Origin of the sequence: Cytophaga sp. FL35, assembly GCF_014349235.1 — a bacterium.
Lineage (GTDB): Bacteria > Bacteroidota > Bacteroidia > Flavobacteriales > Flavobacteriaceae > Euzebyella.
Map to the genome: position 1 here is coordinate 57,672 of NZ_JACSOH010000005.1, position 115,343 is coordinate 173,014.

General features: G+C 39.7%; 89 protein-coding genes (2 of these 89 cut by a window edge). 32 read left to right on the plus strand and 57 right to left on the minus strand.

The genetic code is table 11. From position 1 onward, the window contains the following. Together BIZ36_RS05330 and BIZ36_RS05335 are read left to right on the plus strand one after the other, a co-directional pair. A protein-coding gene (locus tag BIZ36_RS05330; RefSeq protein ID WP_187456837.1) for a WbqC family protein crosses the window boundary here: on the plus strand, positions 1 to 250 show its 3' end. Its footprint begins 368 nt before the window's first position; the window shows 250 of its 618 coding nt (coding positions 369-618); its start codon lies beyond the left edge, outside the window; the stop codon is at positions 248 to 250. 6 nt (positions 251 to 256) lie between these two features. After that, entirely contained in the window at positions 257 to 568 is a 312-nt protein-coding gene (locus tag BIZ36_RS05335; protein ID WP_187456838.1) for a DUF6122 family protein, read from the plus strand. On the opposite strand, the gene BIZ36_RS05340 is transcribed toward BIZ36_RS05335, so the two are convergent. The 7 genes from BIZ36_RS05340 to BIZ36_RS05370 form a co-directional block, all read right to left on the minus strand. Further along, positions 557 to 1,582, minus strand: coding sequence for an endonuclease/exonuclease/phosphatase family protein (locus BIZ36_RS05340; RefSeq protein WP_187456839.1), 1,026 nt, complete (start codon positions 1,580 to 1,582; stop codon positions 557 to 559). The genes BIZ36_RS05335 and BIZ36_RS05340 overlap by 12 nt on opposite strands. A 4-nt stretch (positions 1,583 to 1,586) precedes the next feature. Then, positions 1,587 to 2,453: a rhomboid family intramembrane serine protease gene (locus tag BIZ36_RS05345; protein WP_187456840.1), complete on the minus strand. Its 867-nt coding sequence runs from the start codon at positions 2,451 to 2,453 to the stop codon at positions 1,587 to 1,589. Position 2,454: 1 nt separating this feature from the next. Beyond that, positions 2,455 to 3,189, minus strand: coding sequence for a rhomboid family intramembrane serine protease (locus tag BIZ36_RS05350; protein ID WP_187456841.1), 735 nt, complete (start codon positions 3,187 to 3,189; stop codon positions 2,455 to 2,457). Continuing rightward, entirely contained in the window at positions 3,190 to 5,046 is a 1,857-nt protein-coding gene (gene mutL, locus BIZ36_RS05355) for a DNA mismatch repair endonuclease MutL (RefSeq protein WP_187456842.1), read from the minus strand. It lies immediately after the preceding gene. Continuing rightward, positions 5,046 to 5,339 (minus strand): hypothetical protein, encoded by a 294-nt coding sequence (locus BIZ36_RS05360; RefSeq protein ID WP_222937266.1) that lies wholly within the window; start codon positions 5,337 to 5,339, stop codon positions 5,046 to 5,048. The genes mutL and BIZ36_RS05360 overlap by 1 nt, the downstream gene beginning before the upstream one ends. A gap of 152 nt (positions 5,340 to 5,491) precedes the next feature. Then, positions 5,492 to 5,974 (minus strand): 6,7-dimethyl-8-ribityllumazine synthase, encoded by a 483-nt coding sequence (gene ribH / locus BIZ36_RS05365; RefSeq protein ID WP_187456844.1) that lies wholly within the window; start codon positions 5,972 to 5,974, stop codon positions 5,492 to 5,494. Next, a complete protein-coding gene (locus tag BIZ36_RS05370) occupies positions 5,974 to 6,741 on the minus strand; it encodes a tetratricopeptide repeat protein (protein ID WP_187456845.1) in 768 nt (255 codons plus the stop codon). The genes ribH and BIZ36_RS05370 overlap by 1 nt, the downstream gene beginning before the upstream one ends. Positions 6,742 to 6,856: 115 nt before the next feature. Here BIZ36_RS05370 and recF point away from each other — a divergent pair, with 115 nt between their 5' ends. The 3 genes from recF to BIZ36_RS05385 are packed head-to-tail and all read left to right on the plus strand — an operon-like array spanning position 6,857 to position 8,686. Then, positions 6,857 to 7,945, plus strand: a complete 1,089-nt coding sequence (recF, locus tag BIZ36_RS05375) for a DNA replication/repair protein RecF (protein WP_187456846.1) — start codon at positions 6,857 to 6,859, stop codon at positions 7,943 to 7,945. A gap of 10 nt (positions 7,946 to 7,955) precedes the next feature. After that, positions 7,956 to 8,390, plus strand: coding sequence for a hypothetical protein (locus tag BIZ36_RS05380; RefSeq protein WP_187456847.1), 435 nt, complete (start codon positions 7,956 to 7,958; stop codon positions 8,388 to 8,390). Continuing rightward, entirely contained in the window at positions 8,390 to 8,686 is a 297-nt protein-coding gene (locus BIZ36_RS05385; RefSeq protein WP_187456848.1) for a DciA family protein, read from the plus strand. Before BIZ36_RS05380 ends, BIZ36_RS05385 begins: the two co-directional genes overlap by 1 nt. 54 nt (positions 8,687 to 8,740) lie before the next feature. On the opposite strand, the gene BIZ36_RS05390 is transcribed toward BIZ36_RS05385, so the two are convergent. Beyond that, positions 8,741 to 9,160, minus strand: coding sequence for a nucleoside-diphosphate kinase (locus tag BIZ36_RS05390; RefSeq protein WP_187456849.1), 420 nt, complete (start codon positions 9,158 to 9,160; stop codon positions 8,741 to 8,743). 48 nt (positions 9,161 to 9,208) lie between these two features. Beyond that, positions 9,209 to 10,261 carry an alkaline phosphatase D family protein gene (locus BIZ36_RS05395; RefSeq protein ID WP_187456850.1) on the minus strand — a complete coding sequence of 351 codons (1,053 nt, stop codon included), beginning with the start codon at positions 10,259 to 10,261 and terminating at the stop codon, positions 9,209 to 9,211. A gap of 74 nt (positions 10,262 to 10,335) precedes the next feature. Between BIZ36_RS05395 and BIZ36_RS05400 the strand changes: the two genes are divergently transcribed. From BIZ36_RS05400 to BIZ36_RS05415, 4 genes are all read left to right on the plus strand, one after another. Then, positions 10,336 to 11,358, plus strand: a complete 1,023-nt coding sequence (locus tag BIZ36_RS05400; RefSeq protein ID WP_187456851.1) for a DHH family phosphoesterase — start codon at positions 10,336 to 10,338, stop codon at positions 11,356 to 11,358. Then, entirely contained in the window at positions 11,355 to 11,915 is a 561-nt protein-coding gene (gldI, locus tag BIZ36_RS05405; protein WP_187456852.1) for a gliding motility-associated peptidyl-prolyl isomerase GldI, read from the plus strand. Before BIZ36_RS05400 ends, gldI begins: the two co-directional genes overlap by 4 nt. Positions 11,916 to 11,939: 24 nt before the next feature. After that, positions 11,940 to 13,055, plus strand: a complete 1,116-nt coding sequence (locus BIZ36_RS21395) for a peptidylprolyl isomerase (RefSeq protein ID WP_187456853.1) — start codon at positions 11,940 to 11,942, stop codon at positions 13,053 to 13,055. A 164-nt stretch (positions 13,056 to 13,219) separates the two neighbouring features. Continuing rightward, a complete protein-coding gene (locus tag BIZ36_RS05415) occupies positions 13,220 to 13,576 on the plus strand; it encodes a DUF805 domain-containing protein (RefSeq protein WP_187456854.1) in 357 nt (118 codons plus the stop codon). Positions 13,577 to 13,608: 32 nt separating this feature from the next. Here BIZ36_RS05415 and BIZ36_RS05420 read toward each other — a convergent pair whose 3' ends face one another. Then, complete coding sequence (locus BIZ36_RS05420) at positions 13,609 to 15,069, minus strand: aminoacyl-histidine dipeptidase (protein ID WP_187456855.1); 1,461 nt, start codon at positions 15,067 to 15,069, stop codon at positions 13,609 to 13,611. A 150-nt stretch (positions 15,070 to 15,219) separates the two neighbouring features. Here BIZ36_RS05420 and BIZ36_RS05425 point away from each other — a divergent pair, with 150 nt between their 5' ends. The 3 genes from BIZ36_RS05425 to BIZ36_RS05435 all read left to right on the plus strand — a co-directional run bounded on the left by BIZ36_RS05425 (position 15,220) and on the right by BIZ36_RS05435 (position 20,718). Continuing rightward, complete coding sequence (locus BIZ36_RS05425) at positions 15,220 to 16,287, plus strand: DUF3810 domain-containing protein (protein ID WP_187456856.1); 1,068 nt, start codon at positions 15,220 to 15,222, stop codon at positions 16,285 to 16,287. A gap of 158 nt (positions 16,288 to 16,445) precedes the next feature. Further along, positions 16,446 to 19,415 (plus strand): amidohydrolase family protein, encoded by a 2,970-nt coding sequence (locus tag BIZ36_RS05430; protein WP_187456857.1) that lies wholly within the window; start codon positions 16,446 to 16,448, stop codon positions 19,413 to 19,415. Positions 19,416 to 19,437: 22 nt separating this feature from the next. Further along, entirely contained in the window at positions 19,438 to 20,718 is a 1,281-nt protein-coding gene (locus BIZ36_RS05435; protein ID WP_222937267.1) for an amidohydrolase family protein, read from the plus strand. Between the two features lie 3 nt (positions 20,719 to 20,721). Here BIZ36_RS05435 and BIZ36_RS05440 read toward each other — a convergent pair whose 3' ends face one another. From BIZ36_RS05440 to udk, 8 genes are all read right to left on the minus strand, one after another. Continuing rightward, a complete protein-coding gene (locus BIZ36_RS05440) occupies positions 20,722 to 21,912 on the minus strand; it encodes a molybdopterin molybdotransferase MoeA (protein ID WP_187456858.1) in 1,191 nt (396 codons plus the stop codon). A gap of 18 nt (positions 21,913 to 21,930) precedes the next feature. Beyond that, entirely contained in the window at positions 21,931 to 23,631 is a 1,701-nt protein-coding gene (gene lepB / locus BIZ36_RS05445) for a signal peptidase I (protein ID WP_187456859.1), read from the minus strand. Positions 23,632 to 23,696: 65 nt separating this feature from the next. Then, entirely contained in the window at positions 23,697 to 24,398 is a 702-nt protein-coding gene (gene dapB, locus BIZ36_RS05450) for a 4-hydroxy-tetrahydrodipicolinate reductase (RefSeq protein WP_187456860.1), read from the minus strand. Positions 24,399 to 24,507: 109 nt separating this feature from the next. Next, a complete protein-coding gene (locus tag BIZ36_RS05455) occupies positions 24,508 to 25,149 on the minus strand; it encodes a DUF5683 domain-containing protein (RefSeq protein ID WP_222937268.1) in 642 nt (213 codons plus the stop codon). Continuing rightward, positions 25,142 to 26,041 carry a ParB/RepB/Spo0J family partition protein gene (locus BIZ36_RS05460; protein ID WP_187456861.1) on the minus strand — a complete coding sequence of 300 codons (900 nt, stop codon included), beginning with the start codon at positions 26,039 to 26,041 and terminating at the stop codon, positions 25,142 to 25,144. Before BIZ36_RS05460 ends, BIZ36_RS05455 begins: the two co-directional genes overlap by 8 nt. Further along, complete coding sequence (locus tag BIZ36_RS05465; protein ID WP_187456862.1) at positions 26,041 to 26,814, minus strand: ParA family protein; 774 nt, start codon at positions 26,812 to 26,814, stop codon at positions 26,041 to 26,043. The genes BIZ36_RS05460 and BIZ36_RS05465 overlap by 1 nt, the downstream gene beginning before the upstream one ends. A 154-nt stretch (positions 26,815 to 26,968) precedes the next feature. Then, the gene (locus BIZ36_RS05470; protein WP_187456863.1) at positions 26,969 to 27,301 is read right to left on the minus strand and encodes an FtsB family cell division protein; all 333 of its coding nucleotides are present in this window, start codon (positions 27,299 to 27,301) and stop codon (positions 26,969 to 26,971) included. A 5-nt stretch (positions 27,302 to 27,306) separates the two neighbouring features. After that, entirely contained in the window at positions 27,307 to 27,915 is a 609-nt protein-coding gene (udk, locus tag BIZ36_RS05475) for a uridine kinase (RefSeq protein WP_187456864.1), read from the minus strand. Between the two features lie 109 nt (positions 27,916 to 28,024). On the opposite strand from udk, the gene BIZ36_RS05480 reads away from it, so the two are divergent. Further along, positions 28,025 to 29,242, plus strand: coding sequence for a multidrug effflux MFS transporter (locus tag BIZ36_RS05480; RefSeq protein ID WP_187456865.1), 1,218 nt, complete (start codon positions 28,025 to 28,027; stop codon positions 29,240 to 29,242). Between the two features lie 56 nt (positions 29,243 to 29,298). On the opposite strand, the gene acs is transcribed toward BIZ36_RS05480, so the two are convergent. The 8 genes from acs to nagB are packed head-to-tail and all read right to left on the minus strand — an operon-like array spanning position 29,299 to position 40,721. Next, the gene (acs, locus tag BIZ36_RS05485; protein WP_187456866.1) at positions 29,299 to 31,206 is read right to left on the minus strand and encodes an acetate--CoA ligase; all 1,908 of its coding nucleotides are present in this window, start codon (positions 31,204 to 31,206) and stop codon (positions 29,299 to 29,301) included. A 35-nt stretch (positions 31,207 to 31,241) separates the two neighbouring features. Continuing rightward, positions 31,242 to 32,954 carry a sodium:solute symporter family protein gene (locus BIZ36_RS05490; RefSeq protein WP_187456867.1) on the minus strand — a complete coding sequence of 571 codons (1,713 nt, stop codon included), beginning with the start codon at positions 32,952 to 32,954 and terminating at the stop codon, positions 31,242 to 31,244. A gap of 47 nt (positions 32,955 to 33,001) precedes the next feature. Continuing rightward, positions 33,002 to 33,262 (minus strand): DUF4212 domain-containing protein, encoded by a 261-nt coding sequence (locus BIZ36_RS05495; protein WP_187456868.1) that lies wholly within the window; start codon positions 33,260 to 33,262, stop codon positions 33,002 to 33,004. A gap of 52 nt (positions 33,263 to 33,314) precedes the next feature. Then, positions 33,315 to 34,394 carry an anhydro-N-acetylmuramic acid kinase gene (locus BIZ36_RS05500; RefSeq protein ID WP_222937269.1) on the minus strand — a complete coding sequence of 360 codons (1,080 nt, stop codon included), beginning with the start codon at positions 34,392 to 34,394 and terminating at the stop codon, positions 33,315 to 33,317. Position 34,395: 1 nt separating this feature from the next. Beyond that, the gene (locus BIZ36_RS05505; protein WP_286174608.1) at positions 34,396 to 35,919 is read right to left on the minus strand and encodes a glycoside hydrolase family 3 protein; all 1,524 of its coding nucleotides are present in this window, start codon (positions 35,917 to 35,919) and stop codon (positions 34,396 to 34,398) included. 25 nt (positions 35,920 to 35,944) lie between these two features. Then, positions 35,945 to 37,219 (minus strand): MFS transporter, encoded by a 1,275-nt coding sequence (locus BIZ36_RS05510; RefSeq protein ID WP_187456870.1) that lies wholly within the window; start codon positions 37,217 to 37,219, stop codon positions 35,945 to 35,947. A gap of 10 nt (positions 37,220 to 37,229) precedes the next feature. Then, on the minus strand, positions 37,230 to 38,735 hold the full coding sequence (locus BIZ36_RS05515; RefSeq protein WP_187456871.1) for a glycoside hydrolase family 10-like protein: 1,506 nt from the start codon (positions 38,733 to 38,735) through the stop codon (positions 37,230 to 37,232). A 54-nt stretch (positions 38,736 to 38,789) separates the two neighbouring features. Beyond that, the gene (gene nagB / locus BIZ36_RS05520; protein ID WP_187456872.1) at positions 38,790 to 40,721 is read right to left on the minus strand and encodes a glucosamine-6-phosphate deaminase; all 1,932 of its coding nucleotides are present in this window, start codon (positions 40,719 to 40,721) and stop codon (positions 38,790 to 38,792) included. A gap of 194 nt (positions 40,722 to 40,915) precedes the next feature. Here nagB and BIZ36_RS05525 point away from each other — a divergent pair, with 194 nt between their 5' ends. Beyond that, entirely contained in the window at positions 40,916 to 41,665 is a 750-nt protein-coding gene (locus BIZ36_RS05525; RefSeq protein WP_187456873.1) for a DeoR/GlpR family DNA-binding transcription regulator, read from the plus strand. A 6-nt stretch (positions 41,666 to 41,671) separates the two neighbouring features. Continuing rightward, positions 41,672 to 42,481, plus strand: coding sequence for an N-acetylmuramic acid 6-phosphate etherase (murQ, locus tag BIZ36_RS05530; protein WP_187456874.1), 810 nt, complete (start codon positions 41,672 to 41,674; stop codon positions 42,479 to 42,481). Positions 42,482 to 42,484: 3 nt separating this feature from the next. On the opposite strand, the gene BIZ36_RS05535 is transcribed toward murQ, so the two are convergent. Next, positions 42,485 to 42,892 carry a c-type cytochrome gene (locus BIZ36_RS05535; RefSeq protein WP_222937270.1) on the minus strand — a complete coding sequence of 136 codons (408 nt, stop codon included), beginning with the start codon at positions 42,890 to 42,892 and terminating at the stop codon, positions 42,485 to 42,487. A gap of 20 nt (positions 42,893 to 42,912) precedes the next feature. Next, positions 42,913 to 44,034: a PQQ-dependent sugar dehydrogenase gene (locus BIZ36_RS05540; RefSeq protein ID WP_187456875.1), complete on the minus strand. Its 1,122-nt coding sequence runs from the start codon at positions 44,032 to 44,034 to the stop codon at positions 42,913 to 42,915. A gap of 132 nt (positions 44,035 to 44,166) precedes the next feature. On the opposite strand from BIZ36_RS05540, the gene BIZ36_RS05545 reads away from it, so the two are divergent. The 4 genes from BIZ36_RS05545 (at position 44,167) to BIZ36_RS05555 (ending at position 54,713) form a co-directional block, all read left to right on the plus strand. Next, the gene (locus tag BIZ36_RS05545) at positions 44,167 to 52,917 is read left to right on the plus strand and encodes a T9SS type B sorting domain-containing protein (protein ID WP_187456876.1); all 8,751 of its coding nucleotides are present in this window, start codon (positions 44,167 to 44,169) and stop codon (positions 52,915 to 52,917) included. A 119-nt stretch (positions 52,918 to 53,036) separates the two neighbouring features. Further along, the gene (locus tag BIZ36_RS05550; RefSeq protein ID WP_187456877.1) at positions 53,037 to 53,756 is read left to right on the plus strand and encodes a carboxylesterase family protein; all 720 of its coding nucleotides are present in this window, start codon (positions 53,037 to 53,039) and stop codon (positions 53,754 to 53,756) included. A 26-nt stretch (positions 53,757 to 53,782) separates the two neighbouring features. Then, on the plus strand, positions 53,783 to 54,022 hold the full coding sequence (locus BIZ36_RS20725; protein WP_222937271.1) for a hypothetical protein: 240 nt from the start codon (positions 53,783 to 53,785) through the stop codon (positions 54,020 to 54,022). Positions 54,023 to 54,041: 19 nt separating this feature from the next. After that, complete coding sequence (locus BIZ36_RS05555; RefSeq protein WP_222937272.1) at positions 54,042 to 54,713, plus strand: sulfatase/phosphatase domain-containing protein; 672 nt, start codon at positions 54,042 to 54,044, stop codon at positions 54,711 to 54,713. Positions 54,714 to 54,757: 44 nt separating this feature from the next. On the opposite strand, the gene BIZ36_RS05560 is transcribed toward BIZ36_RS05555, so the two are convergent. From BIZ36_RS05560 to tsaD, 8 genes are all read right to left on the minus strand, one after another. Then, entirely contained in the window at positions 54,758 to 58,330 is a 3,573-nt protein-coding gene (locus tag BIZ36_RS05560; RefSeq protein ID WP_187456878.1) for a VCBS repeat-containing protein, read from the minus strand. Between the two features lie 118 nt (positions 58,331 to 58,448). Further along, positions 58,449 to 60,218: a RagB/SusD family nutrient uptake outer membrane protein gene (locus BIZ36_RS05565; protein WP_187456879.1), complete on the minus strand. Its 1,770-nt coding sequence runs from the start codon at positions 60,216 to 60,218 to the stop codon at positions 58,449 to 58,451. A gap of 66 nt (positions 60,219 to 60,284) precedes the next feature. Then, a complete protein-coding gene (locus BIZ36_RS05570) occupies positions 60,285 to 63,584 on the minus strand; it encodes a SusC/RagA family TonB-linked outer membrane protein (protein ID WP_187456880.1) in 3,300 nt (1,099 codons plus the stop codon). Positions 63,585 to 63,951: 367 nt separating this feature from the next. Next, a complete protein-coding gene (locus tag BIZ36_RS05575; protein WP_222937273.1) occupies positions 63,952 to 65,067 on the minus strand; it encodes a class I SAM-dependent methyltransferase in 1,116 nt (371 codons plus the stop codon). Positions 65,068 to 65,140: 73 nt separating this feature from the next. Then, positions 65,141 to 66,265: an AI-2E family transporter gene (locus BIZ36_RS05580; RefSeq protein ID WP_222937274.1), complete on the minus strand. Its 1,125-nt coding sequence runs from the start codon at positions 66,263 to 66,265 to the stop codon at positions 65,141 to 65,143. A gap of 24 nt (positions 66,266 to 66,289) precedes the next feature. Further along, entirely contained in the window at positions 66,290 to 66,940 is a 651-nt protein-coding gene (locus tag BIZ36_RS05585; protein WP_187456882.1) for a DUF4159 domain-containing protein, read from the minus strand. 276 nt (positions 66,941 to 67,216) lie between these two features. After that, positions 67,217 to 67,924 carry a 16S rRNA (uracil(1498)-N(3))-methyltransferase gene (locus BIZ36_RS05590; RefSeq protein ID WP_187456883.1) on the minus strand — a complete coding sequence of 236 codons (708 nt, stop codon included), beginning with the start codon at positions 67,922 to 67,924 and terminating at the stop codon, positions 67,217 to 67,219. A gap of 13 nt (positions 67,925 to 67,937) precedes the next feature. Continuing rightward, positions 67,938 to 68,981, minus strand: coding sequence for a tRNA (adenosine(37)-N6)-threonylcarbamoyltransferase complex transferase subunit TsaD (tsaD, locus tag BIZ36_RS05595; protein WP_187456884.1), 1,044 nt, complete (start codon positions 68,979 to 68,981; stop codon positions 67,938 to 67,940). A gap of 48 nt (positions 68,982 to 69,029) precedes the next feature. Between tsaD and BIZ36_RS21295 the strand changes: the two genes are divergently transcribed. The 4 genes from BIZ36_RS21295 (at position 69,030) to BIZ36_RS05615 (ending at position 76,705) form a co-directional block, all read left to right on the plus strand. Then, the gene (locus tag BIZ36_RS21295) at positions 69,030 to 73,508 is read left to right on the plus strand and encodes a translocation/assembly module TamB domain-containing protein (RefSeq protein ID WP_502709163.1); all 4,479 of its coding nucleotides are present in this window, start codon (positions 69,030 to 69,032) and stop codon (positions 73,506 to 73,508) included. 255 nt (positions 73,509 to 73,763) lie between these two features. Then, on the plus strand, positions 73,764 to 74,750 hold the full coding sequence (pfkA, locus tag BIZ36_RS05605) for a 6-phosphofructokinase (RefSeq protein ID WP_187456885.1): 987 nt from the start codon (positions 73,764 to 73,766) through the stop codon (positions 74,748 to 74,750). Between the two features lie 22 nt (positions 74,751 to 74,772). After that, positions 74,773 to 75,774, plus strand: coding sequence for a type I glyceraldehyde-3-phosphate dehydrogenase (gap, locus tag BIZ36_RS05610; RefSeq protein WP_187456886.1), 1,002 nt, complete (start codon positions 74,773 to 74,775; stop codon positions 75,772 to 75,774). Between the two features lie 79 nt (positions 75,775 to 75,853). Beyond that, positions 75,854 to 76,705 (plus strand): N-acetylglucosamine kinase, encoded by an 852-nt coding sequence (locus BIZ36_RS05615; protein ID WP_187456887.1) that lies wholly within the window; start codon positions 75,854 to 75,856, stop codon positions 76,703 to 76,705. Positions 76,706 to 76,776: 71 nt separating this feature from the next. On the opposite strand, the gene BIZ36_RS05620 is transcribed toward BIZ36_RS05615, so the two are convergent. After that, positions 76,777 to 77,160, minus strand: coding sequence for a RidA family protein (locus BIZ36_RS05620; RefSeq protein ID WP_187456888.1), 384 nt, complete (start codon positions 77,158 to 77,160; stop codon positions 76,777 to 76,779). A gap of 12 nt (positions 77,161 to 77,172) precedes the next feature. Further along, the gene (locus BIZ36_RS05625) at positions 77,173 to 79,893 is read right to left on the minus strand and encodes a putative LPS assembly protein LptD (protein ID WP_222937276.1); all 2,721 of its coding nucleotides are present in this window, start codon (positions 79,891 to 79,893) and stop codon (positions 77,173 to 77,175) included. 134 nt (positions 79,894 to 80,027) lie between these two features. Here BIZ36_RS05625 and BIZ36_RS05630 point away from each other — a divergent pair, with 134 nt between their 5' ends. The 9 genes from BIZ36_RS05630 (at position 80,028) to BIZ36_RS05670 (ending at position 91,108) form a co-directional block, all read left to right on the plus strand. Continuing rightward, entirely contained in the window at positions 80,028 to 81,398 is a 1,371-nt protein-coding gene (locus tag BIZ36_RS05630; RefSeq protein ID WP_222937277.1) for an N-acetylmuramoyl-L-alanine amidase family protein, read from the plus strand. Positions 81,399 to 81,498: 100 nt separating this feature from the next. After that, the gene (locus tag BIZ36_RS05635) at positions 81,499 to 82,470 is read left to right on the plus strand and encodes an MlaD family protein (protein WP_187456890.1); all 972 of its coding nucleotides are present in this window, start codon (positions 81,499 to 81,501) and stop codon (positions 82,468 to 82,470) included. 3 nt (positions 82,471 to 82,473) lie between these two features. After that, positions 82,474 to 83,796: a 4Fe-4S dicluster domain-containing protein gene (locus BIZ36_RS05640; RefSeq protein WP_187456891.1), complete on the plus strand. Its 1,323-nt coding sequence runs from the start codon at positions 82,474 to 82,476 to the stop codon at positions 83,794 to 83,796. Between the two features lie 10 nt (positions 83,797 to 83,806). Then, positions 83,807 to 84,586: a (Fe-S)-binding protein gene (locus BIZ36_RS05645; RefSeq protein ID WP_187456892.1), complete on the plus strand. Its 780-nt coding sequence runs from the start codon at positions 83,807 to 83,809 to the stop codon at positions 84,584 to 84,586. Between the two features lie 21 nt (positions 84,587 to 84,607). After that, a complete protein-coding gene (locus BIZ36_RS05650; protein WP_187456893.1) occupies positions 84,608 to 85,090 on the plus strand; it encodes an ABC transporter ATPase in 483 nt (160 codons plus the stop codon). 179 nt (positions 85,091 to 85,269) lie between these two features. Next, complete coding sequence (locus tag BIZ36_RS05655; RefSeq protein ID WP_222937278.1) at positions 85,270 to 88,113, plus strand: serine hydrolase domain-containing protein; 2,844 nt, start codon at positions 85,270 to 85,272, stop codon at positions 88,111 to 88,113. A 93-nt stretch (positions 88,114 to 88,206) separates the two neighbouring features. Beyond that, a complete protein-coding gene (gene bshA / locus BIZ36_RS05660; RefSeq protein WP_187456895.1) occupies positions 88,207 to 89,352 on the plus strand; it encodes an N-acetyl-alpha-D-glucosaminyl L-malate synthase BshA in 1,146 nt (381 codons plus the stop codon). Beyond that, a complete protein-coding gene (locus BIZ36_RS05665; RefSeq protein ID WP_187456896.1) occupies positions 89,309 to 89,821 on the plus strand; it encodes a hypothetical protein in 513 nt (170 codons plus the stop codon). Before bshA ends, BIZ36_RS05665 begins: the two co-directional genes overlap by 44 nt. Before the next feature lie 108 nt (positions 89,822 to 89,929). Further along, complete coding sequence (locus BIZ36_RS05670) at positions 89,930 to 91,108, plus strand: OmpA family protein (protein ID WP_187456897.1); 1,179 nt, start codon at positions 89,930 to 89,932, stop codon at positions 91,106 to 91,108. An 8-nt stretch (positions 91,109 to 91,116) separates the two neighbouring features. Here BIZ36_RS05670 and BIZ36_RS05675 read toward each other — a convergent pair whose 3' ends face one another. From BIZ36_RS05675 to BIZ36_RS05765, 19 genes are all read right to left on the minus strand, one after another. Then, a complete protein-coding gene (locus BIZ36_RS05675; RefSeq protein ID WP_187456898.1) occupies positions 91,117 to 93,162 on the minus strand; it encodes an HAD-IA family hydrolase in 2,046 nt (681 codons plus the stop codon). 336 nt (positions 93,163 to 93,498) lie between these two features. Then, on the minus strand, positions 93,499 to 94,158 hold the full coding sequence (locus tag BIZ36_RS05680; protein ID WP_187456899.1) for an HAD family hydrolase: 660 nt from the start codon (positions 94,156 to 94,158) through the stop codon (positions 93,499 to 93,501). After that, positions 94,142 to 95,110 (minus strand): ATP-grasp domain-containing protein, encoded by a 969-nt coding sequence (locus tag BIZ36_RS05685; protein ID WP_187456900.1) that lies wholly within the window; start codon positions 95,108 to 95,110, stop codon positions 94,142 to 94,144. The genes BIZ36_RS05680 and BIZ36_RS05685 overlap by 17 nt, the downstream gene beginning before the upstream one ends. After that, positions 95,107 to 96,129 (minus strand): glycosyltransferase, encoded by a 1,023-nt coding sequence (locus BIZ36_RS05690; protein ID WP_187456901.1) that lies wholly within the window; start codon positions 96,127 to 96,129, stop codon positions 95,107 to 95,109. Before BIZ36_RS05690 ends, BIZ36_RS05685 begins: the two co-directional genes overlap by 4 nt. Continuing rightward, a complete protein-coding gene (locus BIZ36_RS05695) occupies positions 96,126 to 96,737 on the minus strand; it encodes a sugar transferase (RefSeq protein WP_187456902.1) in 612 nt (203 codons plus the stop codon). Before BIZ36_RS05695 ends, BIZ36_RS05690 begins: the two co-directional genes overlap by 4 nt. Before the next feature lie 109 nt (positions 96,738 to 96,846). Beyond that, entirely contained in the window at positions 96,847 to 98,016 is a 1,170-nt protein-coding gene (locus BIZ36_RS05700) for a glycosyltransferase family 4 protein (protein ID WP_187456903.1), read from the minus strand. A 39-nt stretch (positions 98,017 to 98,055) separates the two neighbouring features. Then, a complete protein-coding gene (locus BIZ36_RS05705; RefSeq protein WP_187456904.1) occupies positions 98,056 to 99,198 on the minus strand; it encodes a glycosyltransferase in 1,143 nt (380 codons plus the stop codon). Positions 99,199 to 99,264: 66 nt separating this feature from the next. Continuing rightward, a complete protein-coding gene (locus BIZ36_RS05710) occupies positions 99,265 to 100,338 on the minus strand; it encodes a glycosyltransferase family 4 protein (protein ID WP_187456905.1) in 1,074 nt (357 codons plus the stop codon). Further along, on the minus strand, positions 100,316 to 101,419 hold the full coding sequence (locus tag BIZ36_RS05715; protein ID WP_187456906.1) for a glycosyltransferase: 1,104 nt from the start codon (positions 101,417 to 101,419) through the stop codon (positions 100,316 to 100,318). The genes BIZ36_RS05710 and BIZ36_RS05715 overlap by 23 nt, the downstream gene beginning before the upstream one ends. Further along, complete coding sequence (locus BIZ36_RS05720) at positions 101,403 to 102,362, minus strand: ATP-grasp fold amidoligase family protein (protein ID WP_222937279.1); 960 nt, start codon at positions 102,360 to 102,362, stop codon at positions 101,403 to 101,405. Before BIZ36_RS05720 ends, BIZ36_RS05715 begins: the two co-directional genes overlap by 17 nt. Positions 102,363 to 102,415: 53 nt before the next feature. Beyond that, a complete protein-coding gene (gene asnB, locus BIZ36_RS05725; RefSeq protein ID WP_187456907.1) occupies positions 102,416 to 104,272 on the minus strand; it encodes an asparagine synthase (glutamine-hydrolyzing) in 1,857 nt (618 codons plus the stop codon). A 203-nt stretch (positions 104,273 to 104,475) separates the two neighbouring features. Beyond that, the gene (locus tag BIZ36_RS05730; RefSeq protein ID WP_187456908.1) at positions 104,476 to 105,633 is read right to left on the minus strand and encodes an O-antigen ligase family protein; all 1,158 of its coding nucleotides are present in this window, start codon (positions 105,631 to 105,633) and stop codon (positions 104,476 to 104,478) included. 5 nt (positions 105,634 to 105,638) lie between these two features. Beyond that, positions 105,639 to 106,733 (minus strand): glycosyltransferase, encoded by a 1,095-nt coding sequence (locus BIZ36_RS05735; protein ID WP_187456909.1) that lies wholly within the window; start codon positions 106,731 to 106,733, stop codon positions 105,639 to 105,641. A 143-nt stretch (positions 106,734 to 106,876) separates the two neighbouring features. Further along, on the minus strand, positions 106,877 to 108,418 hold the full coding sequence (locus tag BIZ36_RS05740; protein WP_187456910.1) for a polysaccharide biosynthesis protein: 1,542 nt from the start codon (positions 108,416 to 108,418) through the stop codon (positions 106,877 to 106,879). Further along, positions 108,418 to 109,434 (minus strand): glycosyltransferase family 2 protein, encoded by a 1,017-nt coding sequence (locus BIZ36_RS05745; protein ID WP_187456911.1) that lies wholly within the window; start codon positions 109,432 to 109,434, stop codon positions 108,418 to 108,420. Before BIZ36_RS05745 ends, BIZ36_RS05740 begins: the two co-directional genes overlap by 1 nt. 161 nt (positions 109,435 to 109,595) lie before the next feature. Then, positions 109,596 to 111,431, minus strand: a complete 1,836-nt coding sequence (locus tag BIZ36_RS05750) for an Ig-like domain-containing protein (RefSeq protein ID WP_187456912.1) — start codon at positions 111,429 to 111,431, stop codon at positions 109,596 to 109,598. Between the two features lie 299 nt (positions 111,432 to 111,730). After that, positions 111,731 to 113,014: a nucleotide sugar dehydrogenase gene (locus BIZ36_RS05755; RefSeq protein WP_187456913.1), complete on the minus strand. Its 1,284-nt coding sequence runs from the start codon at positions 113,012 to 113,014 to the stop codon at positions 111,731 to 111,733. Positions 113,015 to 113,022: 8 nt separating this feature from the next. Then, positions 113,023 to 114,024 carry an SDR family oxidoreductase gene (locus tag BIZ36_RS05760; RefSeq protein WP_187456914.1) on the minus strand — a complete coding sequence of 334 codons (1,002 nt, stop codon included), beginning with the start codon at positions 114,022 to 114,024 and terminating at the stop codon, positions 113,023 to 113,025. Positions 114,025 to 114,203: 179 nt separating this feature from the next. After that, a protein-coding gene (locus BIZ36_RS05765) for a PKD domain-containing protein (RefSeq protein ID WP_187456915.1) crosses the window boundary here: on the minus strand, positions 114,204 to 115,343 show its end. Its footprint extends 1,923 nt past the window's final position; the window shows 1,140 of its 3,063 coding nt (coding positions 1,924-3,063); its start codon lies off the right edge, out of view — the gene reads right to left on this strand; the stop codon is at positions 114,204 to 114,206.

Below are 115,343 nucleotides of genomic sequence, written 5' to 3' on the forward strand. Positions count from 1 at the left end.
CGAAACTATTTGTGATTGTTTACAGGTGGAAATGCCAGAGAATAAAACTGAAGAGTTTATTCTACATCCTGAAAAGTTAAATGACCAAAGGGTATTGGTCAACGCTAAGAAAAAGACGGTTGTTGATTTTCCGGTCTATAATCAAGTATTTGGTGACAGACATGGATTTTTGCCCAATTTAAGCATAGTGGACCTGCTTTTTAATGAAGGAACAAGTGCCTTATCCTATTTAAAGCAGCTAGACATTTAATTTGTTATGCTACGATTTTTGGTCCATTACGGCATTCACTTTTTAGTGCCTGTTCTCGTAGGCTTCTACTTTTTTAAGGACAATCGTTTAAAGGCTATTCTTATTCTTTTGGCTGGCATTGTCATTGATGTTGATCATTTATTGGCCACACCCATTTTTGAAGCTAACAGGTGTAGTATCGGGTTTCATCCCTTGCACAGTTATTGGGCTATTGGATTATATGTAGTCTTATTCTTTTTCATGAAAACTAGATTAGTGGGATTGGCATTGTTGATACACATCGTGGCAGACATATCAGACTGTTTTCTAATGCCTTAAATCAAATGTGGACATAATTGGAAAGTGATCTGAAAATTTGTCATCGTAATTCTTGTGCGATTTAATTTCAAAATGGTCATCGGCAAAAATAAAATCGATTCTAAAGGGCAGAAAAAGTAAATCGTAAGTTCTGCCTAAGCCCGTTCCTTTTTCAATAAATGTATCTTTCATATCGCCCTTTAAAAGGTGGTAAGTAGAACTAAATTGAGTGTTATTAAAATCGCCACATAACAAAGTGGGGTAAGGACTATTATTTTTATGTTGTTGTACAAGTTTTGCCTGGTTCATTTGTCTTTTAAATCGATGGTTAACCTTGTCATAAACGTATTCAACAGGCTTTGAACGAACATTTCCTGATCCTGGTGTTACTCCCAAGGACTGCATGTGAACATTATAGACCCTGATAGTATCGCCTTGGTATAAAATATCGGCGTAAGAACCATTGTTGATACTGTTCTTGAACTGAATGGTTTCCGCTTTGATAATAGGATATTTAGAAAAAACACCTAAGTGCACTTTGTTACTGTCATGGAATTTATCCAAAAAAGAGTAGGGGTAGTCCAAAAATTCGGACTTCATGCTGATACCTACTTCCTGAAAACAGATGATATCGGGTTTCTCTGAGGCTATTAGTTCTGTAATTTTTTCTCGAGTGTTAAGGGAGCGGTCTGCTTCCAAACGGTTAAACCCCCTTACGTTATAACTCATTACCTTTAAATCCCCAATGCTTTTATTTTCTTTCCCAAAACTTGGTTTTATAAAGGTGCCTAGAACTAGATATCCCACTACCAGAATGATGAGGGAGGTGAGCATTTGTCTTTTCCTTTGCAGCAACCAATAGAGAAAAAACAGGAAATTACCAACGACCAAAAAGGGCACTACCAACCCCAAAAACGTGAGGAAAGAGAAAAAATCATAGGTTAGATAGGGAACTGCGCAAGCAATTAGAAGCAAAACTGCTACTAAAATATTAATGGAATAAACTAGCTTATTGAACCAAGAAAGTCCCTTCATACATCTATTCTTCCTTTCCGGCCTTAAAAAGAAAATCCTTTTCGGCCTTGGTCAAACTTTCATAACCGGATTGACTGATTTTATCTAAAATGGCATCAATTTTCTTTTGTTGGCTTTGCTTGTCGTAATTGGAGGCGTTGGTGTTCGAAGATTTTCTGTTTTTGTAGACCGTTTTCAAGGGTGATTTCTTCTCTCTCTTTTTGAATAAATTCACGATTCCGTCTACAAGTTTGGAAAAACCTTCACCTATATCCACCCCGTTATATAATTGTCTGGCATACATATATCCCAAGAATGCACCGCCCAAATGGGCCAATCTCCCTCCTACATTGCCTCCCAAAGGAATTTGAACCAAATCCATCAGGACCACAAAAACACCAATATGCCAGAGCTTTACATTAAAAAAGAGCAATCTCACTTCCTGATTGGGAATATAGGTGCATACAAATATCAAAACAGCCATTACACCTGCTGAGGCACCAATAAGAGAGGTGTTGATACCAACTAAAGCAGGGAAAATATTATAACTTAAAAGGAATAAGAGACCACCTAATATTACCCCGAGAAAATATACGTTTAAAAATCGCCTGCCATCAAAAAGGTTCAGTAGAATACGACCTGCAACATATAAAATATACATGTTCCAAAGTATATGAAAAATACCTCCATGGAGAAAGGAGTAAGTAATAATGGACCAAGGTTGTATAAGAAAATCGAAAAAATCCTTTGGCAATGCGAACCAGTCCTCAACCGTTGGGCTGATCAGTGCCGTAATAAGACCCATGACAATAAACACCACTACATTAATGGCGATAAGCTTTTCTGAGACACTCAGCCGGGCGTATTGATATTTTAGACCTCCGTTGTTCATCTTAATTCCAACGATTATTGTTAAACTGATTCTTCTTCCAGTACCACATCATTAGGAATCCAAAAAGAGCACCTCCAATATGTGCAAAGTGGGCAATACCAGTTGCAGTTCCCGTAAATCCAAAAAATAAATCCCCTAAAATCAACAAAGGGACAAAATATTTTGCTTTAATGGGGATAGGAAGAAAAATAAGCATGAGTTCAGCTTCGCTAAAGGTAAAGGCGAATGCAACCAAAATACCATAAATGGCTCCGGAGGCCCCTACTGCCGGCGTTGAAAACGCACTCAAAAAACTATCTACCTTGTCCGGACCGATCACGGTTTCCCATGAAGGGCTGTATTTACCATCCGTGATAATTTGCATTAATTCAGTCTTGCCTATACCGCTATCGAGTAAGGCTTGTAGGCCATCATTAAAAAGATAATAATTGACACCGGTATGCAGTAAAGCCGCCCCTAGACCAGCGGAAAAATAAAAGAAAAGGAACTTGTTGCGTCCCCACATTCTTTCAAGAGGGGTGCCAAAAGCATAAAGGGCATACATGTTAAAAAGGATATGCATGAAATTGCCATGCATGAACATATGGGTGAAAATTTGCCACCACTCAAAATTGGGATTCTCTGGATACCACAAAGAAAACCAAGCGTACATTTGGTCGCCATATAGCTGGGTAGCCACGAAGAACAAAATGTTGATAATGAGTAAATGTTTTACCGCTTCGGTGAGTCCTCTCATTTAAATAAATTTTTTATCGATGTCGTTTTCCGTAATGGTAACGTATACTGGTTTGTTAAACGGGCTTACGGTAGCATCGGTACAGGCAAATAAATCGTTTACCAAAGCTATTTGCGACTGATTATCCAATATTTCTCCCGTTTTTACCGCCAATGTCTTTGCCAATGTTTTTGAAAGGATATCGCTCTGCGAAAAACTTTCGCCATTAATTTCCTGTTGATAGTCAGATATCAATTGGTCCAATATCATGCCAACCTCACTTTCTGTCACTAATAACGGAATTCCTGTCACTGTAATGGCATCCTCTTTCATATCTTCAAAGATAAAACCAATAGAAAGCAAAACTTCTTTGATTTCCTTTAATGTATGAATCTCCGCCCTTGAAAAAGTTAAGGTAAGGGGAAATAACAATTGCTGACTCACCGCATCCTTAACGGTGCTGTTCTTCAGGAATTTTTCATAAAGCACTCTCTGGTGTGCCCTACTTTGGTCAATTACCACCATTCCTGACTTTATACTGGTAACGATATATTTTCTTCTTATCTGAAAGGTGGTAGCCACCGTTTCCTGTACTTCCTTTTCGTTTTCAAAAATGGAACCTGTAATGGCCTCAGATTCAAAACTGATACTGTTTATAGGTTCATTGCCCCCCATCTTAGATTCCATACCCACATAGAGGCTGTCCCAGTTCTTGCTGGCCTTGGGCTGGTACGAGTAGGTAGGGGAGGAGCTAGATTTCTTTGGCGTTTCTGAAAAGGGATTGAAGTTGGCATCTACAGTAACTTGTGGCTGAACCGCAGATTTATTTTTAAAATCATACGGGGTATCCAGATTTGGATCTTGGTCAAAATCGAGGGCAGGTGCCACATTGAACTGTCCCAAACTATGTTTTACCGTAGACCTTAAAATAGCGTACAAGGTATGTTCATCATCAAACTTAACTTCGGTTTTGGTAGGGTGAATGTTAATGTCAATGGATCCTGGCGCAACTTCCAAATAAAGAAAGTATCCTGGAAAAGTATCTGGTTTTATGAGGCCTTCAAAGGCCGAAACCACAGCGTGATGCAGATACGGGCTTTTTATAAATCGGTTATTAACGAAAAAAAACTGTTCGCCCCTGCTTTTCTTTGCAAATTCTGGTTTGGTTATGAAGCCGCTTATTTTAACAATAGGGGTTTCTTCATCTACGGGCACCAGTTTTTCATTGGTACGGGACCCGAAAATATTTACAATTCTTTTACGGTAATTGTCCGCAGGAAGATTGAAAAGTTCACTTCCGTTATGATAAAAGTGAAAGGAAACTGTTGGGTGGGCCAAGGCTACCCTATGAAATTCATCGGTAATGTGCCTTAATTCTACTTGGTTGGATTTAAGAAAGTTCCTTCTCGCTGGGATATTGAAAAATAGATTTTTCACCGCCATGGACGTGCCTTTGGGGGTAACGGTCACTTCTTGAAATACAATTTTACTACCCTCCATTTTTAGGTGGGTGCCAACCTCTTCCTCTTCCGGTTTTGTTTGCATTTCAACATGGGCAATTGCTCCAATGGAGGCCAATGCCTCTCCCCTAAACCCCTTGGTGTTAAGGTTGAAAAGGTCTTCTGCCTGTTGGATTTTACTTGTGGCATGGCGTTCAAAACTAAGTCGGGCATCGGTAGCGCTCATTCCAACCCCATCATCAACTACTTGGATCAAGGCTTTGCCACCATCCTTTACAATCAGCTTTATAGTAGTGGAACCAGCATCCAAGGCATTTTCCAATAGTTCTTTAACCACTGATGCAGGGCGCTGTACTACCTCCCCAGCAGCAATTTGATTTGCAACGTGGTCCGGTAAAAGTTTAATGATATCCGCCATTAGTTAGGGAAGAATATTGTAAGATCAAAATCTAGGATAAACAAAGCAATGAGAACTAAAATACCAATGATAATGGCCATTCTTATTTTGAGATTGCGGTCTCCTTCCCGCTTCATATCGTCCATGGCACTACTGAACTTCCCTTTTAGACCACGAGGGGTATTGAGGGTAGTTCTGTACTTATCAAATTTAGCTTCCATTTTAAATGGGCTGCCCTTACCCTTATCGTCATAGTAACGAGGAGCGTATTCAAACTTCTTATTTCGCTTGAGTTTCGTGAATTTACTGAGCATTCCCATGATTTTCAAAGGTACTTAAAATCAAAAAATATGCCCCATAGCCAACGCCAAAATTTGTTAAAACGTCGAGTGTGGGCAGCTCAAATGGTAAGGTCTACTTAATTCTATATAAAATGAAAACAATAGAAGTAAGAAAAATTCAGGAATTATTTCCCTAGGGTAGCCATTTTTATGGCAGCGATAGCGGCCTCCGTACCTTTGTTGCCGTGTTTTCCTCCACTGCGCTCACGTGACTGTTGTATGTTGTTGTCCGTTAAAACGCAAAAGATCACTGGAATATCCAATTGCACGTTCAGGTCTTTAATTCCCTGTGCGGTGGCGCTACATACAAAATCAAAGTGTTTGGTCTCACCCTGAATGACACTTCCAATAGCTATAATGGCATCCAGTTTTTTTGTAGCGGCCAATTTTTTACTCCCGAAGGTAAGTTCAAAACTGCCAGGTACATTCCATCTAACAATGTTTTTTTCCAAGGCTCCACAATCCAATAGGGCTTCATGGGCACCATTGTAAAGGCCTTCGGTAATTTCATCGTTCCATTCAGAAACTACAATACCAAAGCGAAGGGCTTTGGCATTGGGTATGGTTTCCTTATCGTAAACGGATAGGTTTTTATTTTCGGTGGCCATTATTTAGAACTTTTAGCCATGCCTATGAAGGCATCTACAGTAGTTGCTTCCGCAGAAGAAGCGTATTTCTCCTTTATCTGTTCAAAATAGTTTAAAGCTTTTGATTTATCACCTAAATCAAGAGCAGTAACGCCTGCTTTATAAAGGAATTTTGGTGCCGTAAAGTTGTTGTCGCTATGGTTCAACGCTTTTTCATAATAATCCAAAGCATCTTCTGGTTGGCCCAATTGCATAAAAGCATCGCCCACACCACCTTTGGCTAATGCGCCCAAGATATCATCCTCAGATTTAAAATCCTCTAAATGAGTAATGGCCTCTTGGTACTTTTGCATGTTCAAGTAAGCCATGCCAGCAGAATAGTTGGCAAGGTTGGCCGCTTGGGTCCCACTATATTCATCAATAATATCCAGAAAGCCGTATTTTCCTTCGGCTCCGTTTAAAGCCAAATTATAGAGAGAATCTTTGGCGGTAGTGCTATTTATCGCTTGGTCAAAATACTGTTGTGGGTAGTACATTTCATTGGTAGCGCTTGCTTCCTTTGGTTTTTCTACAAACTGTACGTAAGCTAGATAGCCCAATACGGCTACGGCAATTACACCAATGAAACCTAAAATATAGTTTTGGTTTGAGGCAACCCATTCCTCCGTTTTAGAGGCACTTTCATCTAACGTACTAAATACTTCTGCCGTTGCGCTTTCCTGTTCTTCAACAACTTGCTCTTCAACTTTGTTTTGAGGTTTAAATCCGCGCTTTTTATATGTGGCCATCTTCTTATTTTATAGGTCGCGCAAAAATAAAATTTTTATCTAAAACCTAAAGGGTATTTATTCGTTATTTTTGATGTTTCGATAGATTCAAGCACTAAAACCCCCAAGTAGTTCCATGATTTTAAAAAAACTTTTCCTTATCAATTACAAGAATTTTGATTCAAGAGATTTTCAGCTTGATGATAAAATCAACTGTTTTGTAGGGGCCAATGGTATAGGTAAAACTAATGTGCTAGATGCCATTTACCATTTGGCTTTTGGAAAGAGTTATTTTAACCCTGTATCTTCCCAAAACATTAAACATGGAGAAGAGTTTTTTGTGATCAATGGAGAATTTGAAAAGGGTGAACGGGAGGAGAAAGTGGTCTGTAGTTTAAAAAAGGGTACCAAAAAGGTCATGAAAAGAAATGGTAAAATTTATGACCGATTGGCCGATCATATTGGTCTGTTGCCAATGGTCATGATTTCTCCCGCGGATAGGGACCTAATCATCGAGGGAAGTGAAACCAGACGTAAATTTATGGATGGGGTCATTTCACAATCAGACAAGGCGTATCTGCAAAACTTATTGAAGTACAATAAAGTGCTGGCCCAAAGAAATTCGTTATTGAAGTATTTTGCAGCGAACCGTACCTTTGATTCTACTACACTAGCTGTATACAATGATCAGTTGAACGATTATGGTACAGAAATATTTAAAAAAAGAAAGCTGTTTCTAGAGCGCTTTGTCCCTATTTTTCAGGAGCAACATGAAATTATAACCGGAGGAAAGGAACAGGTTTCCTTAGTGTATGAAAGCAAATTACTTCATAGTGGATTGATACAGCTTTTGGAAGATAATCTTGAAAAGGATAAAGCTTTGCAGTACACTTCGGTGGGCATCCATAAGGATGATTTGAGTTTTGAGATTCATGGTCATCCTATTAAAAAATTCGGCAGTCAAGGGCAGCAAAAGTCTTTTTTGATCGCTCTAAAGTTTGCGCAATTTCAGTTTATAAAAGAACAGTCTAACAGTACACCTATATTACTTTTAGACGATATTTTTGATAAATTGGATGAATATCGGGTGGCGCATATTATCAATTTGGTGAACAACGATAATTTTGGTCAAATATTTATTAGTGATACGCATGCCGATCGCACGGAAACCATTGTAAAACAGATACACCAATCTTATAAAATGTTCCCCATTGGGGCGGCCTAATAAATTATAAATGATGTTGAAAAAATTGAGGCTTTTATTTTCGTTCCTGGTGTTCGTTCTAATTTTTGGTTGTTCTGAAGGAATTAAAAAAGAAGAACTAAATCAATTGAACGGTTACTGGGAAATAGAAAAGGTGATCTTGCCAGATGGCAGCGTAAAGGAATATACTGCCAATACCAATGTAGACTTTATTCATTTGGAAGAATTAAAGGGATATAGAAAAAAAATGAGTCCCAATCTCCAAGGTAGTTACGTGACAACCAACGATTTGGAAAGCTTTGCCATTTTGGAAAAAAACGGGGACTTTTGGATGCATTATGAAACGGACCTAACGCAATGGTCAGAAAAATTAATGACCCTTCAAAAAAATTCCTTTACTGTTATAAATGAGGATGGCATTACCTATGATTACAAAAGATTTGAACCCATTTCAATACCCAAATAATGGCGAAAAGAAAAAATGACAACCTAAGTATGGGTGAAGCCTTAAACGAGTTTATTAAAGAAAACCGACTACAGCCTGGAATGGACAAAGTTGATGTACGTGAGGCTTGGAAAAATTTGATGGGCAACGGGGTAAATAACTATACCAGTACAGTAGAACTTAGGGGAGACACCCTATTTGTTGGACTCTCCTCTTCCGTGCTCCGAGAAGAATTGAGTTTGGGCAAGTCCAAGATTATAACTATGCTCAATGAAGATTTGGGGCGGGAATTGGTAAAGAAACTGGTGTTGAGATAAAAAAGCCTTCACATGTCGTGAAGGCTTTGAAATTTATACCTCAGTTGGGGGCAATTAGAATATTTCGCGACCTGAAAAGTGGAAAGCTCCTTCTATGGCAGCATTTTCATCACTATCCGATCCGTGTACCGCATTTTCAGCTATGTCCGTAGCGAACATTTTTCTTATGGTTCCTTCCGCAGCCTCCGCCGGGTTGGTGGCACCAATAAGCGCTCTAAAATCCTCTACGGCATTGTCCTTTTCCAAGATGGCAGCTACAATGGGGCCTCTTGTCATGAATTCTACCAACTCGCCAAAAAATGGTCTTTCCTTATGTATGGCGTAAAACTCTTGGGCATCTCTTGTGCTCAATTGCGTATATTTCATTGCAACGATCTTGAAACCAGCAGCTGATATTTTTTCTAAAATAGCTCCAATATGCCCTTTTTCAACGGCATCTGGCTTGATCATTGTAAATGTTCTGTTTGTAGTCATGTTTTTAATTTTTTGCAAAAATAAGCTTTATTCAACAATGGGCAATAATTAATAGGTTTGTTCCAGTTCTTGTAAAATAGTTCCGTTATCACCTTTGATTTGCATTTGCACTTGTCTGGTTTCAAAATTAAACCCAAGCAATCCAAAACTTTTTTTTGAAACCACGTTACCGATGCGATATGGATTGGGTTCCCCATTAAAACCATCATAAGAGTGGGTTAGGCCGCTACTGGTAAAATCAATTAAGGGGTAGTTCAATTCTTCTAGATCAATTTTAGAAAACTCTGAAATATGTCTGTCGCCGGAAAGAATGATTACGCCATTAGCTTTGGACGTTGCAATAACCTCCATTAATTTTTTGGCTTCCTCGGGAAAATTCCCCCAAGTTTCAAAACCATGTTCAGAAGACAAAACTTGAATACTGCTTACTATCACGTTAAAATCCGCTTCGGAATTGGTCAATTCATTCTCAAGCCATTTCCATTGCTGTGCGCCCAAGATGGTGGCATCTTTTTTATTATCGGCTTCGTATCTTTTGCCTGTTAGCTTACTAGGAGTAAGGGAAGTTCGAAAATAGCGGGTATCCAATACAATTATTTTAAGTGAGCCTTTAGCCATTTTGTATTCATGCGAGGAATAAATACCTTCTTGTTTTCTTCTGGGGCTATCTTCAGGTACCCCTAAAAAGTTGAGTAGTTCTTGCTGACTTTCGTTCTTTTTACTATAATCTGTGCCACTGTCGTTTACACCGTAATCATGGTCGTCCCAGGTGCCAATAACCGGAACTTTGCTTTTCAATGCTGCGTAGCCGGCAACGCTGTTTTGTTTGTTGTAAAGCCTTCTCAGCTTTTTCATATTATAGGTGTCCGAATAAACAATATCCCCACCCCAGATCCAAACATCGGGGTTTGAAACTAGAATATCGTCCCAAAGGTTATTGGGTTCATCATGCTTATTGCACGAACCAAAAGCCAAATTAAAATGGGATGGAAATTGAGTGCTTGTAGCCCTATTTGGTGCAACAGTCACCAATTCTTTTTTAGCGCTACAGGAAAAGAAAAGTGTTGTTAGGATGACAATAGAGAGTATGTGGTATTTCATTGGCCCATATTTACTACTGCAAAAATAGCCCATTGTACATTTTCTCTATATTAATAAATTGTATCTTTGCGCGCATGAATTTGGAGACAGTACAAGCGGTTAAAGAACTACTTTCCACCCCGCAAAAAATGGTAATTATACCGCACAAAAATCCTGATGGCGATGCTATTGGTTCTACATTGGCTCTATGGCATTTTTTGCAAAATAGAGGTCAGGATGCCACCGTCATAGTTCCAAATGACTACCCAAAGTTTTTAAAATGGATGCCAGGAAGTGACCAAATTTTGAATTTTGAGAAGGAAAATCATCAGTGTAGGAATAAAATAGAAAATGCTACAGTGGTCTTTACGTTGGATTTTAATCACTTGGGCAGGGTGGGTCAGTTGGAGGAGCCGCTTGCAGAAGCAGCAACGAAAATTCAGTTTGTGATGATCGATCACCATCAAGCTCCATCAGACTATGCAAAAATAATGTACTCTGATGTAGAAATGAGCTCTACCTGCCAAATGGTCTATAACTTTATTGAGGCGATAGATGGTGTGGATAAGATTACCTCTGAGATGGCAAATTGCCTTTACACGGGGATAATGACGGATACAGGGTCTTTTAAATTTAGGTCTACCACAGGAGAAACTCACCGAATTGTTGCCGATTTAATTGATCGGGGAGCAGAAAATACCGAGATTCATCATAGGGTCTTTGATACCAATACTCTCGCTAGGCTTAAATTGTTAGGAGTAGCCCTTAACAACATGAAAATTCTGGAGCAGTTTAAAACCGCCTACATCACACTAAGCCAAGATGAACTGGATGCCCATAATTATCAGAAGGGAGATACGGAAGGATTTGTCAATTATGGCCTCACCTTGGAGGGAATTAATTTTGCCGTCATTTTTATAGAAAACAAGGAAGAGGGCATTATAAAAATATCATTTCGGTCTATCGGAGATTTTTCAGTGAACGAATTTGCTAGAAGCCATTTTAACGGAGGAGGACATAATAATGCCGCTGGCGGAAGAAGTGAAAGATCTTTGCAAGAAACTGCATTGCATTTTGAATCTTTGTTGGAGGACTATAAAAATCAGCTTGCCGTATGAGAAGTTTAACTCTTTTGACTTTGTTTGCACTACTACTCGCCGGTTGCGGTGGGCCTGAGCCTAGAAGACCTGTAGAGGTAAAGACCGGTAGTTTTTTTAAGGAATCGGTAGAAAGAAACAAAGAGCTTTTGGCACAGGAGGAAAAACATATTCAGTCTATCATAGCAAAGGATTCCCTTCACGAGTATAAAAATTCTGCATCAGGTTCTTGGTATTATTACGAAGTGGAAAACGACCAAGACGTACCAACTCCCCGTCCAGATGATTTGGTCACCATGCAATTCGAAATTTACAGTTTTGAGAATGATACTATTTACAGTGCTCCGGAGATTGGCACAGTTACCTATAAGGTAGATAAGCAAGAGCTTTTCCCAGGATTAAGGAATAGTGTTAAACTGTTAAAGGAGGGCGAGACAGCTGTTTTCTTTTTTCCTTCTTCCTTAGGATTTGGCTATCATGGAGATAATAATAAAATAGGGGTGAACGTTCCCTTAAAGGTCAAGTTGTCAATTCTCAAAATTGAGCAGGAGCCTCAAGAATTATCAATTAATAAATAGAATTAAAACCCAAATTAGTAAGCAATGAAAAAAGCGTATGCAATCGTACTTGTTCTAGGTGTTATTTTGGCAGGATGTAAAAGTCAATATGCAGAACTGGGCGATGGCCTTTTTGCAGATATTCAAACCAATAAAGGCGATATTATCGTTAAGCTGGAATACGAAAAAACACCGGTTACCGTAGCTAATTTTGTTTCTTTGGCAGAAGGCAAAAGCCCCTTTGTTACAGACAGTTTGAAGGATAAGCCCTATTATGATGGAATTATTTTTCACCGCGTAATCAAAGATTTTATGATTCAAGGTGGAGACCCAACGGGGACAGGTAGGGGTAATCCTGGTTATAAATTTAAGGATGAATTTAATGATAGCCTTTTGCATAATAAAAAAGGTATTCTTTCTATGGCCAACAGTGGTCCCAAAACGAATGGTAGTCAGTTTTTCATTACCCACAAACCTACTCCTTTTCTAAACGGAAGACATACTGTTTTTGGGGAAGTGGTTGAAGGTTTGGATGTGGTAGATACCATTGCCAATGTAGAAACTTCGCAAGATCCAGTTTCGAAGGATAGACCTATTTCCGAAATTGTAATGAACAAGGTAGCGATCGTAAGAAACGGAAAAGCAGCCAAAAAGTTTGATGCCGTTCAGGTAATGAGTGACTATTTTGCCGAGGAGGAAGCTAAAATTGCTGCCTTTGAAAAAATGAAGGCTGATTTTGTAACCTCGCTTGAAAAAGAAAAAGCTGAAGCAGAGGAATTGCCATCCGGACTAAAAATCAAAACATTAAAAGAGGGTGAAGGCGAAAAACCTGTTATAGGTAGTAAAGTTTTGGTTCACTATGCCGGGTATTTGGAAGATGGTACCTTGTTCGACAGTAATTATGAGGATGTGGCCGTTAAATACAACAAGTTTGATGAAAGAAGAAAGTTGGGCGGCGGTTACAATCCGTTACCAATGGATTATAGTCCAGATGCAGGTCTTATAGCAGGATTTAAAGAAGGCCTTTTAAATATGAAGGTGGGAGATAAGAAACGTATTTTTATTCCTTCTCATTTAGGTTACGGCCCTCAGGGTTCTGGACCTATACCACCAAATGCCAGCTTGGTGTTCGACCTTGAAATTACCGGAATCGCAGAATAATATTTCTTGCATGTTATGATATAGTAAAACCTCGCAGTCGCGAGGTTTTTTTCGTTTTAAGACTTTACGGGATTTATGAAAATAATGCAGTTCATCTAAAAAAAATACTAGTACGGTATTAGTGCCGTTTATTCATTTCATTAAAACCCTAAATCTTAAATTTTATGAATTGGTACTTTAAAGTATGGCAGAACTACGTGAATTTTGAAGGAAGAGCGAGAAGAAAAGAATATTGGATGTTCTTTCTATTTAATATGTTGATTTCCTACGGACTACAGATTTTGGCAGTGGTAGCTGAGGCTCCCATATTGTTTGTAGTATCATTGATCTATTCTTTTGCCGTTTTACTTCCGGCTATTGGGGTGGGTGTTAGAAGAATGCATGATGTAGGAAAAAGCGGATGGTTCATTTTAGTGCCTTTCTATAATCTCTATTTGGCATGTTGCGATAGCGAACCACATGAAAACAAATGGGGACCGAATCCAAAAGCGGATGAAGCTCCAAGTTTACAGAAAGTTTAAATAGGAGGGTCGGCCAATGGCCGACCCTTTTTTTATTTCTTGGGCGTATCTTTTATAACCTCAAGCAAAAATTTCCAGAATTTCTGAACTGACATAATACTCACCCGCTCATCCGGAGAGTGTGCTCCTAAAATGGTAGGGCCAAAACTGATCATATCCATTTCAGGATAATTTTGACCTAAAATTCCGCACTCGAGCCCCGCGTGACAAGCAATTACTTTAGGTTCCTTCTTAAACAACTCAGTATACTTATTTTTAGCAACTTCCAATATTTTGGAATTTGGATTGGGTGACCAACCAGGGTAGGTACCACTGAAGTTTACATTGCACTTGGCCAATTCAAATGCACTTTTTAGAGCGTGAGCCAAATCCATTTTTGCCGAGTCTACCGATGAACGTGTTAAGCAGCCTATTTTTACTTTTCCGTTTTTAACTACCACTTTGGCCACATTATTGGAGGTTTCCACTAAATCGGGTATAGCGGGACTCATGGCGTAAACTCCGTTATGCGCCGTATATAGGGCCTGTAGTAAGCGTTCTTGAGCACCTAAACCCATCACTTGTTTGGGTAATTTGGTTTCTTTCAAACCTATCTCCAAGTTTGGTTCTATAAATTTAAGTTCCTCCTTTATAGTTTGTGCCCATGCTTCAAAATCCTTCTTGAAAGCATCTAATTGAGATTTTAACAAGGCGACTACGGTAACACTTTCTCTTGGGATAGCATTGCGCAGACTTCCGCCTTCAATCTCAGCGATACGCATCATAAATTGATTGGATGCGTTGTATAAAATACGGTTCATGATTTTATTGGCATTGCCCAGGCCTTTATGTATTTCAATACCGCTATGTCCACCTTGCAAGCCTTTGACGGTAATTTCAAGCCCAACAGTGGCTCTTGGTGTAGGTTTTTGGCTATAGCTTCTAGTGGCGGTCACATCGATACCTCCAGCACAGCCAATATCGATTTCATCATCTTCTTCAGTATCCAGATTCAATAAGATTTCACCCTGTAAAACCCCACCTTTGAGTCCCATGGCACCGGTCATTCCGGTTTCTTCGTCAATGGTAAATAAGGCCTCCATTGGCGGATGCGCAATATCGGTACTTTCCAAAAGCGCCATGATAGCGGCAACTCCCATACCATTATCGGCACCTAGTGTAGTTCCCTTAGCCTTTACCCAATCATCGGCAATGAACATTTCAATGCCCTGTTCGTCAAAATTGAAAACGGTATCGTTATTTTTTTGGTGCACCATATCTAAATGTGATTGTAGGGTCACCATTTTTCTATCTTCCATTCCGGGTGTGGCAGGCTTTCTTATGATAACATTGCCTACTTCGTCCTTAAAGGTTTCCAACCCGAGAGAATTGCCAAAATTCATCATGAATTCAATTACGCGTTCCTCTTTTTTAGAGGGGCGCGGTACGGCATTTAAATCGGCAAATTTGTTCCAGACCGGTTTAGGGGATAATTCTCTTATTTCGTTGCTCATAATCCAATTTTAGGGCACAAAAATACATACTCTCCAATTGGCATGCGTGCATTATTGGTTAATTTTGTTAGAGCTTTGTGTGGTCATCTAGAATTAGATGAATGCAAAATTTGAAATCGAATGTTAAAATAATAACCGATAAGTTTCACTTTGAACAATAAGTTAAAGAATTACATTGCCCTAAGTCTAATTCTTCAAATCATTTTGGTTATGTGGTTGGCAGGGCATTCTGAGTGGATTGAAACGTACTATAGCAATGGTATTTATCCGTATATAAGCCGGTTTTTTAGAGTGTTATTTGGTTGGTTGCCCTTTTCCATTGGCGATTTGATTTACGCCGCAATACTAATTCTAGGTCTGACATACCTCGTACAGAACTTGAAACAAATTAAGTTGAAACCCTTATTTTTTTTGAGGGATATAATTTTGGTATTGTCCGTGTTCTATTTCACTTTCAATTTGGTGTGGGGGCTAAACTACTATCGCAAACCGTTAGCCAAAAATTTTGCTATTAAGGATTCCGTGCAAACCGCCGAAGTTCTGAAATTAAGTCGGCAACTGGTAAAGAAGGTGAACCTGCTCCAAGAGGAAATTACCGGCGATACCATCACCATGGTACAAGTGCCTTACACCCGAAACGAAATCTTTGAGAAAACAATTGCAGAATACCACCAAAACTCAGGTGAAACTACTTTCTTGCAGTATAAAAATGCAAGTTTAAAAAAGTCTGTTTTTAGTTTGCTTTCTTGTTATTTGGGCATTGGTGGCTATTTGAATCCTTTTACCAATGAGGCCCAAGTGAACGCTAAAACTCCCGTTTTTAGATTTCCAGTGGTAGCCGCGCACGAGGTAGGACACCAAGTTGGTTACGCCAAGGAGAATGAAACCAATTTTATTGGCTACTATATGACCATGAAAAGTGAAGATATTTACTTTCAATATTCTGCCTACGCTTATGGATTAAGCCACTGCTTAAGTGCTGTAAAACGATATGATGAAGCTGTGTTCAATGAGATTTTTGACGGGGTAAATCAGGGAGTGAGAGAGAATTATAGGGAGTTATACGAGTTTAATCAAAAGTACCAAAACCCTTTTGAGCCCATATTCAAGTCAATTTTCAATACCTTTTTAAAAGCCAATCAGCAAAAAGATGGCATAGAAAGCTACAGTAAAATTGTAGAGTTGATGGTGGGCTATCATGAAAAACATCCGCTTTAAAAATGGATTTCTTGAAATTGTATTCAAGTACTTTTGGTATCAGCAGTTCAGCTTGTCTGTTTTTACCAATTGAGAAAAAGTCATCTTAGCCTCTTAAAACATTTCCTGTTTCCTTGGCCTTTCTTTATTTTTAGAGCTTTCTTTTTAGAATCAACTATATGAACAAATCCTTTGCTTTTGTAATCCTTCTCATTCTAGGTTTGAGCAGGCTCTCATCTCAAGAATATTTTCCTGATAACACCCAGGTAAAATCACAAAACAATAATTATACGGCCATAGTCAATGCTAAAATTTATGTCTCACCTTCCAATGTCATTGAGAATGGTACTCTTTTGATAAAGAAAGGAAAGGTTGTGCAAGTGGGAAAATCGGTAAAAATCCCCGCCAATACCGTTCAGGTTGATGTTGCCGGAAAATGGATTTACCCTTCATTCATAGATGTTTTCTCAGAATTTGGTGTTGCCAAACCGGAAAAAAGCAAAGAAGGAGGTCGCTCTGCCGAATATGAGCCTTCACGCCAAGGTTATTACTGGAACGACCATATAATGCCAGAATTTGATGCGGTCAATTCCTTTGTTTACGATGAATCTACTGCCAAAAATTTACGGGAGGTTGGTTTCGGCGTTGTCAACACCCACCGCCATGATGGTATTGCCCGCGGAACCGGTGTATTGGTTGCACTCAATGGAAAAGAAGGAGATGCAGAGCGCATTTTGGATGACCGTTCTGCCCAATATTTTTCCTTCAATAAAAGTATCGCCCACAGGCAGGCCTATCCTACCTCATTGATGGGAAGTATGGCTCTATTGCGTCAAATGTACTATGATGCAGATTGGTACGCCCAGGGCAAGAGTGAGACCAAAGACCGTTCCCTAGAAGCTCTTAACAGCAACAATTCTTTGGTACAAATTTTTGAGGCAGGTGATAAGGGCAATGTTCTAAGAGCTGACGGAATCGGAGATAAATTCGGTATACAATACATTGCTTTAGGAGGCGGTGACGAATATGAAAGAGTGGCCGATATAAAGGCTGCGAATACAACCTTGGTGTTGCCTTTGAATTTTCCGGATGCCTATGATGTTTCTGACCCATATACGACCAAATATGTTTCTTTAGCCGATATGCGAAATTGGAATCAAGCGCCTGCCAATCCAAAAATTATGGCGGAAAATGGAATTCCGTTTTCACTTACCCTGCACGGACTAAAATCGACCGTAGATTTTAAGGATAAAATTAAGAGGGCCATTGCTTATGGACTATCAAAGGAAAAAGCCCTCGAGGCATTGACTGTCATTCCAGCTCAGATTTTAGGGAAAACCGAAAGTTTGGGAACTTTGGAAGCGGGTCGTTACGCTAATTTTTTGATTACTTCAGGGGATATTTTTGAAGATGGAACTTTGTTATACGAAAATTGGGTACAAGGCCAAAAGCACGTGGTCAATGATATCAACCAAAAAGACCTTCGTGGCGATTATGATTTGGCCATTGGAACCGATTCATTTCAGTTAAGTATTTCGGGTGAAGTATTACAGCCAAAGGCAGAAGTAAAAAAAGATACGCTAAAACTGAACACCAAGCTGGATTATAAAAATGATTGGCTAGTAATGTCGTTGGTAAACAATGAAAATGGAGCTACCTATCGTTTAAGCGGAGCAATTAGTGGAGATAGCAATAATTTAGAAGGTAAGGCAGTTATTTCCAATGGTAAAGAAACCACTTTTAAGGCAGTAAGAACGAAAGCTTTCGCGGGCAAAGAAAAAGACCAGCCGGAAGTTCCGGAAATGGTTCCCGTCACATTTCCCAATATTGCCTATGGAAATACTTCCTTGCCAAAACAACAAACCATGTTGTTTAAAAATGCCACCGTGTGGACCAGTGAAGATGCCGGTATTTTGGAGCATACCGATGTTTTGGTCAAGAACGGCAAAATAGAAAAAATTGGAAAGGATCTCAAGGCCGGTGGAGCTAAGGTCATCGATGCTACCGGAAAGCACCTAAGTGCCGGTATTATTGATGAACACAGTCATATCGCGGCTCTCGCCGTGAATGAGGCAGGTCAAAACTCTTCGGCAGAGGTAAAAATGGAAGATTTGGTGGACTATGAAGACAAAGGTATTTATCACGCCCTTGCTGGTGGCGTTACCAGTTTACAGTTACTTCACGGGTCCGCGAACCCTATCGGTGGTCAGTCTGCCATCATGAAATTGAAATGGGGAGAACGTCCTGAAAAAATGGTTTATAGCAATACCCCCAAATTCATCAAATTCGCTTTGGGGGAAAACGTTAAACAGAGTAATTGGGGTAGTTACAGCCGTTTTCCTCAAACTAGAATGGGGGTGGAGCAGGTTTTTGACAATTACTTTCAACGGGCTAAGGAGTACATGGATGCCAAGGCCAGAGGAGAATCCGTACGATACGATGTGGAAATGGAAACCTTGGCCGAAATTATAAGAGGCGAACGATTTATAAGTTGTCACAGTTACGTACAGAGTGAAATTAATATGATGATGAAGGTGGCCGAAAAATTCGGTTTTAGGGTCAATACCTTCACCCATATTTTAGAAGGGTACAAAGTAGCCGATAAGATGAAGGAACATGGTGTAGGTGGTGGAACTTTTTCAGATTGGTGGGCTTATAAGTTTGAGGTGAACGATGCTATTCCCTATAACGCGGCCATTATGCAAGAGCAGGGGGTAACAGTCGCAATCAACAGTGATGATGCAGAAATGATCCGTAGACTTAATCAAGAAGCGGCCAAGACCATTAAGTATGGTGGGATGACAGAACTGGAAGCTTGGAAGATGGTAACTATCAATCCGGCAAAACTACTGCATTTGGAGGATAGAACAGGTAGTATCAAGGAAGGTAAAGATGCCGATTTGGTACTGTGGTCCCATAATCCCTTATCTATATATGCAAAAGCGGAAAAAACCATAATTGATGGTGCTGTTTATTTTGATTTGGAAACCGATAGAAAGATGCGAGAGGCAGTAGAAAAAGAGCGGGCCAAACTAATAAACCAGATGCTGTTGGAAAAACAAGGAGGTAAAAAAACACAACAACCTGCTTTAAAGAAAAAAGTATTAATGCATTGTGATACCGGAAGTTTGAACGACCATCACGAGTAGGCAGGTTTCAGGTAACCAAAAAATGAAAAATCAAAAGGACATGAAATTAGGAATAAAAATATGGGTAGCGCTTCTGGTAGTTCAGTTTTCGGTAGGTCAGCAAACGCCGGGTGATAAGCAGGACGAGGCCATTTATATAGAAGGTGCTACCGCGCATTTGGGTACTGGGGAAGTTATAGAAAACTCACTGATTATGTTTCAAGAAGGCAAGCTGACATTTGTGGGAAGTGCCATGACTAAAATTGCTCGTAGGGGAAGAAAAATCAAAGGCGATGGAAAACACGTCTATCCCGGCTTTATTGCACCAAGCACCTCTTTGGGGTTGGTAGAAATCGATGCGGTAAGGGCAAGCAGGGACCAGGATGAGATTGGAGAAATGATTCCCCATATAAGAAGCTTGATTGCCTATAATGCCGAATCAAAAGTGGTGGAGAGTATGAGGCCCAATGGTATTCTTATTGGGCAAATTACACCCCAGGGGGGTAGAATTTCCGGGACCTCCTCCATCGTACAATTTGATGCTTGGAATTGGGAGGATGCCGCAGTAAAAACTGATGACGGCATCCACTTAAATTGGCCCTCTAGCTACCATCGTGGCAAGCCAAACGAAAATTACGCAGAGCAAATTGCTGAGGTGAAAGAATTTCTGAAAAACGCCCTTGCTTATGGAAAGGCTGCTTCCAATGAGCTTAATCCTGCTTTTGAGTCCCTGCAAGGGATTTTTAAAGGTGCCCAAAAACTATATTTGAATGCCAGTGGCGAAAAGGAGATTTTGGATGGAGTAAAAGTTTTAAAAGAAAATGGCGTAAAGGATATTGTACTGGTGGGTGGATATGAGGCCTACAAAACCATTGATTTTTTAAAGTTAAACGAAGTTCCTGTATTGTTGAGGCATACGCACATGTTGCCCCATTCTGATGATGAGGATTATGATTTACCATATAAGTTACCGGGAATTTTGGTGGAAGCAGGGCTCCTTGTGGGGCTACAGAATTCGGAAACTTCCAATTTTCAGACAAGGAATTTGCCCTTTTTTGCGGGGCAAACCGTAGTTCATGGTTTGAGTAAAGAGCAAGCTTTGCAGCTGATTACCGGCAACACGGCCAAAATTTTGGGTATTGATGAGAGCTATGGTACCCTTGAAAATGGTAAAAGCGCTACTTTGTTTATCTCCGAAGGCGATGCATTGGACATGAAGGGAAACCGATTGATTCACGCCTTTATTGATGGACGGGAAATTTCTTTAGAAACCCATCAAACTGAGCTTTGGAAACGGTATTCGGAGAAGTACGAAGGCAAGTAGTTATTAACTTGCAGGGTAAAATGTAAAAGTTTGTCCTTTTTCGAAGACTTTTTCTCCTGTAGGCACTTTTATAAATCCGTGGGCTTGGGCCAAGCTAACCAAATCTCCCGAGCCATTGCCTTTTAATAAGGTAGCATGTAGTTGAGAACCGTTCCAGAAGGTTTGTACTTGTAAAAATAGGGTCAATGTAGGGTGCGGATTCACTTCTTCTTGCAAAGTCACTTCTATATGGGTAGAAATATCCCCATTCATAACCTTTAACCAAGATAGAAAATAGACGTGGTAATTGGCAAATGTGGAAACGGGATTTCCTGGGAATGAAAATACCACGCTGCCTGATTTTTCATGGCGACCAAACCAAAATGGCTTCCCCGGTCTTTGAGCTACCCGGTGAAAAATCTTTTCTACACCCAAACTATCCAATACTTCTGGGATGTAATCAAATTTTCCTTTGGAAACACCACCGCTTAACATCAACACATCAAAATCCTCTAAAACTTGTTTTAGCTTGCTTTCTATGGCTTCTTTAACATCGGGGAGATGTACCAATTCATGTGCTATCCTTTGGTTGGATAAGGCTGCAGAAAGCGAAATAACGTTCGATTTTCTAATTTGATGTGGTTCTGGGGTATCTTGTACCTCCACAAGTTCGTTTCCGGTAGAGATGACACAGATTCTGGGAGCTTTTTGAACCAATACCTGATGCTTGCCGACCGACGCCAAAACACCAATTACGGCTGCGGTAATCTGCGTCCCTTTTTTCAGGATAATCTCCCCATTTTCAATATCACTTCCTCTTGAATGTATATTCTGCCCTTTTTTGGGGATGGAGGTAATCTTGGCGATGCCTTTTGAAATTTCGGTCTCCTCGTACATGATAATTGTGTCGGCATCATGGGGTAACACGGCACCGGTCATTATTTCCAAACAATGAAGACCATTCTCCAATCGCTGTTGGGGCATGCCAGCACTAAGAATTCCCTGTATAGGAAACTCGGTAATTCCGTTCTCAATTGCCCTGTAGTTAATGGCGATGCCATCTTTGGTAGAACGATTAAAGGGAGGAAAATCCCTATCAGCCATGATGTCTTCGGCCAAAATTCTATGGGTTGAAGAGAGTAGGGGAAGGGTTTCGGTGCCTAAGTTGATGGTATGGCTCAGAATCTTTTCAAACGCTTCCTCAAAAGAAATCATAGCTTGTGAATATGGCGATTAGGCATTTGATTTTTTACGCTTCCAAAGCCAGCTACCTACAAAGTAAGCGACCAAGGCAATGATAAAATATTTGAAGTAGGACACGGGTTCCCCTTCGCCATTAACCGTCGTAAAAATTCGGTCCCAACGGGGCTTCCAATTAAAAATTCCCTCATTGAAATTATCAACGCTCATCCAGATAAAAATAGGTGTACCCACAATGTGATTTTCGGGAACATAGCCCCAAGCACGGCTATCTTCTGAATGATCACGGTTATCGCCCATCATCCAATAATAATCTTGCTGAAAAGTGTAAGAATCGGTTACTTGTCCGTTTACCTTGATTTGATTGCCGGAAACACTCAAGGTGTTGCCTTCATACTCGGTAATGATTTTTTTGTATAGCGGAAGCGATTTTAAATCGAGTTTAACCGTTGCTCCTTCCTCTGGAATATAAATAGGACCCATCTGATCATAATTCCAAGGATACATTGGGTTCTGAGGGAAATTGTTATAGCCCGCCACTCCTTTATCGTCCAATTCCTTGACCACGGAATCAATAGAGTTGTTCTTTTTTAGTTCGGCAACCATTTCATCGGTTAGTGCTGCGATACGTTCCCTTGGTGTTTCTTCGGTCATGGCCAAGCCTTGGCTTCTAATGACATTGACGGGAATACCACCAGCTTTCGTATAAAGTGCGATTTTACCATCCGTTGTGCGGTCAGAACCAATAAGGTACTTTCTTATGGCATCAAATTGGGTTTGATTGATAGCTCCGGTCAAGTATTTTCGTTGAAAATCCATAACCCCAATTTCCTGCAGTACTTTGGAAGAAACCCCTTTGTTGGCATAAACCGTGTAATCATACTGGGGCTTGGCACGATCCGGTAATTGCAACTGTTTACCGTCTATATAAACGTAACCATCAATGATTTCAAGGGAATCACCAGGTATACCAACACAGCGCTTAACATAATTAGACTTCTTGTCAATAGGTTTTATGACCCCGGCCTCTTTTTTGAAAAACTGCCTTACGGTATCTGCTGGCCAACTAAAGACCACAATATCGTTTCTATCGACCTTTGTAAATCCAGGGAGCCTAAAATAAGGTAGTTGAGGCTTTTTAAGGTATGATTTGGTTCTAACAATAGGTAATGTATCATGAACCATAGGTGCGGCCACAGTGGTCATTGGTGTTCGCGCCCCATAATGGAACTTACTTACGAACAAGAGGTCTCCCACGCGTAACGTACGCTCCAAAGAGGGGGTGGGTATAACGTAGGGTTGAATAAAATAAGTATGCACTAAGGTAGCTGCTATAACTGCAAAAGCAATGGAGCTTACCCATTCCCCCGTGGCAGTGGTAGGGTGCAAACTTCGGTTTTCAATATATTTTATATCTAGGGCATAATTTACATAGTAGATATAGAAACCAATGGTTAGTATCACAATCCACGTTTCAGCTGTACTGTTTCTGCCAAAACTTCTAATGGTCTCAATCCATATGATGGGAAACATTAAAAGGTTGATAATGGGTATGAACAATAAGACCGTCCACCAAGTGGGCCTATTGATAATTTTCATCAGAACGATGGCGTTGTATACGGGAACTGCCGCTTCCCATGCCTTTCTACCGGCTTTTACATACAATTTCCAAGTGCCTAAAAAATGGATAACCTGAACGATGAGAATAAATAGTAACCACTGTGTAGCGTTCATTTTGAGAGTATTATATCGATTGGTTTAACGCAAATAAGTTCTTTCTTCGGATAATCAATAACAGCTTAACCTAGGTTTAACACATCTTTCATGGTGAAAATGCCTTTTTTTCCCTTGATCCATTCCGCTGCGATAACGGCACCCAATGCAAAACCTTCCCTATTGTGGGCCGTATGTTTTATTTCAATGGAATCTACCTTGCTAGTGTAATCAATAGAATGCGTACCGGGAGTCATTCCTATTCTTTTGGCGGTAATTGGAATTTCATTTTCCGCGGCATTTTCCAATTTCCATCCTTTGTAATCACTATTGTTTATGATACCCTCCGCCAAGGTAATGGCTGTACCACTGGGTTCATCCAATTTTTGGGTATGATGAATTTCTTCCATGGAAACCTTATATTGATCTAAGGACTTCATCATTTTTGCCAAATATTGATTGAGCTCAAAGAATATATTTACCCCCAAACTGAAGTTGGAAGCGTAAATAAAGGCGCTGTCATTATCGTTGCATATTTTCTTGGCTTCCTCAAATTTATCAAGCCAACCAGTAGTACCGGAAATTACGGGAACCTTATGTTCAAAGCATTTGGTGATATTACCGTAAGCGGCACTTGGCATGCTAAAATCGATAGCAACATCCATTTGAGAAAAATCGATCTCTTTCGTGTCTACCTCAATTTTTGCAACTATTTTATGGCCTCTATCTAGAGCGATTTGCTCTATCATTTTTCCCATTTTTCCGTATCCGAAGAGTGCTATATTCACCTTTGATGTAGTATTATAATTTTATTGAATGGCCCAAAAATAAGATTTGAAACCCATTTTATAGGCTAATTGTATGTTTTTGTGCAAAGTGGACGCCATTCCCCCCTCCCTAAAATTTAATAGTCATCGTCATACCGTAGTGTGGTACATTGGCTACGGGGTCTAGGTCAATGTAAGGTTGCATATCAAAACTAAGGTCATCATCTACATTGAATTGCTTTAAATGTGCGTCTACGTTGGCATCAACAATATTGAGGGCATATAATGCAACAGAGACCAATAGGAGTAAATCCCGATCTCTTTGATATCTTTCTTGCTGGCTTTGAAGGTCGTCCGTTTCCAAATCCGGACCGGAGCCATCACCATTTAAATCATAAAACTCATCGTCTGCAAAACCGGCTTGTCTTCTTTTAAAAGCGGTTCGAAAACGGTCATACCTACTATCGTTCCATGTATATCCATAAACGGCTGCACCAATGGCTCCGTAGACCAAAGGAACTTTCCAGTAACGTTTGTTGTAAACCTGACCGAGTCCGGGCAAAACAGCGGAGTAAAATGCAGCTTTGCTGGGCGCCAATGGGTTAATGGACCTGTTCTTTTTAGTTTTTACAGTATCTACAACCACGATACCCTCTTCTTTCATAGAGGTTTGAAGAGAGTCTATTTCTTTTGTAGGGGTATCTTGTTCTTGGGCAAATGTGCTGCAAACAACCAATGCCCATAAGAACCATATCATTAAGGATTTATTCACCAAGTATCAATTTTTTGATTCTTTTGAATTCTTCTTCGGAGTGAAATGGTATGGTTATTTTGCCTTTGCCTTTATCCGTTGCAGAAACGGCAACTTTTACGGATAAACGGTCCGTAAACGTATCTGCTCCTTTTTTAACAAAGTCCGGGATGCGTTTTGTCTTTTTGCCTTTGGTATCTTCTGGAGCTGAATGGTATTCCTTTACTCTTTTTTCTGTTTCGCGTACGCTTAGGTTCTCACCAACAATTTTTTCGTAGAGAGCAATCTGGTCGGATTTCTTTTCAATATTAACCAACGCCCTGCCATGGCCCATACTTAAAAAACCGTCTCTCATACCGGTCTGTATAATAGGGTCTAAGCGTAAAAGTCTTAAATAATTGGTAATGGTGGACCTTTTTTTACCTACACGCTCACTCAATTTTTCTTGGGTAAGTTCAATTTCATCCATAAGACGTTGGTAGGACAAGGCAATTTCAATGGGGTCTAAATCTTGGCGCTGAATATTCTCGACCAAGGCCATTTCCAAGGATTCTTGGTCGTTGGCTATACGAATGTATGCAGGAATGGTCTCGAGTCCGATCAATTTAGAGGCTCGGTACCTTCGCTCACCGGAAACCAACTGGTATTTGTTAAAATCCAGTTTTCTTACGGTAATAGGTTGGATAACGCCCAGTTCCCTAATGGAGATGGCCAATTCCTGTAACGCCTCGTCATTGAAGTTGGAACGTGGTTGAAATGGATTGACCTCAATGGCTTCAACATCCAATTCTACAATGTTTCCCACTACCTTATCGGCATTTTTGTCCGATGCAGATTTAATATCGTTGTCCGGGTCCTTCAATAAAGCCGAAAGTCCGCGGCCCAATGCTTGTTTCTTTGTTGCTCTCGCCATTAAGCTATTTCTTTATTTTTCTTGACCACTTCATTGGCCAAGTTGAGATAATTGGTAGCTCCCTTACTACTGGCATCATACTTTATAATGCTCTCCCCATAACTTGGGGCTTCGCTTAAACGTACATTTCTTTGAATAATAGTGTCAAAAACCATATCCGCAAAATGTTTACGAACTTCTTCGACTACTTGGTTGGACAACCGTAAACGTTGGTCGTACATGGTCAACAACATACCTTCAATATCTAAATTGGGGTTGTGAACTTTCTGTACGCTCTTGATCGTATTCAATAATTTGCCCAAACCTTCCAAAGCAAAATATTCACATTGAATAGGAATAATGACGGAATCTGCCGCTGTTAGAGCATTTAAGGTCAATAAGCCTAAAGAAGGTGCGCAATCTATTAGTATATAGTCATAGGAATCACGAAGTTCGGAAATAGCCTTTTTCATCATATATTCCCTGTCGTCCTTGTCAACGAGCTCAATTTCAATGGCCACCAAATCTATATGTGCCGGTATCAAGTCTAGATTAGGGGAATCTGTTTTTATGATGGTTTCCTCTGCTTTTTGGGTCAATTCCAAGAGCTGGTATGTTCCCAATTCAACCTCTTCCACATCAATTCCTAAGCCCGAGGTTGCATTGGCCTGTGGGTCTGCATCAATAAGTAGAACCTTTTTTTCCAATACTCCAAGGGAGGCCGCTAGGTTAACGGTAGTAGTGGTTTTGCCTACTCCACCTTTCTGGTTTGCAATAGCAATTATCTTGCCCATTATTCGTGATTGTTAGAGGGTAAAAATACGATTATTTACAATGTGATTGAAACCATTTTGTTAACACAAGGTGAATAACCAAGGTATTTTGCGTTAAAGTTGGTTAAGTAGAAAAGATATTCGATGAAGTGCAGACGAGTAGTTTATTAAAACCTTACTCTTCGTTTTTTACGTGTAAACTATCTTCATACTCAATTAGGTAAATTTCCTCGTTTTTTTTCTTGAGATAGTATTTTTCCCTAGCAAATTTTTCCAATTCATCAGGATCCGATAGTTTTTCCAGTATTTGCTTGTCCTTTGCAATTTCTTGCTTCAGGAATTCCTGTTGCTTTTCAAGCTTGTTGATTTCTTTTTTGAGTTCTAGGTGAATTAATAAGGAATTGGTATCAAAAAAAAGCATCCATATAACAAAAACCGTTGCCACCAAGATGTATATATTGGTAAGCAGGCTAAACCATTTCTTTTGTCTTAGTTCTTTAATGCCCATTTAAACTAGGTTAATTTGTCATTGATGATGGTTTTAACAATGTCTATGGCTACGGTATTGTATTTGTTGTTGGGTATGATGATGTCCGCGTATTCTTTACTGGGTTCAATAAATTGAATATGCATTGGCTTGATACTGGTTTGGTATTTTTCTAGGGTTTCATCCAAATTCCAGCCGCGTTCATTTACATCGCGTTTTAATCGTCTAATGAGACGTTCGTCAGAATCAGCATGAACAAAAATCTTGATGTCCATCATTTTACGTAATCGGGAATTAGTCAAAATCAAGATTCCCTCCACAATCAAAACCTTAGTTGGGTGAACCGGTACGGTTTTGTCCGTACGATTGCATTCTAGAAACGAATACACAGGTTGTTTTACGGAATGCCCATTTTTAAGTTTTACCAGATGTTTTTCCAGTAGTTCAAAATCTATGGAATGAGGATGGTCAAAATTGGTCTTTCTTCGTTCTTCCAAAGGTAAGTGTGACAAGTCGTTATAGTAAGAATCTTGTGAAATAACGCCCACCTCCCCTTCTGGTAGTTCATCTATAATTTGATTGACCACTGTGGTTTTTCCACAACCGGTTCCTCCAGCAATCCCTATAATCAGCATTCCAAGTAATTTTTTGACAAAAATACATATTTGAAGTGCAATTGGGCACAATTCTGTAAAACGTTGTTGGCATACCCATGCTTCGTACTTATATGCCTAATTTTGTACCATGCAAAATAAGAATGTAAAGCCTAATTTTGAGTTCATTGCGTTAATGGCATCATTAATGTCCATTGTGGCGTTGGCCTTAGATGCTCTTTTACCAGCTTTGTCTCAGGTAGGTGAAACTATCAACAGTTTTGATGCCACAGAAAACCAGATGCTCATTACCATGATTTTTTTGGGATTGGGCATTGGTCAACTCTTTTTTGGTCCGCTTTCGGATAGTTACGGCAGAAAACCCATTGTTTATGCAGGTTTTATACTTTTTGCCTTGGGCAGTGCTGTTTGTCTGTTAGCACCCAATTTGACCGTCATGATTGTTGGTAGAATGATTCAGGGAGTAGGTCTTTCGGCACCCAGAAGTATCGCAATTAGCATTATAAGAGACACCTACAAAGGGGATTATATGGCCCGAATTATGTCTTTTGTGACCGCCTTTTTTATATTGGTTCCTGTAATTGCACCCGCTACAGGAATGTGGATTATGGATGCTTTTAACTGGCAGGCCATATTTTATGTGCAGCTGTTCTTTGCCGTGATTATATGTATTTGGTTTTGGAAGCGACAACCGGAAACCCTAAAACCAATTTATAAAATTCCGTTTTCTTTAAAAGTCTTTAAAAACGGCACCTTGGAATTTATCAAACATCGGGAAACCGTAGCTTTTACCTTTACTTCCGGATTTATTACCGGGGCTTTTTTGGTCTACCTAAGCGGCTCGCAACAGGTATTTGAAGAACAGTATGGTCTGGTGGAGTCCTTTCCCTATATTTTTGCCGGGCTGGCGGTTTCCATTGGTCTGTCCACCCTTTTAAACGGAACTTTGGTCATGCGTTTTGGAATGCGACGGTTGGCGCTTATGGCCTTGACCGCCTTTTGTGCCATAGCGGTGTTGTACGTTTTTCTTTTTTGGAACCAACCTAACCCATCGGTATTTGTTTTGGTATCCTTTCTTTCGCTGCAATTTTTCTGCCTAGGTTTTCTTTGGGGAAATTTTAGGTCCATCGCTATGGAACCCATAGGTCATATTGCAGGAATAGGAGCAGCTATCAATGGCTTTGTTTCCACAGTGATTGCAGTGCCCATCGCCAGTTTTATCAGTCAATATGTAATAGATAGTGTTTGGCCTATGTTTTTAGGTTTGGCCATTTGCGGACTTATATCCTTGGCTATCATGTTGGCGGTTACCAAAAAGAAAGTCGCTGCGAGATTCTCTAGGGGATAATAAAAAAGGTTCTCGCCTTAAAGACAAGAACCTTTTAATTTGTTGGTCACGTTAATTTAAAGCGCTCCGTTAATAATTTCTTCTACCACTTCCGGATTAAGAAGGGTTGAGGTATCGCCTAGGTTAGAAGTGTCCTTAGAAGCGATTTTACGTAAAATACGTCTCATAATTTTACCACTTCGGGTTTTTGGCAATCCAGATACAAATTGAATTTTATCCAGTTTGGCAATAGGACCAATATGTTCCGTGATTTGCTGATTGATTTCCTTTGCCAGATTTTCCCTGTTTCTGCTTTCCCCAACTTCCTTGAGAATAACATAACCATAAAGAGCATTTCCTTTGATATCATGGGGGAAACCAACAATGGCACTTTCCGCCACGGCCGGATGTTCGTTAATGGAATCTTCTATAGGAGCAGTACCCAAGTTATGACCTGAAACGATGACCACATCGTCTACACGGCCTGTTATTCGATAATATCCAACAGCATCCCTAAAGGCGCCATCCCCTGAAAAATACATGTCTTTATAAGCGGAAAAATACGTATCTCGGTAGCGATCGTGGTCTCCCCAGATTGTTCTGGCTATCGATGGCCATGGATATTTGATGCAAAGCCTACCGGAAACCTGTTTACCTTTTAGTTCTTTCCCTTCTTCGTCCATTAAAGCTGGTTGAATACCAATAAAGGGCAAGGTCGCGTAGGTAGGGGTCGTTGGTGTCACATAGGGGATAGGTGTAATCATAATACCTCCTGTTTCGGTTTGCCACCAAGTATCTACGATAGGACTGTTTTTCTTTCCAACATTGGTATTGTACCAGTGCCAGGCTTCCTCGTTAATGGGTTCCCCAACGGAGCCTAACACTTTTAATGAAGATAGGTCGTATTTATCAATAAACTCTAGATTTTCTTTTGCCAAAGCCCTGATTGCCGTTGGTGCGGTGTAAAACTGGGTGACCTTGTGTTTTTCTACAACTTCCCAAAATCTTCCAAAATCAGGGTAGGAGGGCACACCTTCAAACATGACGGTTGTGGCACCGTTGGCCAAGGGTCCGTAAACAATATACGAGTGTCCTGTAATCCAACCAATATCGGCCGTGCACCAGTATACATCTTCCTCACGGTATTGAAAAACATTTTTAAATGTATAGGCCGAATAAACCATATAGCCGCCAGTGGTATGTACCATTCCTTTAGGTTTTCCGGTAGACCCGGAAGTGTAAAGAATAAAGAGCGGGTCTTCGGCGTCCATAATTTCAGCGACACAATCGGCGTAAGCTTCATCTAAAAGAGGTTGCAACCAATGGTCGCGTCCTTCTTTCATAGGAATATCTGTGTTGATTCTTTTAGCGACCAATACACTTTCTACGCCAGGGCAATTATCCAATGCTTTATCTACAATGCCTTTTAAATCAATAGTTTTAGATCCGCGGTACGAACCATCAGAAGTAAGTACAATTTTACAGTCACTATCATTGATTCTTGCGGCCAACGCACTAGAGGAGAATCCTGCAAAAACTACAGAATGTATAGCTCCAATACGCGCACAGGCCAACACGGCCACCGCGAGTTCAGGAATCATGGGAAGGTAGATACAGACCCTATCTCCTTTTTTTACGCCTTGGTCCAAAAGCACATTGGCCATTCTACAGACTCTTTCGTGTAGATCACGGTAAGTGATGTGCTGTGCTTCTTCATTTGGGTCATTAGGCTCAAATAAAATAGCCGTCTTATCGCCTCGGGTTGGTAAGTGCCGATCGATACAGTTCTCGGTGATATTTAGTTTTGCGCCTTCAAACCACTTTATTTCCGGTTTAGAAAAATCCCAACTAAGAACATTGTCCCATTTTTTTCTCCATACAAAATGCTCTTCGGCAATTTCTTCCCAAAAAGCCTCTGGATTTCTAACGGACTTTCGGTAAACTTGAAAATACTCTTCTAGGTGTTTGATGTGGTAATTACTCATTCGTGTGCTCTATTTCTCTAAAATTAAATAAAAAATTAATGTGATGCCGCCTCTCCAGCACCACTTGGTATTCTTATATCTTCAACTATTTCTTGTACATCTTCCGGTGGTGGGGGAGTAAATTTCATGATGACGATGGAAACTATAAAATTCACCAGCATAGCAACGCTTCCAAAGCCCTCCGGAGAAATTCCGAACCACCAGTCTTTTTCAAGGTTTGCAACGGCTTCTTTACCTCCGTCGAAAATTCCAAACTTGAATTTAAGCATGTAAAAAATCATCAGTGAGATACCGATGACCATTCCCGCAATAGCCCCTTCCTTGTTCATTCTTTTATAAAATATACCCAGAACAATGGCCGGAAAAAAAGAGGCTGCGGCCAGACCAAAAGCCAAGGCGACAACTGCGGCTACAAATCCGGGTGGATTGATGCCAAAATAACCGGCAATTACCACAGCTACCGTTGCGGCGCCTCTTGCGGCCCAAAGTTCTCCTTTTTCGGAAATAGTGGGGACAAATACTTTTTTTATCAAATCATGGGATACCGATGCGGAAATCACTAAAAGTAAGCCTGCAGCGGTAGATAGAGCAGCCGCCAATCCTCCAGCAGCCACCAAAGCTATAACCCAAGGGGGCAGATCCGCTATCTCCGGATTGGCCAATACCATGATATCACGGTCTACGGTCAACTCATTTATGGTAGCATCTGCCACATATTGGATTTTACCATCCCCATTTTTGTCATCAAACGCTAGCAAACCTGTTGTTTCCCAATTTTTAAACCATTGGGGCATGGAGGCATACTCCTTATTGCTCACCGTATTGATCATATTGGTTCTGGCAAAAACAGAGACCGCAGGCGCGGTGGTATATAAAATGGCAATTAGTAAAAGAGCCAAACCGGCCGATTTTCGGGCATCTTTGACCTTCTTAACGGTAAAAAACCGAACAATCACATGTGGTAAGCCTGCGGTACCAACCATTAAAGCCAACGTAATCATAAAAACATCGATGGTAGATTTTTTGCCATCGGTATATTCGGCAAAACCTAGTTCGGTCGAGAGTCCGTTTAACTTGTCCAATAAATACATGCCCGAGCCATCATTTAATCGTGATCCCATACCCAATTGGGGAATAGGATTTCCGGTCATTTGAATAGAGATAAAGATGGCAGGAACCATAAAGGCAAAAATCAATACACAATACTGCGCCACTTGGGTATAGGTGATGCCCTTCATTCCGCCTAAAACGGCATAAAAAAGTACGATGACCATACCTATGATCACTCCGGTATTGATATCCACTTCTAAAAATCGTGAAAAAACGACGCCTACACCACGCATTTGTCCTGCAACATAGGTAAAGGACACTATAAGGGCACAGATAACCGCAACAATACGTGCAGTTTTGGAGTAATACCGGTCCCCAATAAAATCAGGAACAGTGAACTTCCCAAACTTACGTAGGTAGGGGGCTAAAAGCAAAGCCAATAAAACATAACCACCTGTCCACCCCATAAGGTATACAGAGCCGTCATAACCGGCAAAGGAGATGATTCCGGCCATGGAAATAAAAGATGCCGCGGACATCCAGTCAGCAGCGGTGGCCATCCCATTCGCAAGGGGAGAAACGCCTCCACCTGCCACATAAAAGTCATTTGTGGAACCGGCTCTTGACCAAATGGCAATGCCAATGTATAGTGTAAATGTAATACCTACGAGAAGGTACGTCCAGGTTTGAACATCCATAGTTTAAGTTTTTGGTTACCCTTTTAAAAAAAAGGTGGTTGGTGTGGTTATTCGTTGTAGCCGTATTTTTTGTCCAAAGAGTTCATCAGGCGCACGTAGACGAAAATAAGTACAACAAAAACATAAATGGAACCCTGTTGGGCGAACCAAAACCCTAATTCAAAGCCTCCCATTTTAATCTGGTTGAGGGCGTCTTTAAAGAGAATACCCGCAGCATAGGAAACCGCGAACCATATAGCCAGAAGAATGAATAAATATCTAACGTTCTCGCGCCAGTAGGCACTGGCCTTTTTTTGTTTGTCGGACATTGAGATAGTAGCGTTTAAGTTGTAAGCTACTAATATAACGATTTCGAATGTTTTAATTTGGTGAAAACACCACTCCGCTCGAAGAATCTCTTTTTGCCCCGGTGACGGAACTAAGAACGTTTATCTTATTTTCTAATCGTAGAGCGCCCATCAATGCAAAAACAAGGGCTTCTTTAAACTCGATGAGTTTTTTTTCCGGAACCACCGCCTTGGTCGTATTGCCCAATTTTTCTTGTAATACTTCCACCAAATAATCATTGAGCGCCCCACCGCCCGTAACAAATAGGGTTTGATTGGCGGACACTGAATTTTGTTTTATTTGAATGGCTACTTGCTCGCATACATGGTGGACACTGGTACAAAGCAAATTGGCCATGCTATCATTGGTCTGGTCTACAATTGGAACCACTTTGTCAACAAACCATTCAAAACCGATGGATTTAGGATAGGGTAGGCCGTAAAATTCTAAAGCGTTCAATTGCTGTAACATACGAGGATTGACCACTCCGCTACGAGCGAGCATACCGCCTTTATCATACTCCAAATCTTCCTTGTGGGTGATGTGGTTGAGAATCATGTTGGCTAAGCCAATATCGTAGGCAATTCTTTTTCCATTTTTTTCAAAGGACACATTGCTGATGCCTCCCAAATTGAGGCAGAAATCATAATCGCCAAAAAACAATTGGTCCCCAATAGGTACGAGCGGAGCTCCTTGGCCATTAAGCGCGACATCATTGGTACGAAAGTCACAGACCGTTTTCACCCCTGCGGCATTGGCCAAATGTTGCCCCGAACCAATTTGAAAAGTCAGTCCGTTTTCAGGTTGATGATGGGTGGTATGCCCATGACTGGCAATGGCATCAACTACTAGTTGCTTATCCTGAATAAATTGCAAGGTTTGTTCGCCCAGCCAAGTACCATATTCATTATGGAAAATTAGAAGTTCATCGGCCTTCAGATAAATGGAATTTTTTAGTTTTTCCTTCATTTCCTTGGAGTAGGATATGCTTCTGGTTTCCGCTATTTCAAAATTATAGGCGTCTTCTTTTTCTTGAATGATGCAATACGCTAAATCGAGACCATCTAAAGAGGTACCGGACATTAAACCGATTATCTTGTGAGTTTTCATCATTTTATTTTTCAATAGTTACCGGAAGTTTCCCAATCGCTTGGAGATTTCCTAAAAAATGTTGTTGTGCTACCTCTTGAAACTCCTTAAAATCTTGGTAGGCTATTACCACTGCTTTTGCCTTGTCCACTTGCAGATGGTTCAGGACATAGGGGTTGCCAAAAAGATATAAAACGGTATTTTCTGAAGCTAAAAGGACATTGATTTTCTCTAATTCCTCCAACGTAAAACCAAAATTGTTACTGGGTTTTATTTGTGGCGGAAATAGTGCCAGCAAATGGTTTGTACCCTTGGAGGCTTTAAATTCAATTACGTTACTACAATTATTAAAAGACAATCCGTTTAAAAAAGAGGCTGCCTTTTCAGGGCTGTTGCAAACTATCTGAAAGCCTTCTTTTCTAAATTGCTCGATATCAGAAGCGTTTCCCTGATAAAGAGTGATACTTTTTTTGGCAATAGCGGTGTTGAGGGGAGAGGCATCAGTTAAGAAAGCTTTGTTATCAGCATGGTTAATAAACTTTTCCTTCAATTTATAAACCCTTTGAAAACTCTCTTCAATTTGTTCCTCGGAAGCATTTTTTACGATTTTTTCAATGCCTTCCATGGTGTTTTCGGCAAAACAGAGAATATCGTTTCCGGCGTCGAAAGCCAGCCATTCCAATTCTCCTTTTTCAGGAAAGTTTTTAGAAACGGCATGCATGTTCAAGGCATCTGAAATAACCACGCCCTCAAAGCCCATTTCGTTTCTAAGCACACCTTTAATAATTTCCTTTGAAATGCTACTAGGTACGTTTTTATTCCCTGCCAAAGCAGGAACGGAAAGATGTCCTACCATAACCGCTTCAGCACCTTCATCAATTAATTTTTGAAAGGGATAAAGTTCATTTTGAATCAACTCAGCCTTGCTTTTATCAATTTGTGGTAGCCCTAAATGGGAATCCGTGGCCGTATCCCCATGCCCCGGGAAGTGTTTAATACTTACGGGAACACCTTCACTTTGGGCTCCCTTTACATAAGCCAAAGCTTTTTGGGCAACCAAATTTCTGTCCTCCCCAAAGGAACGATAGCCAATGACAGGATTGTTGGGATTATTGTTAATGTCCGCAACAGGGGAGAGGTTCCAATGGATACCGGCCGCTTTGCAGTCTTTTGCAATGTTTTTACCTACTTGAAATATAAGTTCATCATCTTGAATGGCGCCCAAAGTAATAGCATAAGGGTATTGTGGCGTATTTTCTATTCGCATGGCCAGGCCCCATTCGGCGTCAATGGCAATCAGTAAGGGTGTTTTTGCAACTTTTTGATACCGTTGGATGAGATTTTTCAGGGTATTGAAACTCTGCTCGTTTTTAACTATTTTTTTCTTTCCTTCAAAATTGGTAGCGGCACTGGCCCTGCTGTGAAAAAAACAGATACCTCCAACATTACCTTCGGTAATCAATTTTTCCAAAGCTTGAATTTCTTCTTCGGAATCGTTGATAAAGGCAGCGGGCATAAAAAGCTGGCCTACTTTTTCTCTTAGCGTCAAATTTTTGAAATTTATGATAGCTACATCAGTCATTGGAAGTAGATGATTTTTTCCCGAAATCTGGGGGATATTGTAAATATTTTAATAGTAAAAAGGCGGGTAGGGCAGAAATGACCACCCAAATGAAAAAACCGTCATAACCCAACCAGTTTTGAACGGCGCCACTGATCATGCCTGGTAGCATGGCACCCAGCGCCATAAATCCGGTAGCAATGGCATAATGAGATGTCTTTGAGGCTCCTTCGGCTATGTAGATGAGGTACATCAAAAATGCCGCAAATCCAAAACCGTAGCCAAATTGTTCAAAAGCCACGGTAGCAACTACAAAAGCAAGACTTTTTGTTTGGGTAATCGCCATGATGGCATAAAGAACATTGGGAACGTTTAAGGAGAGCATCATAGGGAGCATCCATTTTTTGAGACCATCCCTTGAAATGAGAATTCCACCTAAAATACCTCCTGCCGAAAGGGTAATCAGACCCACGACCCCATAAATAATACCTACGTTTTCTGTGGAAATGGCCAAACCACCTTCTGAAAGGTCGTCCAACATAAAAAGCTGTGCCACCTTTGCCAGTTGAGATTCGCCTAACCTATAAGTCAAAATGAAGGCTAAAGCCACGGCGATGTTCGGTTTTTTAAAAAAGGAGGTGAAAACTTCCAAAAAGGCTTTGGGTTTTTCTGTTTCTATTTCTAATGATGATTCGAATTTTGGGGTGGTAAAAAAGTTGATGACCGTTAATAATAGCATCAACAGACCGGTGATGATCATGGTATAGCTCCATGCCTTGGTATTGTCCCCATACATTTCTTCCAAATAGCCGGCCAAAACAACGATGAGTCCGCTACCGGTAACCATGGCCAACCGATAGAAGGTACTTCTGATTCCCACGAAAAAGGACTGTTTTTTTTCGGAAAGCCCTATCATGTAATAGCCATCGGAGGCAATATCGTTCGTAGCGGAAGCAAAGGCCGCTACCCAAAAACAGGCCAGGGTGGTTACAAAAAACATTTGAGTAGGAACTGTGAACCCAACGGCCAAAAACATGACGGCAATAAGTAGTTGCATAACCAAAAACCAATTTCTCTTGGTACTTTTTAGGTCCACCACAGGGCTCCAAATAGGTTTTAGCACCCAAGGCAGGTATAAAAGACCGGTGTAAAGGGTAATATCTGTATTGTTGATGCCCAACTGCTTGTACATGATTACGGAAACCGATGCAATAATAACATTGGGAAGTCCTTCCGCGAAATATAACGGAGGAACCCAGCCCCAAGCCCATTTGTCTTTTTTGATCATGTAAAATGCTTTAGTTTAAAAGTAGGGTTTTAGGTTCACTTTCCTTTCCATACTTATCTAAAAAAGTATAGCTAATCTTCTTTCTACCCTTTAAATCAGCAATTGGAATCTCAATATATTCGGGATTGGTAATAAAGGGCTTCGTTATAATATTTTTAGGGAGGATGGTTTCCTCTTGGCTTTTTTCTGATTTGTAAACCACCCATTGCTTTGCAATGCTGAGGTCTTTAAAATAAAACCTGATTCTATCGCCCACCGTTGCTTTTGAAATATATTCCGGATAATCATTCGTGCTTGCACCCGTACTGGCGATTGGTATTAAGGCATCTTGAGCATAGAAGTTTCTCTTTAAGAAGCGTTGGTGCTTTTTCTTTTTTTCCTGAAGGCTTTTTGCGCTAAAAAAGACGTTACCATCTACATTTTTGGTTTTACGGGCATACAGTATTTGATTTGGTAGTTCTTTTTTGCTGTTCCAAGCCTCATCACTGTTATTTTCAATTTTGTAAGGCCCGTTTCCAATATAAAGTTGGGTGTTCTTGCTATTTTCACTCCACCAATCCACTAACTTTTTATGAGAGGCAACATTGTGTTCCATACTCCAATATAGCTGCGGCACTACGTAATCTAACCAGCCTTTTTCCATCCACAACAGGGGATCGGCGTAAAGATTTTCATATGTGGTTTGTCCAGCTTGGGTATCGGAACCTTTGGGGTCCGTACTTTTGTTTTTCCATACCCCGAATGGACTCACGCCAAACTGTACCCAAGGCTTGTTCTTTTTAGTGGCTTGGAAGCTTTTTTTAATTAGCGAATCCATATTGCCTCGGCGCCAATCATCTAAATCCTGACCGGGGTGTTGGTATTGTTGATAGGCGAGGGAGTCATTGAAAATTTCGTCTTTAATAGTGTAGGGATAAAAATAATCATCGTAGTGAATGCCGTCAATATTGTAGTTGTTGACCAATTCGGTAATGATGGAGGCCATGTGTTCTTGAACTTCTGGCAGACCGGGGTTGTAATAATATTTTTTACCATATTTGATCATCCAGTCAGGATGTTGATAAAAATCATGGTCAGCAGCAAGGCTTACAGTATCTAGATTAAAGGTGGCCCTATACGGATTGAGCCATGCGTGAAACTCCATTCCACGTTTATGGGTTTCTTGAACCATCCAAGTTAGGATATCCTCGGAGCTATCTTTGGGAGCCTTTCCTTCCTCGCCTGTTAGGTAGCGCGACCACGGGGCAAAGTCCGATTTATAAAATGCGTCCCCGGCAGTTCTAACTTGAACAATGGCCGCATTAAATTTTAATTCTTCATAGTAATCCAAAAGGTCTAAATAATCACTCTTTTTTTTGGCGATTTCATCATTTGGATTTTTTGGCCAATCGATATTGACAACGGTAGCCACCCAAAACCCTCTAAATTCTCGCTTGGGCTGGGGACCTTTTTTGTATACGGAGCAGGAGGTAATTAAGCCTGCTAGAAAAAAATATGTAAGTAGTCTTGAAATCATAAAAATAAAGAGGCCTATTTTAAACAATAGGCCTCTTTTGATATAGGTGGTTGTTTAGTTTACTTCATAGCGAACAAAGGCTTCGATTGCAGCATAATCAGAAAGCCCTAAAGCCCTATATTTTTGTGCAGTATACTTGTTTCTTTCTTCGGCTCTCATCCAAAACTCCCTAGCATCATCCCCTTGAAACATTACCCCGTCCTTTTGGGATTGGTGGCAGAAAATGGCATAACGCTTTTTCAATACTTGGTCCGGACTCATAGGAACGGCCATTTCGATCTCATGAATATCCCATTCGTGCCAAGCACCACGGTATAACCATAACCAACAATCTTTCATAAAAGGTTCCGGTTTTAATCTTCGCATGGCTTCAAATACCGCATCCAAACAAACCTTATGGGTTCCGTGAGGGTCAGCTAAGTCACCCGCGGCGTATATTTGATGTGGTTCTACCTCTTTGATGATATTCATCATTATTTCGATATCGGCATCAGAAAGATTATTCTTCTTAATAGTTCCCGTTTCATAAAAAGGAAGGTCCAAGAAATGTACGTTTTCATCTGGAAGACCCAAGTAACGGGTTGCCGCATAAGACTCTCCTCTTCTAATATTACCTTTTAGTTTTCTTACTTCAAGGGTGTCAAAACTACTCTCTTTTTTAGCCTTAATATCGTCTATCAATTTTTGGGCTTCATCAGAATAATTAATTCTTTTGGCTATACCGGCGTAACGTAGGGCATCGGCATCGGAAACGGCAATATTTCCAGAAGTCTGGTAGACCACATGAACCTCATGACCTTGCTCTATTAACCTATCAAAGGTTCCTCCCATAGAAATGACATCATCATCTGGGTGTGGGCTAAATAGTATCACCCTTTTCTTTGCAGGTTCCGCTCTTTCCGGTCTGTTGGTATCATCTGCATTTGGCTTTCCACCAGGCCATCCCGTAATGGTGCGTTGTAACCTATTGAACATGTTTATATTCAAGTCGTAAGAATCTTGGGTTGCCAATAATCCGGACATACCGTTATCATTATAATCTTTGTCCGTTAGGCTAAGAATTGACTTATTGGTCTGTTCACATAGCCAAACAATGGCCTTGGATGTAAGGCTTTCTGTCCAATCCAAGGACTCATCTACAAGCCAAGGAGTCTTGTTTCTGGTCAATTGGCTGCCGGCTCCCGTATCCAACACAAACGTACAGTTTTTATGCTCCTGTAAATAGGTAGCGGGAACTTGAGAAGATATTTCGCCTTCTACCGTCTTCTTGATGATATCGGCCTTGTTTTCGCCCCATCCCAATAAAACGATTCTTTTGGCGCTACGTACGGTGGCTATACCCATTGTAATAGCTTTTCTAGGCACGTTGTCTATACCTAAAAAAGCAGGGGCGGCATCTACTCTGGTGATATGGTCAAGTGTAATCACCCTAGTCCCGGAATTATAGTGAGAACCAGGTTCGTTAAATCCAACGTGTCCGGTACGGCCAATTCCCAATAGTTGAAAATCAAGGCCACCGGCCTTCTTTATTGCTTTTTCGTATGCCAAACAATAGTCGATAACGTCATCACCTTGAATGGTACCCTCCGGAATGTGAATGTTTTCCTCTGGTATGTCTATATGATTGAATAGATGTTCGTGCATAAAGTACCAGTAGCTCTGGCGATTGTCTTTTTCCATGGGAAGGTACTCGTCCAAGTTAAAAGTGATAACATTGGAGAATGTCAACCCTTCTTCTTTGTGCATGCGAACCAACTCCTCATAAACTCTAATAGGAGAAGAACCTGTAGCAAGTCCTAAAACACAGTTTTTGTTTTCCTTTTGCTTTTTTCTGATGAGAGCAGCAATCTCCTCGGCAACCTTTATCGAAGCTCTGTTGGAGTCCGAAAAAATAACATTGTGAATTTTTTCAAATCGAGTCTCTTCAAATTGACCTACAGGCCTGTATTCAATTGAAGATCCGTTTTTTTCGAGAATTGTTTTCATTTTAAGATAGTTCTTTTGGTAGAGGTTTAAATCCATGCAAATATAGGCATGAAAATTTACATTTTGCTGTTTTTTGCTTTTTAAAATGCTGTTTTTTGCATTTTTAATGATTTGTTAACTTTAAGGTAGAAAAAAACGGCATTCAATATAATTACCTATATTTGTCCCCGAAAAATTAAGAATTCCATGACGCTATGTTAAAGGAAGAGCGGCAACAGACCATACTCAACGAGGTTGAACTTCATAACCGGATCCTGCTTACGGATATTGCCGAAGCGCTTGACGTCTCAATTGACACCGTTAGAAGGGATGTAAAAGAGTTGGATTCTGAAAATAAACTGCGAAAAGTACATGGCGGTGCTATTTCCTTGGGATTTACGGTCAATAGTACACGGAACCAGAACGTCTATAAGCTTGAGGAAAAAAATATTATTGCGCAAAAGGCTTTGAGTTTAATAAAACCGGGCTCGGTAATTTTTATTGATGGTGGTACCACCTGCTCCGAGCTCGCAAGGCTTATACCCCATAACCTCGAAATCACCTGTTTCACCCATAGCTTGCCGGTAGCATCGGAACTACTTAGCAAGCCCAATGTAAACGTCATCATTGTTGGGGGACAGGTATCCAGTGAATCACAGACCACCATTGGGGCCAACGCTATTCATAACCTGTCCGAAATCCGGGTTGATTTTAGTTTTATTGGCACAGGTTATGTAGATTCCTTTTACGGACTCACAGAATTTGATTGGGACATTGTACAGGTAAAAAAAGCAGTGATAAAAAGCTCTAAAAAAACGGTACTTTTATCCATTTCGGAAAAACTGAATTCGCAACACCGTTATAAAACTTGTGATATAAACGCCATCAATACGATGATTACCGAGTTGAATCCCACGGATGCGTTATTGAACTCATTTAGAAACCACGATATACATATTTTATAAATAGCCATGACTTATACCAAAATTACCGAATCTCCTTCCAATCATGATCATTTGGAGCAATTGGATACCTTGTCCATCCTTACCAAAATGAATGAGGAAGATCAAAAAGTGGCCACAGCTGTAGCAGAGGCAATTCCCCACATTACCCAATTAGTTGATGGCCTTGCCGAACGCTTTGAAAAAGGGGGTAGGTTGTTTTATATTGGTGCGGGAACCAGTGGCAGATTGGGTGTTTTGGATGCTTCTGAAATACCGCCAACCTATGGTTTGCCGCATACTAGGGTCATTGGTATCATAGCTGGAGGTGATAAAGCCATTAGGAAATCTGTGGAAAACGCAGAGGACGATACGGACCAAGCTTGGAAAGACTTAATGGTGCATAATGTAAACGAGTTGGATGTGGTCGTGGGAATTGCGGCTTCCGGTACAACCCCTTATGTTCTTGGTGGAATAGCCGAAGCTAAAAAGAATGGTCTTTTGACCGCGGGAATCACCAATAACCCAGGTTCGCCATTGGCCACTTCTGCCGATATTCCTATTGAGATGAATGTTGGACCGGAGTTTGTAACTGGGAGTACGAGAATGAAAAGTGGCACTTCGCAAAAACTTGCCCTCAATATGATTTCAACTGCCTTGATGATCCGTATCGGTAGGGTAAAAGGCAATAAAATGGTCAACATGCAATTAAGTAATAACAAACTTGTGGACAGAGGAGCAAGGTATGTGGCCGAAGGTCTTCAAATACCTTATGAACAAGCAGAAGTATTACTTAAAAAGCACGGTTCTGTAAAAGCGGCTATTGACGCAGGAGCATAAATTTTACTTTTCTACTCCCGCAACTTCATCCGTAGTGACAAAATGGTTTGACCAATTGCCCCATGAATTCAAAATATAATTCATGACATCCGCAATTTCCGCATCGTCCAATCCCATGGGGGCCATCACGTTGTTATAGGTAACGCCGTTGACAACCATTTCTCCCTGCTGTCCATACTTAATCCCTCTAATGCTTGCCTCTCTATTATTTTTAAGATAATCGGACTGTGCCAAGGGAGGGAAAGTATTGGTAACGCCTTTTCCATCCTCAAGATGACAGGTAACGCAAAAATCCATATAAATCATCTCTCCTCTAAGCATACTTTCTTCTAAATCAGCTTCTTGCGAAAATATTGAAACTGTGCCTATACAGAAGAAAAGAAAAATCAAGGGGAATACTCTTCTAACCATTATTACAGAATAACTACTTCTTAATTCTTAGGAACCAATTTATAAATTCCTTTACCCTCTACCGCAACATAAATATGACCATCAGGGCCTTCCTTTACATCTCTAACACGACCGATTTCGGGCATTAACTTTTCTCTTTTCGTAACCTTGTTTCCGTTCAAAACCAACCTTTCCAAATATTGAAACTTCAATGATCCCACTAGGACACTTCCCTTGTAGCCTTTATAAGTATCCGTAGAAACAAATGCCATGCCGCTAGGTGCTATGCTTGGTAACCAATAATGAATGGGTTGCTCCATTCCTTCTTTTTCTGTTTCATCGGTTATGGGAGTGCCAGAATAATTGATTCCGTAGGTAATTACGGGCCATCCATAATTGGCACCGGGCTTAACTATATTTATTTCATCCCCGCCTCTAGGGCCATGTTCATTGTCCCATATCTCTCCTGTTTCTGGATGTTTGGCCAATCCCTGCGGGTTTCTGTGCCCGTAACTATAAATGGCAGTTTTTGCTCCAGATTCATTGACAAACGGGTTGTCCTTTGGAATGCTTCCATCTGCATTAAAACGATAAATCTTTCCACCGTCCCTAGTTATGTCTTGCGGGTTTGTGTCTCGATCACCTCTTTCACCAATGGACAGAAACAAATAACCTTCATTATCAAATACAATTCGAGAACCAAAATGTTGTCCTTTTGTTGTGTTAGGTGTTGCCTTGTAAAGGACTTCACTATCCACTAAAGAGTTGCCTTGGAGTTTCGCCCTCATAAGCGCGGTATTCCCTCCTTTTTCGTCACCTTCTTCTGAAGCGTAGGAAATATAAATCCAACCATTTTCACTATAGTTTGGGTGTACCTCAATGTCCAATAATCCACCCTGTCCGCGTGCATAAACTTTTGGTACGCCCTCTATTTGTGTTTTAGTTCCATTTTTAAAGTGAATGATTTCTCCAGATTTTTCAGTTACGAGCATACTTCCATCTGGTAAAAAAGTCATTCCCCACGGAATTTGCATTTCATCGATCAGTAGTTCTGCCTGAAACGGTGTATTTGTTACATCATCAACTTGGTTTTCAGGGTCTTGAGCGCAAGATGAGTAAAAGAAAATGAGGGAGGAGAAGATTAGAAATACACTATTTTTCATGGTTCTACGTTAAAAATAATATTATAGTATGCTTAGCTGATAAATATAAAGAGAATTTATAAGTATAAATAATTACATCTGAAGAATAAATGCTCCCCAAAGGCTGCTATTCTTTTAACCAAGACTTAACCTATGTTCCCAACAAAAAAGAGGCATATTCTTATTGCCCTAATATTACTGATATCCTCAGTAGTAGGCACTACGGCAATAGCCAATCCCAAAGTCTATACCCTAATTACCGAAGTTGCCGAGGTAGTCAAGGAAGTAGTTTCTACTGTTAAGAAAGAAAGCCACAAGAAGGATAATATGTTTTTGAGGAATACCCAAAAAAACAAAGCGGTAAAGAATTCTGTTGCGGCTCCCATGTTTATGACTATCATACAAGGGGCAGATGAAACCGTAAGTTGTGCCAATGATGGGGCAACCATAGCGCGTTTTATACTTTGTGGGGATTCTGATGACAGAAATATCACCTTATCCGGAGGGCCTTATTCAACGGTTTCTTGGCAGCAACTGGCCGGTACCCCAAATACCAATGTAGAATGTCCTGACTATGCCGGAACCTACAATGAAGTACATAATGGGCCATCCTTTAATTTGGATGCCAGTACCATTTCTGCGGCCAATGGTGCGGAATTTAGGGTTCAGGTAAATGGGGGGCAGTATTATTATATTGAAGTAGTTAAGAGTACCATTACCCAGACCTATACCAAAAAAGATTATGTATGTAACAATCCAGGTCGGATTGAAATTACAGGACTACCTAACAGTTATCAATTTAGAATTAGGGAAGGGGCCAACCCTTTTGGTCCTTACCAATCTTCTTCCATTTTTGATAATTTGACTCCGGGCTCCTATCAGGTACAGGCCCGTTTGAACATTTCTGGTCAGGTATGTGAGTACTTATATGAAGTAATCGAAATTGAAGAGGTTGATATTGAAATAGACGTTACGTTTACGAATCCGGTATGTAGTGGTGAAACAGGAAGTATTGATGTTACCGTTAATCCAGAAGTACCTGGGCCGTACGTGTATACCTTATTGGATGAGAACGGCGCCGAAATTGAATTTACTTCTACCATTAGTAGTAACACCTATACTTTTGGGGCTGTGAGCGAAGGTACATATGCCGTAAAGGTTGAAACCAATGATTGTCGTGAGGACATTCCCAACGGAATTCCTGCACCGATCCAATATACGGATACCAGCGGAAATCCAATTACGGTTGGTGAGGGGTTAAGCCCCATTTCTGTGGTTACTGATACCAATGGTATGAGTTTTGGTTGTTCTACGATATCAAGTGTGGATATTGACGTAACCCCTTCTGGAGGCTCCGGCTCTTATAGTTATACCGTAAGTGATGGAGGTAATTCAGGCGGATTTTTCACAGGAACCAGTTCCTATACGGTAACTTCTCCTGGTACTTATACATTTTTTATTACGGATGATCAAGGTTGTACAGCTGAAAAGTCTGAATATGTTGCAGAACTAGATCCACCCGATGTAACAGCGTCCGATATTATCGGTACGTGTACCAATGGAGGAGGAAAGGTAGATTTCACAATTAACGATCCAAGAGGATTCAATCTGGAATTCAGGGCTACGAACAATGCAGGTGATCCATTTACAAGCTCATCAACCATTCCTGTTGCCGATGGTACTTATAATATAGTAGAAGTAAGATATTCTCAAGGAGCTTTTTCATGTGTTCTTTCACTTCCGGCGGTTACCGTGACCTCAGAAGGTGGTTTAAACGGTTCTGCCAACTTAACCCAAGATTATACCTGTAATAATAGCGGGGCTATTATCGATTTTGCTCCGGCGACGGGCGGTTCCGGTTCCGGTTATGAATATAGTATTGATAACACCAATTACCAGGCAGGTACCAGTTTTACTGGGCTGGCACCCGGTACCTACATCCCTTATATTAGGGACGATGCTGGGTGTTATCAAGCATTGGCTCCAATTACGGTCTCAGAACCCGTTCCGCCAACGGCTATCAATTTTGTACAGGACAATTTAGATTGTGCTACCGGAACTAGCAGGGTTACCATAGATGTCCAACCTGCTACATTTACCGTAGCTCAGTATGAAATCATTTCTTCCAATCCCGCAACAGCATTGCCACCAGCACAGGCAAGCAACGTTTTTAACGGATTGGATTTGGATACTTCCTATCAATTTGAAATAACCGATACCGATGGTTGTACGTACAATGCCAGTTTTACAACGGGAGGAATCAGCACTATTCGAGCCAGAGTACAGTCAGGTGGTGATCGTAGGGTTTGTCCTGGGGCTACGGACGGTGACGGCGGTTTTTTGGTCGATGGCTTTGCAACGGATTATGATTATATAGTAAATAGAACTGCTCCTTCAGCTGCTGTTATTACAAGCGGTAGTAATAGTACGGCATTAAATATTCCTATTTCAGGTTTAGGTGCAGGAACGTATGAAATAACGGTGACCGATAACGATACGAATTGTGTTTCTACGGCCTCTTTTGATGTAGAAGAAGCAGCCACTCCTTTGGGTATAACAGCCGATGTAACCGATATGAGTTGTCAAAACAACAATATTGGTAGGGTAAGGGCGAATGCTTCCGGAGGATTTGGAAGCTATAGATATGAACTGTTGTGGCCACCTACAGATGGAAGGACTCAAGGGCCAAGAACGGGAAGAAATTTTGGAAATTTAACCGAGGAAGGTACCTATACCTTAACTGTCATTGATTCCGAAGGATGTAGGGAGTCCACAACCTTTACACTTACCAGTGTAACGGCGCCAACGATTGCTTTGGATAGTGGGGACTTTTGTTATTCGCCAACCAATAACGGTCAACTTACGGTTACTTCAACCGCAGGCTCAGCACCTCTGGCATCCCATAGATATCGTATAAACGGAGGTTCCTTGCAAACGCCTGGAACAGCCGGAACCTATACTTTTACGGGATTGGTGCCAGGTAATTATACTATTGAGGTTGTTGATGGGAACGATTGTATCGCTTCCACCTCAAGTATTAGAATACCTCCCCAAGTTCAGGTGAATTTAGATGTAGTTTCTGAAATACCTTGTGGTGGTGACGGGGAAATGGAAATCACGGTTTCCGGAGGCGATGTGAGCAATTTGGCTTCCACGTCTTATACCATTTATTTAGACGGAACTCCTGTAGCAGGTCATACGGGTAATCCTTTACCTTCTAACCCATTTAACTATACAGTTCCTTTCGGTTCTCATGGAGATTATACCGTAGAAGTTACGGATAACAACAGTTGTAACAATACTTCTGAAATATTGACTTTTGCCGAGCCTACCAATATAGCGGCAACCCATAGAATTGTAGGCCCAAGTTGCGGTGATCCAAACAGTGGTTTTGTGGAGGTAATACCAACGGTATCTTCGGGTGTTCCACCTTTTGAGGTAATTTTTGCCCCTGTAGGCACTTTGGTTCCAGATCCAAATAACCCGGATCCAACGAGCACGTACTCTTTCTCCGATCAAACCATTTACTCTGGATTGGCAGCTGGAGATTATGAGTATATGGTAAAAGATGCCAGAAACTGTATTACGGGTATAGTGGCTATTACGGTTGCCCCGGATCCCAACCCTGCACCAGATGCTACGGTAACGCCCATTGACGCTAGCTGTAATGCTGGGGACTTGTCCGGTGGGGTAACGGTAAATTTACCAACGGCCGGGGTGGAAACCTATACCATCATTATTGAGGATAATTTTGGAAATGAGTTTGTATCGCAAAATAACGTGGCGGATGCAGATTTTCCAGTGAATATTTCTGATCCAAGTCTGGTTCCTGGAAATTATCAGATGATAATAATCGATTCTAGAGGATGTAACGATATTGAACCTTTTACAATTAACACTGCAGCCTTGGATATAATCCCCACTTATCCACCACCACCAGCTATCTGTAGTCCTGGAGGAACAACAGTTTGTGTGGAAATCGTGAATGGAACAGGTCCGTATGAAATTCGATTGGCGGACCCGGATCCATTAGTAGGTTGGACGGCTCCTAATAATACAGCTACCAATCACTGTTTTGCCGGTCTTCTTTGGGGCGTTTCTTATACCGTTGAGGTTCGTGATACGGCTACAGGTTGTACTTATCAAGAAGTGATTACATTGCCCGATGGACCGGGTCCTACGGTTACAATAACTGTTGACGGTGCAACTTGTAGAAATGGTGATGTGGGTGTAAATTATACTATCATAGGTGGTACGGCTCCTTTCGATGTAATCATAACAAATTTAGATACAGGCGCTGAAGTTTATAATGTAACCAATTCTTCTTTGACCACTCTCGGTACCGATTTGACCGTTCCACAGGGAAGATATGGTATTTCTGTACTGGATGCAGGTGATTGTTCTGGCGGTGATGAAGATGAAGCAACCGTAAATATGCCCCGTGTAGATATTATTGACAACCAAAACGCTAACTGTAACGCCTTAGGGCAATTGACCGTACGTGGAAGTGGTGGTACACCGTTTGGCACGGGTAGCCCATATCTATATGCCTATATGCCGGCAGGTACTCCTCCCGCTATAGGTGATTTTACCGATGCTTCCACCGTGGCACTTCCAGGGTCATTGGCGCCTGGTACCGATTATGATATTTGGGTAAGGGATGCCAATAATTGTTCCTTTATGGTTACGGCTGCTGTGATTCAGTTAAATCCTGATTTACCAGCTCCATCTATTGATGTGAATAATCAATGTAGTCCGACTCCCCCAGTTGGTGGTTTTACGGTTAATTTGACAATGCCAGGCGATATTGATACACCTACATTCACCTTTAATGGGGTGAGTCAAACTCCGGCTTATACTCCTGGAACTCCTACTGTTGCAACATTTAACGTAGGAAGCGCTGGTTCTTATCCTGTATATATTATTGATGCCAATGGCTGTGAGGTCAATGATTCTGTGGAAGTTTTTCAAGTGCTTACAGCATCAGGCGATTTTACATTTGAACCAACTTGTGAAGACTCTGATGGCACGGTAACAATAACATCAAATGGCGGTAGTGGGGATTTTTCTTATGTTCTTAGTGGTACCGATTTCGATGGTAATCCAATAACTGTGAATTTGCCAAATCAGGGTAGTGTTGTCAATTTTACGAACATCCCTTCTGGAAATTATCAGGTAGATGTGACCGATAATGTTGCAAGGGCTGGAGGTGTATTTTGTACTTACACCATCAACAATATAAGTAGATCTAATCCTACCCAACCAAATATTGATGATACCGGTGCCTCAGATATAAGCTGTAATGGTGCGAATGATGGTAGTATTTCTGCTTCTATACAATCAGGAACTGATATAGACGGTATTCAAGAATACAACCTCTACAATTCTACATTGGCCAGTATGCCTGCCAATCTAGATACTTCAGGTAGAGCAGGAACAAATGCCTCAGGAACATTCTTGAATTTAACGCCGGGTACCTATGTGATTGAGGTGGTGACCGATAGAAATTGTTTTGATAGGGAAGAAGTGGTTATTAATGAACCACCTCCATTTGAAATTGATGTGACTGCGGGAACTTTAGTTTGTAACCCTGCGGCGAATCAATATAGCACGACTAATGTAACAGCAAGTATCGTTGGTACGAACGTTGGTAATGGCGGTCCATATGGTTATAAATTAGACCCGGCGGATAGTTACCAAACGAGTCCAACTTTTGAAATAGTTGATACGGGTGTGGATCAAACGATTACCATTTACGCGATTGATTCCAATGGCTGCGAGTTTTTTGATTCCGTGACTGTATTGGCACCCAATAATGTGTCGGCCATAATTACCCAAATTCGACCAATGGATTGTGAAAATCCGGAAAGGATACGGGTTGAGGTTACTGGTTCTACCAATTTTATCATTGAAGACCAGGGCTTTAGTGTAGCTAATGTAAGCAGTGTTTCGCAACCTAGTGGTACGTTCGTAGAATTTGACCTGCCCATGGTTTCTGGAGAGTATAATTTACAGGTAAACGATGTGGGTGGTTGTACTTACCCGATAGCCGCTTACACAGTTTTAGAACCTGTTTTACCTACGGTAACCATATCACAAAATGACCCAGTAGGATGCTTTAATGCTTTGGATGGAGAATTGACTATTGATGTTTCTGGCTTTAACGGCGTTTATGAATATACGGTTTATGAATCAAATGACCCTGGTTTTACCGGCGGAGCTTTTGGAGCACCGGTAGGAGGTAATTCTACCGGAACCATAGATACTGCAGTAGATGGAAATCCATTCGTGATTACCGGTCTCGAGGGCGGTAATCTTCGTGTGGTCATCCGAGAAATGGGTATGACCGCAGTTGCTTGTAACGTATATAGTAACGCAAGTACGATTGAAATGCCCAGTGAGCAATTGGTGATTACTACCATGGATGAGGTAGGCCGTGTGGGTTGTAATGATGACCTTGGTGAGATTTTTGTTACTACCCAAGGAGGTTGGACCACTGCGCCTTATGAATATATGTTGGAATATGAGAATCCTGTGGGTAGCGGTTTTGCGCCACATTCCAACGCGGCTTATGCCACTTTTGGGGCCAATGGTACCAATGATAGGTTTACTGGCCTTTCCGCAGGAAATTATAGGGTAACCGTTAGAGATGCCGAAGGATGTACGCATACCGAAGAATTGGAACTTTTACCAGTTCCACCAATCGATGCCGAAGCTATTATTACTCGAGAATTAGAATGTCCTCAAGGTAATGACGCCGTAATTGTGGCGGTAGAACCCGGTACAACAACCCCAGGTGCCATAGGAGGTGTTCCAGGAGGCGGATATCAGTATAGGTTACTTCACTTGGGTAGTAACAACAATACAGATGTTATTTCCTCAACAGGATATCAAACAGACCCAGAATTCGTAGGAACTGCTGGAACAGGTGTGATCCCTGGTGGCTGGTACGCTGTGGAAGTTGTTTCTACATTGGATTGTAGTTTTGTAACCCCTCCCGTACAGGTAATTCCACCACCACCGATCAATCCTGTATTGATTCAGACATCGGTGCCGGCCTGTGGTAATATTGCCACCATGATGATAAGAGTAAATAATCCGGATCCAGATCCTAGTGTAACCTATGAATACAGTGTAAATGGTTCGGGTGGACCCTGGTCTGCAATTAGTGGAATCGATTCAAATGGCCTACCTGTTGAAACCAATATTCCTGGTACGATTGGTAACTCCTATAGGTATGAGGTTAGAAAAGTTGGAGGTTTAAGTTCTTGTTTGGCAAGAAAGACCAATGGTATCACAATAACGGATGCTGAACCCTTAAGTTTAGACCCAGCCTCGCCTACTTTTGATGTATCATGTGCTTATGAAGTTGATGGTAGAATTGAGGCCGTAGCCAATGGTGGTACCGGTATTTACGAATTTAGAATTTATGATACAGATCCAGGTGCAGACGCCTTTGCTGCGGAATCTTTACCTACCTACAATAATTTGCCAATGCAGGACTTTGGTACTTTTGAGAACTTGGATTCTGGAGATTACTGGATTTCGGTTATTAGTAGAGCGAATTGTGGCGTAGTTCAAGGTCCATTTACCATTGCTCCGGCAGAACCTGTAACTATTGATTATAGTAGCACCCCTACCACTTGCTTTGGAGAAGCGGACGGGACCATTACCATGGAGGTTACCAGTGCAACTCCTGGGCTTGTAAAATTTGCAATAGAACCAAATCTAAGTGAGTTTTTCTCTGACCCGGACAATCCATTGGTATATACCTTTACAGATTTGCCGGCGAATACGCCAAGCAATCCGTCCTATACGGTATTGGCACAAGATGCGGAAGGTTGTCCTCAGACTTTTGAGATTGTGGTAACGGAGCCTAGTGAATTGGAAATTACTGATGTTGAGACCACTCCTGAAACCTGTATCGGTTTTGCAGATGGTACGGCCCAATTAACAATTTCTGGAGGAACACCATTTGTAGACCCTATTACCTCGGCGACTTACTATGAAACTAGAATTATAGGTCCAAATTCAGATGGAACAGAGGTATTTGAGAGAAATGATGATTTATTATTGGAAAATTTGATAGGGGGAGAAACCTATATCGTATTTGTCCAGGATGCCAATATGTGCGGTACGGATGTGCTTATCCCAATTGAAATTGGGGTAGACCTTACGGCAGAACCAATTGTTCAATATGGATGTGAGGGAATCTTCCCAAACAGTACAGCTAGGGTTGAGATGCAAGATTCAAGTTTAATTCCTGAATTATTGTTCGCAATAAACCCAGTAGACCCAACGGATGCCATCACCTCTTTAGCAACAACAGAAAGGGAATGGGGTGATCTTCCTGCCGGTGATTATACGGTATTCATATACCATGAGAATGGCTGTACCAATTCGGTTGAATTTACTATAGATTCGTATGACCCTTTAACCCTTGCCGCAGAAAAGACGGGTCCTAATGAAATTACGGCAACGGCAGAAGGTGGTTTTGGGGGCTATGAGTTCTTCTTTAATGGAACATCGTACGGGGACGAAGGTTTGTATACCACAACGGATAGTGGTACGGTTGAAATACGAGTAGTAGATCAAAATGGTTGTGTAGCAGTTGCAGCAATACCGTTTGAGTTTACTGGAATGTTGGAAATTCCTAATTTCTTTTCACCTAACGGAGATAACGAAAATGATTTTTGGGCACCGGGCAATAGAGATTTCTTCCCTAATATAGAGGTAATTATTTACGACCGTTATGGCCGTGTGGTTGCTGAACTTGACCAAGTAAGCAAATGGGACGGTACGTATGAAGGTAAGGAGTTGCCAACCGGTGATTACTGGTACGTTGTTAACCAAAATGATGATAGGGATATACGCTATGTAGGTCATTTTACATTATACCGATAAACAAGGATACATTTAAGAATAGAAACGGATACCGAAAGGTGTCCGTTTCTTTTTTGTAACCGTTCACATTTATTTGTAATTTAATCTCTTTCAAAATTAGTAACCCAAATCAACTTTGTATGCCCAAATTTACTTGGATGCTTGTCCTTTGTTTTGCTTTTCAAGGATGTGCGTCTCAATCATCAAGATTAATAGATGATAGTTATGAAACAGTAACCAAGGAAAAGTTAGATTACTATTTATATTATCCAGAGGGCTACGATGAAAAATCAAATGAGAAATTTCCACTACTTCTTTTTCTACATGGAGGAGGAGAATCTGGGGATAGTTTGGTTGCTGTAAAAAGAAATGGACCTCCAAAATTAATAGCCAGAGGCAAAAAATTTCCTTTTCTCATTTTGGCTCCCCAGAATCCCCATAGAAAACAGTGGTGGAACACCAGGGCGGTGAACCAATTATTGGAAACTGTTGTGGAAAACAATAATGTGGATAAAAATCGTATTTACTTAACAGGTTTGAGTAGGGGAGGTGGAGCTGCTTGGGAGATGGTGGTTCAGTATCCGGAGAAATTTGCCGCTTTGGCCGTTGTTTGTGGTATGGCTCCTTTGCCGTATGCCTCTTGGATTGATAAAAAGCTGGGTATTTGGGTGTTTCACGGAGAGGAAGATGAATCTATTCCTTTTAGTGAATCGGAAAATATGGTGAACAGATTAAGGTCCATGGGATACGAGGTCCGTTTTACCAATTATCCAGGGGTGGGCCATGACTCTTGGGTGCAGGCTTACAATACAGAAGAGCTCTATGAATGGCTTATGGACCAGTCTAGGTCACCAAAATAACCTCGAACAATTTCAACTTCAACACGATGAAAAAACTAAAATTAGTAGTTATTTGCTTTTTGGCAGTTAGTTATGCTGTTAGATCTAATACCGACCCCGTCGGTAAAAAAGGTAAAAAAAAACCTAGAAATGTGGTTTTTATCTTAACGGATGATCACAGATATGATTATATGGGATTTACTGGCAAGGTTCCTTGGTTAAAAACACTGTCTATGGATAAACTTGCTGTAGAAGGAGCCTATTTCTCCAGTCCATTTGTGACCTGATAATAGGGATATACATGAGATGGCGGTGGATTATTGCGAAACCCTTCTGGGGGTTGACGAAAGTGTTGGTGTCGTTATGCAATATTTAAAGGAAGAAGGTTTGGATGAGTCCACTCTAGTCATTTATATGGGAGACAATGGCTTTGGCTGGGGAGAACACGGCCTAATAGATAAACGTCATTTTTATGAAGAGTCCGTAAAAGTTCCTTTATTGCTCAGGTGTCCTAAAATTTTTGAAGGGGGCGTACAACCAGAGGCTATGGTACAGAATATTGATATTGGTCCAACCGTTTTAGCTGAGGCGGGAGTAAAGCAACCGGAACAAATGCCAGGGGTATCTTTTATTCCTGTTTTGTCCGGAGACCAGAACGCATCAAGAAGAACTGAGGTTTTTTACGAATACTTTTGGGAATATGATTTTCCAATGACCCCAACTGTTTTTGGTATGCGAACGGATAAATACAAATACATGAAATTTCAAGGTATCTGGGACCGTAATGAGCTTTATGATTTGCAGAATGACCCAGATGAAATGTACAATTTAATTGCAGATCCAGATAAACAGGAAATCGTTAAATCCATGTCCACTGCCATTTATGATTGGTTGGAAGAAACCAAAGGAATGCAAATTCCCTTAAAAAGAACTATTAAATATAGGTATGGGGATTATAAACATCCTAATGAGTATTGAAAAAAAATTCCCCAGATTTTCTGGGGCATTTTTTAATACAAAATTTAATTACCTATTGTTCTGCTTAGCTCTCCCTCATTGGTAAATAGGTCAATTTTTTCAATATGCTCATTAAATTGTATAGCTCTGGTTGATTGAGATTGGAAGGTGTTTCCATAATAGAACTCTATTAATCTTTTGCTGCCATTTTTGTATGCTACCTTAGCCTTAACTTCATTGGGCTTAACTCTCAGGCTCTTAATTATATTATTTCTGTTGGCCTTGAAAATCTTTAAGGAGTCGTTGTTTTGAGAAGCAATAATAATGTTATTATCATTTTTGGTGTTCAAGTGAACGAGACTTTTACCATCACCGGGAACAAAAAATTGCGATTCTGCAAGAGAAACGGTTTTAAATTGTCCTTGCCCTTTGTTTATTAAAACAACTCCTACCAAGGCATCTGCCGGACCTTGTTGTACTTCCATACCATAATCATTGCCAATTAACATCAAGTCCATTAGTGTGTCCTCATTCACATCATAGGGTAGAATACCAAAAATTGGTGCGAGTTGTGCAGATACTGGAAGGGAATGCATTTTAAATTTACCATCACCCAAGTTTTCTATCCAAGAGCTCTTCATGTAATTCAATGAAAGTACTTTGGCATCATTAAGTAATCCATCTGAAAACATTTCCGGAAGGGTTGATTCTCCAAACTCCCCAAAGGAATTGAATTTTTTCCTAATTCCTACGTATTGCTTGGTCACGTCTTGCCACGGATGGTACAGATACTCCTTTTTTGTACCTAAGCTATCTCTCAAAAAATATGAAATAAGAGGGTCTATGGATCCATTATTGTCCAAATCCTTCGCATAGACTTTAACGGGTTCTTGAGGTGTGGCCTTAAAGTTGATATTTTCTCCAACATTTCCGGCTATGTAATCCATATCTCCGTCATTATCCAAATCCACAGCAGCAATACTGTTCCACCAACCAGAATAATCAGCTATACCGGTGTCTTTGGTAATTTCAATAAGTATACCTTTTTCATTTCTAAAAAACCTTAAAGGAGCCCACTCAGATGCAAGAATTAAATCTGGCCAATTATCATTGTTAAAATCTGTCCATAAGGCATCGCTGATCAAACCTGGTCTAACTAGTTGCTTTGATACTTCGGCAGTGGCATCAACAAATTTGGGTGTACCATTGGTGCTTTCGTTTTTTAGAATATAAGATCGATCGGCCATTGGATAAGCAAAGGGAAGTACCCGGCTTCCAATAAATAAATCCAAATCTCCGTCCTTATCGTAATCAGCAGCCTTTACTGAAGAAGCGTTGCTTGTAAGTGTTGGTAGTGCAGTATTTGTTTGTTCAAAATTGCCCTTTCCATCGTTTATCAATAAAACATCTTGATAATATATATGTTTTTCAGGGTACTGTGCACAGCCCCTCGCTATATACAAGTCTAAATCCCCGTCATTATCAGCATCGAACAAAAGGGTTCCCGCATCCTCCTCCTCAAGATTTTCCGAAGTTTTGTAGGCTACTTCTTGTTGAAGAAAAGTGCCATTGTCTTGCTGGATAAACCATTTTTCCTTATAATTTCTACTTGAAGCGACAAACATATCATCCAACCCATCGCCATTAATATCCCCTACGGACAATGCAGGACCATATTGCGAAAATTTATGGGGCAAGGTTCTCTGAAAGTTAAAGTCAATAAAATCAATATCCCTACTAAAGTGTTTAAGGTTTACAGTATCCGAAACTTTGGTGAATAGTGGGGTTGACTTTGGAATACTGGTTTTTCGGTTTTGTATATTTTTAGGAGTATATGTGATTTGATTGGTACTGTCAGGTTCTATTTCATAAAAAGTTTGTTTTTCTGTGTTGGGCCAAGTTATAATAACACTATCTATTTTTTGTCTCTGGCCTAAACCAAAGTGCAAATTACTCTCCGGTTGCGAAAGATAGCCTCTACCCGATAGCAGTGTTTTTTTCTGCCTAATGCTATCCATAAAAATCTCAACAGTAGAGCCTATGGCTTGCCTATTAATTTTTTCTCCAATCAGCTTTATTCTTACATAATGATTGATGTTCTCCGTTGAATTGGATTTATTTTCTAATAATAGTGCATTACTATTAATGTTGTTGACAACAAGGTCAAGATCCCCATCATTATCCAAATCTCCATAAGCGGCACCACTGGAATACGTAGGGAAGTTGAGACCCCAAGAATCAGTTACATCGGTAAATTCTAAATTTCCCTTGTTCTGAAACATAAAGTTGGGTATCTTAATTTCAGGAATTGCCTCAATTAATTTTTCCTTACTTACAAGCCTGCTAGCTGTTGATCTAAAATCTCCAAAATCACGGTCGGTTACATCTTTTGGGAACCCATTGGTAATGAACAAATCTTGTAGACCATCATTATCATAATCGGCGAACAGGGGAGTCCAGCTCCAATCTGTCTCTTTTACGTTGCTATGCATTGCAATTTCTCCAAAAATAGGGAGGCCAGTTTCGGGGTTAATACCATGGCTTGTTTGCAAGGTATTGCGAGTATATTGCTTTTCGTAATCGTATTTTTTGGTAAAAATTTCTTTCTGGTAACTACTTGGACCTTGAAAGAGCTTTTTTCTCTTATTGTAGTACGGCTGCATTTCTGTAGTGTACAGTTCTAATGACCCATTGTTGTCAATGTCTGCAATATCGCTACCCATAGAGGAAAGGCTAAAATGTTTGAACATATCCCTGGCTCTATTTGTGAAGGTCCCATCTTGATTATTGATGTACAATAGATCATTACTTAAAAAATCGTTGGCAACATAGATGTCTGGCCAGCCGTCCTCATTAAAATCATTAATTACCGTACTATGGCTATATCCATGATACCTAATTCCTGCTTTGTCCGATACATTGATGAAAACTTGTTGTTGAAGGCTATCATTATACGTATTTTCATATAATCTATCCTTGCTCATGGAGGTGCCATCATCTTCAAGAGGTCTAAATTCAGTGGGGTCGATACCTTCTATCCTGTTAACGCCTATGAACAAGTCTAAATCACCATCCCTATCGTAATCAAAAAACTGGGCGTGGGAAGAATATGTATCATCGTCAAGACCGTATGATTTAGATAATTCTTTAAATACCGGTATGCCACTATCGTTATTTCCCTGATTGATGTACAACAAGTTTTTACGTCTGGAATCTCGCTTTCTAAAGGTATTACAAACATAAATATCCAATTTTCCATCAGCGTTAACATCTACCAAAGTAACACCGGAAGACCATTGTAGGGTATCAGTTTTCTGAATTTTTGAAATAGTTGAAATATCTTCAAACTTTAAATTTCCCTTATTTAGAAATAATTTGTTTGCTACCTGATTTCCAGAAAAAAATATATCATCATGCCCATCACCATTTAAATCACCTAAGGCCACACCTGCGCCATTATAAACAAATTCGTTGTCGATTATATTAATAGAATCATTTTCAGTCAATTGATTATTGAAAAGTAAACCTGACACTTGGGAATCAACTTGTACAAATTTGGATATTGCTTTTTTTTCCTGGCAATTAGTGAGCAAAAGAGCAAATAGACCAAGAGCCGGAAAATAGCTGATATATTTCATGTAATTGAAATTAAATTATTAGGTAGATAGTACTTTTGGACAAATATGAAAGAACTAGGGTTAAGAAACAAAAAAAGCCGCTCTCAAGAGAGCAGCTTTAGTTGATTTAAGAATTATTTTAATACCCTGGATTCTGAGTTAAGGCATCAGATAAATCAATCTGAGTTTGAGGGATTGGGAAATACTCATTTTTGCCTGGATTAAATGAGGCGCCTCCAAATTTCGTTACCAAATATTGAGATTCATAATCCAAATACTTGTTTAACTCTTCTGCCGCAATACCCCAGCGTACCAAATCAAAGAACCTATGTCCTTCTCCTGACAGTTCTAATTTACGTTCGAATCTTACAGCGTCACGGGCAAAATCTTGACTTGAAAATGAAGTATATTCGGCTATTACATAATTGGCCTCATCTTCGCCGGTTTCCAAATTCTTGACCCAATGTTCAGACTTAGCTGCCCGGGCCCTTACCATGTTTACATACTCCATGGCTTGATCCAAGTTATTCAGTTCAACTTCCGCTTCTGCCGCCATTAAAAGAACATCGGCATAGCGTATTATCGTATAATTCATTGTTGCATATCCACGAGTCCAAGAGCTACCATCAGTAAAACTGTTTTCTTGTGATTTGTAATAAATGTATTTTTTCGGGGAATATGGGCCCGCATAAGGCTGGCTACGAATCCAAGCTTTGCCAGGATGTTCGATCCAGTCTAGGTATTGAATACCCCTTCTTCCGATTGAATGGTCAATTCGGGGATCAAGTGGACCTGCATCTTCAGTGAATGGATCATCTGACTCGATATTGAAATCATTAGCCACTTCATTTGCCGGATCGTTATAAGAACCGTCAAGGAGAGGAAGGCCTTCTGCCGTTACCCTAAATGAATTGGCCATTTCAAAACTTGGTTGAAAAAATCCACAACAGTTTCCGGGACCGTCAGGACCAGTGTTGTAAGGGTAATTCAAATCATCAAAATAGTTGGCGTTGTTGGTACTTCCTGTATTATTTGCGGACTCAACATCCATAACCGCTTCGGCGTGATTATCATTTTCCGCGTTATAAATTTCGGCATAGTCATCTAAAAGGGCATATTTAAGACCGTTAGAGGTTACCCCGTTATCAATCACATCATCAAACCAATCTTTAGCTTCGGCAAAGCTTTGCTGATATAATTTGGCTTTCCCCATGTACGCAGCGGCAGCCCATTTATTAACTCTACCAGGACCAGTTTCAGCGGGTAGATTGTCATAAGCATACTGAAAATCAGCTTCAATTTGTCCCCAAACATCTGGGCTATTAGGTAAGGCCGCCAAAGCCGCTTGCTTTTGACCTTCATCTAAGGTTTCATCTAGATAGATGCTTTCATCAATATAAGGAATACTGTTAAAGTGTTTTTTAAGATCAAAATGAAAATGTCCTCTCAATAGTCTAGCTTCACCCGATATTCTTTTGTAAACATCAGGTTTGGAGCTTTCTAAACCTAGAAGGGTCAATTTTTCTAGGGTTTGATTACACCTCTTAATTCCTTCATATCTTCCTAACCAAAAGTTATTGATGTCACCATTGGTTGGGTCAATCTCATATCGCTGGATTGGATTTATGGAGGAATAATCTCCCGCATCCGTTCCTTTATTGGCCTCACCACCAACAACAGAGCCTGTAACCCAATGGTTGGGTCCTTCAAACCTATTCCCGAAAACTCCATTTAATGCGGCATAGGCACCAATTAATAATCCTTCAACGCCATCTTCAGAAACAACGAGGTCTCCCGAAACCTGTCCTGTAGGGGCTACTTCCAGAAATTCGTCACTACAGGAGATGCCAATCGTGAGAAAGGCCATCAGCAGTGCCGATCCAGTTCTAAATTTATTTAATGTTTTCATAGTTAAATTTTTATATAAAAATATCGTTTTTTATTGACTTAAGTATCACAGTATTATTGTTTTACGTTATAGGCCAAGCTCTACGCTAAACAAATAACTAGGAGTTGCTGGATAATTTCCTACATCTATACCAAAGTTGGTGTCCGCACCGGCAACTACTGGGTCTAAGCCACTATAATCTGTTATTGTCCAAATGTTATTGGCTGCAAGTCCTACTTTAAGTTTTCCCAAGCCCATTTTTGAAACCAATTGAGAATCAAAACTGTAGGTGAGGGCCAAGCGTTGCAATCTAACGAAACTACCATCTTCTACATACCATGAGTTGGCTGCACCACTTGTACTTAGGTTGGAAGCACTTTCCCAAATGGGAGCACCTGCATTATTACCTAATTGAGGAGTCCATGAGTTTTTGGCGTTTTCGCCCTTTGCAGATCCTTCGAAAGTTCCAAAGAAATCTGTAAACCATTTGGATTGGTTAAAGATTTCATTTCCAAAAGAGGCATACCAGTAGGTTTCAAACTCCAAGTTCTTATACTTTAAGTTGAGGGTAGCACCACCGGTATAGTCTGGAACTGGACTTCCAATAAAAGTTCTGTCATCAGGAGTAATGGCACCATCACCATTAACATCTTCATATCTAAAGCGACCAAGGCCTTTTCCATCTTGAGATGGGGAGTTAGCAACTTCTTCCTCAGTATTAAAATAACCAATTACATTATATCCAAAGAAAGAAGAAAGTGATTGTCCTACGGCATTTCTAACAGGATTGATACCTCTATACCCAGGACCGTCAAAGAAGTCGATACCAGGGGCCAAGGCAGTAATCTCGTTCTTTAAAAATGAGTTGTTCAATGTAAGTTCAAAAGACAAATCATCTGTTAGGTCACCGCGGCCAACAATTTGAAAATCAAGACCTTTGTTGGACATACTTGCTATATTAACTGCTGGTGCGTTTGCTGAATTACCGGTAACACCGGCAAGTTGAAGTTCATATAATAAATCATCATTGGTTTTTTCCCACCAATCTAGGATGACTTCAAGTTTATTGTTGAATAAAGAAAGGTCAAAACCAACATTAACCGTGGTACTGGTTTCCCATTTTGCATCTGGGTTACCTATACGGCTTTGGAAGAAACCTTCATCCGCGCCACTATTCTGTCCGCCAATTGGATAAAATGATGTACCTCTTCCTGAAGCAAATAGGGAATATTGGTTATTAGGATCTACGTTGTTCGAGTTACCCATTTGTCCCCAACCACCTCTAATTTTAAGATCGGAAATAATATCCTGATTTTGCATAAACGGTTCTGCGATAACCCTCCAAGCGGCAGATACAGCAGGAAATGTACCATATCTATTATTACCTCCAAAACGAGAAGAACCATCTCTACGGATAACCCCAGTGAGGTAATATTTCTCATCAAAGTTATAGTCTAACTTTCCAAAGAAAGATGCAAAGTTAACACCGTTGAAAAGTCCGCTGTTTACCACTGGGCTTTGTACCACACTTAAGTTTTGGAAATCTAAGCTAGTAGAGAAAGGATTGATACCACTACCACTTATAAATCTTCCAACACCCGTGTTCAATGCTTCATACCCGGCAAGGACCTTCAATTTGTGCACACCAAACAGCTGCTCATAGGTAAGGGTATTGGTAAAAGTCCAATTGAAGTTATAATTACTTCCTTCTGAGAAGGAGTTACTTGCCTCTGGTTCAGAATCACCAAGGTATCTAAAGTTGTAATCAACAAAATGACTGTTATTATAGGCTCCCCCTAAACTAGATCTAAACGTTAGGGACTCTATAGGTTTTATTACTACATAGAGGTTACCAAAACCACCAATATTGTAAGCTTTGTCGCTACCGGCGTTCAAGGTTTGCTGCCTAACAGGGTTTCTTGGGTTGTTAAATCCAGCTGCTCTGGTACTGGCAAAGCTTCCGAACTCATCGTAAACAGGTATAATCGTTGGCATTCTATAGGCAGAAAGGATTACCGATTCATCATCAGCTCCGCTAACACCTCCGTCACCACCAAAACCACCTGTAACCGACCTATAGGTAACTTGGAAGTTTTCACCAATACTCATCCATGGGGCAATATCCCATTCAGAATTAAATCTGGCCGTATACCTTTCGAAGTCATTATTGAGAAGGATACCCGCTTGATTTTGGGCGGAAATACCCATATAATAACGTCCACTTTCATTTCCTCCGTCAAACCCTAAAGAAAACCTACTTAGAGGAGCTATACGGGTTAGTTCTTTGTACCAATTTGTACCGCGAAGGTTTGGTCTTATAAGGAATACGTTTTGAGGATCGGCCAAATAATTTGCCCTTACCTGAGCTAGATTTACATCGGAAGCAGAGACTCCGTTTTGACCATCTGCATGCAAATAATCTGGAAATGTAGGAGTAGGGTTAGAGCCGTACTGCGGATGGGTGTATTGAGGTGCCTCCCCGTTTGCACGAGCATTGTTCTCATACCCCAAATGCGTATAAAAAGCCATATCCTGCGGATTCAAGTTCTGAGGTGCCCCACTGGAATTAGGGTCGGTAACACCACTTGAGATATTCAAGGACATAGTGGTTCTACGTTTGGTCTTAGATCCTTGTTTGGTGGAATATACCACCACCCCGTTCGCCGCTCTTGCTCCATAGATAGAGGCAGCGGCCGCATCTTTGAGGACCGTGGTAGTTTCAATATCATCCGGGTTTAAAAATTCCGTATTGTTAACGGGAACCCCATCAACGACATACAGAGGTTCATTTCCTCCAAATGCACCGAATCCACGAACCCTGATTTGGGAAGTTGTACCGGGTTGTCCATTTGACAAAACAGTTACACCTGCTACCCTACCTTGTAATTGTTGTTCTACGTTACCAGAGGGTATAGCTGCAAGTTCTTCAGATTTAACTATGGAAACCGCAGCAGTAGTTTCCCTTTTTGTTTCTGTTTGATAACCAGTTACAATTACTTCATCAAGTTGGGCCGAATCTTCGGCCAGAGTTACGCTAATGGAGGAGCGACCATTAACCGCTACCTCTTGGGCGACAAAACCTAAATAGCTAATAACTAAAGTTGCCCCATCTTCTACATTTAGGGTAAAGTTTCCGTCAAAATCTGTTTGTGTACCGTTGGTAGTTCCTTTTTCAATTACGTTAGCACCCGGTAAAGGAACACCTTCACTGTCTAGAATGGTACCACTAACGGTAGATTGAACTACGTTGACGGTCGTAGAGGTAGTTGGTTCTGGATTTGCTAGAGCCACGTGTGACCCTAACGTCAACATCGATAAAAGTCCTAATCCAGCTAGGGAGTTTTTTCCCTTGGACTTTAACGAATCATAAACGAGTTTTTGATTCATAATAATTGTTGTTTGTTAGTTTTAATTGACTTGAGTTTTTACTGGTTTTTTCAAATTCTAGACGATAGCAAGAGTTAAGAAAACCATAAAACAAGTGTAATGATAACAAAATTTTATGAAAATTTTAAGGTCGTTAATGTGAAAATGTAAATTTTTAAAAGTGTATAATTTACTATTATAAATTATGTTATTCTTTGAAATACCTTAATTTATTACGATTCTCACAGTATATAGTATTCCTAATTATTAATTTGAAATTTAGGTTGATTCAGTCTGCGGTTTATATTTAAAACATATTTTCCTACATTTTTTAAATTTCTCACTTGTTGTTTTTGAGCCTAACTTTTTAAATGGAAGAAGGATGATTTTAGGGAATCTTAGAGCAAATTAAGAAGGAAGTGGTAGCGTCCATTAGTTTAGTAAAGAAGATATAGCGGGAGCCTCCGTCCTGTATTTTGTGTTTGCTCTTTATTTCTTGAACTGATAGAGGAAAGTTTCTTGTGCTAATGTTGGCTTTTATTCCTTTTAGCTCTCTCTGAGACTTTCTGTTGTATGGTAAGGACTTTTCAATTCTAAATCTTCTTCCTGGAAAGTGTATGATGTTTTCTGAAGTATAGAGGTGGCTATTCTCATGTAATTTGTGAATACCCAGTTGTTGACTGATGATTTTGAAAGCACCGGATTTTAGAATTGCAGAATTTGGTTCATACAGATATTGTAACGGATTTGAAAATGTCGCCGTTGCTTCCTGTTCATCCTTGTAGTCAAATTGAAATTGTAGTACGCCTTTTTTGTGAATGTTTACAGTCTCAATGGTGAGTGCATTTGACGCTTCTTTTTTAATTAACCATAAGAGTTCTTTGACCTCATTTTCCACAGCCACGATATGAATCCCATGAACATTGGTGAGTTCTTTTAGTCCTAAACTAATATCTAAAAGCGGAGATGTCTTTATTAGTACTTGATTTGATTTATTTAAAAGTAACTCTAGGTTTTCGATCATATCAGGAGTGCAATCCTGTAACATAAAAACCTTCTTTTTTAAAGAATCTCTTCTGGAAGGGTCAACGAAAATGGCATCAAATCGTTCTGGAGTCTCCCTCAAAAACTCTATTCCGTTTTTGTTTAGTGCAATGATGTTGTTTGCTCCAAGTTCCTGAAAATTATGACGTGCAATTTCCGATAGATTTTTATTGATTTCGCAATGGATAATTTTCTCAAATTTTTTACTGAAAAAGTAACTGTCTACACCCAATCCTCCGGTAAGGTCAACAAGTGATTTTCCGTTGACCAAACTAGACTTGTATTTGGCCGTTGTTTCAGAAGATGTTTGTTCAATATTGAGTTTGTTGGGGTAGAATATATTGGCAGATTCAAACCAATGGGGAAGCTTTTTTTTGGTCTTGTGATATGCTTCAATTTGCTCGGCTAGCTCTTTATTGGAAATATCCTCAAATATGGGCTTTTTTAGCAAAACTGACACAGTGTCAGTGTGTTTTGAATTTTTTATAAAATTCTGTACACCAGACTTTAAAATATTCTTATTCAAATCTTAACTATAAAGTTTTGGTAAGTGATTTTACCAACTTGTTTTCTGCTAAAAATTCTTTTAAAATGACCTTTATGGCCGTATATCCCGGTACAGCAATAATCATTCCTACGACTCCAAAAAGCAATCCGGCGATAATGATTATTAAGAAAATTTCCAGAGGGTGAGACTTTACACTATTGGAAAAAATAAATGGTTGGGAGAAAAAATTATCTACTAACTGGCCTACCACCAAACCAATTAAAACATAGCCGGTTTTAGGTAGTATTACGGTGCTAAAGTCCATGCCCAAATTGCTGGTCATGGTAAGGACGATCATTATTGCTCCGCCAATGATTGGGCCAACATATGGAATAATGTTAAATAGGGCGCACAAAAAGGCAATTACAATAGCGTTTTCGATGCCTACAATTAGCAGGGTAATGGTGTAAATGACAAAGAGGATGAATATTTGTAAAAGGAGCCCTACAAAGTACCTTGAAAGTAGGTTGTTAATTTTGTCTATAGAGTTTACAGTGCGAGTTTCCTTGTTCTGTGGTACAAATGCCAAAATTCCCCTTTGAAAGAGGTTGCTGTCCTTTAGAAAGAAAAAAGAAATGAATAGAACGGAAAACAAACCTATGCTCGCTGAGCTAAGCACATTTAGGAAGGAATTTAGAAAATTAGGGATGAACCCAATATCCAGTCTGTCCACTAATGTCTTTTCCAGTTCGCTTTCTTGTAAAATTTCGCCGACCACCTCCGGAGATGCGCCAATAAACTCGGTAATTTCCTTGTAAAGGGTATTGATATTTCCTTGAAGTTTATCAATATCCAAAAGCGCCAGGTTCTTACCCTGTTCAGATATTAATGGTACGAAAAGTGAGATGATGCCGGCCAATATGGCTACCATGAAAATCATGGTAAGGATAACTGCCAAGGTGTTGGGCAGTTTGAGCTTTCGCCTCAAAAAAAGAACGATGGGTCTACCTATCAAAGCAATTACCGCTGCTATTGCCAAATATGCGATAACCGATTGAATTTGCCATAAAAAATAAAGAACTAGTGCAACTCCCAAGATAATTCCTACGGCCCTCAAAATTCCTTGGGAAATCATTTTAGAATTTATTTTTCTTTCCGGTACCTTACTCATCTTGTTTCTCGCTTTTATAGACTTTTAGTTTTTGAAAACGTATGAAATGATATTTGCTCCCATTTGCAATGCTTTTTGTCTAATATCTTCTGGGTCATTATGAACAGACGGGTCTTCCCATCCATCACCCAGGTCACTTTCTGTTGTGAATAACAAAACCAACCTGTTTTCGTGAAAAATACCCATAGCTTGTGGGCGTTTTCCGTCGTGCTCGTGAATTTTCGGTAATCCATTTGGGAATGGAAAGGAACTGTTGAAAATGGGGTGGTCGCGACCAATTTCTTCTAATTGTTGGTTGGGAAAAACTTGTTGCAGCGCTTTTTTTAAATAAGGGGCCATTCCATAATTGTCGTCTATGTGCAAAAAACCTCCCGAAAAAAGATAGTCCCTTAGATTGGCGGCTTCTTCCTCTGAAAAAACGACATTTCCATGTCCCGTCATATGTAGAAAAGGGTATTGAAAAATAAGCGGGCTTCCTACTTCAACGGTTTGAGGTTTTTCATCCAGAGCGGTTTGTATTTTGGTGTTGCAGAATTTTATAAGATTGGGAAGTGCGGTAGGGTTGGCATACCAATCACCACCACCTTTGTACTTTAAAATAGCAACTTCCTGTGCTGTAAGAGGGAGAAAAGAAAAAGAGGTCAATATAAGGCTGGTTAACAACAGTTTTTTCATAGCGTTTTGACCCTTTGGTTGAATACTTCAAATGTATGAATAGTGTCCTTAAAAATCATCCTTCAACAGGAAACATTTAAAAAGGTTGTAGCAATATAATTTAATTGGTTGAATTCTCTCTTTGCAGGTTTTTGACGATTTGGACTAATTAAAATTTAACTATAAATTTCAGATTTTAAGAATGTTAATTAGGGTCTTTGAAAGTGATACTTTCCGTGTATATTGTCTTAATTCAATCTTTGTAATTTCACGAAATAGATTGGCTAAATCTGATTTTTAGCCATTATTGATGAGGTTGACCGTTGTGCAAGCGACTAAAGCCGCTGTTTCCGTTCTCAACCTGCTATCCCCTAAGGAAACCGGCAAAAAGCCTTTCGCCTTAGCGGTTTTTATCTCCTGCATACTAAAATCCCCCTCGGGTCCAATTAAGATAGTGATATCTTTGTCCGGAGCCACTCTACGTTTTAGTTCAACTTTTTCATCTTCCTCACAATGTGCGATAAATAAAAGCCCACTTTGTTCTTTTTCTAGGAAATCACTATAGCTAACGGCATCATTAAGTTTAGGAAGGTAGGTGCGTAAACTTTGCTTCATAGCGGAAAGTAACACTTTTTCCAAGCGTTCTTTTTTAACCGTTTTTCTTTCGGAGTGTTCGCAAAAAATAGGGGTGATTTCATTGATACCTATCTCCGTTGCTTTTTCTAAGAACCATTCAAATCGGTCATTGGTTTTGGTTGGTGCCACGGCCATATGGAACCAATGCATTTTTTGATGTTTTTTTTGTGCGTTAAGCACTTGTGCTTTACACCTTTTGGATTCGGAAGAAATAATTTCTGTAGTGAACAGAAAGCCTTTTCCGTTAGTTACCATAAGTTGGTCGCCAACCTTCTTTCGTAATACGCGTACTATATGCTTGCTCTCTTCTTCGGGAAAAGTAAATTGATTTACGCTTTGGTCTAATTGCGGATGGTAAAACAGCTGCATGGAAATAGGTTTTTCAAATGGGTTGCTCTGCTTGGGTAATAGTATATCTAGCCTTGGCGCTAACGGATGAATTGGTGAAATTGCCTTTTTCGTATTTGAGCTGGCCAACGATACCGATCATAGCGGCATTATCCGTACAATATTCAAATTTTGGAATAAAGGTTTTCCATCCTTTGTTTTTCTCGGCTTTTTTCAAAGCTTCCCTAATACCGGAATTTGCAGAAACACCTCCTCCTATGGCAATTTGCTTTATGCCGGTTTCTTTGACCGCTTTTTTAAGCTTGTCCATCAGAATATTAATAATAGTAAATTGTATGGAGGCACAAATATCCGCAATGTTCTCTTCTATGAATTTGGGGTTTTTGGCCGTTTCCTTTTGTATGAAATAAAGAATGCTTGTTTTAAGGCCGCTAAAGCTAAAATTAAGGCCTTCTACCTTTGGTTTGGGAAATGAAAAAGCTTTTGGGTTTCCTTCCCTGGCATATTTATCAACTAAAGGTCCGCCTGGGTAGGGGAGACCCAAAATCTTGGCACTTTTATCAAAGGCCTCGCCAACGGCATCATCCAGTGTTTCGCCCAAGATTTCCATATTAAAATAGTCCTTTACTAGAACTACTTGCGTGTGCCCTCCACTAATGGTCATGGCCAAAAATGGAAATTGTGGCGTTTCTTCGTTCTGCCCCTCTATAAAATGCGCTAAAATATGGGCTTGCATATGGTTGACTTCAATAAGCGGGACGTTTAATCCTAGTGCCAAAGATTTGGCGAACGAAGTACCTACCAATAAAGATCCCATTAATCCGGGTCCCCTTGTAAAAGCTATGGCAGATATTAGTTTTTTATCGATATTTGCCTTGTTCAAAGCCTGATGCACTACAGGTACAATATTCTGCTGGTGCGCTCTTGATGCAAGTTCAGGTACGACACCTCCGTATTCCTCATGAATTTTTTGTGTAGCGGTTACATTACTAAGCACTTTTTTATTGCAAAGTACGGCCGCGGAAGTATCGTCACAAGAAGATTCAATGGCCAGAATATAAATTGATTTATTTTCCATTTAGTTTGGAATAATAGTTGAAAGGCAAAGGTAAAACATATTGACCCTATCAAAAAACTAAGAAAAATACTGGTTAGGACCCTTTTGGTGCTTCTTGTTATCTGTGTCCTGGGTACGCTGGTTCTTTCTTTGCCCATCGTTCAGACTCGGTTTGCACAATACGCTACAAATACGCTTAATAAGGATTTTGATGTCAATATTACCATTGATAAATTGCGAATTTCCCTCATAACCTGGGACACCAATTTACAAGGTGTCTTTATAGAGGATTACAAGAAAGATACGCTATTTCATATTGATAGGTTAACTACTTCGGTGCTTAGTATCCGTAATTTAACCAAAGGTCGTCTAGAATTTGGTGATATTGCTATTGACCGGTTAGACTTTAAGCTAAAAACTTACAAGGATGACAAGAACACCAATCTTGAAGTTTTTATAGATAAATTGGACGATGGTAAGCCTAGAAAACCTGGTACTGATCCATTTTATTTCTCTTCTTCACATATAGATATAGCAAATAGCAATTTTAGGTTGTTAGATGAAAACTTTGAAACAGAGGAAATCCTGAATTTTAGTAACCTGAATATAGTTGCCGATGATTTCTTGATTTTGGGTCCGGAGGTAAGTGTAGGCATCAGTGATATGTCCTTTGCAAGTCAAAGAGGTATTGATGTAGCCCACATGGCCACGCGGTTTAAATACACCAAGCAGCGAATGAGTTTTGATTCGCTCTTAATCAAAACTCCAGGTTCACATCTAAAAGGACAATTGGAATTTAATTATGAGCGAAAAGACTTTGCAGATTTTTTGAACAAGGTGAAAGTTGATGCGGAATTTGAAGAATCTGCTGTTGCCTTTGATGAAATTAATATGCTATATGACCAATTTGGGAGTGGTAAAGAGGTCAATTTTTCTTCAAAGGTGAACGGTGTTCTAAATAATCTAAATACGGAAGAACTCTTTCTTCAATCTGATAATACGGGCATTAGGGGAGATTTTAATTTCAGGAATCTTTTCACCCGGTCCAAGCCATTTATTATGATGGCCAACATGAAAAATGTGACTTCAAGTTATTATGAGTTAAGGTCGCTCATGCCTAATATTTTGGGAAAATCCTTGCCGTCTTCCTTTCAAAAATTAGGTCAATTTACCATCCGTGGGGATGCCACGATAACCGAAACTTCTATTGATGCCAAAGTAAATCTTAATACGGCCATTGGGAGTAGTTATGCAGACCTGCAGCTCACCAATGTAAATAATATTGATAATGCTACCTATAATGGGTTTGTGAGCTTGATCGATTTTGATTTGGGTGAATTTGTGGAAAACAAACGTCTAGGCAAAACCAGTTTGGATTTTAATGTTGAAGGACAGGGCTTTGTACAAGAGACCTTGAATACGGAGGTGATTGGAGAGGTGTACTCGGTAAACTTTAATAACTATGACTACAGTAATATCAAGGTTAGTGGTATTCTCAAGGAACAATTATTTGATGGTACGCTGTTAAGTAATGATGAAAATCTAAAATTCAGTTTTAAGGGGTTGGCAGATTTTGGAGACGACCGAAATGATTTCAACTTCATTGCGTCCGTGGATTATGCGGATTTGAACAAACTCAACTTTATTAACGATAGTATTTCCATTTTCAAGGGAAATGTGAATATGAACATCACAGGTAATACACTTGATAACTTGGTAGGGGATGTGAATTTTACCAAAACTGTTTTCCAAAATCAGAATGACACCTATTATTTTGAGGATTTTAAGGTTTCTTCAAAGTTTGAAAGCGATACTACACGCGTGATAGATATCAACTCACCGGACATTATCACTGGATATATGAAGGGGAATTTTCGTGTCAAGGAATTGGGAAGGCTGGTGCAAAACTCTTTGGGTAGTATCTACACCAATTATAGGCCATTTACCATTTCCGAAGGGCAGACCTTGGCATTCAACTTTAAAATATACAATAAGATTGTAGATGTTTTTTTTCCGGAAGTACGGTTTGATCCAAACACTTTTATCCGTGGAAATATCGTGGCAGATGATGGTGACTTTAAACTTAATTTTAAATCACCAAGTATTGTAGCCTATGGCAATGAGGCGGATAGTATTGATGTGAAGATAGACAACAAAAATCCACTTTTTAATACGTTTGTCTCCGTGGGGGACTTAAAGACCAATTATTACGATGTTCAGGATTTTAAGCTCATTAACACAACGCTAAAGGATACCTTGTTTTTCCGTACGGAATTTAAGGGAGGTAGTAATTTTAATGACAGCTACAATCTCAATTTCTACCATACTTTTAACAAAGAGAATAAATCGGTCATCGGGCTTAAAACCTCAGATGTCAGTTTCAAGGGCAATACATGGGTGTTGAACAAAGAAGGTAATGATAAGAACAAGGTAATCATTAACCGAACGTTGGATAGTATCAATATTGAGGAAATTGTCATGAACAATAGCGAGGAAGAGCAAATAAGGCTTCGTGGTGAATTGGCAGACTCTACGTACAAAGATCTACAGCTTCAATTTAAGATTGTTTCCCTCAACAAGATTACACCGGCCATAGATAGTCTAAAATTGCAGGGTGAGGTAAACGGTACCTTGAACATTCTTCAAAGGGATAATGTCTATTTGCCCTCTTCTAATTTAGGAGTGGAGGATTTTTCTATAAATGATATTCGGTTAGGGGATCTTTCCTTGGGTATTGTAGGTAATAAGGATTTGACAGATTTCGTCGTCAATTCCCAGATAACCGATCAAGGTAGGGAGAAACTGGGTATTGTTGGGAATATCTTGAATCAGGGTGATATGCCCGAGGCAAAGCTTTTGGTGAATTTTGAAGATTTTGATCTCGAGCCTTTCGCTCCCTTGGGCGAGGATATCATTAGTAATATTAGAGGGGATGTAAGTGGAAATGCGCGTATTGACGGCCCGGTGGACAACCCTGAATTTAGTGGTATCCTTACCCTGGATAATGCAGGTATTGGTATTCCCTATCTTAATGTGGATTATAATTTTGCACAGAATTCCAGGGTTAATTTAACGAAGCAAACATTTGATTTTGATAATATAAGGGTGACCGATGTAGCTAAGAATACCAAAGCCACGCTTGATGGAACCATCAGTCATTCGTATTTTGATGATTGGATACTTGATTTAAATGTTGATACCAACAACAACAGGCTGCTTATCCTAAATACGGATTTTGAGGAAGAGGTCTTGTATTATGGTACAGGGTTTCTAAATGGGAAGGGTAGGATTTTTGGACCTACCAATGCCTTGAATATTAATGTGGAGGGAAGTACGGCCTCTGGCACTTCCTTGAAAATTCCCTTAAGTGACGTTGCTACCATTGGTGATTATTCCTTCATTAACTTTGTGGAGAAGAACGGACTTAACAAGGTCGAGGAAACGAGGGTTTTGGATGAATTTCAAGGATTGGAACTAACATTTGACCTTGATGTTACCCCTGATGCCGAAGTGGAAATTGTGACCGATACCAGAACAGGTAGTTCTCTAAAAGGGAGTGGAGTGGGTATTCTTTTGATTAGGATCAATACCCGGGGCGCCTTTGAAATGTATGGGGATTTTGTTGTGGTTAACGGGCAATACAATTATAAATTTGGGGGGGTAATCAACAAAACATTTCAGGTAAAACCCGGAGGAACCATTGTTTGGGATCGTGAACCCTTAAAAGCTACATTGGATTTGGAAGCGGTGTATTCCCTTAATGCCAATCCCGCACCTTTGCTGGACAATCCGGGTTATACCAGAAGACTTCCAACAGAAGTTGTTATTAAGCTTACAGATGACCTTGAAAGTCCAGATATTGAATTTAATATAGATTTTCCCGGTACCAACTCTATCATAAAATCGGAGTTGGAATACCGTCTACAGGATCCTACGGTAGAAGAACAAAATGCTCTTGTTCTATTGGCTCAAGGTTCTTTTGTCAATGACCAGACAGGTATTAACCAGCAAGCGGTGACCGGCAATTTGTTACAATCGGCTTCCGGACTATTAAATCAGGTATTGGGAGATAACGATAATTTTAATTTAGGGCTTTCCTATGAGCAGGGGGTTTTGGACCGTAATGCGGATTTTCAAACAGAAAACCGGATTGGATTTACAGTGTCCACCCAAATAAGTGACCGCGTCCTTTTCAATGGAAAGGTAGGGGTGCCAATTGGAGGTACAACGGAAACCGTGGTAGCCGGTGATTTTGAAATTCAGTTACTGCTAAATGAAGAAGGAACCTTAAGTGCTAAATTCTTTAATAGGGAAAGTGAAATTCAAGATTATTTGGCAGATAGGTTTGGCTATACCCAAGGAGTGGGACTTCAATATGAAGTAGACTTTAATAGTTTTCGCCAGTTATTTCGTTCCATTCTTAAAATGAAAGATAAAGAGCAAACTCCTGTAAAGGATAAACTGCCTTCTCCGGAATCCACACCCACTGCGGTAATGGGGCGTGATAGTTTACTGCGGTTCTATCCTAAGGATAAAAGGCTTAAATAGTAATGTTACTAACATTCTTACGACTAAATGAGGGCAATGTTCCAATGGAAACATTTAGGATTTTAAGGGGTGTGTGGAGTGCAATTTCCTATAAACTAGGCTACTTGAACTAGGATTATGAATTGAATTTTGAATTCCGTGCTCCGGAAGTGTGAAGTTTACAACGATTTCGTAACAATCTTTGACATAAATTTGATATAGATCTGTCTTCAAGTTTCAAATAAGTTTGTTATTATTGCAACTTAGTTTTTTTTAATGATTTCAGAGATAAAAAAGATAGGCGTTTTAACGTCTGGAGGCGATTCTCCGGGCATGAATGCGGCCATCAGATCGGTGGTGAGAACTTGTGCCTACATGAAGGTAGATTGTGTTGGAATCTACAGAGGGTATCAAGGAATGATTGAGGGCGATTTTAAGCCTATGGACGCAAGGAGCGTCAATAATATCATCAACAAGGGTGGAACCATCTTAAAATCTGCTCGTTGTGATGATTTTAGAACTCCCGAAGGACGTAAAAAAGCATACGAACAACTAAAGGCCGAAGGAATTGATGCCTTTGTGGTGATTGGTGGGGACGGAAGTTTTACCGGCGCCATGGTGTTTGGTCAGGAATATCACTTTCCAATCATAGGTATTCCAGGTACTATTGATAACGATATTTTTGGTACTTCAAATACCGTGGGGTATGATACTGCCATGAACACCGTAGTTGAGGTAATCGATAAGATCCGCGATACCGCAAGCTCCCATAACAGGCTCTTTTTTGTAGAGGTAATGGGCAGGGATGTTGGTCATATTGCATTGAACACAGGTGTTGGGGCTGGTGCAGAGGAGATTTTGATTCCTGAACACAATAGGGGGTTAGAAAGGCTTTTAGAGTCCTTGAAGCGTAGTAAAAAATCTGGTAAGTCTTCCAGTATAGTGGTTGTTGCTGAAGGTGATAAAACAGGGAAAAGTGTTTTTGAACTAAAGGAATATGTAGAAAAGCACTTGCCTATTTATGACGTGCGTGTATCTGTTTTAGGACATATGCAGCGTGGTGGAGCTCCTTCTTGTTATGACAGGGTCTTGGCAAGTAGAATGGGCGTGAAGGCGGTAGAAAGCCTTTTAGAGGGCCAAACCAATTTTATGGTTGGTGTTCAAAACAACAAAATTATATTGACCCCAATTAGCAAAGCTATTAAGGGGCATACAAAAATAGATAAGGAACTTATTAGAGTTTCTGAAATAATGACAACGTAATTAATTCTAAAAACAAAAACACATGTCAAACTTAAAAATAGGAATTAACGGATTCGGCCGTATTGGTAGATTGGTCTTTAGGGAAACCGTTAAGAGAGAAGGTGTAGACGTAGTAGCTATCAATGACCTTTTGGATGTTGAGCACTTGGCCTACCTTTTAAAATATGATTCTGTACACGGTAAATTTGATGGTACGGTAGAAGTTGAAGGCGGTAACTTGATCGTAAACGGAAATACCGTAAGAATTACTGCAGAACGTGACCCAAAAAGTATTCAATGGGATGCGGTTGGTGTTGAAGTGGTTGCAGAGTGTACAGGTATCTTTACTACTTTGGAAACTGCTCAATACCATATTGACGGTGGTGCTAAAAAAGTAGTTATTTCCGCTCCTTCCAAAGATGCGCCAATGTTCGTTATGGGTGTTAACCATAAAGACGTTAAAGCTACGGATACCATAGTTTCCAATGCATCTTGTACCACTAACTGTTTGGCTCCATTGGCTAAAGTATTGAATGATAACTTTGGTATTGCAGAAGGTTTGATGACTACTGTTCACGCAACTACTGCTACACAAATGACCGTTGATGGTCCTTCCAAAAAAGACTGGAGAGGTGGTAGAAGTGCTATGCTAAACATTATTCCTGCTGCTACAGGTGCAGCCAAGGCTGTAACCAAGGTTATTCCTGCTTTGGAAGGTAAACTGACAGGTATGGCATTTAGGGTTCCCACTGCGGATGTTTCAGTTGTTGATTTGACCGTGAAATTGGAAAAAGAAACATCGTACGAAGAAATCAAAAAAGCGTTCAAGGAGGCTTCTGAAGGCGAGTTGAAAGGTGTTTTAGGATATACTGAAGAAGCTGTTGTTTCTCAAGATTTCGTAAGTGATAAGCGTACAAGTATCTTTGATGCAGGTGCCGGTATCGAGTTGAATTCTAAATTCTACAAGTTGATTAGCTGGTATGACAACGAAGCCGGTTTCTCCAACAAAATGGTAGATATGGTGCAACACGTTGCTAGTTTATAATATTTAAAGTATTTGCTATGGAATCCTGAAGGTGGGCGAAATTTGCTTATTTTCAGGATTTCTTTTTTAAACGGTTTATATGATTTTAATTGTAGATAGCGGTGCCACAAAATCTGATTGGATAGCCCTTGATGAAAATGGGGAACAGCTCTTTTTGACCCAAACGCTTGGGTTGAGCCCAGAAGTACTTACCCGTGAGGTTATCGAGGATAGGTTGGCCAATAATTTTGAGCTTTCCAAGAACAGAAAAGATGTTACCAGATTGCATTTTTACGGTGCAGGATGCGGTACGGAAAGAATGAAAAAGTTTCTGAGGAATATCTTCAAGGATTTTTTTCCCAATGCCGTGGCCGATGTTAAGGAAGATACGTATGCGGCCATTTTCTCAACAACTAAAATTGGACATCAGGGCATAGTTTGTATTCTAGGCACCGGCTCCAACTGTAGTTATTATGACGGCCATCAACTTTTTCAAAAAGTGGTTTCCTTGGGTTATATTCCTATGGATGACGGTAGTGGAAATTTCTTTGGTCGTAAATTGATCAGAGATTACTATTTCCATAAAATACCTCAAGACTTGGCCATTAAATTTGCCAAGGAGTACGATTTGGACCCAGACGTCATTAAGGAGAACTTGTACAAGCAACCCAATCCAAACACCTATTTGGCCACCTTTGCCAGATTTTTAATCGAGAACAAAACACATCCATATTGTAGGGGAGTCATTGATAAAGGGTTTCAGCAGTTTGTAAATAATTACATTATGCAGTTTGAGCTTGCCACCAAAGTACCTATTAATTTTGTGGGAAGCATTGCTCATTATTTAAGGGAGGAGTTGGTTACCGTATTGGAAAGAAATGATTTGATCGTTGGTGTTATACGTCAAAGACCTATTGAAGGGCTCATGGAATTTCACAGGGAAACACTTTAACGATTGAGATAATAAGAAATGAAAAAAGGCCTTAATAAGGGCCTTTTTTGTTGTTTTACGGATAAGCTGAATTATTCAACCGCTATCATTGATATTTCCACATTTACGAATTTGGGAAGATTGGCAACTTCAACTGTTTCCCTGGCAGGAGCAGTTTCTTCGTTAAAGTAAGAGCCGTAAACTTCGTTAACATAGGAAAATTGCTTCATATCGTTTAAAAATATACTGCTCTTGACCACATTTTCAAAGGTCATTCCAGCCGCTGTTAGTATGGCCTTTATGTTTTCCATACATTTTCTTGTCTCGGCTTTAATGTCACCTTCTATAAGTTTTCTGGTTTTGGCATCCAATGGAATTTGCCCAGAAATATATAATGTACCCGAAATAAGAACTGCCTGGTTGTAAGGCCCAATGGGGGCGGGGGCGTTAGAAGTATTAATAATTCTCTTTTCCATATTTCAATAGTATTATCGTTGACTGCGGTTTTCCCATTTTAGGTCGCTAAGAATGGAACTTTTGATTCCAATGAAAAAATACCAGCGCGTATAAGTTCCAAACGGTGTCCAGTTAAAGTTCATTCTAAAACTTTTCAAATCCCTTTCAAAGCGTAGTTGGGTTAAGGTAAAACCCTTGTTCTTAAAATCATATCCGGAAGACCCACCAACTTTCCATCGTGGCGAAAGTTCTATGTCTCCTGAGAACATCAAGGAATGACTGCTAAACTCATTTTGTCTTGCGGAGTTCAAATAACTGGCAGAGTAGGCCAGTCTAAAGTTCCAAGGTATTTTGGTGGCGTAGGGTGGGTTTTCAATATCCTCATCTTCATCTCTTTCGCCATATCTATCTTCTAGTAGTTCATTGTTGTAATTGTCAGACCGTCCAAAAAGGTCGTCATCACGGCCACCACTTTGGGCTACATAATCGTAAGCTCCCGGTTCCTCTTCATCCTCCTCCGAGTCTTCTTTTTTCTTTCCAAAAGTTTCACTATCAATAGAATATCCAATATTAATGTTGGCCTGGGTTAATCTGAAAAGGCTTCCGCCATTGTCAATGTTGAACTTATCTACCCGGCGGCCGTTGTTGTCTATCGCATATGGATCAAGACCGGCCGAAAAGTTAATGGACATTTTATTGTTTAGAATATTGGTACCGCCGTTCACCCTAAGTGGACTAAGTTTTAAGGAATCTGATTCAAAGTTATATCCGGTTGAGATATTAAAGTTGTTCAGAATTGATATTTTCTTGGCTTCCGTTGCGGTAGAATCCTTGTCCGTCACTTTCGCTTCTAAGGTATTGGCCAAGGAAAAACTTAAACTGTTAGATTTTCCTAGGCTAGGCGCACCGTTCAAAGTTCCTTCAAATCTACTGTACTGTACCACTTCGCCAGTGTCATTATTTAAATATTCATCATAAAACTGATCAAAGGAAGGTGCATACCCATAACTTAAAGAGGGTCTCATAACGTGGCGAATGGCCTGTATTTTTTTCTCTTCCCCAAAGTTGAAAGTACCATAAAGAGTGGTACCTACACTGGCACTCAAGTTGTATTTGTTGTACCTGTCAAAGCCAGGGATGGTATCCCTTACTACTTCACCAACTTCACCATTGGTTCCTAGCTCATATCTTTGTCGGTAGGTTTCCAGCGTCCACACATCCTCATAACTACCGCCCATACTAACGCTGAAGAATTTGGCAACCTTAAAGTTGGTGCTAATGGGCAACCGGTGCCTAGCTCCAATTTTGGCTTCGTCAAACATGGCGGCGGTCAAAAAGTCCTCATCATTGGTGGTAAGCTGATTTCTTGCATTCACATCATACTGAAAATTGATGTTCTGAATTGCTCCTTTTTTAATGCCCTCTCTTTTGGCAAAGGGAAAAATACGCTCCATACTTGCCTGAAAGGTAGGCAGGGTCATTTGTATGTTTTTTAAATCTGGGTTTTCCCTAGCCGAGGCACTCGTATTTTGTGAATGTGATGCGGTCAAACTCATGTTCACAGATGGGTAGTTGGGAAATGTTTTAGAGTATGAAATGGATGATGATAAGGTGTTGTTCTGTGTAAGTGGCAGGTTTACTTGGTTCAAGGAGTTTTGGTAATAAGAGCTACTTCCTAAATTCACATTTGCCGAGAACTGAGAGTTTGGGCTTGCTTTTGTATCTTGGGAATGGGACATCTGAAAGTTCCAAATCTTTTGATTGCTATAGTCGTCAAAACCCCTTTGGCTGCTTACCAAGTTTTCATACCTGAAATTAATATTTCCCCTGTATTTGTATCTTTTGGTGTAGACCGTTGCGGTTCTAAAACCATAACTGCCGTTGGTATAAAAGTCACCGGTTACCGTTAAATCGGCATAATCGCTAAAGGGAAGGTAATAACCTCCATTTTGCAGAAAATAACCTCTATTGGGGTCGTTACCAAAAGTTGGCATCATTAAACCAGCGGTTCTTCCTACCGTTAGGGGAAAATAGGCAAAAGGCAATGCAATGGGAGTGGGTACGTCCGCAATGTAGAGATTACTAAACCCGGCTATTACTTTTTTCTTGGGTACAAACTTGGCTTTCCTTACCCTGATGTAGTAATCTGGGTTGATGGTATCATTGGAGGTCGTAATTTTAGCCTCGCTCATAAAGTAAACGGAGTCGTTTTCCTTTTTTGTAGTTTGGGCGTAGACCTTCATTGCGTCACTACCCAATTGTCCAAGTCCCGCTTGTTGTTCCGTTCTTGAATTGAAAATAAGGGCTTTTTCCGTATCAAAGTTAAACCTGATACTATCTGGTCTAACTTCGTTGTCCCCTTGTTTGAAATAAGGTAGCTGGGTATAATTGCCTAAGGAATCTTTAATTCGGCCGGCATAGACCTCGTTTTTTACATAATCCATAACAATAATTCCGGCCTTTAACTCCGTATCTTGATAATAGATTTCTGCTTCGTTATAAAGATATATTTTTTGGTCCTTTTGGCTGAGTTTTACGTAATCCTTAGCCTTATATTTTATTTTATCCAGCAAAACAGACGGCTGTTTTGGCACGGTATCTGCTTGTAGGCTATCGTTTTTAGCCTGGTTTTGCGCCAACGGATTAGGAATAAGGGGGGCTATTATGGTGTCTTTCTCCGTTTTAATGGGTAATGATACTATACCGCCTTCCTGAGCAGTTACCGAAAAAGTGCCCAGCAATAGCAATGCCATGAAAAGAAAAAAGTGTATGTTTGATTGCAAGGCTATATATCCTATTTTTGTAAGCGATTGGCTTGGCTTTCGGAGGTCAAACTTACATATATTTTTTCTTCCGCTGATAGCGCCTTACCATAAATTTAACCATAATGAACGCATCTAAATACAGTGTAACTGCGCACTTGATGAGATTACAGCTACTCCTTTGTATCGCTTTTTTGTTGCCACAGGTTTTTTGGGGCAAAAGTACGTCTACATTTCAAAATGACGACAAATTTACCGTTGTTTTGGATGCAGGACACGGTGGTCATGACCCTGGAAATTTGGGAAACGGTTATTTGGAAAAAGATATTGCCTTAAAAATTGTTTTGAAAGTGGGCTCCATTCTTGAAAAGAACAAGGATATAAATGTGATTTACACCCGTAAGGATGATACGTTCGTAGATTTGTACGTACGCGGACAGATTGCCAATAAGGCCAATGCAGACGTCTTTGTTTCCGTCCATTGTGACTCCCATAATTCCAATGCCAACGGGGCAGGTACCTTTGTCTTAGGGCTTCATGCCAATAAACAGAATTTTGAGGTAGCGAAAAAGGAGAACTCCGTAATTTATTTGGAGGATAATTACCAAAATAGATATGCGGACTATGATATCAACTCCCCAGAATCGGTAATAGGTCTTACAATCATGCAGGAGGAGTTTTTAGATAATAGTATCGCTTTGGCAAAAGCAATGCAGGATAACTTTTCTGGGAAACTTAAAAGAAACGATAGAAAGGTAAAGCAGGCGGGTTTTATCGTTTTGCATCAAACCTTTATGCCCAGTGTACTGGTTGAAACAGGGTTTCTTACGAACAAACAGGAAGGTGCCTATTTGAATTCCAAAAACGGGCAAACAGAAATGGGCACCGCCATTGCTCAAGCGATATTGGCCTATAAAAACAATGCTCAAGCGAATATGGCCGATTATGCTGAAAACGTAGTAGCTGCCCCTGAGCCTAAGACTGGTCAACCCGAGAAAGTGGTTGAACAACCTAAGCAGAGGAAGGCTGAAAAAGAGGTTTTGCCAAAAGAAAGCTCCAAAAAGGAGGAAAATTTAGTTGTTGCCAACGAGAATAATAGTTCCTCTGTGGCCAAAAAGGAGAAAGAGGCTTCGCAAATTATAAGGGAGGCCCAACAAAACGCCACTAATTCAGTAAAAAGACCGTTAGAGACAGACAAAACAGGTGTTGTGTCATCTACCAATGAGGAAAAAACAACGGCAGAAATTATTGTTTACAAGGTTCAAATCATGGCGAGCGCCAAAAATTTACCCCTAAGACCAGAATCTTTTAATGGCTTGAGCCAAGTGGCTAAAGAACCGTACAAAAACCTGTTTAGATATGTTTATGGGAGTACAAGGTCGCTTAGGGAGGCCAAGATGTTGAAAAGCAATGCTGACCTAAAAGGTTATACTTCTTCTTACTTAGTAGCGTATCGTAATGGTGAAAGGATTCCCTTTAAAGAAAGTATCAAATAGGTTTAGGACAAGATAAATCATAACCTTCCATAATTTATTTCTAATTTTGTTAAGGACGAAAGGATTTTAAGTAGTCACTTTAACCCCAAAATCGAGTCATTTGAAACTATCTAGGGAAATTAAAACAGGAATTATTGTTATTGGCGGTATTCTGTTGTTCATTTTAGGATTTAGCTATTTAAAATCTTCACCACTCTTTGAAAATGGCAAAACACTTTACGTTATTTATAAAGATGTGGGTGGCTTACAGACAGGTACCCCGGTAACTATAAACGGCTTTGCGGTAGGGAATGTTACGGATATCAGTTTTAAGGATAGGGGAGGAAGCCTGTTAGTTACCTTATTTGTTAAAAGTGATTTTGAATTTTCCAGTAAAAGTCCCGCGGAGTTATATGATACAGGTATTATAGGAGGTAAAGGTGTGCAGATCAAACCGGTTTTTGACGGTGCCCAATTGGCCAAAAGCGGTGATACGCTTCCAAGCCTAACACAACCAGGTCTTACCCAATTAGTACAAAAACAATTGACACCTTTGCAAAGAAAGGTAGAAGGAGCAATGACCAATGCGGACACCTTGCTAAGAAATGTAAATGACGTACTAGATGATAATGCCCGTAAGGATTTACGCGAAACTTTAAGTGGGTTAAATGCCACAGTGGCCAGCTTTCAGCAAAGCGCCCAAGTTCTTAATAGGATATTGAGCGATAATGAAGGTAAGCTTGGTACTTCTCTTGAAAATTTTGAAGAATTAACGGCCAACTTCGCCAAGTTATCCGATTCATTGAACAATGCCGGGCTAGGGAGAACCCTTGCTAGTTTAGAATCTTCTATGGCCAATTTAAATAGTTTAATGGCCCGAATAGAAAAGGGAGATGGCACCTTGGGTAAATTGATGAAAGACGAAGAATTGTACGTTAACCTAAACAATGCTTCTAGAGAATTAGATCTTTTGCTACAGGATTTTAGGCTTAATCCTAAACGTTACGTCAATGTTTCTGTTTTTGGAAAAAAGCAAAAGGAATATGAGCTTCCCGAAGAGGATCCAGCGGCCAGACCAAATGTATTGAATTAAAAGATGGAATATTTACCAAATGTTTTATTTGCAATAGTCTTAATAGCCGGCATAGGTTATTTCGCAAAAAATGTGGGCCGATTAAGGCGAAATATCAACTTGGGTAAAGATGTTGATGTTTCCGATAATAGGAAGGAACGTTGGAAAAACATGGCCAGGATTGCTCTGGGGCAGTCCAAAATGGTGGTAAGACCAGTAGCCGGTTTACTTCATATTATCGTTTACGTAGGTTTTATCATCATTAATATTGAAGTACTTGAAATCATTATCGATGGTTTACTTGGTACACATAGGGTATTTGCGCCCTTAGGTGCGGTCTATGACTTTTTGATTGGTTCCTTTGAGATTCTGGCATTTCTTGTAATTGTATCCGTAGTTGCTTTTTGGGTACGCCGAAATATAATTAAGCTACGCCGGTTTTTAAAGCCGGAAATGAGAGGTTGGCCAAAGAAAGACGGCAACCTAATTCTGTACATTGAGTTGGTGCTAATGGTTTTGTTTTTGACCATGAACGCCGCGGATTATCAGCTTCAGCAATTGGGCGCGGAACACTATACTAAGGCCGGCGCTTTTCCGGTGAGTCAATTTATTGCTCAATTGATGGAAGGAATGAGTATCTCTTCTCTAATTGTTTTGGAAAGAGCGGCGTGGTGGATGCATATAGTGGGTATCTTGTTTTTTCTCAATTACTTATATTTTTCAAAGCACTTGCATATTTTATTGGCGTTCCCAAATACCTTTTATGGTAGGGTAACCCCAAAAGGTAAATTCAAGAATTTAGAGGCGGTTACTGCTGAAGTTAAATTAATGCTTGATCCCAATGCCGACCCCTTCGCTGCTCCGGCAGAAGATACGGCCGAACCCGATAAATTTGGTGTATCGGATGTTAGGGACCTCAATTGGGTTCAGTTATTGAATGCCTACACGTGTACGGAATGTGGTCGTTGTACAGATGAGTGTCCTGCCAATCAAACTGGAAAAAAATTATCGCCTCGTAAGATAATGATGGATACTAGGGACCGTTTGGAAGAGGTTGGTAAGAATATGGACCAAAACAAGGGCGAGTTTAAGGACGATGGAAAGCAATTACTGGATGATTATATTACAAGGGAAGAATTGTGGGCGTGTACTACGTGTAATGCATGTGTAGAAGCTTGCCCCGTGAGTATAGACCCACTGTCCATAATTATGGATATGCGGCAGTATCTGGTTATGGAACAATCCGCGGCGCCTACCGAGTTGAATAATATGATGTCCAATATAGAGAACAACGGAGCTCCTTGGCCGTACAACCAAATGGACCGTTTAAATTGGGTGAACGAATAAAGAAACGAAGATGAGCGAACTTAAGGTAAAGACCATGGAAGCCTTTATGGCAGAAGGGAAGCAGCCAGAAATATTGTTTTGGGTGGGTTCTGCCGGTAGTTTTGATGATAGGGCAAAGAAAATTTCTAGGGCATTCGTAAAATTATTGAACAAGGCCAATGTGGATTTCGCCGTTTTAGGAACGGAGGAAAGCTGTACAGGAGATGTGGCCAAACGTGCAGGGAACGAGTTTTTGTTTCAAATGCAGGCCATGATGAACATAGAAGTACTCAATGGTTATGAAATTAAACGAATAGTTACGTGTGACCCCCATTCTTTTAATACCATAAAAAATGAGTATCCTGAACTGGGCGGCAATTACGAAATACTGCACCATACCCAATATTTAAAGGAGCTAATGGATGCCGGTCGCTTACAAATAGAAGGTGAAACATTTAAAGGAAAGCGCATTACTTTTCATGACCCTTGTTATCTGGGCAGGGCCAATTCTGTTTTTGAAGCACCAAGAGAAGCATTGGCCAAGACCAATGCCAATTTGGTAGAAATGAAAAGGCACAAAAGAACGGCCCTATGTTGTGGTGCCGGAGGCGCGCAGATGTTTAAGGAGCCGGAAAAAGGGGATATGGACATTAATGTGATGCGTACCCAAGACGCTCTGGAAACCAATCCAGATATAATTGCAACGGGGTGCCCGTATTGCAATACCATGATGACAGATGGAATAAAAGCTCACGAGAAAGAAGATAAAGTAACGGTTTTAGACGTTGCCGAGCTTTTAGCGAACTCTTAGAGAACCTATAACCAAAAATATATGCTAGTAGCATTTGATTCCCTTCCTGGAACAGCTAGAATATGGATTTACCAAGCCAATAGAAGTTTCTCGGATGAGGAAATTGACCAAATACAAATAGATTTAGACGCTTTTGTAAAACAATGGACAGCCCATGGAAGCTCGCTCCATGCGGGATATGAAATAAAGTATAAGAGGTTTATAATCCTTGGTTTGGACCAATCCGTTGCCTCTGCCTCAGGTTGCTCCATAGATGCCTCGGTTCACTTTATACAAGAATTGGAAAAAAAGTATGAGGTAGCGCTTTTGGATAAAATGAATGTTTCCTATAAACAAGGCGAGTATATTGCTTATAAGCCTTTGGCAGATTTCAAGAAAATGGCCAAACAAAAAGCAGTTTCCAAAAATACCATTGTCTTTAACAATCTTGTGAATAATAAGCAAGAATATGAGGAGTATTGGGAGGTGCCTGCTTCGGAAAGCTGGCATGCACGTTTCATGTAATACTTGGTGATTTTTATATCTTCTTAGGTATTGGTTTCATTATATATATCCGATGAAATGCAATATTTGTATTTGTTTTTAGTTATTCCCATAGATTGGTTCATTTTACAATGCGATTTAAAATACTATTCCCCTTTTTATTAATAACCTTTTGTATTGCCCAAGCTCAGAAAAACCCCTTGGTCGCAAAAGATAGTTTAGCCCAAAAAAACTGGGTGGATGAGCAGTACAATCAAATGACCTTGGATGAAAAGCTAGGTCAGCTTTTTATGGTCATTGTGGCTTCGGATCAGTCAAAAACTGCCACTGATGCGGTAAAATCCCTCATTGAAAACCAGAAAATTGGTGGAGTCATATTCTCTACGGGAGGGCCCATGAGGCAAGCCAAATTAACCAATGAGTACCAAGCCGTCTCAAAACTGCCATTGCTTGTTGGAATGGATGCGGAATGGGGTCTGTCCATGCGTTTGGATTCTACCTATGCATTTCCTTGGAACATGACTCTAGGGGCAATCGAGGACAATACCATAGTGGCCGCCGTTGGTAAAAGAATAGGGGAGCATGCCAAAAGGTTGGGGGTGCACATCAATTTTGCACCGGATATTGACATCAATGTAAATCCTCAAAATCCCATAATTGGTAATAGATCTTTTGGCGAAGATAGAGAGAACGTAGCAGAGAAAGGTATTGCCTTTATGAAAGGAATGGAAAGTGCAGGAGTACTTTCTAGCGGAAAGCATTTTCCAGGACATGGGGATACGGCTACGGACTCACACCACGCCTTACCAATGATCAATTTTAGTAGGGAGCGCTTGGATAGTTTGGAACTCTATCCTTACAGAAGATTAATAGAGGAGGGACTAAGCAGCGTTATGGTAGGGCATTTGGAAGTTCCCGCTATGGAAATAAAAGAAGGATTGCCCTCCTCGCTTTCGGAACAAATAATTAGTGGTGTTCTAAAGGAAGAGCTTTGCTTTGAAGGTCTGGTGTTTACAGATGCCCTTAATATGAAGGGGGTTACGCAGCATGGTAAGGATGGTGATGCAGAGGTGGCCGCTTTTATGGCTGGCAATGACATTTTGTTAATGCCTACGGAAGTTTTGAAAGCAAAAGAGAAATTGACCAAAGCCTATAAAAAGGGACGGATTTCGGAAGAACGCTTGGCTTATTCTGTAAAAAAAATATTGAGTGCCAAATACAAAGTTGGCCTGCATTCTTACAAACCAGTGGAAACTAAAAATCTTTTTAAAGACTTAAATTCCTTGGAAGATGATATTCTTTATGAAGAAGCAATAGAGAATGCTATTACGGTATTGAAAAATGATTTCTTCCTTATGGGCATCAAGCGTTTGGAGAACAAGAAGATTGCCTATGTAAAGTTTGGGGATGATTCTGCAGACCCATTTCTTAATACCCTAAACAAGTACGCGGAAGTTACGGAAGTTTCAGGGAATGATATTGCCTCCTTAAAAAAGAAACTGGCGGATTACAATTTAGTGATTGTTGGCCTCCATAAAAATAATGAGAGCCCTTGGAAATCCTATAAGTTCTCGCAAAAAGAGTTATCCTGGCTGCAAGAATTAGCGGCAATGAGAACCTCTAATCTTATTCTATCTGTTTTTGCAAAACCATATGCTTTATTGGATGTACCTTCCTTTGACCAAATAGATGGGGTGGTCATGGCATATCAAAATAGCTATTTTGCCCAAGAAAAGGCCGCGGAGATTATTTTTGGTGCCATAGGAGCCAAAGGGAAATTACCGGTATCGGCTCACAAAGAATTTCCGGTTAATTCGCAAATAGAACTTAAATCCCTACTCCGCTTAGGATATAGTTTTCCTGAAAGGGTAGGGTTTGACCCTTCTAAATTGGCCCAAATAGACCAATTGGTTCAAAATGGGTTGGATTCCCTAATGTTTCCGGGAGCACAGGTAGTGGTAGCAAGGCATGGCAAGATTGTATATAATAAGGGATTTGGTAAGCCAACCTATGATTCCAAGGATAGTATAACCCCCAACCATATCTATGATTTGGCTTCCATTACAAAAATTTTGGGGACGCTTCCCATGATTATGAAAATGGAGGAAGAGGGAGATATTGCCCTCAATAATACCTTTCAAGATTTAGTACCGGAATATGCAGATTCAGAGTTAAAAAATGTGACCGTTTTAAAAGCTTTGAGTCACTACGGTAGATTGCCTGCTTGGATAGCCTTTTATGTAGATACTTTGGATAAAAACCGTAAACCATCCAAAGAGTTTTACAGGGACGCACCTATGGATGGGTATTCCATAAAGGTGACCGACAAACTCTATTTAACGGATGCTTATAAAGATTCTATTTATGACCGAATAGGAAGACAGGAATTAAAATCCAATCGGTATCGATATAGCGATGTAGCTTATTATGTCATGAAAAAGTACATAGAGGATAAAAATAAGGAGTCATTGGATAAGTTGGTGGATGAATTCCTTTATAAACCTATTGGTGCTTTTAGTACCAGTTATAATCCTCTAAATAGGTTTCCGAAGGAAAGAATTGTACCATCGGAAGAAGATAAATATTACCGTTATGAAACCGTTCAGGGATATGTACATGATATGGGAGCGGCGATGCAAGGAGGCGTGGGTGGCCATGCAGGTCTTTTCAGTAATGCCGAGGATGTAGCGAAAATCATGCAAATGTATTTACAAGGAGGCTACTATGGTGGGACTCGTTTTTTTGATAATCGTACGGTGAAGAAATTCAATACCTGTTATTTCTGTGACAACAAGGTGAGAAGGGGCGTGGGCTTTGATAAACCCCAATTGGAAGACAAAGGACCCACCTGTGGTTGTGTTTCACGTAAAAGTTTTGGGCATAGTGGTTTTACAGGGACCTATACTTGGGCCGACCCAGAAGAAGAGCTGGTCTACGTTTTTCTCTCCAACAGAACCTACCCCACGGCTTCCAACACGCTTTTAGTAAAATCTGGGCTACGAACCCGTATTCAGCAGGCAATTTACGATGCATTGGATAATTAATGGTGTTCTTCTTAACTAAACCTTAACTATTCCTGTTTGAAATTACAGCGAGGCAAGCCCGACAGAGATAGAGGTTTTAGTTAAATTTGAAGAATGAAAATAGCTATTGTTTGTTATCCTACCTTTGGTGGTAGCGGTGTTGTTGCTACAGAGTTGGGAATTGCCTTGGCAGATAGAGGTCACGAAGTACATTTTGTAACCTACAAGCAGCCCGTACGTTTGAGTCTGCTAAGTAACAATATTCATTTTCATGAAGTTCACGTACCGGAGTATCCGCTTTTCCATTACCAACCTTATGAATTGGCACTATCCAGCAAACTGGTAGATACCATCAAACTTCACAAAATAGATTTGCTTCACGTGCACTACGCTATACCGCACGCGTATGCCGGTTACATGACCAAGAAAATGCTGGAGGAAGAAGGTATTTATGTTCCCATGATAACAACACTTCATGGTACGGATATTACATTGGTTGGCAAACACCCATTCTACAAACCTGCTGTTACGTTTAGCATCAACCAGTCTGATGTGGTTACGTCCGTCTCTCAGAACCTAAAAGAGCGAACCCTGGAATTTTTTGATATTAGTAGAGAGATACAGGTAGTTCCCAATTTTATCGATAAAAAGAAATATAGCCATTCATTTACCGATTGCCAGCGTTCATTGATGGCAGATGATCACGAAAAAATAATTACTCACATAAGTAATTTTAGAAAGGTTAAGCGTATTCCAGACGTAATTGAAGTCTTTTATAGAGTGCAAAAGGAAATTCCCGCTAAGCTCGTTATGGTAGGTGAGGGGCCTCATAAAGAAGTGGCTGAGCGTTTATGCGATTCTTTGGGTATTTCCGATAAAGTTATTTTCTTGGGAAACAGCAACGAGATTGACCGAATATTGTGCTTTTCGGATTTGTTCTTACTGCCTTCCGAATCAGAAAGTTTTGGTTTGGCCGCCTTGGAAGCTATGATCAACAGAGTGCCTGTAATCTCCAGCAATGCAGGAGGGATACCTGAAGTAAATATTGAAGGAGTCACTGGTTATTTGAGTGATGTAGGAGATGTGGATGAAATGGCCAAAAATGCCCTTAAAATTTTGGCCAATGAAACCAATTTGGAGAAGTTTAAAAGCAACGCAAGAGCATCTGCAGAACGATTTGATATTCTAAAAATACTGCCCTTGTATGAAAATCTTTATGAAAAGGCGTATAAAAGCAGGTTTGATAAAACATATTCCTAGTTTTAGAATACTTTTATTGTTCGGTTGGGCGTTGGTCTTAACTTCCTGTAATGCTCAAAAGAGTACTGTAGTCCATGATGATTCACATAAGGATGAAAAAGCTTTAAGTAGGGTATTGGTTGATTATCACGATGCATCCGCTTTTGATAGGACAATGGTCATTCGTGATAAAAAAGCCTTGACCAAATTATTCTCCTCTGTCAATAGAACAAGAAAGCCCGGATTGCCGATGCCGCAGATAGATTTTTCAAAAAACATGCTGGTGGTTCATTTTTTTAGGTTTACCGAACGAACAGAAAAATTGGGTCTGTCGATAATTGAAGAAACAGAGTCGATTATTTTTTTGCAAGAGAAAGAAACTCCACAACTCGATTCTAGCACTACTCACAACATACTACCCTTTGGTATTTTTGTACTCCCATCAACCGTAAAAGAAATTCGTGTAAAAGACCATAAAAATAACTATTAACAAAATTTTGGCGCCATAGGACGATTATAATTGCCTTTTGAGTAATTTTTTGAGACCCTGTACTTATGGGCTTTATTTTTGTAGTTGTATTCCCAAATCGTATTGAGCATGAAAAACTTGGCAATTCTCCCTATTCTGGTATTTTTTATTTCGCAGCAGTCTAACTTCTCACAAGAATTGGAGCCGAATCTTGAATTAACTTCCAAAGACAGTATTATTGAACGCTCGTGGCACGTGGGTATTGGATTTAATGCCGTGGACGATTCTGGGGATATGTTCGATGAGCTTTTTGCAGTCGATTCTCAATGGAACTATGTGTACTATCCTTCCCGTGTTAACTTGGGTCGCTATTTTAAAAGTGGTATCGGGATAGATGCCATTGCTACTTACAATAAATACCAGGAAGGAAAGCTGATAGAAGGGAGTATCAATACTGTAGAAAAAGACTATTACGCCGTAGATTCTAGGGTGACCTATGATTTAATGAAGATTTTTAAAAAGGATTCTTGGTTTGATCCCTATGTAGGAGTAGGCTTAGGCTACGCTAAGGCAGATAATGTTGGTAGGGGTACCTACAATGCTGTTATCGGTTTTAGAACTTGGATCAGTGAGAAATTTGGAATCGATTTTAACGCTACCGGAAAATGGAGGATTAGTAATGATAATGCTACCAACCACCTTCAGCATGGGGTAGGAGTGGTCTATCGTTTCGGTATTGAGAAGGGATTGAACGAATCAGGAGAAGAAAAACTGGCCTTAATGGAGGCTCTCGAAAAAGAAAAACAACGACAGCTAGATTCATTGAACCAGGTGGAGAAAGAAAAGGAGCTCGCAAGAAAATTGGAAATGGAAAGGGCCTTTGCACAGCAACAAGCTGAAGAGGAAGCTAAAAAAGCTGCGAGGGAAAATCTACTAAAAGAAATCGAATCACAAATTGCGGAACTGGGCAATGCCTACTTCGATTTAAACTCCTCCTACTTAAATAAGAATGCCAAAACCGTTTTAAAGGGGTTAGCAGAAATGATGGAAAAATATCCGCAGCTGGAATTGGAAATTTCTTCCCATGCCGATTCTAGGGGAAGCGAGACTTACAACCAATGGCTATCGGAACGACGCGTAAACAGAACCCTTGAATATTTGATGGAACAAGGAGTCTCTGAAGCGAGACTTCATGGAGAATCTTTTGGGGAAACCCAATTATTGAACAATTGCGACGACCATACCTATTGTCCGGAAGACAAGCATAAGGTGAATAGACGCTCCGAGTTTAAAATAGTAAAATACTAGGCCGTATTTTAAGGTAACAGTCCTTTATCGAACCACCTCTTTTTGACCCAAAAGTTGAATTTGATATAATAGTAGGCCAAATCAACAGGTTTAGAAGCCCAATATAGTCCTTTACTATGTAAAAATGGCTTCACCTTGACCAAATACCTAAAAACTTTTTCTGGTGATATTAGAAACCGTTTTAATAAGGTAGTTTTAGAGGTTTTAAGTTGTTTTGGGTCGTAAGCGATACCCACAGTATTGGCTCCTACATTTTGATAAAACCCTTTTGATAATTGTCTTATAAAAGAAATCTTTTTCTTGGTTGAGAAAATACCTGTTCTTAGAGCCATATCGGTCATATAGTCCTGTGCCATGTCTTGAGAATAATCTATACACCTAAGGGCTGTAAAAAGGTTGGTAAATTGTTCAAGCATAAACTCTTGCACAGGAGCAATATACTCTTGATATACAAACTTTTCGTTTTCCTCATGGTGTTCAACGGTTGGGGCATCTGGATTGAGGTCATAATAAAGTGTGCTTCCATGAGGTGCAGCTAATAACTGCTCATAAAGTTGTCCATTGGCCATTAAAATATCGTCGGAGGATGTTTTATTGGGATAGACGGAAAAGTTAAGACCAAATCTTTTGGTATCTTTTTGAATATTGTAAATCTCTTTCAATCCTACGTAGTACCCCGTTACTGGAATCTTTTTGTCAAAATACTTATAGAGTGCTTCTTGCATGGTACCTCCCCAGCCTACATCTACTAAGAATAGCCCTTCCTTTTCATAATCCACACCAAAAGATGCTAGATAATTGATAAAAGCCTCTTTCTGTATGTCCCGATTTTTTTCATAAGCCTTTTGAAAAGTTTCATTTTCCTTTAAGGTGGCCATAATTTCCGAATCAAAAAACTTCGGTAATGTTTCATCAGCAGGAAAATCTAACTCATTCTTTATGCTAATTTTGGTTTCATCCGAAAAGGGAAACCAATCTAAGAAATGGCTGAGGGACATGTCCCCAAATTTTTTCATCAAAGGTCCGAACTTTTCCTCTTCCAAAGGTTTCAATGCCAATTGTGTGGCAGACTGTCTTGAAGCTTTTAAATAATGAGTATTTATCCTGCTTTCTTGCGGAAACTGATGAAGTACTTGATATCTGTCAAACAACTCCTTTAGATAGTGGCCTTCACGAGCTAAAAAGAATAAATCCTTTATTTTATTTTTTCGTGCATTGATGTATAGTCTTTCCGTAAAAAAGTAGAAATGAGTTATATACTCACTAAAGGCGTACTTGCTTTTTAAGCAAGCTTTTTCAACATGTTTGCAAGCCTTGATAAAGCTCTCTTGGTCTTTTCCTAAAATGTTTTGTTTGTTCCTTATTTTGTGGGAGTAATGCTTAAGATGAATGGATGTTAGTCCTCTTTTTTCGGCATTAATAATGTCACTTTGCATATTATCGCCGACCATGACAACTTTATCGGGACTAAGCTTTAAACGTTGGAGAACATTATCGTAAATACTTCCATTTTCTTTAGATGCGCTTACACTACAAGAAACAAAAACATCTTCAAAGAGGTCTAGAAAACCGTGATGCTCTATAATTTTACAGATAATTTCTCTAGGCAAGTAAAAATCTGAGACCAAATAAATTGAAAAGCCCTCACTTTTTAAACGGAATAGTTCTGCGATAAGTTCTTGGTTGGTAAACTGTACGGCTATTTCCGATAGTAAATCTGCCTCCCTATAGATAGTCTTAAACTTCTCAAAATTGAAACCAAGGAGAATATTGCTATGAAGTAGTCTCAAAAAGACCTCATTCACTATTTTGTCATAATCAACTTCCAAATAATTCCTTTGTTCCTTTTGGGAAATATATTCGGTAGCATTGGAGCGAATGTTGAACAATTGACCCGCTGAAATGGAAAGCCCTAGTTCCCTGACCATAAACTTGGCCCAAATTTTTAGGGTATAGTTTGGATGTACCTTACGGTGAACAAGCGTATCAAAAAAGTCTGTAAAAAGGACATTATGGTCCTTTAGACCTTCTATCTTTTTCTTAAAATTTTTCAAATCTGGTGGGGTAGAAATGTAAAATAATGTGGAAGATTTCTAAAAAATCAATAGAAAAAGAACGGGATTGTTTCTATGCAAAGAAAGCATAATCTCTTCCTTAATTCCATTGATCCAAATCTTAAAATTTGATTTTTTCGGGGTATTTAGTGTAGACACGTGTGCTCGTTTAAGGGGGTTAACTGCAAATATCTACGATGAATGACACTATTTAGATGTTTTTTAAGAAAACATTGGCGATTTTTTCGATAAACGGTAAACAATCAACCGGTAGTAAGTAATTCATGGTTTTCAAGCCAGAAAGTTGTAAGGCAAATAGGTCATTGCCTGTGCTGTTTACGATACAATCCTAATATCCGCAACAGATTTCATAAAGATTTTAGGCATATGGGCATCTTTCATGTATTTGTGGCCATCAAAATGTATGTTCAGGCCATTATCGATAATACCAATAGACTCCCACCCAAGTTTATTAGGAGAAATAAAGTCTTTTCTAATATTATCGCCAATGTAATAATAAATACAATCTGGGAATGCCTTCTCAATGGCTTTGTAATTGGCTTCGCTTGGTTTTTCACTGCCTATTTCTTCCGAAATAACAATTTTGTCAAAGTATTTAACAATATTCAGCGCTTCTAATTTATTTCGTTGGGTACGACTTCGGCCGTCAGTAATTAATCCAATTTTTCCTTCGGCTTTTTTAATCGTTTTCAATAAGGTACCAACCCCTTTAAATGGCTCAATGTTGGGCACATGGTCTCTATAGATAGATATCAATTCCTGAATTTCTACGTGAAATTGTTCTGATAAAAACTTGAATACGTTCTCTCCAGATCTATATAAAGAGAACATTTGAGCATAAAGAGCGGCACAGTTGTTTGGATTGAGCTGTCTTGCTATTACCTGATAGGCGGATTGTAGATAACTAATTTCATTGTACAAGGTGTCATCTAAGTCAAAAACAATGACGGTTTTGTTACTAACCTTTATATCCATGCACTAAAATTTCATCGTCGTAGCGAATCATCAAGAGGTCTTTTTCCCAAATATCGAACGATTCTTCAATGGCTTCCCCGAGAAAATATTCTTTAATAATCCATTTAGGATAATTGGCGCCGGACAAGTAGGAGAGGGGGTAGCCACCACCAAATCTAGGATTGATTTCTATGGCGTAAATTTTATCATTTTCATTGTGCAAAAAGAATTGGGCTGTAAGGCAGCCTACAGCACCTTCTACTTTTGCCAGTTTTTCACGAATATAAGGAACTAACTTATTATAAACAGTCAACGCCTTGTACACCTCCCCATCTCTAACCTCTAATCTTTTTCTAGGTACCACACACTTAAGTTGATGATCCCTACCGTAGTACAGGTCACAAGTAAATTCATTAAATTCATTATGGTCCAGATACTCTAAAAACATTAATTTTTCGTTTTCAAAGTGGTAATCGGTCAATTCACTTTCATCATTAATTAAAAAAGTGTCTACACTTCTGCTTCCATCAATTGGCTTGATAAACAGGGGCAGTTGATACTCTTTTTTTGAAAATTCCTTAGCTACCGATACTCCATGAGATTCAAAGAACTTATGTATTTCCCTCTTGTCACGGCATTTGGAGACAAACTCCTTGGATGCGATAACGGGGGTAATCCCATTTTCTTCCAACAGCTCTCTGTTTTCTGCGAGCATAAGAAGTTCAGTATCTATGGTAGGAACTATCAACTGAATATCATTGTCTTGACATTCCTGTATTAAAACCTCAAAATAATTAGAATCCGATAAATAGGGAACTTTAAAATACCCGTCCGCTATTTGGCAAGCCCCTGAGAGAACCGGATCGGCATCCGCTGCATATACCTTCCCATCTGGGAACAGTTTCTTAAGCTCTTTTTGAAAAGCTCTAACAAGGGAAACGCGCCTGCCGGCGGAAGAAATAAGAATATTCATTTAAACAGGTTGTAAAATGACCTAAAAATTTTTATAAATGGGTTGATCAGTGGTTTGCGGTTAAAGATAAAAACCAAAAACGAATAACTAAAACCATGGTAATCGGAACCCAAGAATTTCTTAAGGGGATAGGCGTCTATTTTTTCAAACCCATCGAGCATTTTGGGGATTTCCGCTACCGAAATATCTGATTTCATAAGTCGCACTAAGAGGAAAAACACAAATGACTGTTGCCTTGTCTTAAGTCGTTGAAGGCATGCTTGCGTATTGGGGTGGTCTTTTGGAAGACTTTCCATTAATTCATAATAAACATGCGCAGCATTAGCGTTGTCATATATTACTTTATTGTAATGCTCTCTGCTCTTATTACGCATTGCCGAAGTTGGTAAAATACGGTATCGGTGCACATCATAGTCAATATGAGCCATTCGCTTGGCTTCGCAAAAAAGTTCAGCGGTCAAAATAGCATCTTCCATCCATTTACCTTCAATAAACCTAATGCCTGTAGCTTTTATAAAGTCTCTTCTGATGATGTACCACCATATCTCATTTTGATACTTTTTATGGGCTATATACGTAATCCCATCGGTAACATTTAGTGTTTTAGGTAATTCTTCTAAATTGGAATCTGAAATGGGGTACTTGGTCTCAAAGACTGATTTGGTCCTAAAACTGAGAATGTCCAATGAATTGGAATCCATCATTGACAACAAAAGCGGAACCGTATTCTGGGCCAAATAGTCATCCGGATCCAGAAAATAAATGTACTCCCCTTGCGCCAAGTCATACCCCGAGTTTCTAGCGGCACCAACACCAGCATTTTTCTTGTCAATTACCTTAACATTGTCATATTTGGTAGCATATTCATTGGCAATTTCAAGGGTACGGTCCTTTGATTCGTCATTGACGATGATAATCTCGTATTCCGAAGGATTCAGATTTTGGTCCAATAAACTGTCTACGCATTCCTGCAAGTACAGTTCCATGTTATAACAAGGGATGATGACGCTTAATTTCATAGTTGTTTGGTACCGGTAAATACTTCCATTGTTGCACTTGTGCTAGAGCTGATGCCATCACTTTTAATCACTTTTTGAATGGTCAAAAAGATAATTTTTAGGTCCAATAAAAAAGACCGATGGTCTACATAATAGACATCATACTCGAATTTTTTCTCCCACGAGATGGCATTACGGCCATTTACCTGGGCCCAACCTGTGATGCCCGGACGTACTTCATGCCTTCTCTTTTGGTGTGCGTTATAGAGGGGAAGATACGAAACCAATAATGGTCGTGGTCCTATAAGGCTCATATCTCCCTTGAGAACATTAAAAAGTTGGGGAAGTTCGTCCAAAGATGTTTTTCTAACAAATTTACCGGCAGTTGTCAAGCGTATTTCATCCGGTAGCAGGTTGCCCGCTGCATCCTTTTGGTCGTTCATGGTTTTAAACTTCCAGATCTTAAAGACCTTTTCATTTTTGCCAGGTCGCTGTTGGGTAAAGAAGATGCTGCCTTTATTGGCGAATCCTAGAAATAGCATGACCAATAGAATAATGGGCGAAGCCAGCAGCAAGACAAAAAGGGCGATAAAAAAATCGAAAATTCGCTTAAAAAAATGCTTGTACATGGGCTGTTTGCATAGGTAGGACAAAATAAACATAATTATTTCTAATAATACCCATACCTAGACGAAGATCAGTTTTTTTGGATTAACTAAATCGATTGTTATACTGGGGTTACTTTTGCCTATCTAAATATTGGGAAACTAAGCGATTATATTCTTTTAGTTGTTCTGACCAAACCAATTCATTTTTATAGCGTTCTGCTATTTTTTGACGGTATAGGGAGTTGTTTCCTTGAAACAATTCCCTTCTAGAAAGACAGTCGTTCATGGCCTTGATGAGCTGGGCCGTATCTTGGGGCGGAATAATCGTACCGTTTACCCCAGATGCAATAATTTCATTAGACCCATTGATGTCAGTTACTATGGCGAATTTACCCATCGCACCAGCTTGCAATAAAACGTTAGGGAAGCCCTCTCTGTAACTAGGAAAAGCAAAAACATTGCTTATGGCAAAATAAGGGCGCACATCTTTTTGCCATCCGACGCTAATAATAGCCTTATTTTCTTCGATTTCTTTTTCAATTTCCTGCGCTACTGGGTCTAAATCTTTCTCATAAGGTCCGACCAGTAATAACTTTGAGGGCACTTTATATTTTTGTATTTCTTTGAAAGCACCTACTAATTCAGAGATTCCCTTATCTTTGGCGACTCGGCCAACGAATAGCCAAACAAAATCATCGGGTTTGATATGGAGCTGCTCGCGAAGATTACTTTTCATTTCATCTGAATAGTGTTCAGGGTCAAAGTGATTCAAATCGATACCGTTTACGTTTCCATGACCTATTATTTTTAAGTTTTTCTTGGTGATGCCGTAATTGATCAAATCTTGTTTAACACCCTTACCTTCAGGGTAAATATTCGTGGCACAGAGACAAATGATCTTATCTAGAAAAATAAGCAGTTGTTTCATGGGGCCTTTTTGTGTAGGGAAAACCAAACCTGTAAAGGTATGCATGCGTACAGGTACCCCAGCCAGCCAGCCAGCTAGCATACTAAGTAGCCCGGCTTTTGGGGTAATGGAGTGTATAATAAAAGGTTTTTCTTTTTTGAACAGTTGGTAAAGGGTCAAAAGCGAAGTAATATCCTTAAAGGGGCTAATTCTTCTATTAATATGGACTTCCAAACTTGAAATTCCTTCCTGTTGTTGCAAAACTTGGTGTTGTGGTCCGGGAGAAGCTACGGCGACGACCTCAAAATGACGGTTCATGTAGGCTAATTGCCCCTTTAATAGCACCGAGAGGGATCCGGGTATGGCGGCAATTCGAAATAGTTTTTTTTTCATGAAAAAATTCTTGAACTATAAAAAAGGGTTTACTACTAGTTATTGTTTAAGAAGAGCCTCCTCGTAGGCTTTTAAAATGCCCTCTTTTTCAAAATCTTTGATTCTTTCTAGCACCGCCTGCCTACAAGATTGTAAATAGGCGGGATGGTTTAAAAAATAGGCCATTCCCTTGGCCATTACATCTACATTGCCCACGGGTGTGAGCAAGCCATAAGGGGTTTTCATCAAGTCGGTTTCGCTTGGTTCTTGCAATTGCATAATTTCACTGGGGCCCGATTTACAATTGGTGGTTAAAATGGGCAGACCGCAACACATGGCTTCGAGAAGTACGTTGGGGAAGCCTTCGTGGTTGGATCCAAATACAAATAGGTCGGCGCCTTTTAGGTATTGGTAGGGATTATTATCAAAACCTAGAAAAAAAACACGCTCTTCAAGCTTTAGATGGGCTGTCAATTCTTTTAGGTGGTTTTCTAGATGGCCCTTGCCTAAGATGTACAGCCTGACATTTTCCGGTGTCGATGCAAAAGCTTTTAGCAATAATTCTTGGTTTTTTGCAGCCTGCAACCTCCCCACAGTAATCATATTCACAAAGCTAGAATCAAAAAAATTCTCTTTGGTTACTAACTTTTCAATTTTTTCAATATCTATTGGGTTTTGAATTACATGTGAGCGTATTTTTTTTACCCCATAATTATCGATTAAATCGGCCACATTGGCCTCTGAGTTGCCAATTGCAAAATCAGCTTTTGGATATAACCAAGACACCAGCAAATTGTTCGCTTTTGATTGCATATCTCCGTAACCATATTGCATACTGGCATAATTTCGTTCACTGACTATAATTCTAGGGGGCTGTTTTACGAAATACTTCATTAGAACATTTACATAGTTGGGGCGCGATAGTAAACTAAAGGAATGTGTCAACTGTAATTTTTTAACCAGTCGAGCGTACTTATATGCCAAAAATGGAAGCTTTAGAAGTTTTAAAATGCCACTTTCATCAGATTTTGATTGTTCTATATAGTGCACTGAAACATCATTTGGGAGAGGATAACTAATTGTTTTGTTCATTAATACCAAATGCACGACATGGCCCTTACTTTTTAAATAAGGTAAAAGGTATGACACTACACGTTCGGCACCACCACCGGCCAAAGAATATATAAAGAGGGAAATTGTCATAAGTGATTTTAATTGTAGGGTTATAGCGTTTAGGATGCAGACTATTGAGGTTTATTAATGTTATGCTTATCTATTTACTTGCTCAAGTAAAGACTCCCATCTATCTCCAACATTGGTGATTGTGAATTGTTCCATGGAAGCAGGGGCATTGGATTTTAGTCTTTTTCTTAAATCTGCATTTGTTATGAGTTTTTCTAGCCCTAACCTCATTTCTTCAACATTTTGGTCTTCTATAAGAAGACCGTTTTCATTATGGGTGATTATGTCCGAAGGCCCAGAAATACAATCAAAAGAGATGCAACATGCACCTTGAGACATGGCTTCCAACAAGGTCATTGGCATGCCTTCGTATTTAGAGGTTAGCACAAAAATGGCACTATCTCTTAATAGTTGTTGAATATCTGTTCTGTGTCCTGTAAATATAATATTGCTAGAGATTCCTAGTTGCTTCGCTCTTTCCATCAAAACCTTTTGTCCTTCGTCTCCTTCACCCACAATTTTAACCATCCAATGGGGATATTTTTTTAGCAAAGAGGCGGAAATATCTATTAAGTTATCAAAACCTTTGTTTTCATACCTATTCAAATCTCCAATAGCCAGGATTTCCTTTTTTTCTTCCCTGCCATTTAACTCTTCGATAATATCAAATGGACAGGGGTTGGGCATTAGCCATACGTTTTTGTTCCTAGTAGAAAAATACTCTTGGTCAAATTTGGTCAGAATAGTTACGGCGTCTGCAAGTGGGTATAAATAGGTTCTTAAAAATCTCCTGGCAAAACTGGTTACTTGTATATGGTTGGTATGCTCCGATATAATTAATTTTAGTCCAAAGATTTTAGCAATGGGTATGGTCATGTAGCTCAACAGGCATATATGTGAACTCATCACATCCGGTCTATTTTTCTTTTTTCTATAGAAATTGAACAATTGGAAGAAACCGTTAACCACAACAGATTGAAACAGTGGATGTTTGTGTAGTTTTATCCGTTCTATTTTTGGGTCTAAATAGTATTTGTCAGTGTCCTGAAACGTTATAATTCTTATTTTATGCCCTTTTTCCACTAGGTAATTTGCCAAAAGGCTTACTACTCTTTCCGCACCACCACCACTCATTCTATTAATTAGGAAATCTATTTTCATAAAGTGAGGGTTTTACTGCTTTAAGAAAAAAAGTTTCATATTGTTTTACAATTATTTCTTTTGCAAACTTGTTGTAAACGGAGTTGGAAACGGTCTGGGCATTGAATATTTTTAAATTTGCAAGATAATTAATAAACTCGACTTCATCAGGGGCAATAAACCCATTTATACCGGGTTCTATTATTTCACTGGTGCCTCCAGGAGCCTCAAAGGCAATTGCAGGGGTGCCTACGGCGCAACTTTCTAGCAAAGCATTCGGAAACCCTTCTGTATAAGAACCTTGTAAATAATAGTGACTGTTCTTTAGGTATTTTTGAACTTGATCGGTATAACCAATGAATACAACCTTTTGGTTCAACTGAAGCGTGTTCACCAACCTTTGTATTTCTTCCTTTTCCGGTCCATCCCCAATAATGGTGTATTTATAAGGATAATTAATATTAGAGAGTACTTTAAGAAGTCTTAAATGGCCTTTTATTTTGTCTAATCTGCCAACAGTGATAAATTTGACTTCTTCCTTTGGATCAAACTCCAAATTATCTTTCACACAGAAATTTTCGGTGATGGGATTATGTATGATAGTTAGTTTATCCTTTTTTATTGAATAGTGTTTCTCACAGTCTACGTACATGTCGTGGGATTGGCATACTAGATAATCTAGTTTCCTTAAAGCCCATTTTCTTAAAACCGAGAAAAGCTTGTTTGTTTTTTTTGCTTGAAAGTTGGCACTTACCTTGCTTACACTAGCTTGTCTTCCAATAAATATGGTATGGGAGAATAATACGGATATAGCGCCCATTATCACATTTAAGTGATCAATAGAACTCATTACAACATCCGGTTTTACCTTCTTAATATGTAATATTAAGCTTGGTATTGAAGAAAGTACCCGGTTCTTGTTCAGGAATTCAGCATTTACCCCGTCAATATTATAGGCTGTATTGCTATTTGAGCCAAGTACGAGTAGTTGGGTTTCGAAGTGATCGGGGCCTATATTTTTGGCCAAAAAAGTCATAATCCTTTCTGCCCCTCCGGGCATAAGGTTTGGAATTACAAAAACAACCTTAACTTTCTTTTTCAATATGCTTTAGGTTTAGTTCTTGTCCTAATTTTTCATCCCATATCTTTGGTAAAATAGGAAGGTAGCCTCCATCATGATGAAAGGTTACTTCTCCAAAAAATAGTTGTCCGTTCACGTCGTACCAATCTATCCTTGCGTAATTGAACGGAGCGGCAAGTTTCTCGGATAGGCTTTTCATCAATTCAAAATTTTTAGGAGGGTCCAAGTCGTTTTCGCTGGGATCCGTAAACTTTTTCCCCTTGTGCGAGGACCATTTATAGGGTTCGCGTTCCCATTTGTTGGAATACCAGTTTCTGTGGTGTTCTTCGGTATTTCTTCCAACATCAACGGATATCATCCTTACCTTGCCATTAAAGCAATGAACTTTATAATCGTTGGGAATTTTACCGTTGCTATCTTGCAGTAACTTTTCAACAATAATTCTTGGTTTTATATTTTTATATTGCCACTCTCTTGAACTCCAAAAGTAATTATGCTTCATTCTTTCTCCTAAGGAGTTTTGAACGGCGGCCCAATCTATTTTGTTCTTATCATAGACAAAGACGCCACCTCCACTGTCATGATTTGTTTTAATTATACAGGGCGTCATAGTAATGTTTTCCGGTATTATTTGGTTGGGGTCTTCGGTTTGAAAATATAAAGGAACCAAAAATTCCTCTCCAATTTTCTCTATAACAAACTTTCTAACCTCATATTTGTCCGAACACTGGGTATGTAAGGCAGTTCTATCATGAAGCTTTAACCAGTTGATTTTTTCGTTCAGGGTTTTTGGGTTTTTTAGGTCCAAGCTATAGCCCATGTGGTACCTAAATTTTATTTGGATATAATATTTATCTGGAATATACTTTATAAAGCATCCTAATAATGAACGGAGAGGGCGCATAACATATTGCCCAAATGATGCCTGAGTGATAGGAGAGGAAGTATTTTTATTAGCGCTCATAAATAATAGATTAAACCTTGTCTATGTCCTATTGGGTATCCAAATAAAAGCATTTAAACAATAGAGATACCCTTGCCATTATTGGCCAGCCATTGCCTAAGAACCAATAACTTCCATATGATTGAAAAATGATTCCAATTACCGCTCATATGGTTTTTAATTACTTTTTGAACTTCATTAGCCTTAACTCCAGGAATTTCACTAAGATTTTTAGAGGAGAGTTCATCCAGTACATAATCTTTTAGCTCATTTTTAAACCAATGGTTTAAAGGTACGGCAAAACCTGATTTAGGTCTGTTGAATATATGTTCTGGAACATGGGAATACAGTATCTCCTTTAAAATTCTTTTTTGGTTGTCTCCTTTCCATTTAAATTCCGTGGGCAAAGAACGGGCAAACTCCACTATTCTATAATCCAGTAACGGAGACCTTGCTTCTAAGGAGTAAGCCATACTGGCCCGATCTACTTTTGTGTTGATGTCCCAACTTAGATATGTCTTTAGGTCAAAATCCGATATTCGTTCGTAAATATTCTTGTGGTTATGAAAAAGGTATTTAAGCTCCTTCACCTTTTCGGTCTCAAAGGTTAAGTTGGTACAAGAAGCATCAGGATTGGTCATTGTTTTTAGGTAAGCCTCCTCAATATTAGATAACAGCAAGTATGCGGATAGGGTTTTTAACCGATTGTTTTTATAGGGGACTCGTTGCATAATGTTAGCGGCTATCTTCCTGATAGATAAGGGGATATCGTATTTGTTTTTATTTTGCTTAACCCATTGGTATCTATGGTACCCAAGAAAGCTTTCATCCCCGGCATCTCCGGACAGGGCTACGGTGACCTTTTTTCTAGTGTGCTTGGAAAGAAGCATGGAGGGCAGTGCGGAAGAATCCGCAAAAGGTTCATCATAAAAATCACAAAAATTGGATATCAAATCTAATCCTTCTTTATGATCACACTCTATAACATGGTGGTCGGTACCTAAATGATCGGCTACTTGTTGGGCGTACTGGCTTTCGTCAAAATCCTTTTCATTGAATTTCACGGAAAATGTTTTTACCTTTTCTTGAGTGGATTTTACAGCCATAGCAGCAATCAATGAAGAATCTACCCCTCCGGAAAGAAAGACCCCCACTGGCACATCGGCTACCATTCTAAGGCCAACAGCATCAGTAAGAAGCTTCTCAAGTTCTGTTTTGGCCATTTCAAAACTACCTTGATAAGGCTTTTGCTGAGTGTAATCTATATCCCAATACTGGTGTGTTGCGAATTCTGAGCTTTCTAAGTTAAACGTAAAGGAGTGGCCATCTTCCAGCTTTTTAATTTCATTAAAAATAGAACTGGGAGAGGGTATGGAATTCCACGTTAAATATTGTTGAATGGCCTTGTCCGAAATGGTTAGATGATGATTGTGTAATTTAATGGATGAAATTTGACTGGCAAATTCAAATTGGCTACCGTTCCAATAATAGTAAAAGGGTTTTTGCCCTAACCGATCTTTGGCGCCAAAAAATATTTGCTTTTCTATATCATAAATTACAAAGGCAAACATGCCGTTGAAATATTTTACACAATCCTCCCCGTATTCCAAGTAGGCAGCACAAATCACTTCCGTATCACTGGTAGTGTTAAATACATGCCCTCTTTTTTTTAGGTCTTCCCTTAGCGCTTTATAATTAAAAACCTCCCCGTTAAATACTATATATACTTTTTGGGCAAAGGTCATAGGTTGATTGGATCGTGGGTCCAGGTCTATAATGGATAAGCGGTTATGACCAAAGGTTATTTTACCATTGGTATAAGGGTAGGTATCCCAACCCATTTGATCAGGTCCGCGATAGGAGGTTATTTCCAGTTTTTCACGGATCTGATTTTCCGTATAAGGTATTGTAGTGCCGTAAATTCCACACATATTGGTTGTGTATTATAATTTCATTATTGAATAGAACATAGTCCTAGGAATATTTAACCTCGAATAAGGCAAACTATTGTATTTATAATATAAATGATTCTAAATGGAACGGAGTACTAGTGGTTAATTTGAACAATATTTTGATTTTGGTACAAATTAGCATCTAGGTAAATTCAATATATAATTGTACTTTTTATTTTCACTTAATTCTGTAACACCGCCTTTTCCCCTGTATATAGGCTAAGAGAGTAGATTTGATTATATATCCACAACGTAATCAATAGCAGGTATCCATTATCAAAGAAATTATGGCTGGTCATTAAAAGTATTGCCAATGAAATTGACATAAACAAAATATTGGGTTTTTTTTGGAATTGGGTCATTCCCTTTCTAATCAAAAAAAAGAAGAATATGAGTAGCATTATAAAAGGGATAATGCCTGCTTCACCCAGCAATTTCAAATAAGTGTTATGGGCTCCAAGAAAACCACCAAGCCCGCCACCATCAAAGGAGTTGAACCCATGGCCCAAAATGGGCTTTTCCATAACAAAACCGTAAAATTTTTGCCAAGTTTCAAAACGAGAACCTTCATTTAGGTCCTGAGCGGCCGTGGTGTCTCCACTTAAAAGACCTGTTAGTTGCGTAAGCCTATCATTTTTAACAGGTAAAAAGGAATTATACGCCATTAAGGTAAATAAGATGACAATTCCAAAAATTAGTTTGTTGGTGTTCTTTATAGAGATTTTTATCGAAATTAGGTTAATGATGACCCAGAGGAGGATAAAGGTGCGCGAAAAGGTCAGCAATCCCATTATGGTAAATATCAACTGCGCCATTAACTTAAATTTTTTGTTTTTTAGGACGTAGGTAAGTGAGTAGCCCAAAATACATATAAATCCCCCGGCGTTAGGGTTTAGGTAAAACCCGCTGTAGCGTCCATAATCCTTTAGAGGATTGTTGAAAAAGTAAATTTGCGATATAATGCTCAGGGCCCCAATGAGTAAAAAAATAGATAATTCTTTTGTTGAGGTTTGTTTTACAAGCTCATAGCCACAAATAATTACAATAAAGTATTTAACCCAAAATATTAGATAAAAGTTGATGGGGGGGATATAGGATTGGCCAGAGAGGCTTCCTATAATAAAATACATTAATCCAATAAACAAAAGCCACATATTAACTCCTGTTCTCTTATTGACAATATAGAACAATATTAACAGACCAAAGGACATGTAGCTTAATATGGAAGAAATTACCGGGTTGATATGGGTTAGGGCAAAATCCGGAATGTTTAGCAAAAAAAGAGCTAAAATAGCGTACTTTAAAATGCTGTTAAAAAGAGTAAGTTGTCCTAACATCATTTGTGCTATACTAATTTAAAGATATAGTTTCTCCATAAGTTAACAATGCTCTCCCCTTGATACTTTTTTGTAGAGGAAAGGGCATTGTCCCTAAATTTTTGTTGAAGCTCTTTGTTGCTCATAAGAATGGCCATTTTTTCTTCCAAAGCCTGCGGGTCCCCTACTGGAATCAGAAAACCGTTTTCACCGTGATTAATGAGGTCTGAGGGGCCATGCTCGCAATTGGTGGATATGGTTGGAATTCCAAAGGAAAGGGCTTCTAACAGGGCATTGGGGAACCCTTCGTGTTCCGAAGTAAATACAAATAATGTAGCTTTGTTATAAAATTCATGTATTTCTTTTTGCTTTCCAACAAATTGTATGTTTTCCCAAACATTCAGGTCTTTGGCCAAGGTTTCAAATGCAGTCCTGTTTCGTCCGTCGCCTACAAAGATCAATTGCCAATTGTTGATGTTCAGTTTAGAAAACGCTTGTATAAGCAAGTCTTGAGCCTTACCGTTCTTGAAACTTCCAACATTTAAAATTACGTTTTCTCTCTGCTCTTGTTTCAGCTTTATTTTGGAGGCCAGTGAATCGGCCAAGGGGTTGGGAATGACCACTATTTTAGAAGAATCTAGCACTTTTTGATAAAAAAGCCTGTTGCCTTCTGTCTGTACAACCAAATAATTACAGCGCTTATAACTATAATCCCTTACCATGGCAAGTAATTTTGGTGGCTGGTCTATATTGTGGTTTGCACGTTCGCTTATGATACAAGGTATTCCGCAACGCTTAGAGGCCCAAATGGCATAAATATTTGAGCTCGTCATAAAACCAATGGTCAATTGGATTTTGTTGCTCTTTATTATCTTTGTTAGTGTTCTTACGCGATTAAGCCCATTGATGGTGGACTTTATAGGATTGGTGGCTGTTTTTGGGTTCTCGGAACAGTAAAGTAGCTTAATGGATTTGTTTAGGGGGTAAAAAGGTTCGGTCTTAACCAATGTAATAATAAAAACTTCCAATTCCTTTTCTAGGCTATTGGCCAATTCTGATATGACCCTCTCAGCTCCTCCGGAACTAAGACTGTAAATAACAAAGGCAACTCTTTTTTTTTGCATTCTATGGGTGCTACGTGATGGTATAACCAATCAAAATGCTAAAATACATTATTTCTCACGGGTAAGCTTATGAATTGGTTCAATTTCCCATTGGGAACGACCATCGGTAATTTCATCTGGATAATTTACTGCTGCCCGTACTTTCAATTCTTAAAAACCCCTTTTTTTAAGCGCCTGATTAAATCCCTGAAGAATCGGTCCGAGATATAAAGTATGCCTCCGTAAATAAGAACTAAACTCAAGGTTATGATGATGGCATACAATCCAAAATCTATAAAGTTGGCAATTTTGAATGTGATAAGTTTGGTAGACAAAAATTGAATACTAAAATACACCGGGACAAAAATTGCAGAAAGCTTTAAAAAACCCCAGAAATACTCGGAAACAGGCCATTCAAATCCCTTGGTAAAAAGAAAGTACGGACGCCATAACATAATAATCAGCACAAGGCTGCAGCAAGTCCCCAACAAAATCCCGGGAAGCCCCCATTTGCTTACCAAAAGCAATGACACCCCTAAGTTAATGATGCTTTGGGCCACTGGAGCCCAAGTGTCCGAGTACAACCCATAGGCTTGCTTAAATACGTCTACCGGCTGCCTTACCTGCAACATAAAAAAGTTAATGGCAAAAAGGGCAACGGTAGTTTCTGAAAGTATGTATTTTTCTCCCAACCAAAGAATTATAAACGGGTCTACCAAAGTTATGATCCCAAGCCCCACAATACCTGCTATAAAGAACCTGAAGGACATTAATTCCCAAAAAACCTGTTTAATGGAGGTTTCATTCTTTTCCGCTACCAAATTGCCAACACTGGCATTGGTGCCCAAGAAAAATTTATTTAACAGGGTGGCAAAGTTGAGTATAATCAACTGATAATTGCCAAAAAAGGCAACGGTTTCTACGTTTATAAAAGAAAAAATTAAAATATTGTCCGTACCATTAGAGACAAAGGTTCCGAATTTGTGCAAACTTATTTCCTTGATTTTCTTAACAAGTTCGGGATAGGATTTAAATTTTTCTTCTTTTCCATCAGCCTGTTTCAGAGACAAATTTAACCAAGGGTAGGTTTTGGCAGTTTTTTTGCGGAGGGTTAAGGTAAACAAAATAGCGCTTATTAACTCTAGGCTAATCCATCCAATAAAGCTTTGGAAGTAGAAAACTACAATGAGCTGCAGGATAATTTTACCAATGTTATAGGTTTGAAGGTATTTGGCTACCATATATTCTTTTTGGTCTGCCTGAAACAGTAGCATGTGGTAATTGTAAAAATATCCAAGTAGAGAACTGATCAGAAAGGCAAAAAAAGCATAATAAATGAGGGGTAAGGAAATGCCCGTATCTTCAAAGATGATAGGAAAAAATACTGATAGTATTAGAGAAAGGCCAATGATGAACCAACCAATTTTTTTATAGATGTTTCCAAAAAACCGAATAATATGATTTATTTCTTGGTGGTTCTTATCAAACAAGGGTTGGTATAGGGTAAACCCAATAGCAGTACCAATACCCAGTTCGGCCAAGTTTAGAAAACTCAAAAAACTTTGGAGGGTAGAGGTAAGCCCCATAAAGTCATCCCCTAAATTTTCCAAAAAGATTTTCCTGGCAAAGAATTGCGTTAGGATAAAAAGGACATGAAAAAAAACCCCAACCTTGGCATTTTTAATGGTGTTGGCAAGTCTGGACATTATAATCTTAACAGCTTTAACTTCATTTTTATGCGCCAATCGTTCACCTTTAAAAATTGGGCGTACAGATTTAGAGGTAGTAATTTGGCAAGAACTCCATAAGTAGAGTAGATGTTGTCTCTTATATTGACCTGATCTGAAATTTCTTTTTTAATTTGTTTTCTATGGCTTTTGTCCCTGTCTATTTGAGGGAAAGAAAATAAAGAGTTGTAATGAGATACCAAGCCTTCCAGTAAATGCATTCTCGCATTAAGTTTTACTTTCTCGTTATACTGTGTGGTCTGCTCAACAACATAATATAGAGCGTCCTTGGCCGCCAATTTTTTTTCGTTATAAGCACTGCGAATCACGCTTTCATTCTCATTGTTGTATATATAGAATGGAAAAGGTAAATAGCCCTGGTGGTCTATTCTATTTATAATGTCAATGGTGAAAAAAACATCCTGATGTATTTTTCCCGGAATGAATAAAAGACCTTCGATGAGCTCTTTTTTGTATATCCTACGCCATACGGAGAAACTATTGTTTTTAACAATGCGCTCCATGGCTTCTTCCTGTGTTTCTAACTTATTGATTAGCTTCATATTTGGCAATCCCTTGTCTTTTAGGCTTCTACTCCCTATTAGGCCACATTCAACCACCGAAAGTTTTTGCTCGGTAAGGAAATCTAGCATGGCCGAGAACATTTCTCTATGGATCCAATCGTCGCTGTCAATGAATGAAATGTAATCTCCAGTGGCTCTTTTCAACCCTGCGTTCCTTGCTAGGCTAGACCCTCCATTAGCTTGCTGTATAACGTGTATTCTGTTATCTGTTTCAGCATACTCCAAGCAAATATCATAGCTCTCATCAGTTGACCCATCATCTACCAAAATAATTTCTAGAGTGCGGTAAGTTTGTTGGCATATACTATCCAAGCAACGCTTTAGGTAGGGCGCCACGTTATAAACCGGCATAATTACCGATAGCAGTGGTTTCTCGCTATTTACTAATGCTGGTTCTACGGCTTTGGACATTTAAGCAAGTTATTTACTAAAGGGACAACGAAATTTAAAATGGAAAATTTTAAAGGGGTTGGAAAAATTGTATTTGTTGAAACAAAGATCTTAAAAAAAGAATTATTTAAAAAAAGAAAAGCCTTCACTTTTGAAGGTTTTTCTTTTTTTTAAATGCATAATTATTTACCTTGTACCAAATAGTGAAGGAACTCTTCTATATTGGTGTACCCGTTACCGTCATGGTCACCTTTACTATCGTCCACACCTACGGTACCGCCTATATTGCTTTCCCATGCATCAGCAATGCCATCTCCGTCGGTGTCGTAACTTGCGCTCCTAGATGTGCTGGGTTTTAAAGGAGGCGTTATCTTGGCCTCTGTTCCTGTTCCTGCCTTGTATTCTGCAATTAAATTGGTGTCTATAACATCTCTGTGCAAATATGCCCCAACAATAGGTAGAACTTTATTTTCTACCCCAGATACCGTGGTTTCCCAAGAGTCTACTAAGGAGTTGGTAATAACCCTATTAGACTTACCGTAGTTGGTGATGTTATCTTGGTATATAGGTAATGATCCCCAATTGTTACCCACTTGAAAATTATGGGAAACAAAGATGCTTCCTTCAGATTCTTTAGCATCAGGGTTGTTGTAAGTAGATGCTTCATAACTGATAGCTCTATAAATTGGAGGGTTTTGCGAAGAGGAGCTGTAAATGTTTCCTATTACATCAACGTTGTTACCCCATGCTACATTGGTATACCCTCTATTAGCATGAGTTATATTATTAATCATTTCTGCAGTTTCTCCATCAAAACCAAAGCCAAAGAATACGGAACGGCTTTGCTCGTGAGACATGACATTTTCTAAAATGGAAGCATTCTGAACATATTGTCCGAATAGGAAGTTGTACTTTCCAGTACCTTTGGCAATCAAACAATTTTGAATAGTAACATTTTTAAGGGGTGCAGAACTTCTTGCTCCCGCAAAATCCACATTTTCATCATCTCCACCGGAAAGGCTTAAATGTGCCAACATCACATTTTCTTGAATATAACCATTAACTCCCCAATTACGGAGGCGGATACAATCTAAATCTTGACCGTCATTGTGTGGCCTTATGGCTAAATGTGTTATAATTACATTGGAAGAATATACTTCAAACCCATAGTTTCGTAGGGTAATACCAGGGCTAGGGGCAGTTTCTCCGGCTACTGTGATATTTTCTCTCTTGGCATTTAAAGAAGCATTGGAAGAACCTAAGTATAGAGGGCCGGACAAAAATATATCGCCTGCCACATCAAAAACAACGGTTCTTTTTCCATAGGTGTTCTCAACGGCCTCCCTTAAACTTCCTGGGCCGGAATCGTTCAGATTGGTTACATGAATCACTTTGCCTCCGCGACCTCCGGTAGTATATTTGCCAAAGCCTTCGGCAGTTGGGAAGGCTTTTAGCTCTTGGGGTGCCTCATCCGTAATCGTTACTTCTGTTTCATTGATTTCCGTACTCCCGTCTTCATTTTCTGTTTCGGTCGTATAGGTAAAGGTCTCTGTGGTCTTTCCTTCTGTAGTATCCGTTTCTGTATTGGTTTCTTCGTTTTGCGAGGCTGGTTCGTCAGCACTTTGAGACGCCTCTTCAGAAGTTGTTTGGGGCTCCTCGGTTTGGGGCTCGGTGTTTTCAGGTTCAGTTCCTGTTCTGCTATCAATTACCTCCGGGGTGTAAGTCAAAGTCTTATCTTCATTGATGACAACGGTACCGTTTTGAGGCTGGCTAGTATCTATAATCTTTACTTTTTCAGGAGTGCTGATGACGTCATTGGCCAAAACATCTAAGACCATGGTCTCTCCGGTGTACCGATATACATCACGTAAGAAAACGTTCCCGGTCAAGGAGGCCAATTCACTGTCTTGAGCGACATAGTCCGCCAAAAGATCTGTGTCTTTACTGCAAGCCATGCTCAATAATAGGGCAATACAAAGCATGGCCAAATTAATGGCATTTCTTCTAAAAGTTGTCATAAGTAGGTGTTAAGATTCGGGATTTGGGATCCTTATCTTACTTTTTTTATTGTTACGTGTTTTTCTTTACATAAAATGTAATGGCCTTCAATTCTTTTTATTCTTAACCTACTTAATCAAATATTGTTGTTGAACGAACCAATTTCTAGATGAACTGCATGCATCGAACCAAAAATATCGATGAACGGCATTCGAAAGCTTTTGAAAGTGGGCAGTTGTCCTTTTGAAGTATATAGTGCCCAAAAAAAAGCAGGACAAGGTCCTGCTTATTGATTAGAATGATCTTTTTAAATGGTTTTTTAGAGGCGGCCTTCAACTTTACAAGTAAGAATGCCTTTGACGTCATAGAGTACGCCATTGGGCTGTAATTTCGAACGAAGGTCAATTTCTAAAAATTCTTTATGGGCTACGGCCAATACAATGGTATCAAAAGTTTCATTGGGAATATGGTTGGTAATGTGATAACCGTATTCCTCTTGAACTTCATCTATGGAGGCCCAAGGGTCAAAGATGGTCAGTTCGGTACCGTAGCTTTGTAGATTGGAGATAACGTCCACCGCCTTGGTGTTTCGTACGTCAGGGCAATTTTCTTTAAAAGTGATGCCCAAGACCAAAACCTTGGCGTTTTTGATTTTGATATCTTTTTGAACCATCAAACGTATTATTTCAGAGGCTACATATTTGCCCATACCGTCGTTCATACGGCGGCCTGCCAAAATAATTTCAGGGTGGTAGCCAAATTCTTGAGAACGTTGGGCTAGGTAGTAAGGGTCTACACCTATGCAATGCCCCCCTACCAAGCCCGGTTTAAAGGGAAGGAAATTCCATTTGGTTCCAGCTGCTTCCAAAACGGCATGGGTATCAATGTTCATTAGATTAAAAATCTTCGCCAACTCGTTGACAAAGGCAATGTTGATATCCCGTTGTGAGTTTTCGATTACCTTAGCAGCTTCTGCCACCTGTATGCTAGGGGCCAAGTGGGTGCCGGCCGTGATGACGGAGGCATACAGTTGGTCTACTTTCTTTCCGATTTCAGGGGTAGAGCCGGACGTAACTTTTAATATTTTTTCTACGGTATGCTCCTTATCGCCCGGATTAATTCGTTCCGGGGAGTAGCCGACGAAAAAGTCCTGATTGAATTTTAAACCGCTCACTTTTTCCAATACAGGAACACATTCTTCTTCGGTAACTCCAGGATATACGGTAGATTCGTAAACTACGATATCCCCCTTTCTCAGCACCTTGCCCACGGTTTCACTAGCTTTATATAGGGGGGTTAAGATGGGGCGATTGGTTTTGTCAACGGGGGTGGGTACCGTCACAATATAATAACTGCAATCGGCGATGGCATCCAGTTGATCGGTACAATACAGCCCTTTTTCCGAAATTTCAGAACTTTGAACCAACACTTCTTGAAGTACCTCATTGCTTACTTCAAGGGTACTGTCATTGCCACTTTGCAATTCCTTGATCCTGTTTTTGTTGATGTCAAACCCTATTACTGGGTATTGGGTCGCAAAAAGGCGTGCCAATGGCAGCCCTACATAGCCCAGCCCAATAATAGCTATTTTTGGCGTATTCATATCTTTTTCTAGTTTTTTAAATTGTTCCAATACCATTCCATGGCATTTTTTAATCCTGTTTTAATATCATATTGGGGGTTGTAGCCCAGTAATTTTTTGGCCTTTTCGATGGATGCCAGAGAGTGGGGTACGTCTCCTTTTCTTTCTGGGCCATACAGGACTTTTACCTCTTTTATGTTGGGGTCGTACGCGCCTAAATAGTCCTTTAAGAGACTTACGAGTTCCTTTAAATCGGTACGTTCGCCATAGGCCACATTATAAACGGTGTTCATCCCTTCTTTATTGTCGGTCGACAAGGCACGGATGTTCATCTCCACCACATTATCTATATACGTAAAGTCCCTTGAAAAACTTCCGTCTCCATTGATTCTTGGAGATTCATACTGCATCAATTGAATCGTAAATTTGGGTATCACCGCAGCATAAGCACCATTCGGGTCTTGGCGTTTGCCAAAAACGTTAAAATAGCGGAGGCCAATGGTCTGTAGACCATAGGTTTTGGAGAAAACATCCGCATAGAGTTCATTCACATATTTGGTGATGGCATAGGGGGATAGGGGTTTTCCGATGACGTCCTCTATCTTGGGCATGGATTTGGAATCTCCGTAGGTGGAAGAACTGGCGGCATATACAAAGCGTTTGACCTTGGCATCCCTGGCAGCTACCAACATGTTAAGAAAGCCGGACACATTGACCTCATTACTGGTAATAGGGTCGTTTATGGAGCGGGGTACGGATCCCAAGGCGGCTTGGTGAAGCACAAAATCTACTTGGGAACAGGCCTTGTGGCAGGTGTTGAGGTCACGAATATCGCCTTCAATCAACTCAAAATTAGGATTGGAATGAAAGGGAGCAATGTTTTCTTTTTTTCCGGTAGCAAAATTGTCAAGGCAAATGACTTGATTTCCATTTTCTAGTAAAAATTCACAAAGATTGGAACCGATAAAACCGGCACCGCCTGTTACTAATATTCGGTAACTTTTATTAAAATTTAATTTTTCAAATGCCATAATTGATTTCGAGAGGTTCTAAATTTAAAAAATAGTTAATGCTGCAAAGAAAGGTAAAAATACTTGTGTACGATAAAGATAATAGATGGATTCCATGTAATATCCGACCTTTTACAATGTAAAAAGCCGACTAAGATAGTATCTTAATCGGCTTGTTTCGAATCAAAAAGTTATATTCATTACTTAGACAAGTAGTAGAGATATTCTTCTAGGTTGGTGTAACCATCCCCGTTGCGGTCTTTTTTACCATCTGATGGGTCATTCGGGTTAAGTCCATTACTTTTTTCCCAATCATCGGCCATACCGTCCTTATCGCTATCCTTATAAGCGGTTCCATTATTTATTGTAGGAAAAAAGCCACTAGTACTAATGTTTCCACTGGAATTTTTATAATGATTAATCAAACGGGAATCCACAGCATCCCTTTTAGGTTTACTGGCACCTACATGGCCAAGTAGTTTACCGTCTAAATCATTTGCGTTAGTGGCATTATAGGAAGATTTTGATTTAGGGTAAGTGAATAGATATGGTTCTATCTCTCCTCTGTAAATAGCTGAGATTTTAGGGTCAATTAAATTATCTTTTAAATACGCATGTGTTGTTTTTATATTTCCTGTGTCCCCATTGGCGGGATCGGGAGGCGTAAGGGTTATAGCGAATTTTGTTGTGCCTGCAAAATCATTGGATTGTTTATAGTAATTACCGATCACATTAAATTTCATACCCTCTGTTCCTGATGTAGCCCAGTTAAATCCGTATACTATATTGTTAACTTGCTCGAAAGTTAATTCTTCATGTTTTACTGTGTTTGCCAGAACATTTCTACTACTGTTCAAGACGAATAAATTATTTAGAACTGATATATTTTTTGCTCCAGCAATTAGCATAGCTCTTGTGCTTTCGCCTAAAATACTATTTTGAATTGTTACATTTTCGGCATATCTAGTAGACAAATTCTCGTCTAATGCCCAAGAAACAGAGCAATGATCTATAATAATATTTTTAATTTTTATCGATTGATTACTGGATCTTACTCTTATTCCATCCATGTTGTGTCCATTTTGAGGGTTTGTGGATGAATTCATTCTAAATCGTAAGTGTCTTACGATGACATTGTCAGCCTGAATACTTAACGAACCGTTTTTTATTAAAATACCTCCACCTGGTGCGGTTTGTCCGGCGATCGTAACGTTACCTCGGCCAGCATATATTGGTAAGTTCGACTTGGCGTTAATAGTCCCTCCTACCTTAAATACAATAGTACGAGGTTCCCTTATTTCCTCCAATGCGTATCGTAGGCTTCCTGGTCCGGAATCATT

Bases quoted from the DNA above. Each gene is read 5' to 3' on its own strand.
- BIZ36_RS05335 (WP_187456838.1), top strand. From the start codon at position 257: ATGCTACGATTTTTGGTCCATTACGGCATTCACTTTTTAGTGCCTGTT.
- BIZ36_RS05340 (WP_187456839.1), bottom strand. From the start codon at position 1,582: ATGAAGGGACTTTCTTGGTTCAATAAGCTAGTTTATTCCATTAATATT.
- BIZ36_RS05345 (WP_187456840.1), bottom strand. From the start codon at position 2,453: ATGAACAACGGAGGTCTAAAATATCAATACGCCCGGCTGAGTGTCTCA.
- BIZ36_RS05350 (WP_187456841.1), bottom strand. From the start codon at position 3,189: ATGAGAGGACTCACCGAAGCGGTAAAACATTTACTCATTATCAACATT.
- mutL (WP_187456842.1), bottom strand. From the start codon at position 5,046: ATGGCGGATATCATTAAACTTTTACCGGACCACGTTGCAAATCAAATT.
- BIZ36_RS05360 (WP_222937266.1), bottom strand. From the start codon at position 5,339: ATGCTCAGTAAATTCACGAAACTCAAGCGAAATAAGAAGTTTGAATAC.
- ribH (WP_187456844.1), bottom strand. From the start codon at position 5,974: ATGGCCACCGAAAATAAAAACCTATCCGTTTACGATAAGGAAACCATA.
- BIZ36_RS05370 (WP_187456845.1), bottom strand. From the start codon at position 6,741: ATGGCCACATATAAAAAGCGCGGATTTAAACCTCAAAACAAAGTTGAA.
- recF (WP_187456846.1), top strand. From the start codon at position 6,857: ATGATTTTAAAAAAACTTTTCCTTATCAATTACAAGAATTTTGATTCA.
- BIZ36_RS05380 (WP_187456847.1), top strand. From the start codon at position 7,956: ATGATGTTGAAAAAATTGAGGCTTTTATTTTCGTTCCTGGTGTTCGTT.
- BIZ36_RS05385 (WP_187456848.1), top strand. From the start codon at position 8,390: ATGGCGAAAAGAAAAAATGACAACCTAAGTATGGGTGAAGCCTTAAAC.
- BIZ36_RS05390 (WP_187456849.1), bottom strand. From the start codon at position 9,160: ATGACTACAAACAGAACATTTACAATGATCAAGCCAGATGCCGTTGAA.
- BIZ36_RS05395 (WP_187456850.1), bottom strand. From the start codon at position 10,261: ATGAAATACCACATACTCTCTATTGTCATCCTAACAACACTTTTCTTT.
- BIZ36_RS05400 (WP_187456851.1), top strand. From the start codon at position 10,336: ATGAATTTGGAGACAGTACAAGCGGTTAAAGAACTACTTTCCACCCCG.
- gldI (WP_187456852.1), top strand. From the start codon at position 11,355: ATGAGAAGTTTAACTCTTTTGACTTTGTTTGCACTACTACTCGCCGGT.
- BIZ36_RS21395 (WP_187456853.1), top strand. From the start codon at position 11,940: ATGAAAAAAGCGTATGCAATCGTACTTGTTCTAGGTGTTATTTTGGCA.
- BIZ36_RS05415 (WP_187456854.1), top strand. From the start codon at position 13,220: ATGAATTGGTACTTTAAAGTATGGCAGAACTACGTGAATTTTGAAGGA.
- BIZ36_RS05420 (WP_187456855.1), bottom strand. From the start codon at position 15,069: ATGAGCAACGAAATAAGAGAATTATCCCCTAAACCGGTCTGGAACAAA.
- BIZ36_RS05430 (WP_187456857.1), top strand. From the start codon at position 16,446: ATGAACAAATCCTTTGCTTTTGTAATCCTTCTCATTCTAGGTTTGAGC.
- BIZ36_RS05435 (WP_222937267.1), top strand. From the start codon at position 19,438: ATGAAAAATCAAAAGGACATGAAATTAGGAATAAAAATATGGGTAGCG.
- BIZ36_RS05440 (WP_187456858.1), bottom strand. From the start codon at position 21,912: ATGATTTCTTTTGAGGAAGCGTTTGAAAAGATTCTGAGCCATACCATC.
- lepB (WP_187456859.1), bottom strand. From the start codon at position 23,631: ATGAACGCTACACAGTGGTTACTATTTATTCTCATCGTTCAGGTTATC.
- BIZ36_RS05460 (WP_187456861.1), bottom strand. From the start codon at position 26,041: ATGGCGAGAGCAACAAAGAAACAAGCATTGGGCCGCGGACTTTCGGCT.
- BIZ36_RS05465 (WP_187456862.1), bottom strand. From the start codon at position 26,814: ATGGGCAAGATAATTGCTATTGCAAACCAGAAAGGTGGAGTAGGCAAA.
- BIZ36_RS05470 (WP_187456863.1), bottom strand. From the start codon at position 27,301: ATGGGCATTAAAGAACTAAGACAAAAGAAATGGTTTAGCCTGCTTACC.
- udk (WP_187456864.1), bottom strand. From the start codon at position 27,915: ATGCTGATTATAGGGATTGCTGGAGGAACCGGTTGTGGAAAAACCACA.
- BIZ36_RS05480 (WP_187456865.1), top strand. From the start codon at position 28,025: ATGCAAAATAAGAATGTAAAGCCTAATTTTGAGTTCATTGCGTTAATG.
- acs (WP_187456866.1), bottom strand. From the start codon at position 31,206: ATGAGTAATTACCACATCAAACACCTAGAAGAGTATTTTCAAGTTTAC.
- BIZ36_RS05490 (WP_187456867.1), bottom strand. From the start codon at position 32,954: ATGGATGTTCAAACCTGGACGTACCTTCTCGTAGGTATTACATTTACA.
- BIZ36_RS05495 (WP_187456868.1), bottom strand. From the start codon at position 33,262: ATGTCCGACAAACAAAAAAAGGCCAGTGCCTACTGGCGCGAGAACGTT.
- BIZ36_RS05500 (WP_222937269.1), bottom strand. From the start codon at position 34,394: ATGATGAAAACTCACAAGATAATCGGTTTAATGTCCGGTACCTCTTTA.
- BIZ36_RS05510 (WP_187456870.1), bottom strand. From the start codon at position 37,219: ATGATCAAAAAAGACAAATGGGCTTGGGGCTGGGTTCCTCCGTTATAT.
- BIZ36_RS05515 (WP_187456871.1), bottom strand. From the start codon at position 38,735: ATGATTTCAAGACTACTTACATATTTTTTTCTAGCAGGCTTAATTACC.
- nagB (WP_187456872.1), bottom strand. From the start codon at position 40,721: ATGAAAACAATTCTCGAAAAAAACGGATCTTCAATTGAATACAGGCCT.
- BIZ36_RS05525 (WP_187456873.1), top strand. From the start codon at position 40,916: ATGTTAAAGGAAGAGCGGCAACAGACCATACTCAACGAGGTTGAACTT.
- murQ (WP_187456874.1), top strand. From the start codon at position 41,672: ATGACTTATACCAAAATTACCGAATCTCCTTCCAATCATGATCATTTG.
- BIZ36_RS05535 (WP_222937270.1), bottom strand. From the start codon at position 42,892: ATGGTTAGAAGAGTATTCCCCTTGATTTTTCTTTTCTTCTGTATAGGC.
- BIZ36_RS05540 (WP_187456875.1), bottom strand. From the start codon at position 44,034: ATGAAAAATAGTGTATTTCTAATCTTCTCCTCCCTCATTTTCTTTTAC.
- BIZ36_RS05545 (WP_187456876.1), top strand. From the start codon at position 44,167: ATGTTCCCAACAAAAAAGAGGCATATTCTTATTGCCCTAATATTACTG.
- BIZ36_RS05550 (WP_187456877.1), top strand. From the start codon at position 53,037: ATGCCCAAATTTACTTGGATGCTTGTCCTTTGTTTTGCTTTTCAAGGA.
- BIZ36_RS20725 (WP_222937271.1), top strand. From the start codon at position 53,783: ATGAAAAAACTAAAATTAGTAGTTATTTGCTTTTTGGCAGTTAGTTAT.
- BIZ36_RS05555 (WP_222937272.1), top strand. From the start codon at position 54,042: ATGGCGGTGGATTATTGCGAAACCCTTCTGGGGGTTGACGAAAGTGTT.
- BIZ36_RS05560 (WP_187456878.1), bottom strand. From the start codon at position 58,330: ATGAAATATATCAGCTATTTTCCGGCTCTTGGTCTATTTGCTCTTTTG.
- BIZ36_RS05565 (WP_187456879.1), bottom strand. From the start codon at position 60,218: ATGAAAACATTAAATAAATTTAGAACTGGATCGGCACTGCTGATGGCC.
- BIZ36_RS05570 (WP_187456880.1), bottom strand. From the start codon at position 63,584: ATGAATCAAAAACTCGTTTATGATTCGTTAAAGTCCAAGGGAAAAAAC.
- BIZ36_RS05580 (WP_222937274.1), bottom strand. From the start codon at position 66,265: ATGAGTAAGGTACCGGAAAGAAAAATAAATTCTAAAATGATTTCCCAA.
- BIZ36_RS05585 (WP_187456882.1), bottom strand. From the start codon at position 66,940: ATGAAAAAACTGTTGTTAACCAGCCTTATATTGACCTCTTTTTCTTTT.
- BIZ36_RS05590 (WP_187456883.1), bottom strand. From the start codon at position 67,924: ATGCAGCTGTTTTACCATCCGCAATTAGACCAAAGCGTAAATCAATTT.
- tsaD (WP_187456884.1), bottom strand. From the start codon at position 68,981: ATGGAAAATAAATCAATTTATATTCTGGCCATTGAATCTTCTTGTGAC.
- pfkA (WP_187456885.1), top strand. From the start codon at position 73,764: ATGATTTCAGAGATAAAAAAGATAGGCGTTTTAACGTCTGGAGGCGAT.
- gap (WP_187456886.1), top strand. From the start codon at position 74,773: ATGTCAAACTTAAAAATAGGAATTAACGGATTCGGCCGTATTGGTAGA.
- BIZ36_RS05615 (WP_187456887.1), top strand. From the start codon at position 75,854: ATGATTTTAATTGTAGATAGCGGTGCCACAAAATCTGATTGGATAGCC.
- BIZ36_RS05620 (WP_187456888.1), bottom strand. From the start codon at position 77,160: ATGGAAAAGAGAATTATTAATACTTCTAACGCCCCCGCCCCCATTGGG.
- BIZ36_RS05625 (WP_222937276.1), bottom strand. From the start codon at position 79,893: ATGGCATTGCTATTGCTGGGCACTTTTTCGGTAACTGCTCAGGAAGGC.
- BIZ36_RS05630 (WP_222937277.1), top strand. From the start codon at position 80,028: ATGAACGCATCTAAATACAGTGTAACTGCGCACTTGATGAGATTACAG.
- BIZ36_RS05640 (WP_187456891.1), top strand. From the start codon at position 82,474: ATGGAATATTTACCAAATGTTTTATTTGCAATAGTCTTAATAGCCGGC.
- BIZ36_RS05645 (WP_187456892.1), top strand. From the start codon at position 83,807: ATGAGCGAACTTAAGGTAAAGACCATGGAAGCCTTTATGGCAGAAGGG.
- BIZ36_RS05650 (WP_187456893.1), top strand. From the start codon at position 84,608: ATGCTAGTAGCATTTGATTCCCTTCCTGGAACAGCTAGAATATGGATT.
- bshA (WP_187456895.1), top strand. From the start codon at position 88,207: ATGAAAATAGCTATTGTTTGTTATCCTACCTTTGGTGGTAGCGGTGTT.
- BIZ36_RS05665 (WP_187456896.1), top strand. From the start codon at position 89,309: ATGAAAAGGCGTATAAAAGCAGGTTTGATAAAACATATTCCTAGTTTT.
- BIZ36_RS05670 (WP_187456897.1), top strand. From the start codon at position 89,930: ATGAAAAACTTGGCAATTCTCCCTATTCTGGTATTTTTTATTTCGCAG.
- BIZ36_RS05680 (WP_187456899.1), bottom strand. From the start codon at position 94,158: ATGGATATAAAGGTTAGTAACAAAACCGTCATTGTTTTTGACTTAGAT.
- BIZ36_RS05685 (WP_187456900.1), bottom strand. From the start codon at position 95,110: ATGAATATTCTTATTTCTTCCGCCGGCAGGCGCGTTTCCCTTGTTAGA.
- BIZ36_RS05690 (WP_187456901.1), bottom strand. From the start codon at position 96,129: ATGAAATTAAGCGTCATCATCCCTTGTTATAACATGGAACTGTACTTG.
- BIZ36_RS05695 (WP_187456902.1), bottom strand. From the start codon at position 96,737: ATGTACAAGCATTTTTTTAAGCGAATTTTCGATTTTTTTATCGCCCTT.
- BIZ36_RS05700 (WP_187456903.1), bottom strand. From the start codon at position 98,016: ATGAAAAAAAAACTATTTCGAATTGCCGCCATACCCGGATCCCTCTCG.
- BIZ36_RS05705 (WP_187456904.1), bottom strand. From the start codon at position 99,198: ATGACAATTTCCCTCTTTATATATTCTTTGGCCGGTGGTGGTGCCGAA.
- BIZ36_RS05710 (WP_187456905.1), bottom strand. From the start codon at position 100,338: ATGAAAATAGATTTCCTAATTAATAGAATGAGTGGTGGTGGTGCGGAA.
- BIZ36_RS05720 (WP_222937279.1), bottom strand. From the start codon at position 102,362: ATGAGCGCTAATAAAAATACTTCCTCTCCTATCACTCAGGCATCATTT.
- asnB (WP_187456907.1), bottom strand. From the start codon at position 104,272: ATGTGTGGAATTTACGGCACTACAATACCTTATACGGAAAATCAGATC.
- BIZ36_RS05730 (WP_187456908.1), bottom strand. From the start codon at position 105,633: ATGATGTTAGGACAACTTACTCTTTTTAACAGCATTTTAAAGTACGCT.
- BIZ36_RS05735 (WP_187456909.1), bottom strand. From the start codon at position 106,733: ATGCAAAAAAAAAGAGTTGCCTTTGTTATTTACAGTCTTAGTTCCGGA.
- BIZ36_RS05740 (WP_187456910.1), bottom strand. From the start codon at position 108,418: ATGTCCAGACTTGCCAACACCATTAAAAATGCCAAGGTTGGGGTTTTT.
- BIZ36_RS05745 (WP_187456911.1), bottom strand. From the start codon at position 109,434: ATGTCCAAAGCCGTAGAACCAGCATTAGTAAATAGCGAGAAACCACTG.
- BIZ36_RS05750 (WP_187456912.1), bottom strand. From the start codon at position 111,431: ATGACAACTTTTAGAAGAAATGCCATTAATTTGGCCATGCTTTGTATT.
- BIZ36_RS05755 (WP_187456913.1), bottom strand. From the start codon at position 113,014: ATGAATACGCCAAAAATAGCTATTATTGGGCTGGGCTATGTAGGGCTG.
- BIZ36_RS05760 (WP_187456914.1), bottom strand. From the start codon at position 114,024: ATGGCATTTGAAAAATTAAATTTTAATAAAAGTTACCGAATATTAGTA.